This window comes from Nonlabens arenilitoris, from assembly GCF_002954765.1.
GTDB lineage: Bacteria > Bacteroidota > Bacteroidia > Flavobacteriales > Flavobacteriaceae > Nonlabens > Nonlabens arenilitoris.
Window position 1 is genome coordinate 2,487,644 of record NZ_MTPW01000001.1, and the last position, 115,343, is coordinate 2,602,986.

Annotated in this window: 115 protein-coding genes and 1 pseudogene (2 of these 116 running past the window's edge); 53 read left to right on the forward strand and 63 right to left on the reverse strand. The window is 34.8% G+C overall.

Features of this window, described 5'->3' with window-relative positions:
• Window positions 1–894, forward strand: the 3' end of a protein-coding gene (locus BST92_RS11025; RefSeq protein WP_170061746.1) for a DEAD/DEAH box helicase. Its footprint begins 978 nt before the window's first position; 894 of the gene's 1,872 nt are visible here — the last part of the coding sequence; its start codon lies beyond the left edge, outside the window; it ends in the stop codon at window positions 892–894.
• Between the two features lie 89 nt (window positions 895–983).
• On the opposite strand, the gene BST92_RS14940 is transcribed toward BST92_RS11025, so the two are convergent.
• The 3 genes from BST92_RS14940 to BST92_RS11035 form a co-directional block, all read right to left on the reverse strand.
• The gene (locus BST92_RS14940) at window positions 984–1,232 is read right to left on the reverse strand and encodes a hypothetical protein (RefSeq protein WP_146105150.1); all 249 of its coding nucleotides are present in this window, start codon (window positions 1,230–1,232) and stop codon (window positions 984–986) included.
• Window positions 1,233–1,272: 40 nt separating this feature from the next.
• On the reverse strand, window positions 1,273–3,240 hold the full coding sequence (locus BST92_RS11030; RefSeq protein WP_211292482.1) for an endonuclease: 1,968 nt from the start codon (window positions 3,238–3,240) through the stop codon (window positions 1,273–1,275).
• An 84-nt stretch (window positions 3,241–3,324) separates the two neighbouring features.
• Complete coding sequence (locus BST92_RS11035) at window positions 3,325–3,789, reverse strand: hypothetical protein (RefSeq protein ID WP_105071501.1); 465 nt, start codon at window positions 3,787–3,789, stop codon at window positions 3,325–3,327.
• Window positions 3,790–3,907: 118 nt separating this feature from the next.
• On the opposite strand from BST92_RS11035, the gene BST92_RS11040 reads away from it, so the two are divergent.
• Complete coding sequence (locus BST92_RS11040; RefSeq protein ID WP_105071502.1) at window positions 3,908–5,041, forward strand: DUF3095 family protein; 1,134 nt, start codon at window positions 3,908–3,910, stop codon at window positions 5,039–5,041.
• A 118-nt stretch (window positions 5,042–5,159) separates the two neighbouring features.
• Here the strand turns inward: BST92_RS11040 and BST92_RS11045 are convergent, their stop codons facing one another.
• On the reverse strand, window positions 5,160–6,608 hold the full coding sequence (locus BST92_RS11045) for a glyceraldehyde-3-phosphate dehydrogenase (RefSeq protein WP_105071503.1): 1,449 nt from the start codon (window positions 6,606–6,608) through the stop codon (window positions 5,160–5,162).
• A 164-nt stretch (window positions 6,609–6,772) separates the two neighbouring features.
• Window positions 6,773–7,234, reverse strand: coding sequence for an SsrA-binding protein SmpB (gene smpB / locus BST92_RS11050; RefSeq protein ID WP_105072256.1), 462 nt, complete (start codon window positions 7,232–7,234; stop codon window positions 6,773–6,775).
• 55 nt (window positions 7,235–7,289) lie between these two features.
• Here smpB and BST92_RS11055 point away from each other — a divergent pair, with 55 nt between their 5' ends.
• The 3 genes from BST92_RS11055 to BST92_RS11065 all read left to right on the forward strand — a co-directional run bounded on the left by BST92_RS11055 (window position 7,290) and on the right by BST92_RS11065 (window position 9,897).
• Window positions 7,290–8,039 (forward strand): DUF6503 family protein, encoded by a 750-nt coding sequence (locus tag BST92_RS11055; protein ID WP_105071504.1) that lies wholly within the window; start codon window positions 7,290–7,292, stop codon window positions 8,037–8,039.
• Between the two features lie 196 nt (window positions 8,040–8,235).
• A complete protein-coding gene (locus tag BST92_RS11060) occupies window positions 8,236–9,378 on the forward strand; it encodes a fibrinogen-like YCDxxxxGGGW domain-containing protein (RefSeq protein ID WP_105071505.1) in 1,143 nt (380 codons plus the stop codon).
• A gap of 102 nt (window positions 9,379–9,480) precedes the next feature.
• Window positions 9,481–9,897: a hypothetical protein gene (locus BST92_RS11065; RefSeq protein ID WP_105071506.1), complete on the forward strand. Its 417-nt coding sequence runs from the start codon at window positions 9,481–9,483 to the stop codon at window positions 9,895–9,897.
• A 75-nt stretch (window positions 9,898–9,972) separates the two neighbouring features.
• Here the strand turns inward: BST92_RS11065 and BST92_RS11070 are convergent, their stop codons facing one another.
• The 7 genes from BST92_RS11070 to BST92_RS11100 all read right to left on the reverse strand — a co-directional run bounded on the left by BST92_RS11070 (window position 9,973) and on the right by BST92_RS11100 (window position 14,447).
• Complete coding sequence (locus BST92_RS11070; RefSeq protein ID WP_105071507.1) at window positions 9,973–10,299, reverse strand: DMT family transporter; 327 nt, start codon at window positions 10,297–10,299, stop codon at window positions 9,973–9,975.
• Between the two features lie 69 nt (window positions 10,300–10,368).
• The gene (locus BST92_RS11075; protein ID WP_105071508.1) at window positions 10,369–10,812 is read right to left on the reverse strand and encodes a BLUF domain-containing protein; all 444 of its coding nucleotides are present in this window, start codon (window positions 10,810–10,812) and stop codon (window positions 10,369–10,371) included.
• 171 nt (window positions 10,813–10,983) lie between these two features.
• Complete coding sequence (locus BST92_RS11080; protein ID WP_105071509.1) at window positions 10,984–11,367, reverse strand: DUF3037 domain-containing protein; 384 nt, start codon at window positions 11,365–11,367, stop codon at window positions 10,984–10,986.
• Window positions 11,357–12,136 carry a HipA family kinase gene (locus BST92_RS11085; RefSeq protein ID WP_105071510.1) on the reverse strand — a complete coding sequence of 260 codons (780 nt, stop codon included), beginning with the start codon at window positions 12,134–12,136 and terminating at the stop codon, window positions 11,357–11,359. The genes BST92_RS11080 and BST92_RS11085 overlap by 11 nt, the downstream gene beginning before the upstream one ends.
• Before the next feature lie 49 nt (window positions 12,137–12,185).
• Window positions 12,186–12,830: a TMEM175 family protein gene (locus BST92_RS11090; RefSeq protein WP_105071511.1), complete on the reverse strand. Its 645-nt coding sequence runs from the start codon at window positions 12,828–12,830 to the stop codon at window positions 12,186–12,188.
• Window positions 12,831–12,887: 57 nt separating this feature from the next.
• Window positions 12,888–13,658, reverse strand: a complete 771-nt coding sequence (locus tag BST92_RS11095; protein WP_105071512.1) for a S1/P1 nuclease — start codon at window positions 13,656–13,658, stop codon at window positions 12,888–12,890.
• 60 nt (window positions 13,659–13,718) lie between these two features.
• On the reverse strand, window positions 13,719–14,447 hold the full coding sequence (locus BST92_RS11100; RefSeq protein ID WP_105071513.1) for a M90 family metallopeptidase: 729 nt from the start codon (window positions 14,445–14,447) through the stop codon (window positions 13,719–13,721).
• A gap of 169 nt (window positions 14,448–14,616) precedes the next feature.
• Between BST92_RS11100 and BST92_RS11105 the strand changes: the two genes are divergently transcribed.
• From BST92_RS11105 to BST92_RS11140, 8 genes are all read left to right on the forward strand, one after another.
• Complete coding sequence (locus tag BST92_RS11105; protein WP_211292483.1) at window positions 14,617–15,951, forward strand: histidine kinase; 1,335 nt, start codon at window positions 14,617–14,619, stop codon at window positions 15,949–15,951.
• 1 nt (window position 15,952) lies between these two features.
• Window positions 15,953–16,249, forward strand: a complete 297-nt coding sequence (locus BST92_RS11110; protein WP_105071514.1) for a 2TM domain-containing protein — start codon at window positions 15,953–15,955, stop codon at window positions 16,247–16,249.
• Between the two features lie 2 nt (window positions 16,250–16,251).
• Window positions 16,252–16,545, forward strand: coding sequence for a 2TM domain-containing protein (locus BST92_RS11115; RefSeq protein ID WP_105071515.1), 294 nt, complete (start codon window positions 16,252–16,254; stop codon window positions 16,543–16,545).
• Window positions 16,546–16,547: 2 nt separating this feature from the next.
• Window positions 16,548–16,817: a 2TM domain-containing protein gene (locus BST92_RS11120; RefSeq protein ID WP_105071516.1), complete on the forward strand. Its 270-nt coding sequence runs from the start codon at window positions 16,548–16,550 to the stop codon at window positions 16,815–16,817.
• Between the two features lies 1 nt (window position 16,818).
• Entirely contained in the window at window positions 16,819–17,580 is a 762-nt protein-coding gene (locus BST92_RS11125) for a LytR/AlgR family response regulator transcription factor (RefSeq protein ID WP_105071517.1), read from the forward strand.
• Between the two features lie 171 nt (window positions 17,581–17,751).
• Window positions 17,752–18,435: a DUF4331 family protein gene (locus BST92_RS11130; RefSeq protein ID WP_105071518.1), complete on the forward strand. Its 684-nt coding sequence runs from the start codon at window positions 17,752–17,754 to the stop codon at window positions 18,433–18,435.
• 26 nt (window positions 18,436–18,461) lie between these two features.
• Complete coding sequence (locus BST92_RS11135) at window positions 18,462–19,046, forward strand: DUF4331 family protein (protein ID WP_105071519.1); 585 nt, start codon at window positions 18,462–18,464, stop codon at window positions 19,044–19,046.
• Between the two features lie 72 nt (window positions 19,047–19,118).
• Window positions 19,119–20,408, forward strand: a complete 1,290-nt coding sequence (locus tag BST92_RS11140) for a tetratricopeptide repeat protein (protein ID WP_105071520.1) — start codon at window positions 19,119–19,121, stop codon at window positions 20,406–20,408.
• 381 nt (window positions 20,409–20,789) lie between these two features.
• Here BST92_RS11140 and BST92_RS11145 read toward each other — a convergent pair whose 3' ends face one another.
• The 11 genes from BST92_RS11145 to BST92_RS11195 form a co-directional block, all read right to left on the reverse strand.
• The gene (locus BST92_RS11145; protein WP_105071521.1) at window positions 20,790–21,260 is read right to left on the reverse strand and encodes a hypothetical protein; all 471 of its coding nucleotides are present in this window, start codon (window positions 21,258–21,260) and stop codon (window positions 20,790–20,792) included.
• A gap of 117 nt (window positions 21,261–21,377) precedes the next feature.
• On the reverse strand, window positions 21,378–22,166 hold the full coding sequence (locus BST92_RS11150; RefSeq protein WP_105071522.1) for an anti-sigma factor: 789 nt from the start codon (window positions 22,164–22,166) through the stop codon (window positions 21,378–21,380).
• Window positions 22,163–22,702, reverse strand: a complete 540-nt coding sequence (locus BST92_RS11155; protein ID WP_105071523.1) for an RNA polymerase sigma factor — start codon at window positions 22,700–22,702, stop codon at window positions 22,163–22,165. The genes BST92_RS11150 and BST92_RS11155 overlap by 4 nt, the downstream gene beginning before the upstream one ends.
• Window positions 22,703–22,781: 79 nt before the next feature.
• Window positions 22,782–23,411: a superoxide dismutase family protein gene (locus BST92_RS11160; RefSeq protein WP_211292484.1), complete on the reverse strand. Its 630-nt coding sequence runs from the start codon at window positions 23,409–23,411 to the stop codon at window positions 22,782–22,784.
• Window positions 23,412–23,458: 47 nt separating this feature from the next.
• Window positions 23,459–23,947, reverse strand: coding sequence for a YdeI/OmpD-associated family protein (locus BST92_RS11165; protein ID WP_105071524.1), 489 nt, complete (start codon window positions 23,945–23,947; stop codon window positions 23,459–23,461).
• Window positions 23,947–25,161 (reverse strand): bifunctional alpha/beta hydrolase/OsmC family protein, encoded by a 1,215-nt coding sequence (locus BST92_RS11170; RefSeq protein WP_105071525.1) that lies wholly within the window; start codon window positions 25,159–25,161, stop codon window positions 23,947–23,949. Before BST92_RS11170 ends, BST92_RS11165 begins: the two co-directional genes overlap by 1 nt.
• Before the next feature lie 10 nt (window positions 25,162–25,171).
• Window positions 25,172–28,297: a WD40/YVTN/BNR-like repeat-containing protein gene (locus BST92_RS11175; protein WP_105071526.1), complete on the reverse strand. Its 3,126-nt coding sequence runs from the start codon at window positions 28,295–28,297 to the stop codon at window positions 25,172–25,174.
• A 102-nt stretch (window positions 28,298–28,399) separates the two neighbouring features.
• Window positions 28,400–28,969 (reverse strand): hypothetical protein, encoded by a 570-nt coding sequence (locus BST92_RS11180; RefSeq protein WP_105071527.1) that lies wholly within the window; start codon window positions 28,967–28,969, stop codon window positions 28,400–28,402.
• Window positions 28,970–29,029: 60 nt separating this feature from the next.
• Window positions 29,030–29,686, reverse strand: a complete 657-nt coding sequence (locus BST92_RS11185; RefSeq protein ID WP_146105151.1) for a hypothetical protein — start codon at window positions 29,684–29,686, stop codon at window positions 29,030–29,032.
• 3 nt (window positions 29,687–29,689) lie between these two features.
• A complete protein-coding gene (locus BST92_RS11190) occupies window positions 29,690–31,141 on the reverse strand; it encodes a S41 family peptidase (RefSeq protein ID WP_245910911.1) in 1,452 nt (483 codons plus the stop codon).
• A gap of 46 nt (window positions 31,142–31,187) precedes the next feature.
• Window positions 31,188–31,751, reverse strand: a complete 564-nt coding sequence (locus BST92_RS11195; RefSeq protein ID WP_105071529.1) for a hypothetical protein — start codon at window positions 31,749–31,751, stop codon at window positions 31,188–31,190.
• Window positions 31,752–31,968: 217 nt separating this feature from the next.
• On the opposite strand from BST92_RS11195, the gene BST92_RS11200 reads away from it, so the two are divergent.
• The 5 genes from BST92_RS11200 to ychF all read left to right on the forward strand — a co-directional run bounded on the left by BST92_RS11200 (window position 31,969) and on the right by ychF (window position 35,501).
• Window positions 31,969–32,478, forward strand: coding sequence for an RNA polymerase sigma factor (locus BST92_RS11200; protein WP_105071530.1), 510 nt, complete (start codon window positions 31,969–31,971; stop codon window positions 32,476–32,478).
• Entirely contained in the window at window positions 32,475–32,939 is a 465-nt protein-coding gene (locus tag BST92_RS11205; RefSeq protein ID WP_105071531.1) for a hypothetical protein, read from the forward strand. Before BST92_RS11200 ends, BST92_RS11205 begins: the two co-directional genes overlap by 4 nt.
• Before the next feature lie 31 nt (window positions 32,940–32,970).
• Window positions 32,971–33,495: a DUF4252 domain-containing protein gene (locus tag BST92_RS11210; protein ID WP_105071532.1), complete on the forward strand. Its 525-nt coding sequence runs from the start codon at window positions 32,971–32,973 to the stop codon at window positions 33,493–33,495.
• 76 nt (window positions 33,496–33,571) lie between these two features.
• Window positions 33,572–34,225: a DUF4252 domain-containing protein gene (locus tag BST92_RS11215; RefSeq protein ID WP_105071533.1), complete on the forward strand. Its 654-nt coding sequence runs from the start codon at window positions 33,572–33,574 to the stop codon at window positions 34,223–34,225.
• Between the two features lie 181 nt (window positions 34,226–34,406).
• Window positions 34,407–35,501, forward strand: coding sequence for a redox-regulated ATPase YchF (gene ychF / locus BST92_RS11220; RefSeq protein WP_105071534.1), 1,095 nt, complete (start codon window positions 34,407–34,409; stop codon window positions 35,499–35,501).
• 150 nt (window positions 35,502–35,651) lie between these two features.
• Here the strand turns inward: ychF and BST92_RS11225 are convergent, their stop codons facing one another.
• Complete coding sequence (locus tag BST92_RS11225) at window positions 35,652–35,882, reverse strand: VF530 family protein (protein ID WP_105071535.1); 231 nt, start codon at window positions 35,880–35,882, stop codon at window positions 35,652–35,654.
• A gap of 2 nt (window positions 35,883–35,884) precedes the next feature.
• The gene (locus BST92_RS11230) at window positions 35,885–36,415 is read right to left on the reverse strand and encodes a SixA phosphatase family protein (RefSeq protein WP_105071536.1); all 531 of its coding nucleotides are present in this window, start codon (window positions 36,413–36,415) and stop codon (window positions 35,885–35,887) included.
• A 171-nt stretch (window positions 36,416–36,586) separates the two neighbouring features.
• Between BST92_RS11230 and BST92_RS11235 the strand changes: the two genes are divergently transcribed.
• The 6 genes from BST92_RS11235 (at window position 36,587) to BST92_RS11260 (ending at window position 45,369) form a co-directional block, all read left to right on the forward strand.
• Window positions 36,587–38,449 (forward strand): DNA topoisomerase IV subunit B, encoded by a 1,863-nt coding sequence (locus tag BST92_RS11235; protein ID WP_105071537.1) that lies wholly within the window; start codon window positions 36,587–36,589, stop codon window positions 38,447–38,449.
• A gap of 26 nt (window positions 38,450–38,475) precedes the next feature.
• Window positions 38,476–38,700 (forward strand): hypothetical protein, encoded by a 225-nt coding sequence (locus BST92_RS11240; protein ID WP_105071538.1) that lies wholly within the window; start codon window positions 38,476–38,478, stop codon window positions 38,698–38,700.
• A gap of 28 nt (window positions 38,701–38,728) precedes the next feature.
• Window positions 38,729–41,413 (forward strand): DNA gyrase/topoisomerase IV subunit A, encoded by a 2,685-nt coding sequence (locus BST92_RS11245; protein ID WP_105071539.1) that lies wholly within the window; start codon window positions 38,729–38,731, stop codon window positions 41,411–41,413.
• A gap of 72 nt (window positions 41,414–41,485) precedes the next feature.
• On the forward strand, window positions 41,486–41,926 hold the full coding sequence (gene mscL, locus BST92_RS11250) for a large-conductance mechanosensitive channel protein MscL (protein WP_105071540.1): 441 nt from the start codon (window positions 41,486–41,488) through the stop codon (window positions 41,924–41,926).
• Window positions 41,927–42,071: 145 nt separating this feature from the next.
• Window positions 42,072–44,921 carry a hypothetical protein gene (locus BST92_RS11255; protein ID WP_105071541.1) on the forward strand — a complete coding sequence of 950 codons (2,850 nt, stop codon included), beginning with the start codon at window positions 42,072–42,074 and terminating at the stop codon, window positions 44,919–44,921.
• Window positions 44,922–45,105: 184 nt separating this feature from the next.
• Entirely contained in the window at window positions 45,106–45,369 is a 264-nt protein-coding gene (locus BST92_RS11260; RefSeq protein WP_245910914.1) for an EF-hand domain-containing protein, read from the forward strand.
• 103 nt (window positions 45,370–45,472) lie between these two features.
• Here BST92_RS11260 and BST92_RS11265 read toward each other — a convergent pair whose 3' ends face one another.
• Genes BST92_RS11265 through BST92_RS11275 form a run of 3 tightly spaced genes read right to left on the reverse strand, consistent with a single transcriptional unit; the run spans window position 45,473 to window position 47,158 of the window.
• Window positions 45,473–46,288, reverse strand: coding sequence for a TerC family protein (locus tag BST92_RS11265; RefSeq protein ID WP_105071542.1), 816 nt, complete (start codon window positions 46,286–46,288; stop codon window positions 45,473–45,475).
• A gap of 7 nt (window positions 46,289–46,295) precedes the next feature.
• The gene (locus BST92_RS11270) at window positions 46,296–46,664 is read right to left on the reverse strand and encodes a DNA topoisomerase IV (protein WP_105071543.1); all 369 of its coding nucleotides are present in this window, start codon (window positions 46,662–46,664) and stop codon (window positions 46,296–46,298) included.
• A 35-nt stretch (window positions 46,665–46,699) separates the two neighbouring features.
• Window positions 46,700–47,158 (reverse strand): helix-turn-helix domain-containing protein, encoded by a 459-nt coding sequence (locus BST92_RS11275; RefSeq protein WP_105071544.1) that lies wholly within the window; start codon window positions 47,156–47,158, stop codon window positions 46,700–46,702.
• Window positions 47,159–47,527: 369 nt separating this feature from the next.
• Here BST92_RS11275 and BST92_RS11280 point away from each other — a divergent pair, with 369 nt between their 5' ends.
• From BST92_RS11280 to BST92_RS11295, 4 genes are all read left to right on the forward strand, one after another.
• A complete protein-coding gene (locus BST92_RS11280) occupies window positions 47,528–48,622 on the forward strand; it encodes a M14 family zinc carboxypeptidase (RefSeq protein ID WP_105071545.1) in 1,095 nt (364 codons plus the stop codon).
• An 80-nt stretch (window positions 48,623–48,702) separates the two neighbouring features.
• On the forward strand, window positions 48,703–49,176 hold the full coding sequence (locus BST92_RS11285; RefSeq protein ID WP_425437385.1) for an Lrp/AsnC family transcriptional regulator: 474 nt from the start codon (window positions 48,703–48,705) through the stop codon (window positions 49,174–49,176).
• Window positions 49,177–49,179: 3 nt separating this feature from the next.
• Window positions 49,180–49,698 carry a DinB family protein gene (locus tag BST92_RS11290; protein WP_105071547.1) on the forward strand — a complete coding sequence of 173 codons (519 nt, stop codon included), beginning with the start codon at window positions 49,180–49,182 and terminating at the stop codon, window positions 49,696–49,698.
• A 115-nt stretch (window positions 49,699–49,813) separates the two neighbouring features.
• On the forward strand, window positions 49,814–50,362 hold the full coding sequence (locus BST92_RS11295) for a type 1 glutamine amidotransferase domain-containing protein (protein ID WP_105071548.1): 549 nt from the start codon (window positions 49,814–49,816) through the stop codon (window positions 50,360–50,362).
• Window positions 50,363–50,425: 63 nt separating this feature from the next.
• Here the strand turns inward: BST92_RS11295 and dnaN are convergent, their stop codons facing one another.
• Window positions 50,426–51,541 (reverse strand): DNA polymerase III subunit beta, encoded by a 1,116-nt coding sequence (gene dnaN, locus BST92_RS11300; RefSeq protein ID WP_105071549.1) that lies wholly within the window; start codon window positions 51,539–51,541, stop codon window positions 50,426–50,428.
• Between the two features lie 186 nt (window positions 51,542–51,727).
• On the opposite strand from dnaN, the gene BST92_RS11305 reads away from it, so the two are divergent.
• Together BST92_RS11305 and BST92_RS11310 are read left to right on the forward strand one after the other, a co-directional pair.
• Window positions 51,728–53,647 (forward strand): S8 family serine peptidase, encoded by a 1,920-nt coding sequence (locus BST92_RS11305; RefSeq protein WP_105071550.1) that lies wholly within the window; start codon window positions 51,728–51,730, stop codon window positions 53,645–53,647.
• 70 nt (window positions 53,648–53,717) lie between these two features.
• Entirely contained in the window at window positions 53,718–54,383 is a 666-nt protein-coding gene (locus BST92_RS11310) for a DUF2461 domain-containing protein (RefSeq protein WP_105071551.1), read from the forward strand.
• Here BST92_RS11310 and BST92_RS11315 read toward each other — a convergent pair.
• Window positions 54,380–54,826 carry a hypothetical protein gene (locus tag BST92_RS11315; RefSeq protein WP_105071552.1) on the reverse strand — a complete coding sequence of 149 codons (447 nt, stop codon included), beginning with the start codon at window positions 54,824–54,826 and terminating at the stop codon, window positions 54,380–54,382. The genes BST92_RS11310 and BST92_RS11315 overlap by 4 nt on opposite strands.
• A 65-nt stretch (window positions 54,827–54,891) precedes the next feature.
• Window positions 54,892–55,302, reverse strand: a complete 411-nt coding sequence (locus tag BST92_RS11320) for a glyoxalase (protein ID WP_105071553.1) — start codon at window positions 55,300–55,302, stop codon at window positions 54,892–54,894.
• Window positions 55,303–55,460: 158 nt separating this feature from the next.
• On the opposite strand from BST92_RS11320, the gene BST92_RS11325 reads away from it, so the two are divergent.
• The 3 genes from BST92_RS11325 to BST92_RS11335 all read left to right on the forward strand — a co-directional run bounded on the left by BST92_RS11325 (window position 55,461) and on the right by BST92_RS11335 (window position 57,463).
• Window positions 55,461–56,816 carry an NAD-dependent succinate-semialdehyde dehydrogenase gene (locus BST92_RS11325; RefSeq protein ID WP_105071554.1) on the forward strand — a complete coding sequence of 452 codons (1,356 nt, stop codon included), beginning with the start codon at window positions 55,461–55,463 and terminating at the stop codon, window positions 56,814–56,816.
• A 27-nt stretch (window positions 56,817–56,843) separates the two neighbouring features.
• Window positions 56,844–57,101, forward strand: coding sequence for a hypothetical protein (locus tag BST92_RS11330; protein ID WP_105071555.1), 258 nt, complete (start codon window positions 56,844–56,846; stop codon window positions 57,099–57,101).
• 74 nt (window positions 57,102–57,175) lie between these two features.
• Window positions 57,176–57,463: a hypothetical protein gene (locus tag BST92_RS11335; RefSeq protein ID WP_146105152.1), complete on the forward strand. Its 288-nt coding sequence runs from the start codon at window positions 57,176–57,178 to the stop codon at window positions 57,461–57,463.
• Between the two features lie 3 nt (window positions 57,464–57,466).
• On the opposite strand, the gene BST92_RS11340 is transcribed toward BST92_RS11335, so the two are convergent.
• The 4 genes from BST92_RS11340 to BST92_RS11355 all read right to left on the reverse strand — a co-directional run bounded on the left by BST92_RS11340 (window position 57,467) and on the right by BST92_RS11355 (window position 63,489).
• Window positions 57,467–58,045: an NUDIX domain-containing protein gene (locus BST92_RS11340; RefSeq protein ID WP_105071557.1), complete on the reverse strand. Its 579-nt coding sequence runs from the start codon at window positions 58,043–58,045 to the stop codon at window positions 57,467–57,469.
• A 58-nt stretch (window positions 58,046–58,103) separates the two neighbouring features.
• Window positions 58,104–59,390, reverse strand: coding sequence for an amidohydrolase family protein (locus BST92_RS11345; protein WP_211292485.1), 1,287 nt, complete (start codon window positions 59,388–59,390; stop codon window positions 58,104–58,106).
• Between the two features lie 2 nt (window positions 59,391–59,392).
• Entirely contained in the window at window positions 59,393–62,341 is a 2,949-nt protein-coding gene (locus BST92_RS11350) for an amidohydrolase family protein (RefSeq protein ID WP_105071559.1), read from the reverse strand.
• Window positions 62,342–62,427: 86 nt separating this feature from the next.
• Window positions 62,428–63,489, reverse strand: a complete 1,062-nt coding sequence (locus BST92_RS11355; protein ID WP_211292486.1) for a DUF3810 domain-containing protein — start codon at window positions 63,487–63,489, stop codon at window positions 62,428–62,430.
• Window positions 63,490–63,624: 135 nt separating this feature from the next.
• On the opposite strand from BST92_RS11355, the gene BST92_RS11360 reads away from it, so the two are divergent.
• A complete protein-coding gene (locus tag BST92_RS11360; protein WP_105071560.1) occupies window positions 63,625–64,794 on the forward strand; it encodes a GlmU family protein in 1,170 nt (389 codons plus the stop codon).
• Here BST92_RS11360 and BST92_RS11365 read toward each other — a convergent pair.
• Complete coding sequence (locus tag BST92_RS11365; RefSeq protein WP_105071561.1) at window positions 64,791–65,195, reverse strand: lipocalin family protein; 405 nt, start codon at window positions 65,193–65,195, stop codon at window positions 64,791–64,793. The two genes, BST92_RS11360 and BST92_RS11365, sit on opposite strands and share 4 nt — an antisense overlap.
• Before the next feature lie 98 nt (window positions 65,196–65,293).
• On the opposite strand from BST92_RS11365, the gene BST92_RS11370 reads away from it, so the two are divergent.
• Window positions 65,294–67,675: a zinc-dependent metalloprotease gene (locus BST92_RS11370; RefSeq protein ID WP_105071562.1), complete on the forward strand. Its 2,382-nt coding sequence runs from the start codon at window positions 65,294–65,296 to the stop codon at window positions 67,673–67,675.
• A gap of 2 nt (window positions 67,676–67,677) precedes the next feature.
• On the opposite strand, the gene BST92_RS11375 is transcribed toward BST92_RS11370, so the two are convergent.
• Together BST92_RS11375 and BST92_RS11380 are read right to left on the reverse strand one after the other, a co-directional pair.
• The gene (locus tag BST92_RS11375) at window positions 67,678–69,270 is read right to left on the reverse strand and encodes an ABC transporter substrate-binding protein (protein WP_105071563.1); all 1,593 of its coding nucleotides are present in this window, start codon (window positions 69,268–69,270) and stop codon (window positions 67,678–67,680) included.
• A 32-nt stretch (window positions 69,271–69,302) separates the two neighbouring features.
• Window positions 69,303–70,123 (reverse strand): annotated as a pseudogene (locus BST92_RS11380) (UDP-2,3-diacylglucosamine diphosphatase).
• Window positions 70,124–70,296: 173 nt separating this feature from the next.
• Between BST92_RS11380 and mtaB the strand changes: the two are divergent.
• The 3 genes from mtaB (at window position 70,297) to BST92_RS11395 (ending at window position 72,746) form a co-directional block, all read left to right on the forward strand.
• The gene (mtaB, locus tag BST92_RS11385; protein WP_105071564.1) at window positions 70,297–71,616 is read left to right on the forward strand and encodes a tRNA (N(6)-L-threonylcarbamoyladenosine(37)-C(2))-methylthiotransferase MtaB; all 1,320 of its coding nucleotides are present in this window, start codon (window positions 70,297–70,299) and stop codon (window positions 71,614–71,616) included.
• A 90-nt stretch (window positions 71,617–71,706) separates the two neighbouring features.
• On the forward strand, window positions 71,707–72,045 hold the full coding sequence (locus BST92_RS11390; protein WP_105072262.1) for a PadR family transcriptional regulator: 339 nt from the start codon (window positions 71,707–71,709) through the stop codon (window positions 72,043–72,045).
• Window positions 72,042–72,746 (forward strand): hypothetical protein, encoded by a 705-nt coding sequence (locus BST92_RS11395; protein ID WP_105071565.1) that lies wholly within the window; start codon window positions 72,042–72,044, stop codon window positions 72,744–72,746. The genes BST92_RS11390 and BST92_RS11395 overlap by 4 nt, the downstream gene beginning before the upstream one ends.
• 76 nt (window positions 72,747–72,822) lie before the next feature.
• Here the strand turns inward: BST92_RS11395 and BST92_RS11400 are convergent, their stop codons facing one another.
• From BST92_RS11400 to BST92_RS11410, 3 genes are all read right to left on the reverse strand, one after another.
• The gene (locus tag BST92_RS11400; protein WP_105071566.1) at window positions 72,823–73,608 is read right to left on the reverse strand and encodes a chorismate synthase; all 786 of its coding nucleotides are present in this window, start codon (window positions 73,606–73,608) and stop codon (window positions 72,823–72,825) included.
• Between the two features lie 3 nt (window positions 73,609–73,611).
• Entirely contained in the window at window positions 73,612–74,070 is a 459-nt protein-coding gene (locus tag BST92_RS11405; RefSeq protein ID WP_105071567.1) for an energy transducer TonB, read from the reverse strand.
• A gap of 118 nt (window positions 74,071–74,188) precedes the next feature.
• Window positions 74,189–74,959: an energy transducer TonB gene (locus tag BST92_RS11410; RefSeq protein ID WP_105071568.1), complete on the reverse strand. Its 771-nt coding sequence runs from the start codon at window positions 74,957–74,959 to the stop codon at window positions 74,189–74,191.
• A gap of 51 nt (window positions 74,960–75,010) precedes the next feature.
• Here BST92_RS11410 and aroC point away from each other — a divergent pair, with 51 nt between their 5' ends.
• The 8 genes from aroC (at window position 75,011) to BST92_RS11450 (ending at window position 84,746) form a co-directional block, all read left to right on the forward strand.
• Window positions 75,011–76,075: a chorismate synthase gene (gene aroC, locus BST92_RS11415; protein WP_105071569.1), complete on the forward strand. Its 1,065-nt coding sequence runs from the start codon at window positions 75,011–75,013 to the stop codon at window positions 76,073–76,075.
• 32 nt (window positions 76,076–76,107) lie between these two features.
• Entirely contained in the window at window positions 76,108–77,436 is a 1,329-nt protein-coding gene (locus BST92_RS11420; protein WP_105071570.1) for a dicarboxylate/amino acid:cation symporter, read from the forward strand.
• Window positions 77,437–77,539: 103 nt separating this feature from the next.
• Complete coding sequence (locus BST92_RS11425; protein WP_105071571.1) at window positions 77,540–79,384, forward strand: Calx-beta domain-containing protein; 1,845 nt, start codon at window positions 77,540–77,542, stop codon at window positions 79,382–79,384.
• Window positions 79,384–80,259: a hypothetical protein gene (locus BST92_RS11430; RefSeq protein WP_105071572.1), complete on the forward strand. Its 876-nt coding sequence runs from the start codon at window positions 79,384–79,386 to the stop codon at window positions 80,257–80,259. Before BST92_RS11425 ends, BST92_RS11430 begins: the two co-directional genes overlap by 1 nt.
• Before the next feature lie 118 nt (window positions 80,260–80,377).
• On the forward strand, window positions 80,378–81,409 hold the full coding sequence (gshB, locus tag BST92_RS11435; protein ID WP_105071573.1) for a glutathione synthase: 1,032 nt from the start codon (window positions 80,378–80,380) through the stop codon (window positions 81,407–81,409).
• Window positions 81,410–81,425: 16 nt separating this feature from the next.
• Complete coding sequence (locus tag BST92_RS11440) at window positions 81,426–82,238, forward strand: N-formylglutamate amidohydrolase (protein WP_245910916.1); 813 nt, start codon at window positions 81,426–81,428, stop codon at window positions 82,236–82,238.
• Window positions 82,213–83,394: a peptidase MATCAP family protein gene (locus tag BST92_RS11445; protein WP_105072263.1), complete on the forward strand. Its 1,182-nt coding sequence runs from the start codon at window positions 82,213–82,215 to the stop codon at window positions 83,392–83,394. The genes BST92_RS11440 and BST92_RS11445 overlap by 26 nt, the downstream gene beginning before the upstream one ends.
• Complete coding sequence (locus BST92_RS11450; protein ID WP_105071575.1) at window positions 83,394–84,746, forward strand: hypothetical protein; 1,353 nt, start codon at window positions 83,394–83,396, stop codon at window positions 84,744–84,746. Before BST92_RS11445 ends, BST92_RS11450 begins: the two co-directional genes overlap by 1 nt.
• Here BST92_RS11450 and BST92_RS11455 read toward each other — a convergent pair.
• From BST92_RS11455 to BST92_RS11465, 3 genes are all read right to left on the reverse strand, one after another.
• Complete coding sequence (locus tag BST92_RS11455) at window positions 84,743–85,534, reverse strand: DUF3050 domain-containing protein (RefSeq protein ID WP_105071576.1); 792 nt, start codon at window positions 85,532–85,534, stop codon at window positions 84,743–84,745. The two genes, BST92_RS11450 and BST92_RS11455, sit on opposite strands and share 4 nt — an antisense overlap.
• Window positions 85,535–85,633: 99 nt before the next feature.
• Entirely contained in the window at window positions 85,634–86,290 is a 657-nt protein-coding gene (locus tag BST92_RS11460; RefSeq protein WP_105071577.1) for a hypothetical protein, read from the reverse strand.
• A gap of 101 nt (window positions 86,291–86,391) precedes the next feature.
• The gene (locus tag BST92_RS11465) at window positions 86,392–90,153 is read right to left on the reverse strand and encodes a tetratricopeptide repeat protein (protein ID WP_105071578.1); all 3,762 of its coding nucleotides are present in this window, start codon (window positions 90,151–90,153) and stop codon (window positions 86,392–86,394) included.
• Between the two features lie 142 nt (window positions 90,154–90,295).
• On the opposite strand from BST92_RS11465, the gene BST92_RS11470 reads away from it, so the two are divergent.
• Entirely contained in the window at window positions 90,296–90,895 is a 600-nt protein-coding gene (locus tag BST92_RS11470; RefSeq protein WP_105071579.1) for a PhnA domain-containing protein, read from the forward strand.
• Between the two features lie 47 nt (window positions 90,896–90,942).
• On the opposite strand, the gene gldG is transcribed toward BST92_RS11470, so the two are convergent.
• From gldG to BST92_RS11490, 4 genes are read right to left on the reverse strand one after another with little or no spacing between them, the layout of a single operon-like run.
• Window positions 90,943–92,625 (reverse strand): gliding motility-associated ABC transporter substrate-binding protein GldG, encoded by a 1,683-nt coding sequence (gene gldG, locus BST92_RS11475; RefSeq protein ID WP_105071580.1) that lies wholly within the window; start codon window positions 92,623–92,625, stop codon window positions 90,943–90,945.
• A 2-nt stretch (window positions 92,626–92,627) separates the two neighbouring features.
• Window positions 92,628–93,353, reverse strand: coding sequence for a gliding motility-associated ABC transporter permease subunit GldF (gene gldF, locus BST92_RS11480; protein ID WP_105071581.1), 726 nt, complete (start codon window positions 93,351–93,353; stop codon window positions 92,628–92,630).
• The gene (locus BST92_RS11485) at window positions 93,350–93,646 is read right to left on the reverse strand and encodes a putative quinol monooxygenase (protein WP_105071582.1); all 297 of its coding nucleotides are present in this window, start codon (window positions 93,644–93,646) and stop codon (window positions 93,350–93,352) included. Before BST92_RS11485 ends, gldF begins: the two co-directional genes overlap by 4 nt.
• The gene (locus BST92_RS11490; RefSeq protein ID WP_105071583.1) at window positions 93,643–94,473 is read right to left on the reverse strand and encodes an SAM hydrolase/SAM-dependent halogenase family protein; all 831 of its coding nucleotides are present in this window, start codon (window positions 94,471–94,473) and stop codon (window positions 93,643–93,645) included. The genes BST92_RS11485 and BST92_RS11490 overlap by 4 nt, the downstream gene beginning before the upstream one ends.
• Window positions 94,474–94,633: 160 nt before the next feature.
• Between BST92_RS11490 and BST92_RS11495 the strand changes: the two genes are divergently transcribed.
• Both BST92_RS11495 and BST92_RS11500 read left to right on the forward strand, forming a co-directional pair.
• Entirely contained in the window at window positions 94,634–95,587 is a 954-nt protein-coding gene (locus tag BST92_RS11495; RefSeq protein ID WP_105072264.1) for a PhoH family protein, read from the forward strand.
• 146 nt (window positions 95,588–95,733) lie between these two features.
• Window positions 95,734–96,699, forward strand: a complete 966-nt coding sequence (locus BST92_RS11500; RefSeq protein ID WP_105071584.1) for a phosphoribosylaminoimidazolesuccinocarboxamide synthase — start codon at window positions 95,734–95,736, stop codon at window positions 96,697–96,699.
• A 50-nt stretch (window positions 96,700–96,749) separates the two neighbouring features.
• Here the strand turns inward: BST92_RS11500 and BST92_RS11505 are convergent, their stop codons facing one another.
• Both BST92_RS11505 and BST92_RS11510 read right to left on the reverse strand, forming a co-directional pair.
• Entirely contained in the window at window positions 96,750–97,484 is a 735-nt protein-coding gene (locus BST92_RS11505) for a flavodoxin family protein (protein WP_105071585.1), read from the reverse strand.
• A 193-nt stretch (window positions 97,485–97,677) separates the two neighbouring features.
• The gene (locus BST92_RS11510) at window positions 97,678–98,655 is read right to left on the reverse strand and encodes a YitT family protein (protein WP_105071586.1); all 978 of its coding nucleotides are present in this window, start codon (window positions 98,653–98,655) and stop codon (window positions 97,678–97,680) included.
• A gap of 372 nt (window positions 98,656–99,027) precedes the next feature.
• Between BST92_RS11510 and BST92_RS11515 the strand changes: the two genes are divergently transcribed.
• On the forward strand, window positions 99,028–100,071 hold the full coding sequence (locus BST92_RS11515) for a flavin-containing monooxygenase (RefSeq protein WP_105071587.1): 1,044 nt from the start codon (window positions 99,028–99,030) through the stop codon (window positions 100,069–100,071).
• A gap of 75 nt (window positions 100,072–100,146) precedes the next feature.
• On the opposite strand, the gene BST92_RS11520 is transcribed toward BST92_RS11515, so the two are convergent.
• The 6 genes from BST92_RS11520 to BST92_RS11540 all read right to left on the reverse strand — a co-directional run bounded on the left by BST92_RS11520 (window position 100,147) and on the right by BST92_RS11540 (window position 106,105).
• Window positions 100,147–101,991, reverse strand: coding sequence for a PLP-dependent aminotransferase family protein (locus BST92_RS11520; protein WP_105071588.1), 1,845 nt, complete (start codon window positions 101,989–101,991; stop codon window positions 100,147–100,149).
• Window positions 101,992–102,117: 126 nt separating this feature from the next.
• Complete coding sequence (locus BST92_RS15240; RefSeq protein WP_245910918.1) at window positions 102,118–102,492, reverse strand: ZIP family metal transporter; 375 nt, start codon at window positions 102,490–102,492, stop codon at window positions 102,118–102,120.
• Window positions 102,493–102,530: 38 nt separating this feature from the next.
• The gene (locus tag BST92_RS15245) at window positions 102,531–102,812 is read right to left on the reverse strand and encodes a ZIP family metal transporter (RefSeq protein WP_245910920.1); all 282 of its coding nucleotides are present in this window, start codon (window positions 102,810–102,812) and stop codon (window positions 102,531–102,533) included.
• 217 nt (window positions 102,813–103,029) lie between these two features.
• Window positions 103,030–103,779 carry a hypothetical protein gene (locus tag BST92_RS11530; protein ID WP_105071589.1) on the reverse strand — a complete coding sequence of 250 codons (750 nt, stop codon included), beginning with the start codon at window positions 103,777–103,779 and terminating at the stop codon, window positions 103,030–103,032.
• A gap of 75 nt (window positions 103,780–103,854) precedes the next feature.
• On the reverse strand, window positions 103,855–104,289 hold the full coding sequence (locus BST92_RS11535; protein WP_105071590.1) for a cupin domain-containing protein: 435 nt from the start codon (window positions 104,287–104,289) through the stop codon (window positions 103,855–103,857).
• Between the two features lie 85 nt (window positions 104,290–104,374).
• Entirely contained in the window at window positions 104,375–106,105 is a 1,731-nt protein-coding gene (locus tag BST92_RS11540; protein ID WP_105071591.1) for a sodium:solute symporter family protein, read from the reverse strand.
• A 116-nt stretch (window positions 106,106–106,221) separates the two neighbouring features.
• On the opposite strand from BST92_RS11540, the gene pfkA reads away from it, so the two are divergent.
• The 3 genes from pfkA to BST92_RS11555 all read left to right on the forward strand — a co-directional run bounded on the left by pfkA (window position 106,222) and on the right by BST92_RS11555 (window position 109,222).
• Window positions 106,222–107,208: a 6-phosphofructokinase gene (gene pfkA, locus BST92_RS11545; RefSeq protein ID WP_036581996.1), complete on the forward strand. Its 987-nt coding sequence runs from the start codon at window positions 106,222–106,224 to the stop codon at window positions 107,206–107,208.
• Between the two features lie 69 nt (window positions 107,209–107,277).
• Window positions 107,278–108,282 carry a type I glyceraldehyde-3-phosphate dehydrogenase gene (gap, locus tag BST92_RS11550; protein ID WP_105071592.1) on the forward strand — a complete coding sequence of 335 codons (1,005 nt, stop codon included), beginning with the start codon at window positions 107,278–107,280 and terminating at the stop codon, window positions 108,280–108,282.
• Window positions 108,283–108,364: 82 nt separating this feature from the next.
• Window positions 108,365–109,222 carry a BadF/BadG/BcrA/BcrD ATPase family protein gene (locus BST92_RS11555; protein WP_105071593.1) on the forward strand — a complete coding sequence of 286 codons (858 nt, stop codon included), beginning with the start codon at window positions 108,365–108,367 and terminating at the stop codon, window positions 109,220–109,222.
• On the opposite strand, the gene BST92_RS11560 is transcribed toward BST92_RS11555, so the two are convergent.
• The 7 genes from BST92_RS11560 to BST92_RS11585 all read right to left on the reverse strand — a co-directional run.
• The gene (locus BST92_RS11560; protein WP_170061747.1) at window positions 109,219–109,722 is read right to left on the reverse strand and encodes a CIA30 family protein; all 504 of its coding nucleotides are present in this window, start codon (window positions 109,720–109,722) and stop codon (window positions 109,219–109,221) included. The two genes, BST92_RS11555 and BST92_RS11560, sit on opposite strands and share 4 nt — an antisense overlap.
• Window positions 109,723–109,834: 112 nt before the next feature.
• The gene (locus tag BST92_RS11565; RefSeq protein ID WP_105071595.1) at window positions 109,835–110,557 is read right to left on the reverse strand and encodes a hypothetical protein; all 723 of its coding nucleotides are present in this window, start codon (window positions 110,555–110,557) and stop codon (window positions 109,835–109,837) included.
• Between the two features lie 83 nt (window positions 110,558–110,640).
• A complete protein-coding gene (locus BST92_RS15160) occupies window positions 110,641–111,546 on the reverse strand; it encodes a DUF349 domain-containing protein (RefSeq protein ID WP_211292487.1) in 906 nt (301 codons plus the stop codon).
• A gap of 14 nt (window positions 111,547–111,560) precedes the next feature.
• Window positions 111,561–112,712 carry a DUF349 domain-containing protein gene (locus BST92_RS15165; RefSeq protein WP_211292488.1) on the reverse strand — a complete coding sequence of 384 codons (1,152 nt, stop codon included), beginning with the start codon at window positions 112,710–112,712 and terminating at the stop codon, window positions 111,561–111,563.
• A gap of 63 nt (window positions 112,713–112,775) precedes the next feature.
• Window positions 112,776–113,567 carry a shikimate dehydrogenase family protein gene (locus BST92_RS11575; RefSeq protein ID WP_105071596.1) on the reverse strand — a complete coding sequence of 264 codons (792 nt, stop codon included), beginning with the start codon at window positions 113,565–113,567 and terminating at the stop codon, window positions 112,776–112,778.
• Window positions 113,542–114,561: a DUF368 domain-containing protein gene (locus tag BST92_RS11580; RefSeq protein ID WP_105071597.1), complete on the reverse strand. Its 1,020-nt coding sequence runs from the start codon at window positions 114,559–114,561 to the stop codon at window positions 113,542–113,544. The genes BST92_RS11575 and BST92_RS11580 overlap by 26 nt, the downstream gene beginning before the upstream one ends.
• A protein-coding gene (locus BST92_RS11585; protein ID WP_105071598.1) for an undecaprenyl phosphate translocase family protein crosses the window boundary here: on the reverse strand, window positions 114,561–115,343 show its 3' portion. Its footprint extends 171 nt past the window's final position; only the last 783 of its 954 coding nucleotides appear in the window; its start codon lies beyond the right edge, outside the window — the gene reads right to left on this strand; it ends in the stop codon at window positions 114,561–114,563. Before BST92_RS11585 ends, BST92_RS11580 begins: the two co-directional genes overlap by 1 nt.

A 115,343-nucleotide genomic window follows, 5' to 3' on the forward strand; every position in this document is an offset into this window, starting at 1 on the left:
ACGCACCGATCTGGTCGTACAGCTCGTGCTGGTAAAAAAGGTGTTTCTATTGCTTTAATTACTCGTGGAGATAATCGTAAACTAAAATTTATTGCTAGTAAATTAGGAATTGAGTTTACACAAGGTGAAGTGCCTGCTCTAGAAGCAATTACTCAAAAACGTATTTCTCGCTGGTCTGATAATATGATCAAACAAGAGATTAATGAGAAAATTGATGAAGAATTAGTAAACGCTGTACAAGAAAGTTTTGCCGACGTGACTAAGGAAGAGTTGATTGCAAAATTGTTGACTAAAGAATATAACTCAATTTATAAACGTAACTCTATTTCTGATCTTAATGATCGTTCTAAGGGACGTGATAGAGATGATAGTCCAAGACGTGAGCGTGGTAAACGTACAAGTCGTGGTACGGAAGAAGGAATGAAGACTTACTTTATCAATTTAGGTCTCAAAGATGACATTAATAAAGGAGCTTTACTAGGATATGTATGTGATACTACAGGTATTTCTGGTGCACAAATAGGTCGTATCGTTATGGATAAAACACATTCTTACATGGATGTAGCAGAGGACGTAGCGGCACAAATACTAACATTAGACGGAAAGCAACGTAATGGTCATGACCTAAGAGTTAATGAACATAAAGGTGTCGTTAAAGAACCAGCACGTGAACGTGGTGGTCGTAGCGGTGGCGGTTTCAAGGGACGTCGTGATTCAAACGGTGGTGGCGGTTTTAAAGGCCGTAGTAACTCTGGAGGCAGTAGCCACAGAGGAAGACGTTCTGATGCTGATAGCGGTTCAGGTAATAGAAGTAGTCGTCGCAGAAGTGATTCTTCTTCTGGCGGTAATGATAGTGGTGGTAACCGTGGCGGCTTTAAAGGTCGTAAGTGGTAATCACTATATTTTAAGTTTTAAAAAAGCCTGTTTAGTATTGACTAAACAGGCTTTTTTATTTTATTTTAATGAGATAAGAAAGAGTACGATTAATATCTATTTCTCAGACCTTTTTTGCGTTGTTCTTTCCTCAAATCTTGTCTGCGGTACTCTTCTTTATAGTCTCTTAATTTAGACCTAACCAGCCACAGTCCAAATAAGATACATAGAATGCTACCTATGATGATTGTATAATCGATTATAGGTGCTGTGAAAAAAAGTACATAAGGAATGATAAATAGAATGAAGGCAAATAAAAAGATGGATTGTAATCTACCAGTTAAAATACTACATAGCATTAAACGGGCTTCTTTTAAAATGTCAGATTTTTTATCATTCTTATTTTACAATCAACTTCAAACTTTGTGACGCATTTTCAGTTTGAACTTTCACTATATATAAACCTATAGGTAAATTGTGTTCAAAGGTTGTGTTTTGATCGATATCTTTTTTAAGGGTCATTCGTCCTAATTGATCATAGATTGTTACCTGAGTCTTTTGTTCTATCCCATAAATATGGAAGTTATTTTCACTAGGATTAGGAAATAGTTTTACAGTAGTTAACAGGTCACTTTCATTTGATAAAGTATAGTTTTGACCTACTTGATTTCCCCAAATATACTCTACTAACTCTGGATGATCGATAAAAGGATTACGATTGATTTGCCATGTATAGATTACATTATTACGATTCATTTCAAAATCATCTGGTGGATCATTTCTATGCCATTGTAATAGTGTTGCTAGATCACCTAACTGTCCTAAAGTGGAGTTGCTAGGATTACCATTTACCACATCAATATTATTATAACGCAAGGTCATATAAAATATAGCTCGAGCTACGTCTCCATGCCAAGAACCTTGCGTACCATTAGGCCCATCATATTCTGGGTAATCTTTATTACCTCGTGAGCTATTCTCACCACCATCAGTAGCTCTTAAATGATGAGCATCACTTTGTCCATGTCTTAAACTATCTACATTTGTGTTAGTCCATACAGCCATTCCATCAATAGTCTCATCATATTCTATTTCATAAAAGCCACCTCTTGAACGTGGATAGATGTGTTCTCGATTCCATTTTCCAGTACTATTACTACCTGTTTGATAGTCTGCTTTAGAGCGTTGTTGTTCCGTATACATCAGCCATACCTGATTAGAGTTTAATGGAGACTGATCAGATTCTTTCATGATTTGAACGATATCGTCATAAGTATGAATGCGTACTACAAACTCTTCAGCAATAATGTTAGTTATGGCAGTTTCTAATTGTGGACTAGCTAGCCCGTCTAAAGAATCATAATAGTTTGCCGGTGCTGTACTATTTACAATACCGTATGTAGGTGCTAGAGGTGTACCGTAAGCTGCTACTTGAAAATCGTTATCAACAACTAGATGGCGTTCATTGTCTTTTAATCTTTTAAAGCCTACTGGGACATTATTGTCTAGATTAACTCTTAATTCTTCATCACCTTCATCAATATTATCGTCTATGACGGTATAATTGGCAATAACACTAGTTTGTCCTGCAGTAAAAGTAACTTGAGAAGGACCTGTATAGTCCGTACTATCAAAATTTCCTAAACCAATTGTATAATTCAATAAATAGTCAGTAGTTAACGGCTGTGAAAGGGTAAAGGTTATATCAAAATTACCTCCTTCATTAATAGGTAATGGCGCTACTGTAAAATCTATACCCGTGTAAGTAGGAACAGTAGCATCATTTAAAGAGTGAGGAGAAGGTGCTTTCACTTCATAAGTTCCATCGGCTTTGCGCTGTATAGACTCAGTAGTTTTATTACCGTTTTCGTTTTCGTTGATTTGCACTGTGGTACCTAATAAAGTCATCAGTGTTGTATTATCTGCATCATCAGTATCATAGATCAGTGCATCTATGAGATTAGTTTGAGAGGCAAAGGATTGATCTGGCCAGTCAGTATCATTTCCTGCATAAATAGCTACTGCATCAGCTCCTAATTGAATGTTACTTTCAGCTAGATAACGGTCTGGCACAGGAGAAACGAGTGAGCTTCCTAACACTACTAGTCCATTATCGTCTGTAGTAAGACCATCTAAATCTACTGTATAATAACTTCTTCCCATTCCTGTGGAAGAACTTGTAGAGCCGTTAAAAAATACGAGAACGTATCCGTTGAGAGAAAAGAATGGTACATCAGACTTCAATTCTACAAATTGACGGTCATTTGTACTAGGTGTGTCAGCGTCTAGCTCATTGATGACTACTTGCGCTTTCGCGAAAGCGAGACCAAAAAGAGCCATGCTTATAAAAATGATAAATTTTTTCATTAAAGGGGATTTTGCGCAAAAATACATTTGTTTTTACGCATCTGAGAATAAGAAATAGTTAATTATAAAGGAGTTATCCAATAATTAAAAACGTATTGAAAGTCCTATAGAGTTACCTGTTGAAAAGAAAGACAGTTGAGTTGGAATATAGGCAGAGTCTGTCAGGCCTGAATTATAGATGTCTACTGCGGTATCTATTTTTCTAGTCTGTTTTATATTGATAGGAATGGCGATTACTATCAATCCTGCACCTAGAAACCCTTGTACGTTATCAAAATTTTTTCCAGCAATTAAATTTCCTAGTTGATATCCTATTAATGCGCCACCGGCAAACCCTAATATTTGAGATATACCTCTATATTGTCTAGCATCGTACAACAATCTATGGGCCTCTTTATTAGATTCTAAAACTCTATCTAAGTCAGAAATATTTAGAAAATCATCACCTAATTGATAGTGATAGCCACCAGTGGATATTTTTTTTATTTCTTGTCCTTGTGATATGATAAGATTAAAAACTAATAATAGTAAGGTAACGGTGGTCTTCATAATTCAATTTTATAGCGTATTAAATGTATGCTTTTTCTGTTTAAGTTAAGAGTTTTTAAAGGACAATTAGGTTTTGCAGGACTATTGTCTCGCATGATTAATAAATGTAAGTTTGAATATGACAAATAATGACTTTTATCGTAATTTATTCATCCAGCATATGCCTATTCAAGAGGTGTTGTTAGATCCTTCATTATTTGAAAATGTACCAGACAACTGGAATATCATTGTTACTGATGTGCAAAATTCAACTGCCGCAGTAGGTGCAGGAAATCATCAATTAGTTAATCTAGCTGCCACAGGTAGTATTGTGGCATGTCTTAATATAGCAAGAGATCATCAAGTGATGATACCGTTTTTTTTTGGTGGTGATGGAGCAACGATAATAGTCCCAGATCTGATACTTAAAGAATGTTTACATGCGCTTATCTTGCATCAAGAGAATTGTCAATCTAATTTTGATTTCTTTTTGAGAGTTGATTCTTGTAAAGTAGGCGACATGTATAAAAACGGCGCTACATTAAAAATTACTAAAGTAAAATTGAATGATTTACATATCATTCCTGTGGTACTAGGTGATGCGCTACAAATGGCCGAAGATGAAGTGAAGTCTAGAAGTCGGAAGATGACATTATTTGATATTCCTTATAACCTCAATTTAAAAGGAATGGAGTGTAAATGGGATAAGATTGCTCCACCAGTAGATGATAATGAAATTTTGACTCTTATAATCAAAGCTGAAACCACGAATTTACAAAGCTCTATATATAGTGAAGTTTTATCTAAAATGGAGACTATTTATGGTGATGTAAAAAAAAGACATCCCATTACTAGTGAAAAATTGATAATGATTAATAGTCTAGATCAGCTCAAAAGCGAAGTCTTAATGAAGTTCTCTGAACTTAAATGGAAAGAAGTGCTAACCAGCGCCTTGCGCTCTATTATGGCCCGATGGTATTTAAAAAATAATAAAAAAGGACGTGATTATTTAAGAGAATTACCAGAGTTAACAGAATCTCTAATGGTAGATGGTACCATTAATACAGTTATATCTGGAACAAAAAAACAACGTGAATTATTGCTGTTTGAATTACAGTCAATGCAGGATAAAGGTTTGTTGCGTTACGGTTTTTATGTAAGTAAAACTAGTATTCTATCGTGTTATGTGACAGCTATTGATGACTATCATGTACACTTTTTAGATGGTGATCAAGGTGGTTATACACAAGCTTCCAAATTACTAAAAGTCTAATGCTCAAAATATATTAGATCTAATTAAATTATGTTCTTTTATAATGTAAAACTGTTTTGAAACGAATAAAAAAAGCCATCTCTATAGAGATGGCTTTTTAAATTTATTATCAGCAATTTTAATAGTATGTGAATCGTCTTACTTTAGCAATATATTTTGCAAGTCTTATTACTTGATGACTGTATCCATACTCATTATCATACCATACATACAACACGACGTTTTTACCGTCTGCACTTACAATTGTTGCATTAGAATCAAATATAGATGGAGCGTTAGAGCCTATTATGTCACTAGAAACTAATTCATTATCAATTGAATATTTGATTTGCTCTACAAGATCACCTTCTAGTGCATACTTTTTCATGATTTGATTAATACCTTCTTTACTAGTAACTGTTTCTAATTCTAGATTTAAGATAGCAAGAGACCCATTAGGCACGGGAACACGTATTGCATTAGAGGTTAATTTACCTTCAAATGATGGTAAGGCTTTACTGACCGCTTTACCAGCACCTGTCTCAGTAATAACCATATTTAAAGCAGCTGCACGACCACGGCGGTATTTACTGTGCATATTATCTACTAGATTTTGATCATTGGTATAAGCGTGTATGGTCTCTAAGTGTCCTTTTACCACACCGAAGGTGTCTTCTACAGCCTTTAATACTGGTGTAATAGCATTAGTCGTACAGCTAGCAGCAGAGAAAATATCTACTTGATCTGGATCATTCTCTAACTGGTTAACACCATGTACAATATTAGGGATTCCTTTACCTGGAGCCGTTAATAATACTTTATGAGCACCTTTAGCTTTTAAATGACGAGCTAGTGCTTCATCATCTCTAAAAGCTCCAGTATTATCTATAATTAATGCATCATTAATACCATAAGAGGTATAGTCAATATCTTCAGGAGCATTTGCACTAATCATTTTAACGGTAGTACCATTTATAATGAGAGATTCATTTGCAACATCAAAACTTACAGTTCCAGAAAAATCACCATGTACAGAATCTTGTGCAAGTAGAGAAGCACGTTTTTCTAAAACGGTCTCATCGATTTTACCACGAGTTACTATAGCTCTTAATCTTAACTGGCTACCTTTTCCGGCCTTAGTCATTAACTCGCGAGCTAATAAGCGACCAATTCTACCAAAACCGTATAATACCACATCCTTAGGCTTGATATCATTTGCTTGTTGTGCATCACCTAATTTACTAGCAACAAATGCGGTCGCATTTTGATAGTCATTATCTTCTAGATGGTACTCATAAGTTAATTTACCTATGTCTAGTTTTGCAGGAGGCATGTCTAATTGTAGAATAGCCTGAGCTATTTCTACACTATCAAAAACCGATATAGGCTTTTGTACAAACTCACCAGCATACTCATGCAGGTTGATGATCTCACTCACGTTACGATCAATCAATTGATTTCTAAAAAGCACCAGCTCTATAGACTTATCATACCATAAATCACTTACGGCTTTAATAAATGCAACTGCTGCGCGACGCCTATCAGTTTGAAAGGCGAGCTCTTTTTCATAAGTATCTAAGCTACTCATTGAATGGGTTTTTGTGGGTTTTATTTGGCTGCAAAAGTAATACTTCTACAACGTTTTCGTAAATCGTTTTAACTAAAAATTTAGAGGCTTGTAATCATAGCTTTTATAAAATTTCATAAACTTCTAGCCTCAATCGTACTTAAGCGGTAACTATTATTAAAAAACTATTTATAAGCTTTCTTAATTTGATCCAGTCGTTTTTTATTATCACGATCTTTAATAGTTTCCCTTTTATCGTGTAGTTTCTTTCCTTTAGCTAGAGCGATATCCATTTTAGCAAGTCCTTTATCATTGATAAATAACTTAAGAGGTATAATTGTATTACCACTAGAGTTGACGTCTTTTTCTAGCTTTTTAAGCTCCTTACGGTTTAATAGTAGCTTGCGAGCTTGTTTAGGCTTATGATTAAAATAAGTTGCATGAGAGTATTCTTGTACAGTCATGTTAATTATAAAAAGTTCGCCATTTGTAAATTCACAAAACGCCTCGGCTATACTAGCTTTACCTAAACGTATAGCTTTAATTTCTGTACCGCCCAAAACGATACCAGCCATATACTTATCCAGTATCTCGTATTCAAATCGTGCTTTACGATTTTTAATCTCTATGTTGTTCTTAAATTTCATATAACATTGGCAAATATAATTTAATGGTCCTAAGTCATCGTTATATATTTGTGAAATGAAAAAAATCATCTTTACATTTATTTGTATTTCTGCAGTTTTATTGCAATCCTGTGATAATAAGCCATCCCTCAATGCAGACCAGATTATCGATAAAGCACTTCATGCACACGGTAGTGATTTATTAGAAAATTCTGTTATGGAGTTTAATTTTAGAGATATCGCATATAAAGCGACACGCAATAGTGGTATCTATGAATTTACTAAAACACGTGCAACTGATTCTACTATCGTTATAGATATATTGAATAATGAAACGAGTAAACGTACTATCAATAAAATCCCGCAAAAAATAGCAGATTCAACTATGGCTAATTATGCTAGTAGTGTGAATAGCGTCATTTATTTTGCTCAACTACCTTATAGTCTCAACGGTACCGCTGTTTATCGCAAATTAATAGGAGAGAAGATTATTAAAAATCAGCCTTACTATAAAATTAAGGTAACATTCGATCCTAATGGTGGTGGAGAAGATCATGAAGATGAATTTATATATTGGATACATAAAGAAACCTTCCATATAGATTATCTCGCATATTCTTATTGTGAAGAGGATTGTGGATATCGCTTTCGCGAAAGCGTAAACCGCAGGAGTCTTAAGGGTGTGACCATCCAAGATTATAATAATTATAAAGAATCTGTTCAAGATCCTGATCTCTCACAAATGGATCAACTTTTTATCGATGAAAATCTAGAGTTGCTTAGTGAGATAAAATTAGAAGAGGTGCAAATTACATTACTTAAATAAGTAATTATTTAAATGAATGCTTACCATAATAGTTAGCTTTAAAGCTTGTTAAAAGCTGATTTGCTTTAAATGTAGTTTCTATGAGCATAGGTTTTTTAAGTGAGCACCATTTTAGAATTGGTAAATAAATTAATGTGTTGATGCTCTAATGGTTATATTTGACTCTTAAATATTGCTCATATTTTAATTTTTTTAAATGCTCAAGTATTTTAGTAGTGCGTTATTATTGTTATTCTCTTTTTTTATTAGTTATTCTCAGGTAGGTATAGGAACCATATTACCAGAGCCGTCTTCCATTCTTGATATAGAATCGACTACACAAGGTGTTTTGTTTCCTAGGATGACAACTGTTGAGAGAAATGCAATTTTAACACCAGCGATAGGTCTTTTTATATATAATTTAGACAGTGATTGTTTTCAATATTACAAAGGTACAGCCTGGTCTGGTTGTTTGAGTGAAGCGCCTATCAATTCTCTAGTTTGTTCATCAACGACAGTAAATGGAGCATACTTAACAGGTAATCCTTTAAATGCGACTAATACAATAACCATAGATGTTATAGTTAATGTTATAGAAGCATACACTATAAGTACTAATACATTGAATGGGTATAGCTTTACAGGCTCTGGTGTTTTTAGTAATATAGGTTTAAATACAATCACTCTTACTGGTTCAGGTACACCAGTGGCTCAACAATCTGATGATTTTACTATAACCTTTACAGGTAGAGGAGATACTTGTCTAGCTAGCGTTAATGTAACATCAGTTTTATCAAATTGTCTAGCTTATTATAATGCAGGTTACACTACTGATGGAGTTTATAATATTGATCCAGATGGTGCTGGAGGAAATCCAGCTTATAACTGTTATTGTGATATGACTAATGATGGTGGTGGATGGACTCTAGTATTTAATCATAATACAGCTGGAGGTTACTGGGCAAATAACACTGAAGCAATTGAGTTTAATGTAGCTTCACCTAGTTTAACGACCAATAAGTATTCAATTTTAAGTAAACTAGATGAGCTTATAAGTGGAACGGCTTATGAGTTTAGACTTCATTACCCGACTTTAAGTTTGACTAATCACTGGTCACAAACTTTTGACCCTAGAAGTGCAGCATCAGGAATAAGGCCTGTAGCTGGGTATAACCCGATTAATATTAGTATGTCTAATAATAATTGGGGTGGATTAGAACTGTCTGGTAGTAATACTTTCTTAGATGGCTCAGTTAATTCAGGAAACTGGTATTATTCGTTAGGAAGTGTTAATCAATGGAATGGTGGCGTGCCATCTAACGCTAGTGCTGTAAGTGCGGTTCAATTGTTTGTTAGATAATACTAAAAAAGATTCTTAACTACTTTATTTTAAGCCTGATATATATCATATAAGTTGAGGTTACTGTTATTTAATTTTGAATAAATAACAAAAACTCACAACATGAATAACGTAGAAATCAATCAAGGAGAAATTAAAGTTAAACTTAAAGGGTTAGAGTCTGGCAAGATATCATTTACAGCAATGGGTTTTGAAAATGATTCAGTTAATTTAGATAGTGGTTTACTACGTCTTGTGTTTGATTTAAAAGATATAGGTGAGCATAGCTATTATCAGGTACCTACTATTGAAATAGTTTATCAAGAAAATATGTCTGAGACTCACTGGATATGTGAGTTTAATGGCAAAACTATTTTAGATAAAATGGATCACCACGGTAATTCTACGATCTTGTTATTAAATAGAAAAGTGTTAAGTGAACTTGAACAACATCATGAAAATAATTTGATTGTACATGCTGAGTTTACTCAACCAGCAAACATTAATCTAGAGAGATCATTTATACACTTTTTCAAATAAGATTTAGAAAATAATAAGTTACAAAACCTCTATAACCGCAAAGGTTGCATAGAGGTTTTGTATTATGATATAAATCTAATTAGATACCGCTTTTAAGCCTACAATAGACATTACTAAAGTGGAAATAAAAAACAATCTCCAGAAGGTGGCAGGTTCTTTAAAAACAAGAATGCCTAATAGAACAGTTCCTATGGCACCTATACCTGTCCATACAGCATAAGCAGTACCTATAGGTAGTTCCTTAGTCACTTTAACTAGCAAGATCATACTTATGGATAAGCATACTATAAAACCTATGTACCAATAGGTGGTGTGTATACCTGTGCTTTCTTTAGCCTTGCCTAAACAGGTCGCAAAAGCCACTTCAAATAAACCTGCAATGATTAATAATATCCAGTTCATAAAATGGGTGTATTAGCTTTTGTCTAATATAAATTTATATTATCGTTTAAAATAGGTAATTAGAACCAGTTAAACCTGTGTGCCATTTACTTGTTGATGGGTAAGATGTGTATGTAAATAATCTGCAATTTCAGGTAATTGATTGATAAGTTCATTTGAAAGGTTGGGATTTTCAAATCCATGTAATATTCCAGGTATCATACTTATTGAAGGGTCATTAAAATCTGCACAACCCATTGACCAATTAGAAAATAGTCGATTCTTTACGATGCTGTCATTTAATATTTTAAAATCTGTATGACGACTATCTTTTACTAAACGTTCTAATAATTCAGTCATCTTATTTAATTCGCCTTCTATGATTTGTAGAAAATAACCATCTTTATGAACTAAAACACCACTGATATTATCTAAAGTATTATATGCTCTTGAGTCATGTAATAAATCAAGTAAATCTCTTTTATTAAAATCTTTACAGGCCTTACTTGTATAAACAATGCGACGTAGTTTCATGATTCAGATTTATAGATAACTTAAAATGTTACAGTGTTAAATTTAATTTTAAAGCTGTTTAAGTATTTATCTTTTTAAGCCTTACAAAGTTAATAATTTGCGATGGTCTAGGCTTTTAATTTTATAAAAATGAATCACTTTTTATAGTGTTACTACTGCTAAACAACATCTTTAAAGAACATAGTGTGTGTATAATTCTTCTAGTGTTTTTTCTGGATCATCAGTTAAACCTGGATGAGTCTTAGAACTTTGAATAATCGTACTTCTACAAGCAGATAACCACCGGAAACGATCAGACAATTCCATAGCACCTATTTTACCGCTAGTAGGTGAGCCATCGCAAATGATTTTCCACGCATTAAGATAATCTTCAAAAACTGTAATATCAGCATCTGGATTAAATGCCATTAACTTTTCTGGGTTAATGAAATATTTAATACCTATAAATTTTTTGCGCTTGCAAAATAGAATCACACCTACATTAAAGAATTCTTCTCTTTCAACTTTAGGGACTATTCTTATTACCGCATACTCAAATGTAAATCTATCTTGCATCTATAACTTCTTTAATGAGTAAATCAATTTTAGACAACCGCGATTTTAAAAATAATATATAAGCATTTTTAATCTTGATACTAGACATGTGATCTGTCTCATTAGTTAACCAGTCCTCTGGTATGTTAGAGACTATTTCTGTAATTTTTTCCAGACTTAAAGATTCTCTAATAACTATTGCAGCTTCTTCTAGTTTAGTAGCTTTTTGAAGCAGTACATGATCTTTAATTAAAGGAAAAGTTCTGGTAAGGTGATTCTCCCAGGAGCTCCAGTCGTGATGGAAGTAAAAGCTAGCACCATTATCTATTACCCATAGTTCTTTATTCCAGTGTAGTAAATTTGTGTTTTTTGCAGTGCGGTCTATATTACTAATGATACTATCCAGTAGTACAACTTTTGATGCGGTAAGAGCATCTGTTTCACTTACTAGTGGATCGTAAGTGATGGAGCCTGTTAAAAAATGTAATCCTAGATTTAAACCGACGCTAAATTTAAGTAGGTCCTGTATCTCTTCATCAGGTTCTGTTTTACTGAAAGAGTCGTCCAGATTCATAAAGACTATTTCCGGGACATTTAAACCTATAGAACGAGCTATTTCACCTCCTAAAAGCTCAGAGATAAGAGCTTTTTTACCTTGTCCAGCACCTCTGAATTTTATGACATAGAGAAAATCATCGTCTGCTTTAACGATGGCAGGTAGTGAACCACCTTCTCGTAAGGGTTGTACATAACGTACAACATCTACAGTACGAATATCAATTTTATTCATAATTCTAAATTGCTAAATATGAGTCTGAAAAGGTTTTAAACCGTACAATTTATTTCTTCTGTTTGCGAGAGATGCGTCTACCACGTCGGGTACTTTTACGTTTATAAACGATATCAATAAACTTAAGTAAAGGCAACAATAGGATAGGTGTAAATCTAGAGAGGATTACAAACTTTAAAGAAACGATTATCGCTAGTAACCATATGAAACTCGCTGCTAGATCTCTAGACTTAATCCATTGTAGGGTGATCTTTTCTTTAGGATTATTTAATAAGCCATCTTTCTGAATCCTATATACCATTAAATATTTGAACAAGCTGAGTGCTATTATATTTCCAGAATACACCATAAATGGTTCGTTTATATAAAATGTTTTGCAATAGAAAGCTGTTGTAAACGGCATTAATACTACCATAAACAATAGCATGATATTGATCCACAGTACCGATGTGGTATAATGTTTAATATGCTTAGAAATATTCATGTGACTCACCCAATAAACGGCTATCACAATAAAACTAACTGTATATCCTATAAAATTAGGAATCAGTTGGGAAATATTAAAAGCAAAGGTGTTGGTCTGTATTGCTCGATAATTAGGTACTGTTAGATCCAGTACCAACAAGGTCATTGCAATGGCAAATACCGCGTCCGTAAAGTTGTTAACTCTGGTTTTGTCGTAGGTAAGATTCATTTAGTAAATATATAAGATTTTAATAATTACGCTTTCGCGAAAGCGTAATCAATAAACCTAACCTAGCACCTCATTGAGTAGTGCCGCTAGTCGCACTCCACCTTTTTGTAACTGTCCTTTAAGTACAGCAAAATAGTCGTACATATAGCGATAACCTAATTTTTCTCCTACGGTCGTGTTTGCATAGATATCTCTTACTACAATCCGACTATCTTCTAACCAGTCTCTATGTGTACCACTAGCCATGGCTTTAAGTTCTTTTCTAGTAAGTTGTGGCATGTTAATAGCTAGTTCACTATATGACATTCCATAACTTTCTATCATTTGAGAATCCCAAACGCGATGTAAATTAGAACCATCACGATACCAGCGCACTTGAAAATCATTTCCACCTTTATCTTCACTAATACCAGTATGCAATGGTTGATGTAGGTCACCTATGAAATGAACTAATAGACGCAGTTGAAAAGCTTTTTCTTCTTTTGAAGCCATATCAGACTTTAAGGTGGCTATACAGTGATCAATGGCCTGTATGATGTCGCCTTTCTCACTTTGTGGATGCGTGTCATAAGTCTTATCAAAAGGAATGTTCACATAATGTTGTGGACCATAAGCTCTATATAAGGTGTCACTTTTTATGTCGTCTGCATAGGTTGATACTAGAGCGAGTGATTCTCCATCTAGCAACTGGGCAATTGCTTTACGAGCTTTTTTATTTAGATATTGGTCTGCTATAGCACCAGTAGTGCGGTGACCGGTTTTTCCCCAATCGTCTGCTTGTACAGTATAGGTAACTAAAAATAGAAATAAAGCAATGATGTAACGCATGATTTAATTTTTGTGGCAAGTTACTACTGCCGTAATTTAATAATGTTAGGTATTTATTAATTATTCTTGGTCTGGTGTAAAACACTTTGAGAGCATTTGATAAATGTCTGGATGTTTGCGTTTCATTAATTTGGGTCTCGAGAAAAAATACTCTGCTGCAACAGCAAAAAATTCTATCTGGCTGCTACCACCATAATGACGTAAGTCTGATTTGTCTCTATTAATGCGCTCCATTTCTTCATGCATTAGATTGATCCATGGAATCACGTATGATTGTTCTAATAAAGCATCAGGTATACCATCAATAGTACCATCCATTTTATCAATAAGGTGTACAAACTCGTGTATGGCGGTATTTAATTTATCGGTATCGTTTTTAAAACCATGGTAGAGTGCTTCTTTAGACAATATCATTTTATGATTCCACTTACCGGTTCCTACCATTCCAAATATGCGTCTACCATTTCCATGGCCTTCAAATTCTAGATTCTCATTAAAATGTTCGGGCAGTATAATAACGGTTTTTAAGTTGCTATAATGCCAGTCAGGAAATTGAAATACAGGTATTATTGCGCTAGCGGCTATTAATAAAGCATCAGTTTCTGTAGGTTCTGTTTCTATAGTTTCAATCTCAATCTCATCAAGAAACGCTTGCATGCGCAGTTTAAAAAACAATCGTTCTCTAGGTTCTAACTTTTTAAAAAAGCTGACATGTTCTAGTAAGATTTCATCCCAGTGATCTGTAGATGGTGCTGGTGTTTTTTTACGGAAAAGATTAAAAATGGGCATGCAAGAAATGTATTATAAAAGCTAAATATAATAGCCGAAGGGTGATTTTTTACAATTGAGTTGTGTTTTTCTACAATTGGGTTATTATGACTTTATATAAAGAGAAGACTGTTTCATATTTGTGCTGTTCTAAACGAATAAAGTATTTTTAGAATTACAAACAGAAAGTATGTCATTTAAGAAATTTATAAAATTTATAATCGCAGGTATAGTTATCTCTATTGTCATTAATTTAATTAATGCATACATGAGAGGTGGCTTTTTAACCATTGTAAAAGAAATAGAAGGTTTTGGTATCAACTTTATGTTTTCTATCGTGTTAACAGTGGGAAATCAATGGTGGTTTGATTTAATGACCAAAAAGTATTCTTGGAAAGAACATACTTTAAAACGTATTATACTAGGTGCAGTAGGATCAGTAATCATTACTATGGTTTTATTAACCATACTTAATTTTTTTACTTATGTGGTCATCTACGGTGGTAGCTGGGATAGCTTTGTGAGTAAACAGTCTATAGATTGGTATTTGTTTGGGTTATTTATCACCCTAGTGATGACACTTATCTATCATGCTATTTACTTCTATAGATTGTCTCAAACTCAAAAAGTAAATGAACAAAAAGTTATTGCAAGGTCTGCAACCGCACAATTTGATGCTTTAAAGAACCAGCTGGATCCACACTTTTTATTCAATAGTTTAAATGTATTGGTTTCTTTAATTGAAGAAAATCCTAAAGCCGCTACTAAGTTTACCACATCACTTTCTAAAGTGTATCGCTATGTACTAGAACAGCGCAATAAAGAACTGGTAACGGTAGATGATGAATTGAGTTTTGCAAGAGCTTATGTAGGACTTCTTAAAACGCGATTTGAAGATAGCATAGAAATAGATATCCCAGAAAAAAGCTCTGATCCAGACATGAAAGTAGTGCCGTTATCCTTGCAATTATTACTTGAGAACGCCGTAAAACACAATGTTGTAAGCGATAGCAAGCCTTTAAAACTGCGTATCTATGAAGAGAACAATCAGTTAATCATCGAAAACAATTTGCAAAAAAAACAAGTGCCTAATACCAGCAGTGGTGTAGGACTTCAAAATATTGCATCAAGATATCAATTACTTACTAAGCGTAAAATGAGTATCGCACAAGATGATCAGTTTTTCAGAGTACAAATTCCTATTCTAATTAAATCACAAGATGTATTAACCTCAAAAATAGAAGACATGACACCAGTAGAGGACATAAAATTAATCAAAGCAAAAGAACGAGTAGCCAGCATTAAAGAGTTTTATGATGATGTTGTTAAGACAGTTGGTATTTTACTTTTCCTAGCCGCTATTAATTACTTTACATCAGACTTTCCATGGGTGATATTCCCTGCGATAGGTATGAGTATAGGGTTAGTATTTCAATACCTGCGCACTTATGAAAATGATGTGTTTTTAGGTAAAGGCTGGGAAGACCGTAAGATTGAAGAATTAATGAACGATAAAAACTTTTAAGATGAAAAAAGAAGAAACATATCAAGAACGTTACACAAGAGCAAAGGCTCGAGTTGAAGAGATTAGATCATTTTATAACCACCTATTTATTTATATCATTGTTAATATAGGTATTGCATCACTTAACTATTATCAAAATGAGTGGCAATTTGCATGGTTTTTATTCCCTTTAGGTGGATGGGGAATAGGTCTACTAGGTCACGCACTAGGTACATTCAGTGCAAATCCATTTACGGGTAAGAATTGGGAACAACGCAAGATTCAAGAATTAATGGAAAAAGAACGTTTAAACAACTAACTATGGAATCTAAATTTAACGAGCAAGAAGCACGTGAAAAAGCCCAGAAACGTGTTAAAGATATAAAAGGCTTTTATGATCACTTAATAGTATTTATCATCATCCATTTATTAATTCTAGCGGCAGTGCTTTATTTTAATGGTGATTTAAGGTTTTTTATAACCTTTACATTACTAGGTTGGGGAATTGGACTATTTATTCATGCATTAGTCGTTTTTAAATGGAATCCATTTACTACTGAAGATTGGGAAAAACGTAAACTTAAACAGTTTATAGAAGAACAAGAAAATCAATAACAATGAGTAAAGAGCTAGAAAAAGCCAAGACAAAAGTTAGAAATATAAAAGGTCTCTATAACCACTTAATCATATTTGTGGTGATGAATCTAATTTTTCTAGCGGTGGTTCTCTACATTGATTTTAGTGTAAACTATTTTATTAACTTCTTTGTTTTACCATGGGGAATGGGCATTTTTATCCAGTGGATGATCGTCATTAAATGGAATCCTTTCACAAGTAAAAAGTGGGAAGAACGCCAAATTAAAAAATACCTAGATAAAGAAAATTAATATGAAAGCTATAATCATAGAAGATGAAAAACCATCTGCAAGAAGATTAAGTCGCATGCTAGATGATATAGGTGTAAAGCCAGAGATCATGCTACATTCTGTGCACGAGTCTGTAGAGTACTTACTTAATCATTCAGCGCCAGACCTGATTTTCCTAGACATACAATTAAGTGATGGATTATCATTTGAGATTTTTGACCAGGTAGACATCAACAGTGCTATTATATTTACCACAGCATATGATGAATATGCACTGCAGGCCTTTAAACTTAATAGTATAGATTACCTGTTAAAACCCATTGACGAGGATGAGTTAAAAGCAGCAGTAGAGCGTTTTGAATTACGCTTCCGCGAAAGCGAGAAAAAACAGCTCATTGATTTTAATGAAATTGCAAAGATGTTAGGTAATCCAGTAGATCGTGTTTATAAAAAAAGATATACGGCCAAGGTAGGTGAGCATCTCAAGTTATTTAATACAGATGAGGTACAGCTTTTTTATTCTGAAAATAAAGGAAGTTATCTTAACCTAGAGAACGGTCGCAATTATCTTATTGATGATAAACTAGAATCAATTGAGAAAGAACTCGATCCTTCACAATTTTTTCGCATATCGAGACAGGCCATAATAAATGTAAACGCCATAGATGATATGATTTCTTATACAAACTCACGTCTTAAAATAAAAATCAACTCTTTTAAAGAAATGGAATTAATAGTCAGTAGGGAACGAGTAAAGGATTTTAAAAACTGGTTGGAAAAATAAAAGAATAATTAAACGCTCTGATAAAAAGCGACTTACTGAAAAGTGAGTCGCTTTTTTCATTATATCAAAGTTAACTCAAAGGCATTAAGAGAGTTTTAACAATAGAAGTAAAACTGCATCTAGCATTCTTGCGTAGGTAAGGTATATAACAATTAATAAAACCCAATTAACATGAAAAAAATTGCCCTTTGGTCTAGCCTTGCACTCGCAGTATGTGTAGGAGCGTTTATCGCAGCAGATCACTTAGATGCGCCAGCTGTGGCTAATACGACAGCAGACATCGCAGATTTTTACGCCTTTGAAGGTGCAGACTCTAATTCAACAACATTTGTTGTGACCTTACCTGCCGCAAGCGCATCAACTCAATTTGATGAAAACGTTCTTATTGAAATCAATATTGATAATACTGGTGTTGATGCAGGAACAACTGGTGTGACAGAAGACCTAGTCATACAAGCATTACGTCAAGGTGATAAGATGTACTTCTTTGGTCCATATGCACCATCAACAACTGGTCTTAACAGTACAATAGATACTAATGAGCTTGCTGCTAGTGTAGATATAGGTTCTATGACGACTGTAGGTGGCGTTAATTATTTTGCTGGATTAAGGCAAGATGCATTCTTCTTTGATTTTGAAGCCTTTAATAATGTGATCAGTATGGCACCGGCTACAGGTTTTGGTACTACTGGTAACAACACGTTTGCACCATTAAATGTTAACGCGATAGTTATTGAAGTGCCTAATAGTATGTTAGGAACAGCTCCTACTCACATAGTAGATCAATTACTGGCACCTAATGGACCAGGCCTACCAGTTGCTTACAACGTATGGGTAGAAACTAAAAGAAGATAAAAACTAACAATTTAAAATTTACAAAAATGAAAATATTCAAATATTTAATAGCTCTTACTGCTGTTGCTGCAATTACAGTTTCATGTGGTGATGATGATGATATCGTAGGAGGCAATCCAGCAACTACAGATTTTTCAGGAACATTTATACAACAAGATCAAATGGGTCGTCCAGGTATAAATACCGTTTTTACACCTACAGAGGCTGATGAGAATATGTTTAACGTTACCATTCCTGCTAATGGAATTGCTATGTTTCAACCTACTTTTCAATCCCGTATAGAAGCATATTATAATGCATATGGAGCAACCTATGAGAACAACATACTAGGATTAGACTTGCCTACTTTAACTACGGCACTAGCTTTAGATGTACTTCAAGTTTCTCCAGATGCACCTACATCATATTTCAGTGCAGCTGGTGTACCGTTAACAGGTCGTGCCATAGAAGATGACGTGATAGACGTGTCGTTAATTTTACTTTTTGGTGGTAACACAGGAGCAAGATTTGATGGTAATAACGGTACTCCTAATCTTGTTTCAGATAACGTAGCGCAAGAAGCTGGAACCTCTTCAACAACTTTCCCATACTTAACTGCCGCGCAGTTCTAGATCAGTTATAATTTATAACTAGGCTTCTCTAAAGCCTAGTTATATTTTTTTAAGCCACCATAACCCCAAATAATGAAAAATCTCATCACCTTTTTAATTTTATTGTTTCTAGTTTCTTGTGCCACGGCACCTGAACAAAACCAAACAGTAATTACAGACATTAACGACATAGAGTCCTATCTTAATATAGATAGAAACACACTAGTAAAAGACTTAAAGTCGCAAACAGAACCATTACAGCTAGACATAGAAAAAGACTCAACACGTATTATTCAAATGTCACGATTAGCTGGATTAAATAATCAATTATATGATATTACAGGAGATATAGATTATTTAGAACAAGCAGTACGCTTGCGCGAAAAAGTGCTACAAAGAACAGCTATAAAGCCAGAAAGTGCCCGTAGATCACTAGCTCAAATGTATATTAAACAACACCGTTTTAAAGAAGCTGATAGTTTAATGAATACCATAGAGGCTAATGAAAAGCAAGATCAACTTGTGAAATTTGATATAGCCATGGAACTAGGAGATTATACAAAGGCAGAAAGCCTATTGAGCTCTATTAAAAATTTAAATGATTACAATTATTTGATAAGAGCTGCAAAATGGAATGATTATAAAGGCAATCTAGATGATACCATAAGACTGATGGAAAAGGCCATGGAACTAGCAGAAGAAAGTGGTTCAGAAAATTTAATGTTATGGAGTTATTCTAACATCGCAGACTATTATGGACACCATGGAGATCTCACACTATCTTATAAATATTATTTAAAAACGCTACAGTTAGATCCACAAAATGATTATGCTTTAAAAGGAATATCCTGGATAGCATATTCCAATGATAATGACATTAAACTGGCATCACAAATAATTAATACGTTACAATCTAGACATGATATACCAGACTATAAACTCATTTTAGCAGAATTTGCAGAATATCAAAATAATGAGAGTCAGGCACAGAGATTACGAGATGAATTTTTAAAAGAAACAAATCAGCCTGCTTACAGAGCAATGTATAATACTTATCGCATTGAAAACTTACTTGCAGGTAATGAAAATCAACAAAAAGCTGGTCTAGAACTAGCTATTGAAGAGGTTGGAAACCGGGCTACACCAGAGACTTATGATCTATTAGGTTATGCATATCTAGTCAATAAAATGCCGGTAATTGCTTTGGAAAATCATAAGCGTTTTGTTCAAAATAAAACATTTGAACCGGTAGCTCAACTACATCTGGCTCAAATTTTGAAAGAAAATAAATTGGGTGAAGTTGCCCAACCTATTAAGAATGAATTACTAGAGACTAGGTATGAATTAGGTCCAGTCACTTATAAAGAAGTGCAACAGATTTAATAAAGAATTGATGTTACCAAGTAGATAATATTTGTTAAGTAAGTAAGTAAGTAAGTAAGTAAGTAAGTAAGATGAATCACTTTCCTTTCAAATTGTAAACTCTAGAAAGATGCATGAGTATTTCTAGACGGCTTTGGGGAAAGTCTTTTTGGTTGGTTAGTTGGGATTCCCGATTTGCATTTGCAGGTCGGGTTTCTGTTTTATAAAGATTTATATGAAAATATGTCTTCCATATTTAGGTGTTATTATCATAACCTCTTTTGTATTTCTATTTTGCAGATTAATGTTAATGTTGGATTTATAGAATATTTCGTTTTCTTTTTTATAATTGATTTGTTCTTGATTTTCACATTTTTCAAATTCTTTAGTAGTAATTAGTTTTCAAGTAGATAGGTTATAATCTACGGTTAACCAATATTCACAAAGTTTAAAATAGTTGCTAGTATACCCTATAAGTTCAAATTGATTGTTTTGAAATCTATACCTGTCAGTGTACGACCATTTCCAGCTACTACCACCAGAAAAGTATATCAATAATGTGTCATGATCTATTTTAATTCCGTCAAATGGGTCACTCATCATAATATCTTTCTGATATTTTAAAATTGCTTTATCTGATGAATGCCACACGGTCCACTTTCCATCCATATATCTATAAATTTGGATTAGTCTTATATTTCCTGATTCTGATTTTTCAATAGTTTCTAGTACCGAAACCTTTTCTTCGATTCCATCAGCATTCAAATCTCCGTATGCTTCAGCAATAATTTTATATTTATTTGAGATAGTGTCCTGTTGACTAGTAAGATGAACGCTTAAATAGATAATTATAAGAACGATAAAGCTTTTCATTATCAAAGGGTTGATATAAGTTACTACATTGGTTTATTGAATTATATTATAAAAATAGGACAAAAAAAATCCAGCTCTTTAATAAGAACTGGATTCTAAATATATCTAATAATAGGATTATCCTTTATCAATAACACCTAGTGTGTAGAGCCTTTCTAGAGTAGGTGCAATGGCACCACCAGCTTCTTCAAGTGTAATTCCAAATGCTTGCGTGTCATAATCGTTATCTATTCTTAGTAGCTCATTGTAAGCGTCTTTTTCTGTAGGTAGAGTACCTAGACTAGTAGGTGTTAATGGATCTAGAGTTAAAGACCATAATTGATACACCATATTTTCTGGTACCTCTGGTAAACCTTTAGTGTCTATATAAGTAACGTTCTTTTCATTATTATAAAATGCTACTGCATTACTGGATTCAAAACCAGCTTGACCTGCTAGATTTACTTTAACCGTTTTTGGATCTGATAAAACTTGTAAGGTGGAAACATATTGAGAATTGATACTTTCCATTTCTATATTCTCAGTTTCTAGAAATTCCTTTTGTTGCTCAATTTGCACTATTTCTTCATTTGCCTCATTATTTGCATTATAGAAATAACCAGAAGCAATTAGTAATAAACCAGCTGCAGCCCATCCTATATAAGGACTCCATGAGCTAGGTGATTTTAGTACCTTGTTTTTAGCACCTATAATAGCCTCTAGCTTAGCATAGGTCTCATCGTTATGATCTGGTGCAAGTCCTGCAGCCAGTCGTTGATATGCATTTTCTATACTTATAATTTCTTCTAGCACCTCAGGATGCTGTTTTGAAATTTGTGCAATTTCTTGAGCTCTATTTGCCGGTAAAGCACCGCACACATATAGTTCAAGATCACCACTTTCTATTAATTCTTTTGTGTCTATCATTCTCCCATTACATTACGTAATTCATTTACACATTTTCTGTGCCTAGTTTTGAGAGTGCCTTCTGGAATATTTAATTCTGTAGCGCCATCTTTAAAAGTAAAGCCTTTAAAGAAAATCAAGTCTATAATTTTAATACAAGTAGGTTTTAATTTATTTACCCATTTCATTATACCTAGACTGTCCGTTTGCACTTCCATTTCGTCAGTAGCATCCTCTGGAATATGTACGAAATAATCGCGACTTAGGTTTTTAAGATTATTCTTATGTGCTTTAGACCTTAGATGATCTATAGCAGCATTACGCGATATATTCAAAGCCCAAGTAAAAAAACGTCCTTGCTTAACATCATATGAAGATGAATTGTTCCATATTTTCATAAAAACGTCTTGCAAGACTTCTTCAGCGACGGCATCATCTTTAACTACCGCAAATATAATTCCACGCAATGCCTCATTATATCGTTCATAAACGCGAGAAAAAGCCATTTCGCTTCCTTCTTGCATTTTTAGTATTAGTAAATCGGGTTGATTACTCATAGGGAAGATTTGTAAAGTTCAAGATGCAAAAAATCCGCGAGTTTCCACGCGGATTTTTTGTTAATTATTTTGAACCGGTTTATTCTATCACACCACACGCCACTCTTGCACCAGCAGCTCCACTAGGTTGTGATTCAAAATCGTCTGCAGCAGCATGAACAATGAATGCTTTACCTAATACGTTACGAGTATCATCATCACAGCCTATACACCACTTATCAGTATTAAATGTTAATGTAGCACCACCTTCTTCATTTGCTACTAGATTTCCTATATCACCCATGTGGTGATCGTGATCGCCCCATTTACCATGGTCTTCTGTTGTAGGATTCCAGTGTCCACCAGCGCTTTTTCCATCATCACTAGTACAATCTCCATTTTCATGTATGTGAATAGCGTGTTCACCAGCAGTCAGACCTGTTAATGAAACGACCATATTTACCTCTTTTTCGCCTTGAGTTAAAATAATTTTACCGGATACATCGCTACCGCTTTTTGATCCCATAGAGATGATCAATTCTTTACCTACCATTAAAGTATCTCCATGGTCATCACCGTCATGTGCATGACCACCGTCATCATCACCGCCATCATCATCATAGGACATGTCATCAGTGATATCGTTAATTTGTTCTTTAGTAGATTCTTTACAAGAGTTCAATCCTGTTATTAATCCTAGTGCCATTATGGCTAGTGTTATTTTTTTCATGGTTGTATAATTTTGATTTAAAAATAAGCATCTCTACCTGATTTACATCATAAGAGTTTCTCAAATTTTATAGGCTCATGGTTACCTATCTTTAAGTTTTCCATTATGTTTAAGGCTATGTCAACACGTTTTTGAGAATCATTTACACGATATACCATAAAAATAATATTACGTTGTTTACCTGGTAATAGTGATTCAAAAATTTCAAAAGCTTCATAATCACTTAAAAGAACTGCTTCCAGTTCTTCTGTCATGGGAGCTTGATATTTACTAGTGTCTTCATGCATTTCAATACTTAACGAGTCTCCAGCCGTTACACCTAAAGTTTTTTGATTAGCTTTTGAAAACATCATGTAGATGACACCATGCTTTTTAGCAATACCTGCATATAGTGTAATCTCTTTATCATGAGCTTTTACAGTGGCAACCACTCGTTTGATTTTGTTTACAGCTAATTGTGTCGCAATATCTTCTGGTATTAAAATAGCGCCTGTGTAACCATTATTACCTATGGAGGTCTTAAAAGTATAGCTCATTAACGTACTAATTTAGTCACTACCTGTGTCTCGCTATGTAAAGTTTTGTGAACCGGACATTTATCTGCTATTTGAAGAACTCGTTGTAGTTGTTTCTCATCCAGGTCTCCTGTAATTTTGATCTCTCTGGTAAAGGTGTCTATTTTTGCGCTTGATTCTTCACAATTCTCACAATCTATGGCATGTTGTTTATCATAATCCACATGACATTCTACATTATCTATTATCCATTTTTTGCGTCTAGCGTACATTTGAATAGTCATAACCGTGCAGGCTGCTAATCCACTGGAAAGTAGTTCATATGGTGTAGGCCCAAAGTCATTACCACCTATACTGGTAGGTTCATCTGCTGTAAAATAATGTCTGCCAGCACGCATTTGAGTAGTGAACAAGCTATCATTATCTAGACTAGCGACCACATTATGCTTTGATGCTAAAGCAATATCTTCTTCCACATCAATATATCTTGAAGACCATCCTGCAATGACCTCACCTACATATTTAGAATCTTTTTTATCCATCAATAAATGGTCTGCACCATTTAAACTAACAAAGCTTTTGGGATGAAGAGCAGCGTGGTATAATTTTTCTGCATGTTGAATGCCAACAGTATCGTCCTGCGGTGAATGCATAATCAAAATAGGCTTGCGCAGGTCTTTCAGTGTTTGTGTTACCTTTTGTTCATTGAGATCTTTAAGCAATTGTTCTTTGATCTTAAAAGGTCTACCGCTTAATTGTACTGTTGCTTCTCCATTTTCTATAATGGCCTCTAATTGATCACCAAATAAATGTCGTACATGTTTTGTGTCACTAGGTGCTCCAATTGTAGCAACGGCTTCAATAGAGTCTGCTTGTGCAGATGCGTAGATGACCGCAGCACCACCTAAACTGTGTCCTACCAATAGAGTAGGTGCCTGATAGTGTTCTTTTAAATAATTTATAGCAGCTAGCAAGTCGCCTACATTACCAGAGAAATTAGTGTCTGCAAAATCACCATCACTATCACCTAATCCAGTAAAATCAAATCGTAATACTCCAAAACCTGCCGTAGTTAAAGCTCGAGAAATATTCTTAGTTGCACTAAAGTTTTTGCTGCATGTAAAACAATGCGCAAAAACAGCATAGTTATGTGGATGTTGGTCTGCTGGTAGCTCTAGGCGACCACTAAGTTCATAACCAGCCGTGTTTTTAAAGTTGATTTTCTCAAAGTTCATAACGTTTTATTTAATCCCATAAATCAATTGTAATATCCTTCATTTCTATCACAAAAGGATCCCAGTTTTCAGTCAGCCATTTTTGTGACTCAATAATTCTTTCATTTGCTAATTCTCTAGCTTGATTAAATAATTGTGTTTCTGTAGCAGTTTGTGGACCTTGACGGCTGCTTATGTATTGATTTGCTAATCCTATACGATTCATTACAGTGACTTCAGGATTACGAGTAATTCCCTGACGTTTATCAGGTGTACCAAAATACTTATTCTGCTCAAGTTCAATACCTTTTATAATAGAATCGGTTCTTTTGATTTGATCTTTGTATGCTTTTTTATCCTTATCCTTCATCAACTTAAGGAAGGTTTGGGCTTTCTTTTTATTTACGGCCAGTTGCTCAGTGATTCCAGATACGGTAATCGATAGAGCTTCTAATCTTTTTTGTGCATCATATTTAGACTTCATGTCTGCCATGCTCAGTTCATCAATCCTAGGATCTTCTTTAATAGTAATACTGGTTTCACTTTTAGTATTTCCATATTCTAATACGGCTCTATACGTGCCTGGTAATACACGGACACCACTAGGTTCCCTTTTTGAAGTATTAACTTTTCTTGATGGTCGATCAGCACCTTTTTCTCTCATTCTCCAGCTCCAGGTATGTATACCTTTTTCTTTAGGAACTTTACTAGATAGGGTGCGTATTAATCTTTCATCATCATAGATTTTTAAATAGATAGAGTCGGATTTTATGGTGTCGTTTTTTGTTTTTAAGTCTTTATTAAAATAGTATTTAAATTTTGCTCCACTACCGCGGTTTTCTCCATGGAACATCGCGTCTGCGCCAAATCTACTTCCAGTAGGTTGTTGATATCTAGCAAAGTATGCAGTAGGTGGCTGGTATAGAGCAATAGGTTGTTGAGGTTGCGCTTTCGCGAAAGCAACAAAAGGAGCAAGGTCGTCTAAAACCCAAGCCGCACGACCAAATGTTCCTATCACCAGATCATTCTCGCGCTCTTGAATAGCAAGGTCCTTAACAGAAACGGTAGGGAAACCATTAGTGTATTTTACCCAATCATCGCCAGCGTTAATACTTACGTATAGACCATCATCAGTACCTAAAAACATCAAATTGTTCTCTTCTGGATGTTCAATGATACATAAGGCGTAGCTTTCTACATCATCACTATCTACAATTCTAGTCCAACTTTTACCATAGTTAGTGGTACGATATGCATAGGCCTCAAAGTTGAATCTACGATAATCGTTTGCAACTAGTAGTGCATGACCTTTTTTAGTTTTTGAGGCTTTTATTTGGGTAATCCAGCTGCCTTGTGGTAGACCTTTTAACCCTTTTGAAATATCTTCCCAACTATCACCACCATTTTTTGTGATGTGTACTCGGCCATCGTCTGATCCTGTGTACAGAACATCACGTTCTACAGCACTAGGTTCTATGACTAGTATAGTTGTATGATTCTCTGCTCCAGTAGCATCCATGGTTAATCCACCAGATTCTGATTGTTTTTGCTTCTCAGGATCATTAGTTGTTAAGTCTGGAGAAATCACTTTCCACGTCAGTCCTTTATCTGTAGATTTATGAACAAACTGACTACCGAAGTATAAGGTAGCGCTATCAAACGGATCCATGTTGATGGCAGCATTCCAGTTAAAACGTAATTGTACATCTGGATCTGGATGTGTAGGTCTAACACTATAGTTATTACCGGTTTGCCAGTCATAACGGCTTACATATCCTTGCTGACTCATAGAATAACCGAATCTACTATTATCTGGATCTGGTACAACGTCAAAACCGTCACCAAAGCTGATTTCTTGCCAGTAACTATTTCTGATACCTTGCGCACGCCATGAGTATGCTGGTCCACGCCAGCTACCATTATCTTGCATACCACCATAAACATTATATGGTACTTCATCATCTACATTAATATGATAGAATTGTGCCACAGGTAGATTCCCTATAAATCGCCATGTCTTTCCACGATCACGTGTGATGTTTAAACCTCCATCATTTCCATCGATCATAAATTTACCGTTAGTAGGATGGATGTACCAGGCATGGTGATCGGGATGTACACCATTATCTGCATTATAAGCAGGCATCAGTTGTTTAAAGCTTTTACCACCATCGTTTGAGACATTTATGTATGTGAAAACAGAGTACACACGATTCTCGTTTTGTGAATCCACATATATTTCAGAATAATAGAAAGGTCTATTACCTATATCACTTTTATCATTGATCTTTTTCCACTTAAAACCACCATCTGTAGATTTGTACAATGCATTTTTCTTTGCCTCTACTAGTGCATAAACAACATTAGGCTCGCTAGGAGCAATGGCAACACCTATACGGCCTAGCTCGCCTTTGGGTAATCCATCTTCAGCGGTAATTTTTTTCCAGTTTTCTCCACCATCATGTGTCATATACAATCCCGATCCTTCACCACCAGATTTAAAAAACCATGGATCGCGTTTATGTTCCCACATGGCAGCGATGAGTTTATTAGGATTAGTAGGGTCCATAACAAGATCTGCTGCACCGGACTTGTCGTTTGTGTAAAGAATTTTTTTCCATGTTTTTCCACCATCTGTGGTTTTAAAAACACCACGTTCTGGATGAATTCCCCATGGAGAACCTATGGCTGCGGCATAAACGACATCTGGATTAGTAGGATCAATAATAACTCTATGAATGTTACGGGTTTTTTCAAGTCCCATAGATTTCCATGATTTCCCACCATCGAGTGACTTGTATATACCGTATCCACCGTTCAAAGAGTTACGTGGATTTCCCTCACCAGTTCCTACCCATATTACACTAGGATTAGATTGTTGAATTGCCACGGCACCTATAGACGCAGTAACTTCATCTTCAAAAATAGGTTCCCAGGTCACGCCACCGTTTTGTGAGCTCCACAATCCACCACTAGCCGTACCAGCATAAATAATATCTGGATTATCGTGTACCACATCTATAGACGTCACACGACCAGACATACCGCCGGGACCAATGTTGCGAGGTTCTAGATTTTTAACTAATTCTAAATCAAGTTTTTGAGAAAATGCGAGGCTAGAAATCAAGCAAACGCATAGTATTAGAGTTCTTTTCATGGTAAAAATTATAGAACTCTAAAGATAAGTCATGAAACCGCTTTCGCGAAAGCGTGTTAACAAAGCATTTTGAATATTGAGAAAAGAAGTCAGATAAAACTTTTACTCAGCACTAAAAATATTAAATACACCAATCATAATTCCCCAAGTTAAACCGTTGATTCCTAAAACAAGTGCCAATACGGAAAATAATCGTTGCCAAGATGGAACGGCTTGTTTAATACGTACTTTTAAGTAACTATTATCTGTCTGATGATCTAATAATGCATTTAAAGGAAGTACAAATTGACTTGTCTTTAGCCCTTCATGATTCTTAAGGTCTAAAGTATAACAGCCCGTTTTTTTGATATTAAATTTAAAATATTCTACTCCGTAGACACCTTTTTCTTTAAAAGTCCAATTTGGAAAAGTTGGCTTTAGGGTGATGCTTGCAAAATCACTACTATAAATCATAGCCTTAAAACTCCCATCACTAGAAATATTTTTAGTACCTATAAAGCAAAGAGAAAATAAGCCTGAAGTTTTAAATTCTAGGTTATGCGTATTTGAATCAACGGGAAATTCTACAATTGTTTTACAATTACGAGCTTTAATAAAAAAATGAATTGAACAGTACAGTAAAATAATACTTATAATTCCAATAGCTACGAAAAGAAATTCTAATGGCGCCAAATCAAATTTTAAGAGGTTATTTATGATTTAAAGAATTGGTAGTGGAATAATTGTTGTTAATTAGTAATCATATGTTTCTTTAAGATACTCTCTAGAAATGAGGTCAGCATGATTAATACCTAACTCGTTAGATTCTATTCTCTTCCATATAACAGGAGCATCCTCAAGCAGTCTCATCATATTTCTTCTACCATTCACTAGATTAGTAGAGGCAAGTAATTCTGTTTTATCAGAATCTCTTTTTTTGATGTAATGATCTACAGACGGGAAATCTCCAGGTGCAGCGACGTAAGATAAAATAATGTGTTCACCTTTTTTCTTTACTTTATAAGTTTGAGAAGCTTTATAAATTGTTGCATAGTTGTTAGCACCATAAACCATGTAAAGACCAGCATATTTAGCTTTTTTCTGTCTTTTACTTAAATATACTTTAGTATAATGAAAAGAGTATTCGTTATTTTCTTTAGGGCTATAAACGGTAAGTATTTTGATATCGTTAGCTGTTAATTTTTCTGTTTTACAGCTTTTACATTTCTTAATTTTGACTTTATTGATACCTACCTTATGTGGTACTTGAATTTCGCCACTTAATTTTGTGCCATCTGTCATTATTATTTCTCCTTCCCAATAGGGATTACTATTTATAAATCGTCCTAATTGGGCATGAGATATTGAAAAGGAAAATAATACTATAGATAATAGAAGAAGGTTTTTCATAATTTACTTAGTTAACAAGTATTCATTTAATTCTGCTTCCTTCCACATCTCTTGACTAAAAGGTTTCAGCTCCATACTACCGCTTAACTCGTCATATTGGATGCTAGATTTATTAAAACTAGGCCTACCATTTGCCATAATATCTTGAAGGCATGCTGCTAGTAAAGGTTCATTCACATCTCCTAAAACTCCTAGATTTTCAAAGTCTTCGCGTAATGCTATATCCGGAACCAGTCCATTAAAATAATCTGTAAATCCAGCACTGTTGATACTTTTTAAAACTAATGGTTGTAATGCATATCTATGAGCAGGATTTGCACCAGATCTACCAAAATCGCTACTGTCATATAAGGTAATGCTTGCTTGAAATTTACCTGCGGTATCATCACCTACTTGTACCACATCTACATAAGGTTCTAAAGCAGCAATGACTAACTCACTAGCACTAGCGCTGCTACCTGTAGTAATGACATGAACTTTAGAAAGTCCTAGAGTATTTAAAGGTGTGCCAGCATTAGTGGTTGTTTTAAAGAAATTAGTTAATCGATCTGGTTGATTGTTTTCAAAAAATTCTTGCACATCAGGATTCCATTCCTCTGTGGAAAAAATGTCTGTCGTAGGTTGTCCTGCTATAAGGCTTCCTAAAATGATGGAAGTATTTACAGATCCACCACCATTATATCTTAAATCTAATACTAGATGAGTTACTCCTGCAGATTGTAAAGTTCCAAAAGCATCATTTAATTGTTCATCAAAATTTGACGTAAAACTATTATACATTAAGTATCCTATTTTTTGCGAACCTTGATCAATAATAGCGGTTCTGAAAACTGGATTTTCAGTTATGGATGTCTTATCTAAAGTGATTGTCATTCCATTACTAATAGCAACACCAGCATTTAGATCTGCTAGTCCTATGGTATAAGAATTTTGTCCCAGCAATACACTAAAGTTATCACGTGTTAATTGAATTCCATCTATTTGATTAAATATCATTCCACGTGCAACACCTTGTGCACTGGCACTAGAGTTGGGTAACACATAACGCACATAACCCCATACATTAGACGCGCTACCTGTTTCACCTACCAGGCCGAACTCCATACCATTGTTTAATGTCGTCCCAGCAAACAACTGTTCTAGTGCTATATAATCACTTACAATAACGCTAAATCTGTCTGTGAGCGATCTATCAAAAACTAATGATTCAAAAAAGTCCTCTGGTGTTTCATAAATACTGTGAAACTCTTCTAATTCTGGAACTGTCGCAAAACGATCGTCTGCTAGTTCTGGAACATCTGGTTTATATAAATAAAAGGCATTCATACCTCTATAAACAAAGTTTTTTATAGAAGTAGAAGAAGCAAAATTATCATCATTATCTTTAAAGCAACTTACCGTTAATAAAACAGTAAGGCCTAAAAGGATTAAATTTTTATAAGATTTCATCATCATAATCGCTTATTTAAGGTTTAAAGGTAATTGTATTCTAGATAATTCTCTAGTCGCCACAATTATCATTGTAGAATTCTATTGCCTCGGGAATTCTTTTCTTTTTCATTTTTCCATCTTCGAGTTTAGAAACGAGCTCTGGACAGTCTTTCAACATTTTAAGATGTCTCTTTTTAAATTTAGTTCCTATTCTCACAAAACGATCGTCTATGACCATAAAATATATAGTGTACGGCTCTTGATCCACATAAACAGGTGGTAAGTTAGTACCAGGTCCAAAACCTATACTAGAAGTACCGCCTTGCATGTATAATCCATATAACATGATTTTTCCACTTTCAATCTCTAAATAAAGTGATGGTGGATCAGTACGGTTCGTCCTTACATACCTGTATTTTAACCCATCGATATCAAAACCTATGATATGCTTATGGTCATAGACTACGGTTTGATCTTCTTCGTTTTCTTTAAATTTCACACTATCATTTGCTCGTGTCTTTATGAAACCTTCTTTACTAGTGTTGTTTTTAAAGATAATAGTGCCTTCTTGATACTGCGCTTTTAAAGAAATACTACACAGTAAAAAAAATGTAAAAAGAATAATATTTTTCATCAAGATATTTTCGGTTATAGAACTCAAAGATAACGAGCAGTTATCACACTTACATAACGTATTATTCATTTATTTAGTTTGATTTTTATGTATTCGCTTTCGCGAAAGCGTACTCATAATCCCCATTGTTTCTATATGAAAGGATAATATTTGAAAAAAAATAAAGCATCTTGTAACAATAAAATAACATGCTCGTCATGGTAGTATAACCAACACAATGAACCAACAAAAATTCATAGCTGTTTTTAAAGAAGTGCAACACAAAATGTACTTTTTATCAAAACGCTTGCTTACCTCGCATGAAGAGGCAGCAGACGCTGTGCAAGAAGTAATGGCTAAGTTATGGGAGAAAAGAGACACTCTAGAAAAAGTGAAAAATAAAGAAGCATATGCCATGCAAATGGTAAAAAACTTCTCTCTAGACCGCTTAAAAAGCAAACAGGCTGGGCATTTAAGAATTGTGCATAGTAATTATGAAGATGACCATCGCAATGCACAAGAAGAGATGGAACGCAAGGCAAAAGTCACAATGGTACAGAATGTGATTAATACCTTACCAGAGCAGTATAAAGTGGTACTGCAACTGCGAGATATACAGCAATATGACTTTGAGGCCATAGAACGTATACTAGATATGAAAGCCACCGCAGTTAGAGTAACTTTAAGTCGAGCCCGTAAAATGCTCAAAGAAAAAATTGAAGAACAGTATCAAATAGACATCGCATGAACGAACTATTACATAAATATTGGGAAGGACAATCCAGTCTGGAAGAAGAGCAAAAGCTCATAGCTTACTTTAAAAGTGAAGCCGTTGCTCCAGAACATGAAGTCTACCGCAGCATCTTTAATGCTTTTGAAGAAGAGAGCGAGATGAAAGAGGACTTAGATTTTGATGCGTTTGCAAAACTGATACCAGAAGAAAAACCTAAGGATCAATCAAAAATAAAAGTCCTTAAAGGTTTGGGTATTGCCGCAGGATTTGCTGTGTTGATAGCTGTAGGTTCTAATTATATAGGAGCAACAAAGACTAACACAGATTTAGGAACCTATGAAGACCCTAAAGAAGCCTATGATGCTACTGTAGAAGCACTGCAATTAGTCTCTTCTAAATTTAATAATGGTCGCAAAAACTTAAAACCTTTAACTGAAATTAATAATAAGACAGAGAAAGTCTTTAAAACTAAATAATAAAAATCAAGAATCTCTTAAAATAAAAAACATGAAAAATTTAATTTACATAACAGCTTTCTTGCTTACCAGTGGTATAGCAATGGCACAAAACTTTAATGCACTAGATAATCTTAAAAACACATCAGAGACAGTTGTGACCGATGAGATGTTTGCACTAATAGCAGGAGTAGATATCGATAGTGATGATAAAGAATTCAACGAGATTAAAAAAATTATTGATAATCTTAAGGAATTACGCATTTATGCTACAGATAACCCTACTAGTGCCGCGACTTTAAATTCATTTGCTCAAAAGTATATCGCAAATAATAACCTTGTGAAATTGATGCACGTTAAAGAAGATGGACAGATGTTCTCTTTCCACATGCGCAAAGGTAGTAATGATAAAAAAGTACGCGATCTAGTGATGTTGATTAATGGATCTGGTGATAATGATGATAAGGACACCGTTTTTCTGATCATATCAGGAGACATAGACTTAAACCAGATATCAAAACTTACTAAAATGATGAATGTACCAGGTCAGAAGCAAATAGAAGACGCTACAAATTAATCATTTATCTAAATCTGATAAGCCAGATAGTTGACCAGTATCTGGCCTTATTTACAAACCATTAAAACTTACCATTATGAATAATCTTATAATAAGAATCTTAGCATTAGGAATCACATTTATCTTGTTTCTAACCTCATGTAGTTCAGATCCTAGTTTGCAACAATACTTTGTGGATAGTCAAGAAAAGCAAGGCTTTATCACAACAACCATCCCTAAAAGTATACTAGGATTAGACGTTTCTCAGATGAGTGATAAATCACAAGAGGCTTATAATTCCATCAATAAAGTGAATTTACTTTATTATCCAATTGATAAGCAAAACACTGCCGCATTTGAAAAAGAAAATGCGCAACTTAATGCAATTTTAAAAAGCGATGATTTTAAAACCTTAATGACTCACAAGTCTGATGGTGTGAATATGCGATTTTTATATGATGGTTCTAGCGAGAGTATTGATGAGATGATTATATATGGTTCTTCTCCAGAAATGGGATTAGGTGTCGCTAGAGTGTTAGGTGATGATATGAAACTAGGTTCTATTATGAAAATGATGGAAGAAATGAAAAACGTAAATCTAGATCAAACAGGTATTAACAACATCCTTAAAGATATAGGAGTAGATCTAAACGAGGAAGGTGAAATCGATGAAGAAGCTGTTAAAAAAATAATGGCTTCAAAAGGGATGGATACCACAAATTTAGATATTGATATGAATAGTAAAGAGTAAGAGAAAGTAAATTTGTTTAAAAACCGCTGTAGTTTCTATGGCGGTTTTTTTGTATTTAAAAGGGACCATTTTTAAATATAACAAATTGCAAGAATCGGTTTATATTTGCACGCCTTTTAAGATAGTGATGATGTTTTATCTCGCTTTCGCAAAAGCGCAATAACAACAAACATTACAACACATGAAAGCAGGAATAGTAGGATTACCTAACGTGGGAAAATCTACCCTTTTTAACTGTCTGTCTAACGCCAAAGCGCAAAGTGCAAACTTTCCGTTTTGTACCATAGAGCCTAATGTAGGTGTGGTAAATGTACCAGATCCTAGATTAAAAAAGCTTGAAGAATTAGTGAATCCAGAGCGTGTCATTCCAGCAACCGTTGAAATAGTAGACATCGCAGGACTAGTTAAAGGAGCTAGTAAAGGAGAAGGATTAGGGAATCAGTTTTTAGGAAACATACGTGAAACAGATGCCATTATTCACGTATTACGTTGCTTTGATAATGATAATATAGTTCACGTAGACGGGAAAATAGATCCTATAAGTGATAAAGAAACTATAGATATTGAGTTGCAATTAAAAGACCTTGAAACAGTTGATAAAAAACTAGAAAAGGTAAAACGCGCCGCTCGTACAGGTAATAAAGAAGCCCAGAAAGAGGAAGAGGCTTTAATGAAAGTTAAAGAAGCACTTGAGGCAGGTAAATCTGTAAGAACTATCGACTTTGATGAAGCTATACACAATGAATTCATCAAACCATTACAATTTATAACAGATAAGCCTGTATTGTATTTATGTAATGTTGATGACGCATCTGCAGTGACAGGTAATGCATATGTTGATCAGGTACGTGAAATGGTAAAAGATGAAAATGCTGAGGTTCTTGTACTAGCAGTAGGAACAGAAGCTGATATCGCAGAACTAGAAGATTATGAAGAGCGCGAGATGTTCCTAGCAGACATAGGTCTCGAGGAAGCTGGTAGTGCAAAATTGATACGTAGTGCTTATAAATTATTAAACCAGCAAACTTATTTTACAGCTGGTGTAAAAGAAGTAAGAGCATGGACTGTAAAAATAGGAGCAACAGGACCACAGGCTGCTGGTGTCATCCACACAGACTTTGAAAAAGGATTTATACGTGCAGAGGTTATCAAGTATGACACCTTTGTGGAATATGGATCTGAAGCAAAAGTAAAAGAAGCAGGTAAGCTTAAAATTGAAGGTAAAGAATATATTGTACAAGATGGTGATGTGATGCACTTCTTGTTTAATGTATAAAAGCTATATATCGATCTTTTGTCGAATTAGAATTCATTAAAAACCGAATCTTCTTTTAAAAAGATTCGGTTTTTTTATAAAGATCATTCTATCAATTCTCTAACTTGTGTTAGACTTCATTATAGAAATTGATACTTTTAAAAAACTGTTTTAATCATCCACTTTGGTATAACACGTTTCTACCCAAAGTGCTTCTACTTTATCACGAGCCCATTGGGTACGTCTTAAGAATTTTAAACTTGACTTTATAGTAGGATTAGTATTGAACGAGTTGATTCTTATACGATCGCCCAGTTCATCCCAGCCAAATTTCTCTACGAGATCTTCAACGATTTGAGCCAGTTTAATACCGTGCAATGGGTTGTTAGGTTGTGTGCTCATAGTTAATTTTCCATAAAATCCATAGATTCCTTAACGCCACTGGACTTACCAGATCCACTAACGCGCACATAAAAATAAGAGTCGTAATCATTATCATCTAGTGCGTTATAAATGCTATCATTTTGTAGTTGGTTAGTGTACTCATTAATGGTATTACTATGGCCAAAAAGTGCGACCGTTTTACCTCGATATTTTTCAAGTAAATCTAACGCTTTAGTCGTTCTAACATCATACAATTCTATCTCCATGTCATGCGCCGCGGCAAGTGGTGCAGCGGTTGCTTTGGTACGCTTATAGTCAGAACTTATAATGTGATCTACATTCTTCAAGAAAAAATAATTCACCCAAGCATCGGCTCGTTTTTTTCCTTCTTCTGTCAGCTCTGGATCGCTTCCTTGGTCGGTGCGTTTTTCTGCATGTCTAATAAAATAAAACGTAGTGATACCTTCATTGTCCACAGGATCACCTTGTTTAGGTCCTGTGTTGCAGGATAATAGACTGAATATTGTAAATAGTAATAATAACTTTTTCATGATTTTTTAATAAAGCTTAAAGCTACTGCTTTTTAGACTTTTATAACGTCTAGATAGTTGTTGATATTTATCCACAATTGAGTTAGAAATGATGTTAATTAATTTCGCTTTCGCGAAAGCGAAATTCAAACAGATATACTTATATTTCGGGAAAGACTGCAGAATTAATTTATGGCTGAAAACACGCAATATACAGAGGATAACATCCGCTCACTGGACTGGAAAGAACACATTAGAATGCGTCCTGGAATGTATATCGGTAAGCTGGGCGATGGATCCAGTGCAGATGATGGTATTTATATTTTAGTTAAAGAGGTTATCGATAACTCAATTGATGAGTTTGTAATGGGATCTGGTAAAACCATTGAAGTCTCTGTACAAGGTGAACGTGTAACTGTACGTGATTATGGTCGTGGTATACCGCTAGGTAAAGTAGTAGATGTAGTGTCTAAAATGAATACTGGTGGAAAGTATGATAGTCGTGCCTTTAAAAAATCAGTAGGTTTGAATGGAGTAGGTACTAAGGCTGTAAATGCGTTGTCCAGTTATTTCCGTGTAGAATCTACTAGGGATGGGAAAAGTGCCAGTGCCGAGTTTTCTCGTGGTGAACTGAATGATCAGGAGATGCTTGAGGAGACATCGCGTCGCAAAGGAACTAAAATGACCTTTGTGCCAGATGGTGAGATTTTTAAAAATTTTAAATTCCGTCCAGAATATATAGCACGTATGTTGAAAAACTATGTGTACCTCAATCCTGGATTAACCATTATGTTTAATGGCGAGAAATTCTTCTCTGAAAATGGCTTAAAAGATTTATTGAGTGAAAATATTGTAGATACAGATCGATTATACCCTATAATTCACTTGAGAAGTGAAGACATCGAGGTAGCGATCACTCATAGTAGAACGCAGTATAGTGAAGAGTATCACTCATTTGTAAATGGCCAGAACACTACCCAAGGAGGAACACATCTAGCAGCTTTTAGAGAAGCACTTGTAAGAACGGTAAGAGAATTTTATGGTAAAAACTATGAAGCTAGCGATATACGCAAGTCTATAGTAAGTGCTATAGCCATTAAGGTAATGGAGCCAGTCTTTGAATCACAAACTAAGACAAAACTAGGATCTACAGATATGGGTGGTGACTTACCAACTGTACGTACCTTTATAAACGATTTTTTAAAGACTAAACTAGATAATTATTTACATAAACATCCTGACGTCGCTGAGGCGATGCAACGCAAGATTATACAAGCAGAGCGAGAGCGTAAAGATCTTTCAGGAATTAGAAAATTGGCACGTGATCGTGCTAAAAAAGCTAGTCTACACAATAAAAAGTTACGAGATTGCCGTGTTCATTTAACTGACAGTAAAAAAGAAAATAATCTAGAAAGCACCTTATTTATTACCGAAGGTGATTCGGCTAGTGGATCTATTACAAAATCTCGTAACGTTAATACACAAGCGGTTTTTTCGCTACGTGGTAAACCGTTGAATTCTTATAACATGTCTAAAAAGATCGTGTATGAGAATGAGGAATTTAATTTGTTGCAAGCAGCTCTCAATATTGAAGACAGTATGGAAGATTTGCGATATAATAAGATAGTTATCGCAACTGATGCAGATGTGGACGGTATGCACATTAGATTATTGCTTATCACCTTCTTTTTACAGTTTTTTCCAGAATTGATAAAAAAAGGACATATTTATATCTTACAAACTCCACTCTTTAGAGTACGTAATAAAAAGGAAACAAGGTATTGCTACACGCCAGAAGAACGTGCAGCAGCATTAGCAGAATTAGGTAAAAATCCTGAGATTACTCGATTTAAAGGTTTAGGTGAAATAAGCCCAGATGAGTTCAAGCATTTTATAGGTGAGGACATGCGTCTAGATCCTTTAATGTTAGATGATAACATGAGTATTGAAGATTTACTGAGATTCTACATGGGTAAAAATACACCTGATCGTCAAGAATTTATCATCGATAATTTGAAAGTAGAACTAGATATAATTGAAGAAGATACTGTGTAGTACGCTTTTGCGAAAGCGTGATAAATATGAAAATAAAATTTAAACACATAGCAATTACAGCAGCGTTTGGAATCATTGCTAACACTGTAGGCGCTTTACTTAAGATTTTACATTGGGAATTTCCTGTTTTAGGAATAAAAATAAATGGTAGCACCTTATTAATTTTAGGAACTATCTTATGGATTTTAGCGGCTATTCTATTAATGATAAAGGCTATAACTGCTAAGAATCAAGATGTTTTAAATAAATAACCGTTAACCGATAACAGTTAACTAAATAATGAGTGAAGAAAACGAAGAATTAGAGTCTATAAATGATGGTGGAATACTAGAACCTACAGAAAGTATAACTCGTATTACGGGAATGTACAAAGAGTGGTTCCTGGATTATGCTAGCTATGTTATTCTAGAGCGTGCGGTACCAGCTATTGAAGACGGTTTTAAACCAGTTCAAAGACGTATCATGCAGTCTATGAAAGATCTAGATGATGGACGTTATAATAAGGTAGCAAATATTGTAGGTCATGCCATGCAGTATCATCCACATGGAGATGCGAGTATAAGCGATGCTATGGTGCAAATAGGGCAAAAAGACATGCTCATCGACATGCAAGGAAACTGGGGAAATATCTTTACCGGTGATCCAGCGGCTGCATCTCGTTATATAGAGGCTAGACTGTCTAAGTTTGCATTAGAAATTCTTTTTAATCCTAAAATTACCGAGTGGCAAGCTAGTTATGATGGCCGCCGTAAAGAACCAGTTAACCTACCGGTAAAGTTTCCACTATTGCTCGCACAAGGAGCAGAAGGTATTGCTGTGGGACTAAGTACTAAAGTCTTACCACACAATTTTATCGAGTTAATAGATGCATCTATAAAGCATTTACAAGGTAAACGATTTACCATATATCCAGATTTTCCAACTGGTGGAGAAATCGATATATCAAACTACAACGACGGTTTACGAGGTGGTAAAGTGCGTGTGCGTGCAAAAATGCATGCACCAGATAAAAATACTATTGTCATCACTGAAATACCGTATTCAACAAATACCAGCTCCTTGATTGACTCGATTTTGAAAGCTAATGATAAAGGTAAAATCAAAATCAAAAAAATTGAGGATAACACCGCCGCAGATGTTGAAATTATGATTCATCTTCATGCCGGTATTTCTCCAGATAAAACCATGGACGCTTTATTTGCGTTTACAAATTGTGAATCTAGTATATCTCCACTAGGCTGTGTTATTGAAGATAATAAACCACTATTTGTAGGTGTAACAGAGATGTTACGTCGCAGTGCAGATCATACTGTAGATTTATTAAAGCAAGAGTTAGAAATACAACTTGGTGAGGTAGAAGAGCAATGGCACTTTGCATCATTAGAACGTATTTTTATTGAGAACAGAATTTATCGCGATATAGAGGAAGAGGAAACCTGGGAAGGAGTTATCGCTGCTATAGATAAAGGTTTAAAACCTCATATAGGTCATTTAAAAAGAGCAATTACAGAAGATGATATTACGAGATTAACAGAAATACGTATTAAACGAATTTCAAAATTTGATATCGATAAGGCACAACAAAAAATTGATGCATTAGAAGAACGAATTGCTCAACTTAAACATCACCTAGCTCATCTAGTAGAATATGCTATTGATTATTTTACATCTCTTAAAAAGAATTACGGTGCAGGTAGAGAGCGCAAGACAGAAATTAAAACCTTTGATGATATTGTTGCTACTAAGGTAGTAATGAGAAATACAAAGTTATATGTAAATCGTGAAGAAGGTTTTGTAGGTACAGCTCTTAAAAAAGATGAGTACGTTACAGATTGTGCAGATATTGATGATATCATCGTATTTACAAGAGATGGTCAGATGATGGTTACTAAAGTAGATGCTAAAACTTTTATCGGAAAAGATATTATCCATGTCGCTGTTTTTAAAAAGAAAGACAAACGCACTATTTATAATGTCATTTATCGTGATGGTAAATCAGGACCTAGCTATGTAAAAAGATTTGCAGTCACTAGTGTAACCAGAGATAAAGCTTACCCGATGGGTAAAGCAGATAAAGGTTCACAAGTCCATTACTTTAGTGCAAATCCTAATGGAGAGGCAGAGGTTGTAAGTATTAATTTAAGACAGCAGGGAAGTATTAAGAAGATTAAATGGGATCTTGATTTTTCTGATATTCTTATTAAAGGTAGAGCCTCAAAGGGTAATCAAGTTACTAAGTATAACATTAAAAAAGTAGAGCTTAAAGAAGAAGGTGTTAGTACTTTAAAACCTCGTAAAATATGGTTTGATGATACTGTTCAACGACTTAATGTTGATGGAAGAGGAGAATTACTGGGAGAATTTAGAGGAGAAGATCGATTGTTGATTATCAATCAAAAAGGAATAGTAAAAACTATAATTCCAGAAGTGACGGCTCGTTTTGATGATGACATGATTGTTTTAGAAAAATGGTCACCTAAAAAACCTATTAGTGCTATTTATTTTCATGGCGAAAAGCAGCTGTTTTATGTGAAGAGATTTCTGGTTGAAAATGAAGAAAAAGAAGAATCATTCCTGCCAGAAGTAGAAGGATCTTATCTTGAAGTTGTTTCTACAGATTATAAGCCAGTGGCAGAATTAGTTTTTAATAAACCTAGAGGTAAAGAACAACCACCTAATGAACCTGTAGATGTTGATGAATTTATTGCGGTTAAAGGAATAGGTGCACAAGGCAATCAACTTACAAAAAGTAAAGTAAAGCAAATCAATTGGCTCGATCCTTTACCTTTTGAAGAGCCACAAACTAAGCCAGCAAATGAGGTAGAGGTTAATGATGAAACTGTTGTGTCTACTACAGATACTTCAAAAAATAATACAACAGCTACATCATCTAATCCTGAAATTAAAGATGATAATGCACCTGATCCAGATATAGATGACAGTGGCCAGGCAAGTCTATTTTAAAAAGTTAAATATTTATATAATCCTGCTTTTGCGAAAGCAGGATTTTTATTTTTATATCACAATTCAATAACTATGGGAATACTAACTGAATTTAAGGAATTTGCTGTAAAAGGTAATATGATTGATATGGCAATAGGTATCATCATAGGTACCGCATTTAATAATGTAGTACAGACCTTAGTGAAAAAAGTATTATTGCCACCACTGTCATATCTAACTGACGGTATCAATTATGAAGATAAAAAATGGGTTTTAAGAGATGCAAATCCAGATTTAACGGGTGACGCTGCCAAAGCAATCGAAATAGGGTATGGAGAGTTTTTTCAAGTAAGTCTAGACTTTTTAGTCATAGGATTTACCGTCTTTTTAGTTGTTAAAGGAATGAATAAACTACGTAATAGGTCCCATGATTCAAAAGATAAAACAGTGGTAACACCAAAGGATATAGAATTGCTTTCTGACCTTAAAGAATTGATGAAAGAGCAAAATGAATTACTATCTAAAAAGTCTTAACATCGGTTAACGGTTAATTGGAACGTCTTAAATCGTGTATTTTATCCTGTATTTAAGTTTTTTGTCCTTTTGTTACATTTTTAATTTGGCGCTATTAAAAAAAGAATAGGTAGATAATACATTTGCAATCCCTATTAATAGTGTTATGAGAATTTATATTACCCTACTTTTTTTTAGTCTATCTACCGTTCTTACGGCTCAAGTCGGAATTAATACTGATAATCCATTTGCAACATTAGATATAAGTACAGATACACCAGTATTACCTAGTACAGGAATACTTATTCCACGAGTGGATGATTTTGCGGCTACTAATCCAGACATAAACCAGCAATCTTTACTTGTATATCTTACTACGGCAGTAAGTCGTAACATTACTGGTACAGGATTAGAAAATTATGAACCTGGTTTTTATTACTGGGATAATGCATCAACAAATTGGATATCTTTTACAGCAGGTGGATCAGGTTGGAATATAGAAGGTAATGATAACATTGACGATACCCAGCATTTTATGGGAACCACCACAGCACAAGATGTAGTATTTAAAGTTAATGATATTCAAAGATTTAGAATGACTGAATCTGGTCAATTAGAAGTATTTGCTGATGCAAGATCCATTTTCATAGGTGAGGATGCTGGTGATAGTTATGTGCCTACTGATGGTAGTGGAAGGAAAGGCGAACAAAATGTTTTTATAGGATATCAATCTGGAACGCTCAATACTATAGGTCGTGATAATATGGCGGTAGGTACCTTGAGTTTATCTAAAAATGTAGACGGTAATTTTAATACAGCGATAGGTGATGAGGCACTCCAAAACTCAGTATCGTCCTCAAATAATACAGCTATAGGTAATGACGCTATGCGTTATGCAACTAATAGTGCTGATAATACTGCTATAGGAGTTGGATCTCTTGCAAATGCACGCAGTTCAAATCATGTAGCCGTTGGATATCAGGCTGGTCTATCAGTAAGCAATGGCGGCGGTAATACGATAATTGGTGCAAATGCAGATGTAACTGCTGGGAATTTATCTAATTCTGTTGCTTTAGGTAATCAATCCCAGATAGGTAATAATACAGCCACTGCTATAGGATATAGATCTACGGCTGCTGGACAAAATTCCATTGCATTAGGACAGTCTAGTTCTGTTACGGCTCAAAATGCTATAGTTATAGGTAGCCTGAGTACTTCAAATGGTTCTAACTCTATCGCCATAGGAGAATCTGCTAGTGCTAGTAATAATGATGCCATTGCTATGGGAAGTGATGCTACCGTTAATGGTATTAACACCATCGCTATAGGTCATAACGCTAGTGCTGCAAACTCTAGTTCAATAGCAATTGGTTCATCAACAGCTGCACAACAACAATATGCTATATCTATAGGAACAAATGCTACTACAGCATCTACTCGTGCTATTGCGGTCGGATTCAACTCTGATGCTACAGGTGATAATGCAGCATCATTAGGTTATCTTGCTACATCTACAGGTACGAATGCACTAGCATTAGGTACCATTTCAAAAGCAACAGGATCTGATGTTATAGCAATAGGTAATAATGCCACTAATACTTCAAGTAATTCTGTAGCCATAGGAAGTAGCGTTAATAATACTGGTGGTAATAGTGTTACGATAGGTGATACAGCCATCAACACAGCCGCAAACTCTGTTGTAATCGGATCTAATACAAATGCGACAGGACAAAACTCTGTAAATGTAGGTAGAAATGCAGATACAGCTGGATCTAACGCCATTGCTGTAGGAGCAAATACAGATGCGATACTTACTGCTATAGCTATAGGTAGTGACGCACAAGCTTTAGGAGAAAGTTCAACCGTTATAGGTGATGATGCAAAATCCAATAATCTTAATGCTGTTTCAATAGGAAATGAGTCAGATGCAAATGGTAATCAATCCATATCATTAGGTCATAGATCAAGTACTACTGCTACTAACAGTATTGCAATAGGTAACTCGTCATCTGGAGAAAATATATCTGCAGTAGCTATAGGTACTATGGCACGGGCTTCAAAACAAAATTCTATAGCGATAGGAGAAGATACAGATGCCTTAGGTGAAAACGCACTTGCTATAGGTACAGATGCAAATGCAAATGGTGCTCGATCTATCGCAATAGGTCAGGATGCCCTAGGCTCACAAGATAGTGCAACATCTTTAGGATTTAATTCTGGCGCAAGCGGTGCGTTAAGTACAGCAATAGGAGCAGAGGCAAAAGCAAGCGCTAATAATTCATCTAGTTTAGGTAATAAAGCAAATGCATCTGGAACAGAGTCATTAGCACTTGGTTTTGAAGCAAAAGCATCACAAAGTACGGCAATAGCTATAGGTAAAAAGTCAACCTCAAGTGGTGAAGACGCAATTACCATAGGGAACTCTGCATCAGTCGTAGGTACTCGCAATATTGCCATAGGATCTCAATCTAGAGCTAGCAATAGTACGGCTTCTAACTCAGTTGCAATAGGTACTGGAGCTGTAGTAAAACATAACAGATCTATTGCATTAGGTGATGGAGCAACTACTACTAAAGATAATCAACTGATATTAGGTAATATTTCTGAAATAGATGCAGGACCAGCAAACTTTAGAACTACCGGTGCAGTTACTGCAAATAACTTTGTCTCATCCACTGGTCCTACTGGTTATGCAGATTATGTATTTGATGTGTATTATGAGGGAAGATCAGATTTAAGTAAAACTTATCAATTCCCTACTTTAGAAGAGGCAGAGGCATTCGTTAAAACCAATGGTCATTTAATAGGTGTGAAATCTATTGAAGATATACAGGCCCAAGGCATGACGGTAAATGTTACTGAAACGGCGCTTAAAAACTTAGAAAAACTAGAAGAACAATTTCTTTATATCACTGAACTTCATTCAAAATTAAAGGCACAAGAATTAAGGATTCAAAAACTAGAACAATCTTTAAAACGTCTTGATGCGATTGAAGCAAAATTGAATAGACTATAGAATCAAGTAATAATTGATAATACGCTTTCGCGAAAGCGTTATTTAAAAAAGCTCATCAACAACGATGGGCTTTTTTTTATGTGTTTACTTAACTATTGAACGATACTTAAGTTTAATAAAAAACAAATTATATGAATGCACTTAAATCAATAGCTATATCAATAGGGATCATGACATTAGTTAGTTGTGCTCTACAAGTACGGTAGATAAAGCAACCTCTAGGAATGGTGAAAGACCTGACCCAGCGACTATTATCCAACAAATGGATACTAATGAAGACGGAAAATTGTCTAAAGATGAGGTTCAAGGACCACTTAAAAATGACTTTGATAAGTTAGATACTGATAGTGATGGATTTCTATCATTAGAAGAGCTTAAAAACGCTCCTGTGCCAGAGAGACCGGCAAGAGGATCTGGTCAAGGAGGAAGACTTAATGGTGGACGCTAATCATAAGCCGTTAAAATAGAATAACGCCTTAAATTAAATTTTAAGGCGTTATTCTATTTTAAAATAAGAGTAGTCTATGTCTAATTAATCTTTTCATCTTCTTCTAATAGATCTGTTGTCTTCTTAGTTTTAATTTTTTACTACGCAGTTTAAAGTTTAAGAATTCTATAAACATAGAAAAGAAAATGGCAAAGTATAAATATCCTTTAGGGATTGTACCGGTACTTTGATTAAAGATGACTAGGTCTGCCATGTGCGCACCTTCTGCAATGAGCATAAATCCTATTAATAATAAAAATGCAAGACCTAATACTTGTACAGATGGATGCTTATTGACAAATTTTCCTACTGGATGCACAAATAATAGCATAATGATTACAGAGATTACTATCGCGATAATCATTAATAATAAAGCACCATCTGGATCATCACTTAATCCATTAGTCATTCCTATAGCCGTTAATATACTATCAAAAGAGAACACTATATTAATCATGGTGATTTCCATTATCACTTTAGATAATGCCGATGTACGCTTACGTTTCACCTCACGTTGATCATGACCTATATCTTCTACCTTTTCATAAATCTCTTGAGTCGATTTATACAATAGAAAAATTCCACCGGCGATAAGAATTAAAGATTGTCCAGATATAGATCCATGTGCCCAACCCCAATTAAAAATAAACCATGGAGCCTGTAAAGATATCAAGACACTAATACCGAAGAGTAGTGCGATACGTAATATCATGGCTAGTGCAAGACCTATGTTAGTAGCTTTCTTTCTTTGATCAGCAGGTAATTTATCTGCTGCTAGTGATATAAATAAGATATTATCTATTCCTAAAACAATTTCTAAAAATATAAGAGTGACTAATGCAATCCAAGCATCTGCACTTGAGAAAATTTCAAACGTAATTTATAATTTATTGTTTTATGGCTGTACCTTGATAAGTTTGCTCTCGACCTGATTGTTTAAATTCAAAGCTATAAGAATCTTCAGTTGTATTTAATATTCTAAAAAGATAAGCTCTACTATCTGCATTTGTTTTTGGATTGATAGGAATAATTCTCCACTCGCAATCATTGATCCATTCAACTCGAGAACTATCTACAACACCTTCATAGGTTTCTATTTGATATTCTTCAGTTCTAGTAAAAGTTGTTTTTAACAATTTCCCTCCACTTTCTTGCTCCCATATAAAGGTACCTGTTTTAAAATTTGAACAGTTTCTTTCTACTTGATAGCATGAACTAGTAATTAAAACTAGCACCAGAATTCCTATTATACGCATGACTTATTTTTAAACAAATTTAAACAATAGCCGTTCTATTCTGGGAAGTAATCCTTAAAACTTCCATCTGAATATAGGATGATTATTTTTGATATATTTTTCCCTTTTTCAGTTTTTACTATTTGTTCTTGGACTTCAGGTTTTGGAGTTGAAAATAAATCGGGTAATGGTGTAATAGGTGAATTAACTTCGGCTGTTGTATCTATTTTTTCTTCTTTTTTATAAGTAGGAGCCACTGGCGTAGGTGCTATGATTTCAGTAGTTTCCTTTTTAGGGTAAGAGCCTTTTCCATTTAATAACCAGTATAAATCGACCTCAGGAAACTGGTCTACAATATTCATGACTAGATCTAAACTAGGTTTGTTACGACCAGATAAAATATGAGAAATAGAACTGCGGCCTACGTTGATAGCTTCAGCAAACGATGACGCATTTAAATCATTTTTTTCCATGATTTTATGGATTCTCTTAGTAAAATCAGCTGAATTAATCATGTGTTACATTTGTAAACAAAAACTTTTGTGTTTTAGTGTTTACAAAACTAAACAAAATGATAATGATATACAATATTAGTATATAAATATAATAAAATACATCAACTATTAGATTACATAACATATAATAAAATACTGAATTTCAACATTTTATATATTACGAAAGGTGTCGTCCTACTCACGGTCCCTATTTATATAGTAATGATATATAGAATCAATACTAGTTTGATTACACTTGTAAACATCGTGTAAAGATTTTTTGTTTACAATTGTAAATAACTAAGTGTTTACATATGTAAACTATGGATAAGTTACATTTGTGTCTCTGTTCAAAACTGTTTTTTAAACTACTTATTTAACTTATCTATTATGGCTCCTATCCTTGAGAATCGTTACTTTATATATGAAGATTATATTAGTGCTTTAAAGTCTGTTTTAAACAGTCATAAAGGCACAAGCTCTAGTATGGATGAGCTGGGTTATTCTGTTTTAGGAAATCCAATTTATAAGTTACAATTAGGAAATGGATCTACTAAAATTTTAATGTGGTCACAAATGCATGGTAATGAGTCTACCACTACACGATCTCTATTTATGTTTATTGAATGGTTTCTTGACTCTAAATATGTAAATGAATTTAAATTATATATTATTCCTATATTAAATCCTGATGGATTAAAGAAGTGGACGCGTGAAAACGCAAATTCTGTGGATCTAAATAGGGATGCGCAAGATCTTTCACAACCAGAAAGTGTCCTGCTAAAAACAGCATTCAATTCATTTCAACCCGACTTATGTTTTAACCTTCATGATCAAAGAACTATTTATGGAACTCCAGACGGACAACAAGGAATTCATTGTTCCTTTTTATCACCAGCTGCAAATGAAGATCGCGATATAACTCCAGCACGTTTAAGAGCCATGCATATAATTAATCACATGACTCATGCGATTGGTAATGATTCTTTAGGTGTAATAGGTCGTTATGGTGATGCATTTAATGCAAACTGTGTGGGCGATACTTTTCAGTCGCTAGGTATACCTACTATATTATTTGAAGCAGGTCAGGCAGATGGTGATTATTATCGTTCAGAAACCGTAAGGTCTATTTTAAAATCATTACAATGTGCAATTGAGGTAATAGCATTAAATACTGATTTTGATTCCAAGGATGTTGTAGAAGAATATCATCAGATTACTTCTATTGAAACTAATTTTTGTGATATTCTTATTAAAAATGTTCCTTCGGCCGGTCGCACGGTAGATTTATCAATTATGTATCGTGAGATTTTAGAAAATGATACGCTCTATTTTGTCCCTTTTTTAACTGGTATTAATGATCATAGCGTTATGAATGCCCATCGTGTTATAGATATGAGTCTAGTAGACTCAAATGTTGATTTTGAGATATCTCAAGGGCAAAAAATTGTTAGTAATAGTTTAGATATTCAAATTTTCTATTAATAATATTATAAAACTCAACTTTTCTTCGGGTTTATCTTAGTTTTTTGTGTTTTTTTGTAAATAATTGATAAAATATAGAAATGGCAAGGATTGACGATATAGATAAGCAAATACTTGATGTGTTAATTGAGAACACTAGAACACCTTTTACTGACATTGCAAAACGACTTAACATATCTGCAGGTACAGTTCACGTGCGCGTGAAAAAAATGGAAGAAAGCGGCATCATCAAAGGATCTTCATTAACTGTTGATTATGAACAGTTAGGTTATACTTTTATAGCTTATATAGGCGTTTTTTTAGAAAAAACGTCACAAACACAATTCGTGATAAGTCGTATTAAAGAGATTCCATTTGTTACTGTAGCACATATCACTACAGGTAAATTCAATATTTTTTGCAAAATTAGAGCTCAAGATACTACTCATGCAAAGAAAATCATTTTTATGCTAGATGATATAGATGGTGTAAGTCGCACAGAAACTATGATTTCTCTAGAAGAAAGTATAAATGATAAGAAACGTTTATTACATAAGGTATTTCAAGATTTATAAATAATGACTCGTAAAGAACTTCAATCAGGCGAGTATAACAGTTATTATGATCACTATTTAAATTTAGTACCTGAGTCTGCATCGATCGATACCATATTGCAATCTAGTTTAGAGGATACGATACGTTTTATCAACAAAATTGATAAACCATTTGATACTACTTATGCGACTGGTAAATGGAGTATAGGTGAGGTCTTAATGCATAATATCGATACTGAGCGTGTTTTTGCTTATCGAGCACTGCGATTTATGAGAGGTGATCAAACGCCTTTACCTGGATTTGATCAAGATGTGTTTGCTCAAGACTATAGTAATTACGCTTTCGCGAAAGCGGACTTAATAAATTCCTTTAAGGCCACTAGAAATGCGACTATCGATCTATTTAAATCGATTACTGCAAAACAGTTAATATCAAGAGGTGTAGCGAGCGAAAGCCCTATGAGTGTAAGAGTTATACCATTTTTAATCGCTGGTCATAACAAACACCACGAAAATGTTATTAGAGAGCGTTATTTAAGTTAAATTTAGATAATACTGCTAATTTTAAGAGCCTGCTAAGTAAATCTTAGCAGGCTCTTATCATATATACTATCTATACTATTGCACATTTGTATCAAATCAATAAATAATTTATACCATGAAAAAGAAAGTAGCAATATTAGCCACAAACGGATTTGAAGAAATTGAATTAACTAGCCCTAAGAAAGCTTTAGAGGATGCAGGAGCGACTGTGCATATTATAAGCCCATCAGGTGAATCTATAAGAGCATGGAACGACGGTAACTGGTCTGACACCTATAAGGTGGATTATGCGGTGTCTGAAGTGTCTGCTACTGATTATAATTCATTAATGTTACCTGGTGGTGTTTTAAATCCAGATCAGTTGAGACAAGATGAAAAATCCATCGAATTCATTAGAGAGTTTTTTAAGCAACAAAAACCAGTAAGTGCAATTTGCCACGGTATTCAACCGCTTATTGATGCAGGTGTATTGAATGGACGTAAGCTGACATCATATCCATCATTACAAAAAGATGTAGAAAATGCAGGAGGAAACTGGGTAGATCAAGAAGTAGTAGTAGATGAAGGTTTTACAACTAGTAGGACTCCAGATGATTTAGAAGCTTTTAATGATAAACTAGTTGAAGAAGTAAAAGAAGGTAAGCATGAAGAACAGCATGCTTAATATGAGTATTATGTAAAAAAAAAGGCTCGCATTATGCGAGCCTTTTTTAATATAATTAGGAGCTTATTGATTAAGCATTACTGGCATTACTAGCATTGTGACATGTTCGCCTTCATCTAATCCGTCAACTGGAGTAAGAATACCAGCTCTATTAGGCATAGACATTTCAAGAGATACGTCATCACAATTAAGATTATTCAACATTTCAATTAAGAAACGGCTGTTAAAACCTATTTGCATATCATCTCCTTGATAATCACAGGTTAGCCTTTCATCTGCTTTGTTACTGTAATCTAGATCTTCTGCAGATATATTTAATTCAGCACCAGCCATTTTAAGCCTTATTTGATGTGTCGTTTTGTTAGAGAATATACTCACACGTCTAACTGAGTTAAGGAATTGATTTCTAGCAATAACTAATTTGTTAGGATTTTCCTTTGGGATTACAGCTTCGTAATTTGGATATTTACCGTCAATTAATCTACATATAATACTGGTAGAGTCAAAAGTAAATTGTGCATTACTCTCATTATATTCAATTAAAACCTCAGTCTCACTACCTTGTAACATTGATTTTAAGAGATTCAATGGTTTTTTAGGCATAATGAACTCAGCAGTTTCACTTGCGGCTAGATCTTCTCTACGGTATCTTACTAGTTTGTGAGCATCTGTAGCTACAAAGGTTAAAGAGTCTGTTGAAAATTGAAAGAATACACCTGACATAACTGGTCTAAGGTCATCATTTCCGGCAGCAAAAATAGTTTTATTAATTGCGGTTGCTAGAGTGTCTCCTAATATTGAAGTGCTACTAGGGTCTGTTAAACTTACTGCTTTAGGGAATTCTTCTCCATTTGCACAAGCTATTTCAGAACTACCTTTATCATGGCTTACCGTCATGATATTTTTATCTGCACTAAACGTAAGCGGCTGTTCAGGAAACGTTTTTAAAGTGTCTAGTAATAGTTTTGCTGGTATAGCGATGCTACCATCATCTTCACTCTCTACTTCAAGTGCGGTAAGCATGGTGGTTTCCATGTCAGATGCAGATACTTTAAGCTCTTTACCATTTAACTCTAATAAAAAGTTGTCTAGAATAGGTAAGGTATTATTACTATTTATAACGCCACCTAACATTTGAAGGTGTTTCTGTAAATAAGAACTTGAGACAATAAATTTCATATTGTGTTATGCTTTTGTGATACTATTATAGCTTATTTGTGTCATTAGAATTAGTTAAATGCAAACCAATTGTAATTTTTTTACGTATTTTTCGACTCTAATACAGTAATTCCTGCAAAGATATTTTAATATCGATAAAGCTGAAAGATACTTATTAACAAAAGAACCCTACTTATAAATAAAAACATGAAAAAGACTACACTTATCCTTGGATTAGCTTTGCTTAGTTCAGGTCTTTCTTTTGGGCAAACGGCTGAAGAGCGTGCACAAATTACTAAAGATTATGATCAAGTAAAATTAGAAGAGCTAAGACAAGAGTTCCAACAGGAATATCAAATAAGAATGGAACGCGCCACTCGTCTTGCAAAAGAGAACGGATGGGAGCTTCGCAAGCAACTTGAAGATGGTTCTTCAGGTCATTTATATGACGTTGTAAATGGTGAGCCTGTATATATGACAACCTTTAATAGAATTGCTGGTATCATGCAAGGTGCAAATGAGCTTTGGAATGGTGGATCTTTGGGAATTAATATAGAAGGTCAGAACATGGAAGTTGGTGTTTGGGATGGTGCAAGAGTGTTACAAACACATGAGGCTTTGATAGGCAGAGTTACGGCTGGAGAACCACCTGTATCTTCAGGTGATCCTGACGATGATGATCATGCAACTCATGTTACCGGAACTATTATTGCTAATGGTCCAGATAATAATGCCATTGGTATTGCTCCACAAGCAACTGCCAAGTATTATAATTTTGCTAATGATAATTCAGAGATGACCTCTGAAGCTAGTAATGGTATGCTAATTTCTAATCATAGTTATGGAATACCATCTAATAATGTTGCTGTAGCTCAATTAGGTCGTTATGAAACTGCTGCAGGTGCGGTAGATAATATCACTTTTAATGCTCCTTATTATTTACCTGTGATGTCTGCCGGAAACTCTAGAAATACTGGTGTTAATATTGCAGATGGTGGTTATGATCTTCTAACTGGAGATAAATTATCTAAAAATGCGATGATTGTTGGAGCAGCTGTCGGTAATCCTAATTATTCAGGTCCTTCTTCAGTTCCTATGTCTACTTTTAGCTCTTGGGGACCTGCAGATGATGGTCGTGTAAAACCAGACATCACAACTAAAGGTGTTAACATGTATTCATCTTACTATAATTTAGGAAATTCTGGATATGCTACTATAAGTGGTACTAGTATGTCAGCTCCTGCTGTTTCTGGAGGATTAATTTTATTGCAACAATATTATAATTCATTGAATTCACAATATATGAAGTCAGCTACCGTAAAAGGTTTAGCACTTCATACTGTTAAGGAAGCAGGTGCTTTTGATGGTCCTGATTATCAATTTGGTTGGGGACTTTTAGATACAGAAGCAGCTGCGTTAGCTATTCAAAATAATGGAAGTAGTACTTCTATAGAAGAACTATCTTTAGCAAATTCGGCAACATATACAAAATCAACATTCTCAGTTTCAGGAGGAAATAAATTAGTCATATCAATCTCATGGACTGATTTTAGAGGTCTTCAACCATTTAGTTCTAGTGATCAAGATGTTGATCCAACGCGTAAAGCGATTACTAATGATTTAGATTTAGTGGTAACTGATGCTTCTGGTAATACATATTATCCGTGGAGTTTAAATCCTGCTTCCCCATCTGCTGCTGCTACCAATATAGCGCCTAATGATGTTGATAACTATGAAAAGGTAGAAATAGATAATGCATCCGGATCATATACTATAACGGTTACCCATAAAGGTAATTTAATTTTTGCTCCTCAAGCTTTTTCTTTAATTATCACAGGTGCAGACCCAGCAACATTCTCTAACAAAGAAGACCAGCTAGATAGTTTTAGTTTGTTCCCGAATCCTGCTACTGATCACTTTACAATAGCATTTAATAATCAGTTATCTGGTGATAAGATTAATGTGAATGTATATGATGTTTTAGGACAAGAAGTAATGTCTCGATCATTTGATAATAATGGACTGTTTGAACAACGTATTTCAACAGCAAATCTGAATTCTGGAATATACTTAGTACGTGTAGGGAATGGTATCACTGCAAGCACTAGAAAATTAATTGTTAGATAATAACTTATTTCTAACTAATATTAAAAACCGCTTCAGATTATTTGAAGCGGTTTTTTTATATCTTCAATTTATGATACATAATGAACTACTTACTTTTCTTACTGAATTAGAAAGAAACAATAATAGGCCATGGTTTGAGAATCATAAATCACAATTCCTTGAATTAGATAGTGCTTTTAAAACCAGTGTGAATAAAATAACAGACTTGCTTAATGAGCACGATATAATTGAAAAATCTAAAACATATAGAATTTATCGTGACATTAGATTTTCAAAAGATAAAACTCCTTTTAAAGTACACAGAAGTGCTAATTGGATGCGAGCTGGTGTAGAGCGTCGTGGTAGCTATTATATGCGTATAAAACCAAATCATCATTTGATAGGTGTAGGTTTTTTTGGACCTGAAAAAGAAGATTTATTACGAATACGTAAAGAGTTAGAAATTGATGCTCAAGAATTGAGGGATATCATTGATAAGCCTCAGTTCATCAATACATGGGCAACTTTTCAAGGAGAACAGTTAAAAACCGCACCACGAAATTTTGATAAAACTCATCCAGACATGGATTTAATAAGATTTAAAAGCTTCTATTTTTTAAAAAGCTTTACCGATCAAGAAGTGCAAAAACCAGATTTCTTTAATGAAGTGAATAAGGCATTTCAAATCGCTAGACCTTTTCTAGATTATATGACTGATGTTTTGACTACAAATTTAAATGGTGAATCTTTAATTTAATTTATTTTCAAAATCTTACGTGTCAATCCATTAAAAGTAAAGGAATCACCTGCAATTAAATCTCTCATAGCTTCATAGATTGGTGCTTTAGAAGAAATAGCATAAAACTTTTCTCCTTCATCAGTAATCAGTTCACCTAAAGATACACTTATTAAAAACATATTTGAGTCAGTAGTGACTAGAGCACCTTCTGTCACGACTGTTTTACCACTACCGTAAGAGATATTTTCAAAAACTCTCTTTAACTTCTCGTGTTCATCTTTAAGATTGTTGTATCGCTCAAAATCGGCCATTAGCTCGCCTGATCCGTCATCATCCTCGGCATCATTACTGGCGTCATTATCTGCTAGTGAATCGCTTAATTCTTGAACACGTTCTTTATAGCGATTAATACTAACTTGAATAACTTCTTTACACTTATTTACAGCGTTGATTTTAAGCATTATATATAAAGTTTTAAGTACGGGATCACCTATTTAAAATCCTAGGTAAATGTATACTTAAACTTTTATAATTCCACTGATGGACGTTCAAAAAGTTGAATACTATTTATCAATCGCTCTCTAACTAGATTCATCATACGTTTGTTGAGTGCACTAGAATTTTTAATGTACATAAGGTATTCATTAACAGTAAATTGACCTATGATGATTCCTTTTAAAGAATTACGGAACTTCTGATCTCTGTTCACCGCATTTTCTATATAATCAATACGCTTATTTGAAGTAAGACCAAAAAATACATTTTTATGTTTTTTAATGTAATTATGAAAGACAGCGATTAATAAATCGTGTTGCAATTTTGCGATCGGTCTTAAGGTCCTATTTTGAAATTGTTCTTCCATAGACATTTCATCACTTACACGTGCATTAGGGATTTCGGGTCTTAACGCTACTAGATACTCATCTCGATTATTCATGGCAGAAGGTTTTTTAAAGTTACTAAGGCTAGTGGTTCATACGCTTTCGCGGAAGCGTAGTTTCTCAACAACCTTATCAACACTAATTTTATAGTCGTTAAACTAGTGTAAATCTTGCCTGTTGAAGGATTAATAATCAGTACCTTTAAAATAAAAAAGTGATACAAACTATCAATCCATATAACGGTCAAGAGCTTGAACAATATCAAGAAGATAACTCAAAAGTAATAAAGGAAAAGCTTAATGCTGCACAAGAACAATTTGAGCAATGGCGTTTAACAAGCTATGACCACAGATCTAATCTTATTTTAAAAGTAGCAGGTTTATTGCGTAAGAATACGGATGAATATGCTATTAAAATGACTCGAGAAATGGGGAAACCTATAGCACAATCACGCAGTGAACTAGAGAAATGTGCCTGGTTATGTGAGTATTATGCGCAAAATGCAGAGAGTCATCTTAAAAATGAACAAGTTGATACAGATCATTATAAATCTTATGTCTCTTATGAACCTTTAGGTGTTATTCTAGCTGTTATGCCTTGGAACTATCCATTCTGGCAGGTGATGCGTTTTATAGTTCCCGCTTTAATGGCTGGTAATGTAGGTGTACTTAAACATGCTAGTAGTGTTATGGGTAGCGCTGTAATGATGGAAAAGATATTTATAGAAGCCGGATTTCCTTTAGGTTGTTTTACGAACCTAGTAATAGGTAGTAAAGAGGTAGAAGATATTATCAAAAACCCAATAATTAAAGCAGTAACCTTAACAGGCTCAAAACCTGCTGGTAGTGCTGTAGCTGGAACAGCAGGAAGTGAGATTAAAAAAACTGTGCTAGAATTAGGTGGCAATAACGCATTAGTGGTGTTTAAAGATGCTGATATTGATAAATCTGTCGAGACCTGTGTGGCTGCACGCTATCAAAATACGGGACAAAGTTGTATTGCAGGAAAGAGACTCTTATTACATGAAGATATTGCAGATGTGTTTATGGAAAAATTCAAAACTGCTGTTAGAGATTTAAAAGTAGGCAATCCAGAAGATGATGATACCTATATAGGTGTGATGTCTAGAGAAGACCTGGCAGAAGAGTTAGAAGATCTTATGAATAAGTCTATAGAAATGGGTGCGATGCTTGAACTAGGAGGAAAGCGTGATAAAGCATTTTTTGAACCAACTATTTTAACTGGTGTGACTAAAGATATGCCTGTTTTTAAGGAAGAAACATTTGGTCCTTTAATGGCGGTAACTACATTTAAAAATGACGATGAGGCTGTTGAATTGGTAAATGACTCTGAATTTGGTCTAGGAGTATCTCTATTTACACAAGATCTTGAAAATGCCCAGAAACTTGTTTCTAGATTTGATGATGGTGCCGTTTTTGTAAATGCTAAAGTAGCTAGTCATCCAGCTTTACCATTTGGTGGAACAGGAATCTCAGGTTATGGTAGAGAATTATCGCATTTTGGTATTAGAGAGTTTTGTAATATTAAAACTGTAGTGATGGATAAGTAAATCTTTGATATCTTAATATGATGCTACATGAAAGATAGACAATTAATACAAAATAATTCTGAAAATATTGATGCAAATCCTATCACAAATAAGATAGAATTATCTGATATCAATAGTGATATCAATGCTAAAAAATCTGAAGATAAACGATCATTTATTGAAAAATGGGAGCAAAGCCCTTATTGGTTAGTTAGCGGTTCTTATAAAGTGCTGCATTCTATCTGGATGGTATTTATGGCAGTAGGTATGTTTCTAGCATGGCTTATTGCATTACTTGCGACATGATACAGCGATTACCTTTAAAAACACTCCATTTTATTTTTGTCATTTGCTTGTTGATTTACTGTATCGTTCAGGTGATGAAATCAGAAAATTACGTGACATATCCATTTGTTTATAATCATTTGAATGATTTAGTAGTTATTCCTATTGTAGCTACAATTGGTCTTCATGCGATATGGATGGTTAAAAAGAATCGGCAATTACGTGTCGGGATTATAGGTTTACTAAGTTTAGTGATGCTGTATTCTCTTTATTTTGAATATTACTTACCTTTAAGTAATGCTAGATATACCAGTGATTTTTGGGATATAGTTTGCTATGCGGCTGGAGCAATCATATTTTACATCGCTCAAAAATTGCCGTAAATGTTATTTGATATCTACTCTATTTAATAAATACCACTGTATACCAATTAATGATATTGAATTATTAAAGGTACCTTCTTTAAGGTGCTTTTTAAGATCTGCTTTTTTGATTTTTACAAGCTCGATATCTTCTTTTTCAGATATTGCGCCACCACCTTGCAATCTTTTTTGAGAGCTGTTGACTTCTGTGTAATACAAATGGATTTGTTCAGAACAGCCACCAGGTGATGGGAAATATGTGGTAATTAATTCCAGTTCATTAGTTTCATAACCTATTTCTTCTTCAATTTCTCGTTGTGCACAATCCATAGGATTCTCTCCTTCTTCTACGGATCCTGCGACTAGTTCTAGCATCCATGGATGATTGCGTTTTGCACTAGGATATCTGAATTGTATTGTGAATAGAAAACTATCCGTATCCTTTTCATAAATCAATACAGCAACACTATCGCCACGTTCAAGACAAATGCGAGTTGCTTCTATAGTGCCACTTTCATTGATTTTATCATAAGTCACTTGAGCTTCTAGGACTTTGAAAAAGCCGTTGTAAACTGTTTTTTCGTTGTTGATGGAGTATTTCATTTTATGGTATTAAAAAGCCAGTCACAAAGGACTGGCTTTAATTTATTAAAAATCTTTATTACTGCTTACTATACTTCTCCATATAGCGATCGTTCAAATCCTTCTGTCTGGTATTTAAAGAGATATCACGTCCATCAATAAATGCACGAGTCAATTGATTACCTCTCATATCTAGGGCATCACCTTTTGAGATAAATAGGGTAGCGCTTTTACCTTGTTCTAGCGATCCGTAATCTTTATCTATTCCTAAAACAGTTGCGGCATTTAAAGTCACTAATTGTAAGGCTTTTTCTGGATCCATTCCAAAACCTACGGTATGACCAGCATAGAAAGGGAAGTTACGGGCTTGGTGACGTTCCATATCGCCTGAGTTCTCTAGTGCGACTAATACACCAGCGTCACTTAATAACTTTGGGAACTTATAAGGCATGTCATAGTCAGCATCATCTCGTGCTGGTAAATCGTGTACACGACCTGCAAGAACTTGAATGTTCATCGCTACCAATTCTTTAGTCACATTTTCAGCACCTTGAGCACCTACAAGAACTACCTTTTTTAAATCTTGATCTTTTATAAAACCTAGTACATCACGTATGGCTTTTTCTCCATTTACGTGAATATAAGCCGTTGCATTTCCTGCAAGTACTGGTTTTAAAGACGCATACTTTAAATCTTTTTTTCCAGTTCCTGTATAAGCTCGAGCAGCCGCGATAAACTGAGTCAATTCATCTACTTGTTTATCGTAATTTTTACTAGGTATGGTTGGTCCTGGTTCATACCAGCTTCCGGATCTACTAAATGTTCTAGGCCAGTTAATATGGACACCATCATCTACTCGCACAGCAGCATCTTCCCAGTTCCATGCATCCATTTGCATCACACTACTTTGACCAGAAATACGACCACCACGTGGTACTACTTGAGCAATAAGAACACCATTAGGTCTCATGGTTTCAACCACACGACTCTCTGCATTATAAGCAATTAAACTACGTATATGCGGATTATAAGTTCCTATTTCTCTATCATCATCACTGGCCTTTACCGCATCTATCTCTACCAGACCTAGTGTGGTATTACAGGCGATAATTCCTGGATAAACATGCATACCGGTGGCGTTAATGACTTCTCCTTTTGGTTGCATTTTTACAGTTGTAGCATCAGCAACTGTGGTAATTTTACCGTTTTCTATAACAATGACACTATTTTCTATAAGTTCTCCATTACCTATGTGTGCTGTAGCATTCATAATAGTATATGATTTATTTGCTGCAGGTGCTGGAGTTTGTTGTGCTGCTGCGGTAAATCCTACGACAGCGCATAATATATATATGATTCTTTTCATGATTACCATTCTAGCGTGTTACACTCATAAAGAGTTTTAGTAGATTGTTTAGGCTCTTGTGTTTTAAGTCCTTTATTCTTTGCAGCGATCATTTCATTGATGAGCTGCTGGCGTTCTTCTTTTATGCTTTCGCGAAAGCGTAAATCACGTTCCTTATCAAAAAACACAATCCCATCGATCATAGTGACCTCGGCAGTTGCGGTTACTGATAAAGGATTATCTGACCAAAGAACTAGATCTGCATCTTTTCCAGTTTTAATACTTCCTGTACGATCATCGATATGTAAAAGTTTTGCAGGATTTAAGGTTACAAATTTCCAAGCATCTTCTTCGCTCACGTTACCATACTTAACAGCTTTTGCAGCTTCTTGATTTAAACGTCTAGACATTTCAGCATCATCAGAGTTGATTGCGGTTACAACACCTTGAGAATGCATAATGGCTGCGTTATAAGGTATCGCGTCGTTAACTTCATATTTATAAGCCCACCAATCAGAGAATGTAGATCCACCTACACCATGTTCTCTCATCTTATCGGCCATTTTATAACCTTCGAGAATATGCGTAAAGGTGTTGATACGGAAACCGTGCTTCTCAGCCACTTTCATTAACATATTGATTTCGGTCTGTACATAAGAGTGACAAGAAACAAATCGCTCGCTTTCTAGAATTTCTAGAATAACTTCCATTTCTTCATCATAGCGGAAATTCTTTTTGCCTTTAGAGTCTGCATATTCTCTTGCACGCGTAAAGTAATCTTCAAATACTTGTTCTACACCCATACGAGTCTGTGGGAAACGCACGCCGTTTTGGTAACGAGATTGTTTTACATTTTCACCTAATGCAAATTTTATAAACTTAGGACTGTCAGAATAAATCATTTCTTCTGGAGAATAGCCCCATTTCAATTTGATAATTGCACTACGTCCACCTATAGGGTTTGCTGATCCATGTAAGAGTTGTGAGGTTGTCACTCCACCAGCAAGGTCTCTGTAAATATTTACATCTTCGTGATCTACGACGTCTTCAATAGTAACCTCGGCAGTAGAATTGTGTCCTGCTTCATTGACACCATTATCTATAGCGATGTGACTATGTTCATCTATAATACCGCTAGTTAAGTGTTTTCCTGTAGCATCGATTACTCTAGCGTTACCAGCACTAAGGTTTTTACCTATCTTATATATTTTACCATTTTTAACCAGTACATCTGTGTTTTCTAAAATTCCATCTTTCTCATTAGTCCATACGGTCGCGTTGCGATACAGTATAGTCTCTTCTTGAGGTTTTGTAGCGCTTCCATAGCTTACATTTGGAAAGGTGAGTGGACCTAAAGTTTTAGTTTCCTTTTTCTTTTCATCCTTCTCTTTTTCATCCTTTTCTTTCTCAACATTTTTAGTTGCGGTAAAAGAAACTTCATTACCATTTGCTAGGTATGCAGTACCTGTCAAACGATCTTCTTTAGAAACTTTACTAATCATTCTAGTAAAGGTCTTATCATCTGCATTTTTTTGAGAAGCCGTAATAGTAATCCAATTACCATCATAAGCGATTTTTCCACCTAATTTAGTACTGTCTATTTTGATACTTACTTTTTTAGCATCTCCAGAAATATCCATTTTATAGGTATCTCCTGCGATAAGAGCCGTGTAAGATCCATCGATATCCTTAAGGTGACGATCTTTAATGACATGCTTAGAGCCTTGAACCCAATTTTCATAGATTTTACTATCTTCCTCAAATAATGGCCCAGAAGTCATAATAAAGTTAGCGACTTTACCTTTTTCAAGAGTTCCTACCATATCGCTTACGCCCAAAATCTGTGCAGGCTTAGTCGTTAATGCTGCAAGAGCTTGGTCTTCAGTAAGTCCATATTCCATCGCCATCTTTAATTTCTCCATCAATTTATCTGGTGATTTTAAGCCTTGACTAGTGATGGCATAATTAATTCCGGCTTTAGAAAGTAAAAATGGATTTGCAGGTGCTTGTTTCCATTCACGCATATCTGCTAGATTCACATACCATTCTTGATATGGGTTAGTCACATCATAGGCATCTGGGAAATTTATAGGTAGAATTAATGACGCATTAGTTGCTTTTATATCGTCTATCATTTCATAAGCGTCTTCACCACCTACAATAACAAATTGTTTACCGACACGATCACCCATTTTATCTACTCTCAATACATTTTTTTTATCGCCAGCTTCAATAATTTGAACTAAGTTTTTATTAGCGACTAGGGCTTCAAGAGATAGATCGCGTGTAGTACTATTTCCTTTTGAATACCAGTCTGCATCAAAATGAGTCTGGCGCAATAATGCCAGTGTACCCATTAATGAAGTAGGATAAGATTGTCTAGTTTGAACACTACGTTTCAAAGAAAAGAAGTTACCGCTTTCTTTTTTAAGAATGCGCATCCCATCATCTCCATTATTGTTTAGTGCCACCAGCATACCAGTTCCTCGAGCAATACCGTCATTCATGTGTGTTTGAACCGCACCATAACCAGCATCAATCATATTTTTAGCTTCTTTCTCATCATATTTATAGAAGTCTAGTGCATCCTGCTCTGCGCGGATGTGGTCGTTCCAGTAAAAACCTTGACGGCTTTCATCATATTGCTGACCGCTGCCCGAAGCACGTTTAGCCTTTTCCATTCCAAAATCTGCATAAGGCTCGATAAAAGATGGGTAGATGTAACTTCCATTTGCATCCTGAATAACTGCTCCGGTAGGAACGGTTATACCGCTTCCTATATTAGAGATTTTACCATCCTTAAGGATAATTGTTCCATTAGTAATAACGGTGCCTGGTTGAGTAACAATAGTCGCATTGGTAATGGCAACTATAACCTCACCACGTGCAGATATGTCGTCGTTATTAGGGAAGTAGTCCTGCGCACTGGCTATACCACATGCTAGGAAAATGAGTAGTAGAACTCGTTTCATTAATAAAGTTTTTGAATTTAGCTTTTAAAGATAGGTATTCCATAAATCCACAATTCTTAAAAAGTGTTAAGGAAATAAACAACTTATCAGCTATTAACTAATAATGCGACTACATAACTATAAGTCTTCATCCCATCTGGTTGATTGTTTGCTTTTAAATACTGATTGTAAGTAGCTTGTGATACTTGCTCAATAACATTATCATCATATGGAGCCCAGAAGTCTCTCAGTTCTTGATAGTTTTTTAAAATACCTGGCCTTAGATCAGCTTTTATTTCCTCAAAAGCCTCAGGATCTTTAGTGTATAAATCGTTCAATAAATACTTCAACCCAAAAATGCTTGCGCTGTATTGGAAATGTACATCTTCGTGATTCAGTCCAGCTTGAATGGCAACATAGTTAGCCTCATTTTCTTTTGCAAATCCCAGCTGGTGCGACATCTCATGCAATATCAACACAGGTGTTTTATAGCAATTGATCCATGCATTAGTATGAGCTTCGCCGGTTATCGGATTCAAATAACCACTGTATCCCATTTGAGTTAAAGGCATCGTGAGTAATGACTCCTTGATACTATTCGGTCTCAGACTTTGTTTTAATTGAGGTTGCGGTAAATTCTCAAATCCGCTGGGTGCGATTTTAAATAGTTCTTTTTGTGATCGATTAAAGGCTACCGGCAAACTATCGACAGGTTGCAAAGATTCATGTAATCGATTTGAAATAATCGTATAGTCTTCTACTGTCTTCTTTAGTTGATCAACGGTATATTCTCGTTCAATATTTAGCGTCACATTCAGCGGCTGTCTATAATAATTAAATCCCCATAAAACTTGAAAAGTGAGTAAGATGATGTTTAATGAAAATAGGAGTTGCGTATAACGCTTTCGCGAAAGCGTAATTAAATCCATCTTACTGATCCATAACCATCTTAATATCATTACAATTCCTGCCATGTACATCAGGTCACCAAAGGATATTGGAATCCAACCTAATCCGATGCGCATGGCTTTAGAGATATATGGATATATCCCATTACTGTAATATTTTTCGATAAATGATGGGAAATTTCTAAGATTATAATACGTCAGTATTTGTAGAGCCAGAAGGCCTATCGCTATTACTACATGACGTTTTCTAGTTCCGAGCATGGTGCTAAGATACTTTTTAAACTTAAAACTAAATTTAAATCAAAACTTAAAATACTTAGTAACCCTACAACCTAAAAACCCAGTACCTAAACAAACCAAAATCTCTACCTTTGCACTCGCAAAACTTTTCGTCCCATGAACTACATTCTAGCCGACTTTAATAAACATAAAGCTCTTTTACCTTTTACGTATACTAGACCTACAAGTGAAATACGCTGCGGAATTTTAACCTTAAAAGAGAAATGGGAACAAAGGCTAAATGCTAATGTTAGTAATCTGACAGAAGATTATCTACAGACTAAATATCCACTGACTGATACTAATGATAACGTCGTTATTGCGGGAAATATCTTTGCGACAGATGAATTATGTGAAGCAATAAACGCACTGAAATTAGGACAAAAACTAATGTATAACGATACCATTGTAGCTTATCGTGCTACAGCGGTACATACACCAACTATCGAGTTAACGCAAGTACTTTTTGAAGGTGATTGTGATGGGATTGATCATACCTGGGATATTTTCTCAAAAAATGGAAAAGCACTAGAAGCAGACTTTGAGCTGATTACAACAGGAAGAGTTAGTCAACCTATTCCAGATAATGTGCAGACCATCAATCCAGAACGTATTTTTATAGAAGAAGGAGCTGTACTCAATTTTGCGATTCTTAATGCGAGTAGCGGTCCTATTTATATAGGTAAAAATGCTGAGGTGATGGAAGGCAGTATTATACGCGGTGGATTTGCCTTACTAGAACACAGTGCAACTAAACTGGGAACAAAAATTTATGGACCTACAACCGTTGGACCTCATTCTAAAGTAGGTGGTGAGTTGAGTAACTCAGTGATTTTTGGATATTCAAATAAAGGGCACGAAGGTTTCTTAGGCAACAGCGTCCTAGGCGAATGGTGCAATATAGGTGCAGACTCTAATACGAGTAACCTTAAAAACAACTATGCCGAGGTAAAACTATGGGACTATGAAACCGGACGTTTTGCCAAAACTGGTTTGCAATTTTGTGGACTAATGCTAGGCGATCATTCAAAATGTGGAATCAATACCATGTTCAATACTGGTACAGTAGTAGGCGTGAGCGCTAACATCTATGGTGCAGGATATCCTCGCAATTTTATTCCATCTTTCAATTGGGGTGGACCTCAAGGTAACATGACCTATAAGACTAATAAAGCCTATGAAGTTGCAGATGTGGTGATGAAAAGGCGAGGTCTTTCATTACAACAAATAGATATCGATATATTAGATGCAGTATTTGAGAAAACTGCCGCTTATAGAAAAGACTAGTTAATTTTTCTATATCTAGATTCACACGCCTCAATACATATATAGCTTATATCCATGGTAAGATTATCTATACTGTATGAGATAGGTAAGTTTATGGAGCCACAGTTTGCGTTGATGGTGTTATCCATGGTGTTATAAGTTCCATTAGTAGCAGTACTAGTGGTTATGGATATATCGCACACATTTCCATTAGATGTAAAAGTGCCGTCTGAATTAAATGTAATGGTTTTATTACTACTAACAGATCGAAAAGTACCACTACCATCACCTGGATCAGACAGACTTGCCGTTAATTGCCAGGTGCCTACTATGTCGTTAGTGAGAATATTACCTGCGTCATCGCTAGAGTCGCAACTGATCAAGAGAATTATTCCTATTACGGTGAAAAGTATTTGTTTCATGGTCTTTTATATTAAGATGCTACTATTCAAAAATAGTTGCTTTTAACTAGCAAAATACTCAAATCTCTTTTCTTAACTTACGGCTTTAATTCAAGAACATGAAAAGAATTCTATTTATAAGTACTTTAGTTTTGTTTTATTCCGCTTTCGCGAAAGCGCAATCACAATCATCCAAACAAGAATTTAAAGGCTACTATAACTTTACTTACTCTGAAGATAAAGGTAACATACTTCTAGAAGTCAAAGATTTAGATAAGGAATTTCTATATGTTTATTCATTAAGTACTGGTTTAGGATCTAATGACATAGGTCTCGATAGAGGTAAGTTGGGTGATGGAGTTGTGGTCAAATGGGTGAAAAGTGGTCATAAATTACTACTCATGCAGCCCAACCTTAAATACCGTGCGAGTAGTGATAATGAAAAGGAACGCGCTTCTATCAATCAAGCATTTGCACAGTCGGTTTTATACGGTTTTGAAATAAAATCACAGAAAGATGGTGTTTACACGATTGATATAACGTCGTTTTTAATGCAGGATACTTTTGGTGTAGCGGCAACACTCAAACGAAACAAAGAAGGTACTTACAAAGTAGATAAATCTCGCAGCGCTTTGTGGATGGAAAACACAAAATCTTTCCCTGAAAATAGTGAGTTTGAAGCCATGCTCACTTTTACAGGAACACCGACTGGTCGCAACCTAAGAAGCGTCGCACCAGATGCCAAAGCCATTACGGTTATACAACATCACAGTTTTGTAAAATTACCAGATGCTGGATATCAGCCTCGCGTTTTCCATCCACGTAGTGGTTCTTTTTATGTGAGTTATATGGATTATAGCACACCAGTTTATGAACCTATTCAAAAACGTTTTATAACCAGACATCGATTAGAGAAAAAAAATCCTGACGCTGCTTTAAGTGAACCAGTAGAGCCTATTATTTATTATCTAGATCCTGGTACACCAGAGCCTGTGCGTAGTGCCTTATTAGATGGAGCTGGCTGGTGGAATACCGCTTTTGAAACTGCAGGATATAAAAATGCATTTCAAGTAAAAATGTTACCCGATGGCGCAGATCCTATGGATTTAAGATATAATGTCATTCAATGGGTACACCGCAGCACACGAGGCTGGAGTTATGGCGCGAGCATTACGGATCCACGAACAGGCGAAATCATCAAAGGTCATGTAAGTCTAGGAAGTTTGCGTATAAGACAAGATTTTATGATCGCTCAAGGTTTACTTAAAGAACCTTTTAAAGATAGCGATGAGAACCACAATGAGATGATGGAACTAGCACTAGCACGTATCAGGCAATTAGGAGCTCATGAGGTAGGACACACGCTAGGCTTTGCCCATAATTTTGCTGCCAGTACTAATGATAGAGCTAGTGTGATGGATTATCCACATCCTAGATTAGATTTAGTTGATGGAGAAATAAGTCTTGAAGATGCTTATGATGAAGGAATGGGCGCATGGGATGATTTAACGGTTCAATATTCTTATGGAAACCCAGATAAGACTCAATCTGAAGTGCAATATTTAAAAGGTATTATTGATAAAGCTACTGCTCAAAATTTAAGATTTATATCAGACAGTGATTCTAGAGCTGCTGGTGGCGCACATGCTCAAGCTCATTTATGGGATAATGGAAGTCAACCTGGAGCAGAACTAGAGCGTATGCTAGAAATACGTCAAGTAGCGATGAATCAATTTAGTATTGATAACATCAGGACAGATGAGCCGCTAAGTGTGCTGGAAGATGTTTTTGTACCTGTTTATTATGGCCATCGTTATCAGGTAGAAGCAACCGCAAAATGGATAGGCGGAATGGAATACAACTATGCTACAAAAGGTGATCCTGTAGAAATGAGATATCTTTCAAAACAAGAACAAATGAGTGCTTTAAAAGCTCTTTTAAAAACTCTTGAGGTAGAACAATTAATGATACCGACTGATTTACTAGAGTTGTTCCCACCACGAGCTTATGGTTACTCTCGCGGTAGAGAAAGTTTTAAGAGTGAAGTAGGCGTGGCATTTGATCCATTGCATGCTGCTGCCAGTAGTGCAGACATGACATTGAGTTTCTTAATGCATCCACAGCGTGTGAATCGATTGGTTCAAATTAAAGCTATAGAGCCAGATAATCTAGGACTAAAAGAATTATTAGAAAACATAACCGAAGTAGTTTTTGAAAATGAAACCAATTCTAACTATCAAAATGCCATTGAGCAGCGCGTTCAAGAACGACTCGTCATGCAATTGATAAATGCTCATGCTAACTCACGAACAAATGTAGCGGCTAAAGGTTTGATCAGAAGTCAATTGTTAACCATCGACAAGAAACTTAAAAGACTTAAAAATGCCATGGCTCTAGAATTACGTTCTCAAATCGAGCAGTATTTTAAAGATCCAACTAAGTTTAAAGTCATCACATTACCTAGTTTACCGGATGGTAGTCCTATAGGTTGTGGTGAGTAGGTTTAATTTGTTTTCCCAACTCTTGTCAAATCCAACATATTCACTGCATTAGTTTCTAAACCGCTGACTTTTTTACTGATAAAACGTACACTTTCATCATAATAAAGAGGAACGATAGGAGCTTCACTTATAATGATAGAATCCATTTTTATATAGAGTTCTTTACGATCTGTAGCGTTAGGCAAGGTGAGTGCTTGCTCGTAAAACAGGTCGTATGTATCATTTTTAAAGTGCGTGTAGTTAGGTCCGTTAGGAGAGAAGTTTTTAGAATACCCTAGCGATAAATAATTCTCGGCATCGGGATAATCGGCAATCCAGCTCGAGCGGAAGATATCTAGTTTTCCAGCACTACGGGCTTGGCGTAATGTAGATGGTGGCATGACTTCTACAATTGTTTTCACACCTATTTTTTCAAGTTCTTTCTGAATGAATTCGCACAGGTCTAGATAATTAGCACCAGTGGTAATCGTAATTTCGGGATTAGTGTCACCAGTTTCAGTAATATATTGTTGTACTAATCGTTGTGCTTCATGGATATCATATTCATAACCTTTTACCACGCCACCAGCTGGTAGTCCGGCAGGAATGAGTCCGCTAGTTGCAGGAATACCTATATTGTTGCGCAGGTATTTGATCATCTTCTTTCTGTCAAATCCTTTATTAATCGCCTGTCTAATCAGTTTGTTTTGTAGTTCTGGAGTGTCGCTGTCTAGGTATAAACCTAGATATTCTGTATTTAAAAATGGAGCTTTTACTAATTTAGTGGTAGATAAGTATTTTGATTTTAATTCTCCAGTAGTAGTCAGCAATTCATCTTTATAACTAGGATCAATAGCATTTATAAAATCTAAATTTCCTTGAGCATATTCTAGGAATTCACTTTGTTTATCATTTTTAAAAGTGATGGCGACCGCTTCTAGGTAAGGTAATGCTTTGCCAGTACTGTCTTTTTCGTGATAGTTGTTATTCTTGCGCAGTACCATTTTTACATTTTCTTCCCATCGTTTTAAATAGAAAGGTCCAGTGCCCACAGGATTTGAACGGTATTCATTTCCATATTTTTCTACAGCTTCTGGTAATACCACACTACAAAATTTCATGGTAAGTAATCCTAAGAATGCTGGAAATGGCTTTTTTAAAGTGATTCTTAATTGGTGCTCATCAATCGCGTTTATCGCAGCAACGTTAGACATTACCCATGCACCAGGAGATGCTACCGCTGGATCTGTCAATCGTTCTAGGGAATATTTAAAGTCTAGTGCGGTTACTGGTCTCGCTTTCGCGAAAGCGTTTACTTCTTGAAAATAAATATCTTTCTTAAGTTGAAAAGTATAAACCAGTCCATCTTTACTGATGACCCAATCACTAGCAAGATCTGGAACTACCTCGAGATTGTTATCCAGTTTTACCAGTCCATTATAAATTAAATTGCATGCCCATATATTGCGCTGATCTTTTGCAAATGCAGGATCTAGAGTGGTGATGTTTGCATGTTCATTATATCTGAAAACTGTTGTTTCATCAATGGTAATACTAGTATCACCGCAATTGATGAATAGGAGCGACAGTAATAAAAAACAGCATTTTTTAATCATGCTGTAAATATACTTTAACTCTTATTTTTTAATCAATTTTGAGTTACTAAATGAATGAGCGATGCGGCGTCTGGGATATGTAGACTTTCTTCTTCAGAATTTTTGGAATGTTCTTCTGGCTGGCAAGTGATGATATTCCACTGGTTATTGTGATATTCTAACGCGGTTAAATTTTCTACCCAATCACCACTATTAAGGTATAACGTGCTTCCTTTTGTATTAGTGATGACTCGTTTTTGTGGTTGATGTATGTGTCCACATATCACAGTGTCATAGCCATTTTCGATAGCTAGATCTGTAGCTGTTTCTTCAAAATCAGTGATGAATTTAACAGCTCCTTTTACAGATTTTTTAATCTTTTTAGACAGTGAATACCTGTCTTTGCCCATTTTAAGTAAAAACCAATTGATTATTTGATTGATTAAAATCAGTAGGTCATAGCCCAACCACCTAATTTTGCGAGCCATTTACTGTGTTGAATGGATGCGTCAAAAACATCACCATGAAAAATCCATACTTTTTGATGATTCAATTCTAGTACTAATTTATCTACTAAGGTAATATTCCCTAAAATGGTAGGCGAGAATTTGCGCAACATCTCGTCATGATTACCTGTTATATAGGTAACTTCAGTTCCTTTACTGGCCATGTTTATAATGGTTTTTAAAACCTTTAAATGCGACTGCGGGAAATATCTTTTTCTAAACTGCCAGATGTCAATGATATCACCATTAAGTATGAGTTGGTCTGGTCTAATGGATTTTAAATAGGTGTTAAGTTCTCTCGCATGGCAACCATAAGTGCCTAGGTGGACATCTGATATAACAACTATATTAACGGGTCTTTTTTTCAAAGCTACTCTGTTTATTCAAAGTAATTATATCCTTAGCGATTCTGTATTAACCTAAGATTAAATGAAAGTTAGCTTTTAAAAATTAATTTATCGCAACAACTCAATAAGGCTAAGAGTATTAACAGATACCTAACGAATACTTCTTATCTTTGCCGGCCTATTTAATTACCTCTATGTCTACAGAAATCGCTACAAAATCTGTTGCTTTTTATACACTAGGTTGTAAACTCAACTTTAGTGAAACTAGTACAATTGCTCGCAATTTTGAGCAAGAAGGATTTGAGCGCGTTGATTTTGAAAAACGTGCAGATATTTATGTTATTAATACTTGTAGTGTAACTGAAAATGCTGATAAACGTTTTAAGTCTATCGTAAAAAAGGCACAACAACTTAATCAAGATGCCTTTACAATCGCTGTAGGCTGCTATGCTCAATTAAAGCCTGAGGAATTAGCCGCTGTTGATGGTGTAGATTTGGTACTAGGTGCTACAGAAAAATTTAAAATTACAGATTATCTTAATCAATTAAGTAAAGAAGAGCCTACGCAGATTCATTCTTGTGAGATTGATGAGGCAGACTTTTATGTAGGATCTTATTCCATAGGCGATCGTACTCGTGCTTTTTTAAAAGTACAAGATGGTTGTGATTATAAATGTACTTATTGTACTATTCCATTAGCGAGAGGTATTTCAAGAAGTGACACACTAGAAAACGTGATGGAAAATGCTCGATTGATATCTGAGCAAGGAATTAAAGAAATCGTGCTTACTGGAGTGAATATAGGAGATTATGGAAAAGGTGAGTTTGGTAATAAACGACATGAGCACACTTTTCTTGATCTGGTTCACGCACTTGACACAGTCAACGGAATCGAGCGCTTGCGTATTTCTTCTATAGAACCTAATCTTTTAAAGAACGAAACCATAGAATTTGTGTCTGGAGCAAATGCTTTTGTACCACACTTTCACATACCGCTTCAAGCTGGTAATAACGAGTTGTTGGGTAAAATGAAACGTCGTTATAATCGCGAACTTTATGTAGATCGAGTGACTAAAATTAAAGAAGTCATGCCAGATTGCTGTATAGGTGTGGACGTGATTGTAGGTTTTCCTGGCGAGACTGATGATCATTTTCTAGATACCTATAACTTCTTAAGTAATTTGAATATTTCTTATTTACATGTTTTCACCTATTCTGAACGTGATAACACTGAAGCTGCTACTATGGAAGGTGTAGTACCTAAAAAAGTACGTGCAAAGCGTTCAAAGATGTTGCGTGGACTATCTGTAAAGAAACGTCGTGCGTTTTATGAAAGCCAGTTGGGTAAGACCAAAACAGTACTTTGGGAAGCAGAGAATAAAGAAGGATTTATTCAAGGGTTTACAGAAAACTACGTAAAGGTAAAAACTTACTGGAATCCAGAATTAGTGAATGAACTTCAAACAGTAACGCTAGACGTTATTGATGAAGATGGACTGGTGAGAATCGTTTAGAATCCTTATGACGCTTTCGCGGAAGCGTAAAATCACAGATTTATTTGTTTACTTAAGAATCTTATGTATATTTACATAAGAACTTTAGGTATGTCTACATCACAATTGTATCGAGGAAGTCTCACCACCATAATTCTCAAGTTACTCGAGGAAAATGGAGAAATGTACGGTTATGAAATCACTCAACGAGTTAAAGAATTAACGCAAGGTGATTTAGAAATTAAAGAAGGAGCGCTGTATCCATCATTACATAAAATGGAAGCGGCAGGACATCTTACCGTTACTGCAAAGAAAGTAGATAATCGAGTACGCAAGTATTATGATATCACACCAGTAGGAAAAGAAGAGACCGTTAACAGGCTTGCAGAACTAGATGAGTTTCTAGCAAACATGCAACGTATTATTAATCCTAAACTAAGTTTTGAATGAAATTAAACGACTCTCAAATAGAAGACTTATATGCTTTTACTAGAAAACACTATGTTGAGTATTATGATTTACAAACAGAGCTTGTGGATCATCTTGCAAATGCAATCGAAGATCAATGGGAATTAAAACCTCATTTATCCTTTGAAGACGCGCTGCAAATAGAGTTTAAGAAATTTGGTGTGTTCGGGTTTATGGAAGTCGTCGAAGAACGACAAAAAGTGCTATCCAAAAAATATTCTAAGTTGATTTGGAAACATTTAAAGGAGTATTTTAAGTTGCCCAAAATCATTCTACTTATAAGTTTGACCGTTGGGTTATACTACCTTATAGAACTGGCTATTGTAAACAGATCTGTATTAACCATTCTACTTGCATTATCCTTGATCGCTTATGTTGTAGATGCCATAATTCATGTTAAAATAAATAAGGCCAAAAAGAATAGTGGTGAAAAGAAATGGATGTTTGAAGAGATTATACGTCAGTATGGTAGTGGATTGTGGTTGTTTTTTGTTCCTATACAAGGAATCAATATTTTGAACTCTAGTGGTATCGATTTTGTAGAAAAGAGTCCTGTATTTATTGCGGTCTTCAGTTTTGTTTTTGTTTTATTGTTCATGACTAGCTATATCATACAATTTGAAATTCCTAAAAAGGCAGAGCAGTACCTAGAAGAAACTTATCCAGAGTACAAACTTGTATAATAAAGACTATTGTTAAAGCATAAAAAAAGTCCTTTTCAGAATATGAAAAGGACTTTTCTAGTTTTAAATACTCTTTTTAATTTACAGTGTAAATAGTTAAGTCTTGAGTGGTTAGTACACTTGCACTTTGTGGTACAGGTAGATTAACGCCTAATGAAGAAAAGTCTTCAAGCATATAGTCTAATTGATTATCAGACTTTACTAGTCCTACATCTTGTGCCCAGTAATTATCTACTACTATTACATCTTGTGCGTCTAATAAGGTAATCGTCTGTGAAATAGGACCTATAGCAATGTCTGTACTAATACTTACATTAATGATAAGTTGTGAGTGCAATAAGTCCGTAAACGTTCCAGCCGGAACTGTTATACTCGATTGATCTGCTAATTGTTTAGTAGAAACAACATAGTTAATGTCTAGGTCATAACCATCTACGGTTTCTGTAAACGTACCAGAAGTTGTGTAAAGCTCTTCATTATTATTAGCGTTTTGATCATATAATATACCGTCTACGATATCAATAGAGAAATCACCAACACCTTGAAAATCAAAACCGATAGTTCCGTTACCGATTAATTGCCCATTTGCAGCGGTTAACTCACCACTAGAAAGTACGCCTGTCATTAATCCAGCAGGAACTGCAGGATTTGCAGTTAGTGTGTAATTAGAACCTGAAACAGAACTTACCGTCAGTTCATCACTAGAACTATCAGTTCCAGTAGCAACATCATAAGTCCATGTATTATTGGTTGCTAGTGGTAAATAACTAAAGTTATCATTGCTACGTCCAGTATCATCACTTTCTGTACAAGAAATGACGGCAACACTAGCAATACAAATTAAAGCAATCTTCTTAAACATCTTTTAATTATTTTGTGGTTGAGAAGGAGCTACAAGTGAATTAGATATTTTCTTTTTTGCAGGCTCTACAATAAGAGGTAATGTATATGTAACTGCCTTAGATTCACCTTTCATAGTTCCTGGAGTCACTTTAGGTAATAAAGAAAAAATCCTTATGACTTCTTCTTTAATATCATTATTAAGAGCTTTAACTTTTACATCTGTAAAATCACCATCTGTAGTGATTGTAAATTGAACAATGACTTGTTGTTTACTGGATAAACTAGAAGTAATTTTACTGTTAAAATTCTTAGTGATTTCTTCTTGTAATTTAGCTTGGAAACATTCTTTGTCACCATTATCGCAACCAGGATAAGTAGGTGCTTTTTCAATTACTGCATAAGATACATCTTTAGCCGCTTGAACTTGAGCTGTAAGAGTTACACTTGACAATACAGCTATAAAGAATATAATTTTTTTCATGTTATTTATTTATGGGATAAAGATATCAATTTTTAAAGGCTTTACTAGAGATTCAACTTTAAGCAAATATGATTAAGACGAACAGACTTAATTAATCGTTGAAAAACTATTTAATTTATTAATCTACAGTAAAACGTATAGGTATAGTATAAGATACGACTACTTTTTCTCCATTTGTATATCCAGGTGTGACCTGTGGTAATTGCGCCATAACACGATGAGCTTCTAGATTTAAGAACTTATTTTTACCAGTAGCTTTAATATTACTAATATGTCCTGTTGTGTCAATTTCATAATTAATATACGATCTTATAAATCCTGTATTAGAAGTCACCTGGGCGATATCTACATCTATAGTACGTACGATATGTTTTGCAACACCGCGAGACATGCAGTTGTTCCATGTTTCTTGTGGTAAAGTTTCACAACCAGGATACATCGGTGGAACTTCAATAACTTTAATTGCATTTTTAAACTCAGTAGTGTCTTTTAAGCGTTCTATTTCTGTCGTTAATGGTGCTTTTGCTTCATTATTAATCAACATTAATTGTTGCGCTTTTTTCTTTTCACTATTACTTACATCGGTAGCATTAATGATGCTTTGATAAATAATGTTAGCCTCATCTTTTTTGCCTGTAACCTGTAGTATCATTGCTTTGTAACGTTGTGGAGTATAATCTCCATTATTAAGCTGTAAAGCCGTCATGTGATCTATATTTAATATGGCGCTAGAATACTGTTCTCTACCTATTAATTCTTTGGCATTTTGAAATCGATCGCGATATTCTTGATAATCTGATTTATTTCTATCATTATTCATTGTAGTTTTTTGAGAACCACACGCCATTGTTAATAATACAGTAATGGTTAATAGTATAGATTTTTTCATTGTATGAATTTGTGTCCAAAGTTATGAATATGTCTGACTATATTTGTGCATATGGCAGGAAATACATTTGGTACAATTTTTAAGCTCACCACATTTGGTGAGTCACACGGTATAGCAATAGGTGGAATAATAGATGGTTGTCCAGCTGGTTTAAAGCTAGATATGGAAGCTATTCAACGAGATCTGGATAGACGTAGACCAGGACAAAGTAAAATCGTAACTCAACGCAAAGAGTCTGATACCGTACAATTTATGTCTGGTATCTTTGAAGGTGTGACTACCGGTACGCCTATAGGATTCCAAATTGTCAATGAGAATCAAAAATCTAAAGATTACTCACATATTAAAGATACTTACAGACCTAGTCATGCAGACAAAGTGTATGATGATAAATACGGTGTGCGCGATTATCGTGGTGGTGGACGCAGCAGTGCTCGAGAAACAGCAAGTAGAGTAGTGGCTGGCGCCATAGCAAAACAGTTATTGAACTCTTTTAAAATTAATGCTTTTACTAGTAGTGTCGGCGATTTGTTTATCGATAAACCTTATCAAGATCTTGACTTTAATGAGATTGAAAATAATGCAGTAAGATGTCCAGATTCCGCTTTCGCGAAAGCGTTTGAAGAAAAAATAATGCAAGTAAGAAAGGCAGGAGATACCATAGGCGGGACGATTACTTGTGTGATACAAAATGTACCTAGCGGTCTAGGAGAACCTGTATTTGACAAACTCCATGCAGACTTAGCCAAAGCGATGTTGTCCATTAATGCCGTAAAAGGATTTGAATATGGTAGTGGATTTTGTGGCGCTAAAATGAAAGGAAGTGAACACAATGATCTTTATAATGAAGATGGAACCACTAAAACTAATTTAAGTGGTGGAATACAAGGTGGAATCTCTAACGGGATGGATATTTATTTTAGGGTAGCCTTTAAACCAGTAGCCACTTTAATTCAAAATCAAGAAACAATTAATAGTGCTGGTGAAAAAGTGATGATGCAAGGTAAAGGTAGACACGATCCTTGTGTAGTACCTAGAGCGGTGCCTATTGTTGAGGCTATGGCGGCACTAGTTCTAGCAGACCATTTTTTAAGAGCACGAACTACAAGATTATAAAATATTATATTCGAACAGAATTAAAAGTATACATGAAGAAACTAGCACTACACTGGCAAATTTTAATAGGAATGGTTCTCGGAATCGTTTTTGGGTTTATCATGACTCAAGTAGATTGGGGAAAAGAATTTGTAGGTGATTGGGTCAATCCTTTTGGGACCATATTTGTCAATTTGTTGAAACTAATTGCGGTACCATTAATTCTAGCATCATTAATCAAAGGTATCTCTGATTTAAAAGATATTGCAAAATTCCGCAATATGGGATTGCGTACGATTGTTATTTATATATGTACGACTATAATTGCAATTACTGTAGGTCTAGGTTTAGTAAATCTATTTGCACCTGGAGATGGTATTTCTAAAGAAACTATTGCAAAACTGAGCTCTACCTATGAAGGTAATTCTAATATAGCTGGTAAACTGGCTACCGCTGCACAAACCAAAGACGCTGGACCATTACAAGCGCTAGTGGACATGGTGCCTAGTAATGCGGTCGCTGCAATGTCTAATAATAGTTTAATGCTACAGGTGATCTTCTTTGCGATTTTCTTAGGTATATCTATGTTATTAATAGGTGAGAAAAAAGCAGAACCTATGAAGAACTTCTTTGATAGTTTAAATGATGTTGTCTTAAAAATGGTAGACTTGATCATGCTTTTTGCTCCGTTTGCTGTGTTTGCTCTATTAGCAAATGTGGTTGTAAGTGCAGATGATCCAGAGGTATTACTAGCACTTTTATTTTATGCACTAACAGTGGTAGCTGGATTGCTTATTATGATTGTTATTTACTGTTTGATATTTGCATTGTACGTAAAGAAATCTCCGTTCTGGTTTTTACAAAAAATTGCTCCTGCTCAATTATTAGCTTTTTCTACTAGTTCTAGTGCTGCTACATTACCAGTTACTATGGAAAGAGTTGAAGAGCATATGGGTGTAGAGAAAGAAGTGTCTAGTTTTGTATTACCGGTAGGTGCAACAATAAATATGGATGGAACCAGTTTATATCAAGCTGTAGCCGCAGTGTTTGTTTGTCAAGCGTTAGATATTGATTTAACCTTCAGCGCACAGTTGACCATTATTTTAACCGCATTACTTGCTTCTATAGGAAGTGCTGCCGTACCAGGAGCAGGAATGGTAATGCTCGTGATTGTACTGGAGTCTATTGATTTTCCTAGTGAATTATTGCCAGTAGCTCTTGCCTTAATTTTTGCGGTAGATAGACCTTTAGATATGTTGCGAACTACAGTTAACGTGACAGGAGATGCAACAGTAGCATCTATTGTTGCAAAATCTCTTGGTAAATTTGGTAAGCCTCATGTAGAGAATTGGGATGATAACCTAGAAGATGTAACTTCTTAACGTTATGTTAATAAAAAATTAGGTATTTCACCGATTTGTTAAAGACTAAATAACAATGAACTGAAACGAATTAGGTACTTTTAAAATACTAAAGCACCTATTTATGAAAGTTTTACGTATAATTCTATTGTGCTTATTTGCATTTAATTACGCCTATGCTCAGGTAGGTATTGGTACTGAAACACCTGATCCAGCGGCAATATTGGATGTGCGTTCTGAAATCAGCCCAGGAGTTTACGGTGGATTAAAATTACCGACACTTACATTAGCACAAAGAGCAACAATAACAGCACCCATCCCCGATGGTTTAATGATTTACCTAAGCGATGGAAACAATCGTTGTTTGCAGATTTATGATGGCACACGTAGTCAATGGATGGATTGGTATTGTATGAATGAATTGCCAGAGGCATCTCTCGTAGATTATACTGGAATTTTAGAAGTAGATGAAAATTTATCAGCTAGTTACACTTATACAGATGGTGAAAATGATACAGAATCTGGAACTTCTTATCAATGGTATCGTGCAGATGATGCAAGTGGAACTAATGTTATTGCTATTTCAGGAGCAACCGCAGCTACTTATTTAACCACTACCGCAGACGGTAATTTTTATGTTGCTGTAGGTGTAACACCTAGAGCCAGTACTGGAGCTAGTCCAGGTATTGAGGTTTTAAGTCCTTATAGAGAAATAAAATTCAAACAGACAGAAATCGAGTTTGCCGTCGCTTCTAGTACTATCCCAGAAAATGATTTTAGCACAATCAATATTAATGTTCTCAATCCTAGTCCAACTGTTGCGACAACGGTTGAGGTCAATTTAAATGCTGCAAGCACCGCCGGTGTTTTAGGTACAGATTATGATATCGATGATAATAATAGTGTAGCGGTAACGGCTTTTCCATTCACGATGACAATTCCTGCAGGTGCGACAACTGCTAGTTTTGTTGTATACGCTTATGCAGATGATAATAATGCTGTAGATGAAATATTACAGTTAGATTTACAAAACCCTAGTGGTGGAATTAACCCAATTATAGGTGCGGTAGGTTCGCATTCAGTTACTTTTATAGATGATGATAGCGCTACTGAAATTGCCTTTGATTCTATCACCTATTCAGAAGTTGAAAACGGATTAGTCGGTTCTATTGATATCAATATCATTAATCCTTCTACTATAACAGCTACCACGGTTGAGGTAGCTCTTAACGCATCATCTACAGCAACAAATGGAGTTGATTATGACACGGATGCCATAGGAACAGCACTAACTTTTCCTATCACAGTAACATTTCCTGCTAATACCAGTGCTTCACAACAAATAGATTTCTTTATTACTAATGATCTCATTTCTGAAGGAGATGAAACGATTGTACTTGATTTACAAAATGTATCTGGTGGAATAAGCACCATTATAGGAGCAAATGCATCTACTACATTCAACATAGTGGATGATGAAGTGCCATTGTTTACAGAGATGAATCAAGATTTTGATTCTAGCGTTAATTGGAATTACACTCTTTCTCCAAGCGCCTATAATGTGAGCGATGATGTGTGGAATATAGTTAACTCTATGACCTCTATTTCTACGTTGAATGGAAACTTTTGGGGTATGAGGGATTTAAATAATTCAAATGGAGGAGGGAACTTTCTTCATACATTGACTTTTGATGATGTAGATATTTCAGGAGGTACTAATGTTATATTTACATTTGATTATGAATCACAAGATTTAAATGCTGCTAGTGATCGATATGGTTATGAACTTTATTATGATGGTGTAGGGCAAGGACAGCAAAATATTTGTGCAGGTTGTGATACAGACCTTAATGGAACTATCACTATAAATATTCCTAATACAGTTACAACATTTGGTGTTGTAATGTACGGTCGTTTCGATGGAGGAAGTGATCTCGCTGCATTTGATAATTTTAGACTTTATCAATAATGAAATTTCTTCTACTCCTTCTTATACTAACAAATATATCTGCTGCACAAGTTGGTATTAATACTGATTTACCTAACGCTGCATCTGCTTTAGATATTTATGGTCAAAATACAGTAGGATTTGGTGGTCTATCAATACCTCTTGTGACAGAATCTCAAAGAGGTCAAATTATCACCACACCTCAATCTGAAGGAATCATTGTTTTTGTGTCTTATGCCAGTGGCGTTAGATGTCTCGAGATTTATGATGGACAACAAGATGTATGGCAAAAAATAAACTGTCTAACTTTAGATCCTATTATTTTATATACTGAGGATTTTGAAAGTTACACATCAGGTACTGGGATTAATGGATCTGGTAATTCAGGAGATTATCCGGCTTCGGTTTCAAAATGGACTTTAAACGATATTTATGGAAGTCTAGCATCATCAGATTATGTAGAAACACAATCAGGTATGTTAGAAATTAACGATACTAATGGACCTATTGAGCTAGATACCCAATCTATTAACATTACTGGTTATAGTAATATATCGTTTAGTATAGATTTAAGTAGTACAGGACCGGTAGAATATAACCCATCACTACACAACACAGATGATACCAATTCTGTAAATGACTACATGGATGTGTCATATTCTATAGATGGTGGTGCATTTGTAACCATTACAGATTTTAATGGTAATGGTACAACACACCATACCTTGATACCTTATTATGTAAGTGGTGGAGCAGGAAGCGCTCCTTATTTTCCAGATGATACAGTAACTCAAACAGGATTAACCGGCTCTACTTTAGTCATAAAAGTTAGGTTTCAAAACTGGTCTGGAGATGAATTTTTCTATATTGACAATATTATAGTTACTGGTAATTAAGAAAAACTTTTTTAGCCTCTTAAAGTTGCTGTTAAAAAAGCCTTATTATTATAATACTACACTGGTTACTATCAGATTTTCTTCTTAGTTTTAAGCACTACCAACTAAATTTGAAAACATGAATATTTGTTTCATCATGTATCCGTGGGACGAGATACAACCAGAACACGATTCTACACTAGCAATAATTCATGAATGTGTAAAGCGTGGCCATAAAGTAGCCGTTGCCACACCTGCAAACCTTACAATAAGAGATAGTATAGCATATGCCTTTTCTAGTGTAATTAAAAAGATGGAAAAGGTGCCAGCACAGTTCAAATCTTTTTACAAGCAAGTAGAGCTTAAAGAAAAGATGTTGCCACTAGCAGGATTTGACATTATTATGATGAGAGCAAATCCACCATTAGACCCTATAGCTTTAAATTTTTTAGATTCTGTAAAAGATGATGTATTTATAGTTAATGATATTGAAGGATTGCGAGAAGCAAATAATAAACTATATACCGCTTGTTTTGAAGATCCTAATAACGAGATAATTCCCGCAACGCATGTTTCAAAAAACAAAGAATATCTAAAAAGTGTCATTAAAGATAATCCAAAGGATCGCATGATCATGAAACCATTAAATGGTTTTGGAGGTAGTGGTGTTATTATGATTGAGAAAAACGCGATGCATAATGTTAACTCATTGCTAGATTTTTATATCGATAATAAAGACGGTACTACTAATTATGTCATACTACAAGATTATATAGAAGGAGCAGATCAAGGCGATACTCGTATCTTATTGCTTAATGGTAAGCCCATAGGAGCTGTGAAACGAGTTCCTGGAGATGAAGATCATCGTTCTAACATTAGTGCTGGTGGTACCTTTCAACGTCACCAATTAACTAAAGCAGAAAAAAACCTATGTCATAAGATAGGTCCTAAACTTGTTAAAGATGGACTATATTTTGTAGGCATCGATGTTATTAATGGAATGTTAGTAGAGGTAAACGTAATGTCGCCAGGCGGTATTACTTACATAAACAAGGTATCTAAAGTAAAATTACAATGTAAAGTTGTCGACTTTTTTGAAGAAGTTGTAGGTGAAAAAATACTAGCTTCAGAGAGAAGAGATAAATTAAAAAGCTCCATACGCAATGCTTAAATTAAGTATCACTGAAATGCTGATGAAAATCGAGCGTGAAGAGCGATTTCATGCTGTGGCTACCGATTATTCTTTTTCAATTAAAATAGATAAATATGTACCCTTTGTTTGTGCAGCGGTACACGATGGCCATCACTTTCAGAAACAATTGTGGGACAACTGTATGCATACACAGTATGACCGCTGGTATGAGGAAGATCCTTGTACTGGTGAGATGATTTCGGGATTACCTATTACTCTTATAGCACATGATTCTAGGTTTGAATACGATTTAAATAGAGATCCACTTGAAGCTATCTATGAAACTGCTTGGGGAAAAGAGCTATGGAAAAAACCGCTTTCGCGAAAGCAGAAAGATCAAGCCATTTTAAAGCATAATAATTTTTATAGAGTGGTACTGTCTTTGATAGTAAAGCTAGAAGAAATGTTTGGGTCGACGGTATTCTATGATATACATTCTTATAATTGGAAAAGATGGGATCGTAAAGTACCCGTATTTAATCTAGGAACTAAAAATATAGATCAAGACCGATTTGTACATGACATACAACAGTGGAAGGAAATACTAGATAAAATTGAATTGCCTATAGAACAAGAAATCAACTGCGGGATTAACGATGTATTTCAAGGTAATGGCTACTTTTTAAAATATGTCACATCTAACTCCTTAAATACTTTAGTACTGGCAACAGAGATTTCTAAAGTATATTGTGATGAAGAAACTGGAGTCATTTATCCAGATATTGTTCACGCGATAAAAGATCAATTTAAGTATTATATACAAGCGCATGCACACAGATTTTATGAAAGACACGAACGTATTGTTTAAGGGAGAAAAACTTAATCACGCAGCTATTTATGATATAGATGCAAACGTTCATAGACTAGTAAGTAAAATTGAGTTGCTGGCCTACATCAATCCATTAAATATCGCACAAGAACGCAAAAACTTCTTTAAAGAAAAATTCAATTACCAACCTGATTTTAAGTATCGTAAGGTAAAATTTAAACCTTATAAACTTCATAGACTATTTTTCTCTCAACGATTAGAACGTGTAGAAGATGAGTTAATTCAAAGTCTTTATAAAGATATTATATACACATATAGTGGTCTTGTACAATGTATTGAGACGATTAAAGAGCCAGGAAACAAATTTTACTTTAATAGTCTAAGATTCTTTGGAACGCCTACAGAAAGGATGGTAGATAATGCAAAGTTTATCTTGCATCATCAGGTACCTGTTTCTGAAAAGGCTTTATTTGAAAAAACGTTATCTACAGAAGACGCCATAGAATATTTTAAAAACTTCAGAAATCAATATGGTTTTGATTTTTCTATAAAAACCAGTTCTGCCATGAGTGCTGCAGCGATGGTTTCTAATAATGAACAATGTTTATATCTCAAAAAGAATCAAAAGTTCTCGAGACATGAGCTAGAATTACTAGGCCATCATGAAATAGGTGTCCATCTAGTCACTACTTTCAATGCGTTAGAACAACCTTTAAAGGTTTTTAGTAACGGCTTTCCTAATAATGTAGAGACTCAAGAAGGGCTTGCGGTTATGTCTGAATATTTAAGCGGTAATCTGACCATGACTCGCTTACATGAACTAGCTTATAGAGTTATAGCGGTAGACTCTCTTACAAAAGGCTACTCCTTTGCAGATACTTTTGATCTTATACATAATCAGTATAAGTTAAAAAAAGAAAAAGCTTTTAATATCACCTTGCGTGTGCACCGTGGTGGAGGTTTTACTAAAGACGCCTTGTACTTATCTGGTCTTAAGAAAATATATGATCTGTACAAAGCTGGAAACTCACTAGATCATTTGATGATGGGGAAATGCTCACTAGAGTATGCTCCAGTAGTTAATGAATTGTTGAATCAAGGACTAGCCATACCGTCAAAATATAAATCACTATCCCTGCAATTAGAGCCTGTCATTGATCCAACCATTGATTTTATTTTAAAAAATCTTAAATAATGAGATATCTCATACTGCTTTTTACATGTTTTTGCTTTTTAGTAGCTCAATCTCAAAAGAAAGTTCCTGTAAACTTAACCTTTGAGTATACAGATACACTTACTGTTAACGAATTTGTCTGGGTAGGGCAACCAGGATTAGATTATGGTACCTCTCTAGAAGCTATGGAAAATGGCTATTTACCTTATAACGGCTTTCAGTATTTAAACTGGTTGAATCATAAAGTACAGTTACATTTAGAAGAGGAAGATACTTTTACTATTGTATTAGGTCAGGATTTTGATGAGTATAGTTTCTATTATGCTGGTGAGGTAGGAGCTATTAAAAACAATTATATATTAGATAGAGTTCGATTATTACAAGAATTAGAAACAGATGCTTCTTATCAAAAGTCAGATAGAGAACAGGCAAAGTTGTTATTAGAACAAAAGAAGGACAGTATGCTATCCATAGCTGGATCCTTAGGGCTTACAGATTCTTTTATAAAGGATGAAAAAAAATATTGGCAGTATTATATCAATTACCACTACGTTTTTCATGATGTACTACGTAATGAAGACTTAGATTTTACATCACTAGACATAACTGATTTTCCTGAAATGGATTATGACAATCAAGAAGATCATTTTAATTATAGAGATTATTTAAAATTAAGTCTGGCTTACCATTATCTGAAAATTAATACGCTGCAGGATTATGATAGTATGAAAGATGCAGTAAAAGATATTGATTCAAGAATTCTTAAATTTAGTTTAATACCTATTTGGGCTGATCAGATTTATAAAAGAAATTCTCGTAGCGAGGATTACATGCGATTAGTCAATAGATTTTCTAATTCACCTTCTCATTACCGATCTGTAAAGGATATCTATAATAAACGGAATAGGTTAACGCAGGGAGATTTCTTTCCTTTTCCTGAAACGACTGATTTTTATGATAAACCTATTGAGCTAGAAAAGGCTAAAGGTAAGCCAGCATATATACTAATATATGCGCCAGAAGATGAGTATATTGATAACAACTTTCTAAAGTGGAATCAATTTTATTTACAACATCGAGATGAAGATGCGCGTTTTATTACTATCGGTCTAGGGACTGATCGAGTTAAGGCAGTTTTTAAAGATGTTTTTTTAAATTCTCAAATTGTAGGATCCCATTTAAGTACCAGTCCCAGAGAAGCTAGAAATCTTTTAGAAAATCTAAGTATAGGTTATGTGCCTACCATTATCAAGATAGATGAAAGCGGTAACATCATTGATTTTAATGTAAATGCTAACTTAAAAAAAGTAAATCCTTTTCAAAGTCGTCCCATTATTTTAAGATGGAGATCTGAACTAGGGAAAAGCTTTTAGTGGTTATATGATACTTGCATTTTATCTTCAGTAATCTGATTATTGATAGTATCCCATAAGGCAATCCTTTTTTCGAGCGCTAATTTTGCAACGGTTAAGACTTCATCCCACTTTACTTGATCTGTACCACATAATTCCTCTATCATCTGTAATGATAAAGGACCATGCTCATCTCCATCTAATTCTATATGTCGTTCTAGGTAATAGCGTAGTTTATTAAATTTATTATTCTTAGCATCGGCAGTTTTAAGAATCTCTATAAATATATCAGGTATTACATCTTCTCTGCCAAAGGTGAAAGCAGACGCTATTAAATGTGCTTTATCGGTCTCAATGATGTCAAAGGTGAATTTCACAAAATCAATAACACCATCATTAATTTCAAGTTTTCTTAATGCCGATCCTACAGTCTCTCCAGATTGAATTGAATTTATAAAATCTTGAATTTGATGAGTATCTGCACCGACTTGATACATCGCATCTAGATACATTTCAAAATGACTTTTAGGCTCGCCTATTTCATTAATATCACTTTCTTCACCATGTACTATCTCATTGATAAAACGGGCTAGAGTAGGGTTTTTTACAGGTATCCATGGAGTGGAAACATTAGTTAATTGAATTTGTAAAGATTTTAAAAGTGACATAAAATCCCATACTGCATACACATGGTTCTCCATAAACATTTTTACATCATCCATACTAGATAAATTATTGTATAGTTGATGTTGTTGCAATTGATTTCTTAAATCAGCAATTTGGTCTTCTATGTGATGTACTTGTTTCATCCTATCGTCATTTGATTTTTACAACCATGTAGTTGTAAAAGGAAACGGCAACTTACATCCTGATTTGTTGAGAAATTTTAAAATTTCCTTAAAAGTGATTTAGAAATAACTCAACATTTTCATGATAAGAACTATGGGAGCTATAATGACACCTATATAGAAGATTCTCTTACCGTGTTTTTTATCTTTTAATGAGTAGGAATCAACTTTTTGACCATTGGGCAAAGTCTTCTTTGATGTCCATAAAAAATAACCGATGATTAAACCTAAAAAGCCACCTAGGATAGAAAAAATATAACCGGCAATAATCCATGCCTGTTGATTATCATCGGGTTTTGCTAGTTCTTCTAATCGTTGTTTTTTTAAAGAAATGAGCAACTCTTTGTCTATAGATTTCCCACGTTCTTTCAATAACTTTTGAGCTAGTGTGTAATCTAGACTGCTCCATTCATCAGATTTTAATAGTACATCATACAGTTCTTCATCCGTAAAGTCAAAGAGATAATAGTCTTTCTCAATTTCATCGAGCACAGCGTTTGAATGTTGTTCTAGAATATCTTCAGCCTTGTTAAAATCGGCTTCATTGATACGCAATTCTATTTTATGTTGTAGGGTACTGCCTGAAAATGTGACGTCTACTGGCGGTACATTATCATCGAGAACGACATCTATATTATTGTTTTCTAATAATTCTTTTATTTCTAGTGCTAGTTCTAAAGTTGGAAATCTTCTAAATATTGAATATTCTTCTTGCATATGGTTAGGTTGTTAAGAGTCCGCTTTCGCGAAAGCGTATTTTAAATAAAAAAGAGGTTATGATATCATAACCTCTTTCATAAAGTAAAACAGAGATATCCTTATTTGTAAGCTAAGTATTGTTCTCTAGTCTCGATTACAGATTTTACAAAGTTCTTAAAATCTGCATATTCTGAAGCTTTGATAACTTCTAAGCTAGGTTTAGATACAATTTTAACCTCTATCTTATTAGGTGCTAGTTCTTTATAGGTGATTGTATAACTATGTTTTTTATAGCTTAGCGATTTACTCTCTGGAACTTCAATAAACTTTTTACCGTCTTCTAACTCAATGGTGATAGATTCAGTATAAGAAGATGTGTCTTCATAATCACGATATAGAATGTCGTGCTTGCGTTCATCCTCGGCAATTATACTTTGTGTATATGGAACAGAGAATAGTGGTAATTGAAAGGTTTTCATTTTACCGATGGATCCTGGTTTAGATAATAAATTAAGTTCTGTTTCAACCTCAATACCATCTGATTTATGATCATATGTTGCTTTAACGATCTTATCTACATCAAATGTGGTCGTAGATCTATTTTCTAAGAATGATTTTAAATTGTCCTTTTTTAGCTCTTCATTTTCCTCATCTGCTAGACTACGTAAGTATGATGAAGTACTTGCTTTAAGATTGGTAGTCAGTTTTGCTTTAAAGGCATCTTCTTTAACCGTTATATAAGCTGTAGTGTTATATTGACTAGGTGCTGTTGCCGCATCTTGTAGGATGAATAAATCATTAGTCATCTTATCATTTTTATCATATGGTATTTCTAGACCTATCGCATGATTTAATGATCCAGGAACTGATTTATAAGGTAAATATTTATCTGTTAATTCTAGAAACTGTTCTTGCCCATCTATTTTAGTTTTGACGATACAGTGATTAAAATCTCTAGATGGAAGTTTTAAAGCATTCTCTCCATAGTCTGATGTAAGTATTAAAACTAGATTTGCGTCTAGATCACTCATAGAAGCTAATGTTACAAATAGGGTAGAGAAGTCTTTACAGTCTCCTAGTTTAGATTTTATCGTTTTAGATGGCTTTTGTGGAACATAGCCACTTTGCTTAAAGCTTACATAACTGTATGTAAATTCATCTGTGATATAGTCATAAATAGCTTTTGCTTTTTCGTCATCTGATTTACCTTCATGCCCGTTAGGGAATATGGTATTATAAGCAGTAGTAACTTCGTCTTCTATTTCTATCTGACTGCGCACTAAATCAGAATACCATTCTGATATATCTTTCCAGTCTTTTAACGTACTGATATGGATATGCTCTGTCTGATCTACTAGGTTTTTCATGTAGTCTTCTGCTAGTGTGATTGCAGCTACATCTTTAATACTCCATTCATAAGTCTGCATTCCATCAGTCTTATATTTTTTTACTGGGATCTCTCCATTGACAACCTCGTGGTATAGTGGTCTATTACTTTCTGAAATAACTCTTAAGTGATATTGCTTTATAGGGTGATATCCTTTTACATTATATACATTATCATAGTCTTTATAAAATCTTCCGTACGTGTAGTACTCTGTTTCATAATCTAGGTAAACGATATCACCTATTTCTAGATTATTAAAGACCATGCTAGAACCACTGCGTTCTGCTGGTTCAATACTTTTATCCTTTTTAACGATTTCTGATTTAGTTATTGTGTAATTACCTCCTAAACCTAGATTGTATTCTTTAATTGATTCTATACCGTTAAGTGTGGTTACTTCATAAATCATAGTACCGTGATAACGTACACCACCACGACTATATAGCATTAAATTATTTTCTTCTAATAAAATATTGAGGCCATAGTTATTCTCCATGCCACTATCACGATTTTTCTCAATGTATTTGTAATGATCTTTAGTCTTTATTTTTTCCATAGGATCTGTAATCCCTTTAAGATCATATACTTTGCGACGTAAGGATAGGTCTGATAAACTACGTTCTAATTTTTCTTCATACCATTTAATGGCTTCTTTCTTATTCTCTAACTTTAAGTAAGTATCACCCATTAATGTACGTAGTCTTAAGGCGTCTGGGTAATTTTTCAATCCTTTATTGATCAGCTTTAAAGACTCATCATACTTCTTATTTTCATTATATACATAAACCATTCTTTGTAAATAATTGTTATAAAAGTCATATCTCAACAGATTGGTTTTCATTATGTCTTCCCATTCTTGCTTGCGGTTTTCTCTACTATAAATGCCTGCTAAATTATTAATGATGTACCATGAGTGATATTTTTTATGCGCATCAGTTAAGATTTGCTCATATCGCTTTTCATCATTTAAAATAGAGTTATAGAATCCAGCATAGGTAGCCAGACCTTTTATTGTGGTTCTTTCATCTTTAACAAGTCTATCTAGAATCTTTTCAGCTTGTTTTTCTTCTTCATTACGCAGTGCAATGAATAAATCACACATTTCATCTATAGTATTAAGGTTAGTCGCACCTTGAATAGCTGTCATTTTTTTTCTGAATTCTTGTTGATCCAGATTCATAAGCTTATCTGTGTCAGCAAATTCTAATATTAATGATTGATAATAATCTGGATCATTCTTCATTAAATTCTCCATGACTTTAAGAGCTTCATCACCTTGATCACTTTCAGTATAAGCATTCATCAACATGGTGTTTAGTAAAGAGCTTTGTGGGTTTTTCTTTAATTGTTCTTTTACTAAGTTGATTGTTTCTTTATATCGTGCATTGTGTTGTAAACTATGGTATAAACCATAGAAACTTAAGAAGTCGTCTGGATTATCATTCAGTTTATTTCTAAAAAATGCCTCCATAGGATGTTCTAAGGCTATGGCATTAACACTTGCTGTCGTTCCTTTAGTGTAAGATTTTTTACTGAGGTCATTGCCTAGGTTAAGTAGTTTACCATCCGTGTCCATAAATCTTGCAATGTAGTAAGGTGTACCACTAGAGGCAGATTTAATTAAAATTCTATTAGTTCCTGCGTTAAGTGTTACTTCTATTTGATGAGCATCAAGTTCAGTGCGCACGTCTTCTTTATCTTCTAATATTTCAACATCATTTAAGAATACCTTAATGATACCGCCACGACCTAGATGTAAAACAGCTCTTTGTTCTTTATCTGACTGAATAAATGTTTGCGCATAGTTTATTTTATTTCCATATTCATCATGATTGATAAAGTCTTTATAAGGGCTCAATGGATTATCTGGTGCGACATACCAGTTTACAATTCCGTTACCATTGGTATCAAAGCCTTTTACAGCAGTAGCCTTGTTTTCTGGAGCATAAGTAATGTTTAGTCCACTATCATTTAAGTTTTCAAAAGGTCCTACTAGTTCCCAGTTCTCAATGTTTTTAATAGATGCAACCAGTTGTTTTTGCTTATCAAAATCTCTTGAAACCTCTGCATGAATGCTTTGCATATATGAATATGCATCTTTAAGGCTTGCATTTTTGAGCTGCGGCGTTTCAATTTCTGCTAGTCTTCTCAATTCTAGAGGTGCAAATCCTTGTGATTCATAATCTGAAAAAAGAAAGGTCTCATGCCACGAGGCAAATAAATAAGGCTCAAAATCTGCTTTATTGAGTAGGCCTTCTAAATAATTATAGTCATTTGCTATTTCTCCATTTTCCTTAAGAACAATTTGTTTTAAGTAGTAATTCTCTACATTACTTTGATCTAGTTTTTCTACTAGTTTAAGGGCATCAGCTCGTTCATTGTTGAGTAATAGATTGATAACCTTTTCTGATTTTTGAGCACTTAATTGAGTTGAAAATCCTAATAGAAATACAACCATTAAGGATTTAAGCACAGTCATTTTATTTTTCTGCATTAGTTATTGGTTAGTCGTTAATATTGTCGCCTACAATATAGCTCATTATCTTAATTAACAAAAGGTCCTTGAAAGAAGATTTTTACAAAACATTATTAAAAGTGTTAAGGTTTTTTACCTTTACCGTTCATAATAAATAAACATGTCAGACTTACTTAAACAATTAGAAGATCGATCAGGTAATAGCTGTGAACTTTGCAGCGCAACAGATACACTAGAGCAAAAAGTGGAACTTGCAGTTTATGAGGTGCCAGAATCTCCTAAAAACGTAAAAGAAATTGCCATTTTAGCATGTAAAACCTGTCGCGAGCAGTTAGAGGACAGTAGTAAGGTAGATGTCAATCACTGGCGTGCACTTAATGATTCAATGTGGAGTACAGTACCAGCAGTACAAGTTGTAGTTTATAGAATGTTAGATCAATTAAAGGCAGAAGGCTGGCCTCAAGATTTACTAGACATGATGTATATGGAAGAAGAAACAAAAGCCTGGGCTGAAGATGGGATTCAACGTGGTCCACAAATCATTCATAGAGATGTCAATGGCAACATTTTAAAAAGAGGTGACAGCGTTGTAATAATTAAAGATCTAGATGTAAAAGGATCGAGTCTAGTGGCAAAACGTGGTACTGCCGTACGTAATATATCATTAGTACATGATAATGCAGACCAAATTGAAGGTCGTGTAGGACCTACACAAGTTGTGCTATTAACTCAATACGTAAAGAAAACATCTGGCGAATAATTAAAACATATGCTCTGAAGAAATTACATTTCAAATCGGTAGAGATACTAAAATGAATACTTTTTTCTTCTCATATAATTAAATACTAAACCGAATATGGCAACCGCAACTAGTGGTAATAAAACATTAATCAATTGCCATTTTGTACGTTCATCATAACTCTTTTTGAGATTTAAAAATGGAACCGTGATATTTTTACTACGCAATTGAATTAATCCAGTATCATCTAATAGGTAGTTTACGGTATTCATTAAAAATTCTTTATTTCCATAAAGAACACCAGTACGTATGTCATAACCTAGTTCTTGCGCTTTTCCCGCATCTATTTGATTTTTCATTACATCTCCATCAGCTATAAGAACGATAGCGCTTTCTTTACCATTGTCAACGGTCTTAGTAATTTCAAATGGTTTTATTCTATTTTTATAAGCACTGGTAAAGCTACCTTCGGCGAGAACAGCTAGCGGTTTTTCACCTACCTTAGTCGCTAGAGGATCTATAGGTTGATCTAATTCTGAAAGAGAAATAGCTGCCGGTAATATTTTAATTTGTGTGTCAGGCGATGTGCTTAATAATACGGTCTTTTTAATATTGTTTTTAAGGGTATCAATAGTTCCCGTGTATTCAAATTTTACTACTTCCAGATTTTTAGTAATAGGATTATCGCTATCAGATTTTGAAATAGGGTAATATGGCCAGTCAAAAGCCTCATATTGCGTATTACGACCTTGACCAGTGGCTAGAGCAAGTCCACCAGCTCTTTCATCCTTTACGATTCCGTTATTAAGCCTTAACCCATATTTAAAAAGTAAATTATCTAGATTTAAATCTCTAGGCATTCCATAGCCTATCGATTGTGGATTTGCAAGGCTATCATTTTCAAATATAATAGGATCTGCAGCTAGTAACATTTTTCCACCATTCATGATATATTGATCGATAATATAGTTTTTAGTCTCGCTAAAAGCAACAGTAGGTTTGGGTTCAATGATTAAATCAAATTTTTTAAGTTGATTTAAAACATCTACAGGAGTTACACTATCATTGTCCTTTACAAATTCGATCCCAAAAGGTGCTACACGGTAGTATTGTTGTAAGGTCTTAATAAAATCCCTGATTTGTAAATCACTTAATTCACCACTATCTCTTAAAACAGCAATGGTTTTAGACTTTTCATTAATGACTTTACTCATTCCGTCTGCAAACTGATATTCTAGCTCTTGTATAGATGAGTTAACACGTTCCTCCATCGTGGCTCGAGCTACAGTCTTTAATAATGGAACTGCGGTAGTTTTACCATTATAAACCATAATAGCCCATGGAAACACCACTACTTTAGTGCTCTTTCCACCTTCCATGATAGTTGCCATAGCTGGTTTAATACCATACTGTGCCAGTCGCATAGTAATTTGCTCTACAGCTTCAATGCTCTCATCTTCAGTAGGGTTAACAAAATTAAATTTGATATTTTTATTTATCGCAGCATACTCTTCAAGTAGTTGCTGCGTTTCAGATTGTAGTTTACGGAACTCAGGTGGTAACTCACCATCTAAAAATACGTCTATAAGCATCGTGCTCTCAACACTTTCTGCAAGCTGCGTCGCAACAGGTGACAATGTGTAGCGTTGATCTTTAGTTAAATCAAAACGTTCATACCATTTACTAGCTCCATAATTGATAAGAACCAGTGCTGCAATAATTACGATTAGGGATATAATTATTTTCTTCATTCTTATTGCTTCTGGGTGATTATTTTAAGGCTCAATTCGCTTAAAGCGAAAAATAATACAGCAACACTTAAGAAATAGATCACATCTCTAGTATCTATAACGCCTCGTGCCATACTTTCATAATGATATTTTAAACCAAGAAAGGCTAGACTGTCATTATTAATTACGGTTGAGAATCCTTCAAAACCAAAATACATCACAAAGCATAAAACAGCGGCTAGTAAAAAGGCAATGATTTGATTTGAGGTAACAGATGAACAAAAAATCCCTATACCTACATAACACAATACGAGCAGTAAAATACCTGCATAACTACCTATAGCGCTACCTATATCTAGATTGTTAACTGTTTCTCCTAGTTGCCCTATGGTAAACACATATAGCAACGTGGGAAGTAGTGCTATGATGATAAGCGTTACACCAGCGAGATATTTACCAGCGATAATTTTCCTAAAGGAGATAGGTCGGGTAAAAATCATTTCTAATGTTCCCAGATTGCGTTCTATGGTAAAACTGCGCATCGTCACTGCTGGAATAAGAAATATGAACAACCATGGCGCTAATAAAAAAAACGGTGATAAATCTGCAAAACCATAATTAAGAATATTGAACTCACCATCAAAAACAAAAAGGAATAGACTTGTTACTAATAAAAATATGGCGATTACTAGATAACCTGTAATGCTAGAAAAATAGCTTCTTAATTCTTTTAAATAAATGGCTCTCATAAAAGACTATGTATTTTATTTAAAGAGTTGGCACTAGGTTTTTGGTCAAAAAGAGCCTTAGTCGCTGGCCATACTTCACTAAATAACGCAGAATGTCTATAATTATTAAGCGCTTCTTCATTTTCCCAATAACTGTAGGTATAAAAACTACAGTAATCTTCTTTATCTTGATAGAGTTCTAATAAACTACAACCATCTTGAGCACGTATTTGCTCTTTATGAGATTCAAACAATTTCTCAAATGCAGTGACAGCGTCTGGTCTAAAATGCATTCTTACGATACGTACTATCATGTCTCGTTAAATTTTATATTGATAGGCGTGTTGTCCTTGAGTCCAAATAGACTGCTGGCACTACCTACAGTTATAGGGTTAGATTTATATGTAGCGATTTCAATATACCCAGAACTATTGAATATAACTATAGCCCTACCGTCTATATCACGTTTATAGTCTTCTTTATTAAAATCTATAAAACCAGAGTAATGGTCATAGATTTTAAAATGTTTCTCACTACGTGCGGTAAGTGTAAAATCTCGACCTTTTCCAGTATTTTTAAAAAGCTCTCTAGTAATATTAGTAACCGCATTGCCGTAATTATCTATATAAATGACCTGTCCATTGATAGAATTACTAGCAACGGCAGGCTGCATACCAGATATGTTTTTTAATTTCTCAATAGGCTTACCTATGACTTCTAGAGTTCCGCCACGAGCGATGTGACATGCCGTTTGTACAAAAGCATCCATAACGGTAAAGTTAGAAGTAATGCGATCGTGAATATTAATTTCGACTATTTTATCTGCATTAAACTTTGCAGTTAATAAACACATAATCCCATTATCTGCACAGACAAAATAATGTCCGTCCATATAAACCGCTACATGTTTATTGTCCGGTGTATGTTCAGCATCAACACCTATGATATGTATCGTTCCTTTAGGGAACGTATAATAGGCATTTTTGATAATATATGCTGCTTCAGCAATGTGAAAAGGTGTTACTAAGTGTGAAATATCAACAATATTCACATCTGGCAACTCACTAAAGATTGCCCCTTTAACCGCGCCTACATAGGGATCTTTTAATCCAAAATCTGTGGTCAATGTGATTATAGGCATAAAGGTGCTGGAAAGTTGTTAATTAAATAAGGATTAAAATTTTGTTACTATTGCGGTTTTCCTATTACAATTCTTTAAATTGTTACAAGTTTTGCAAAAGTTACAAGCTCAAGCAAAATTAAAAAATAATAAACGCAATCATTCATATAATCACACGCTTTTGAACGAACTTATCATTGATCTGTCAGAATCTAATCCTAGAGAGTTTTTTGGGGTAAGAAATAAAAATTTAGCTTTTTTAAAACAACATTTTCCCAAACTTAAAATTGTTGCCCGAGGTAGCACGATGAAGGTTTTTGGAGATGAGGAACAGCTCACAGAATTTGATAAACGCATCCAGATGATGCTAGAACACTATGGAAAATATAATACCATGGATGAAAATATTATGGAAAGAGTCTTAACCAGTAATAGTAGAGAAGACTATGATAATGGAAAAGGTAGTGGTGATACCTTAGTACATGGTGTTAGTGGTAAAATAATTAAGGCCAAAACACCTAATCAGCGTAAACTGGTAGAATTATGTAAAAAGAATGATATGGTTTTTGCCATAGGTCCAGCCGGTACCGGTAAAACATATATGGGAGTTGCTATGGCTGTAAAAGCGCTTAAGGAAAAGCAAGTGCGACGCATTATTATGACCAGACCAGCAGTTGAAGCAGGCGAGAACCTAGGGTTTTTACCAGGTGATCTTAAAGAAAAATTAGATCCTTACATGCAGCCTATCTATGATGCATTGCGCGATATGATACCTGGAGAGAAACTATCAAGTTATATAGAAAAAGGAATTATTCAAATCGCTCCATTAGCGTTTATGAGAGGTAGAACACTTGATGGTGCTTTTGTTATATTAGATGAAGCCCAAAACACAACTCATGCACAAATGAAGATGTTCTTAACACGTATGGGAAAAGACGCAAAGTTTTTCATTACCGGTGATCCTGGACAAATTGATTTACCACGACGTGTGATCTCTGGCCTTAAAGAAGCTTTATTAATCCTTAAAGATGTGGATGGAGTAGGTATGATGTACTTAGATGATAAAGATGTTGTACGTCATAGACTGGTTAAGAAGGTAATTGCAGCATATAAAGATATTGAGAATAGAAATTAAGGGTATTATTTCGCTTTCGCGAAAGCGAACACAACACACCAAATTTACTTTTCATATTTAGTCAATAACTTATTGAAAATATACTGTCGTTTTTCTCTAAAATTTAAGAAGATTATTTGAAATTTGTAATTCACATGAGATGTACTATGAATTTACCGAATACCATTACAGATATAGATTTTAACTTTCCTAACCAGACTAATGTTTATAAAGGTAAAGTGAGACAAGTTTACAGCATTAACGATGACTTGCTAGTAATGGTAGCCAGTGATAGATTGAGTGCGTTTGATGTAGTAATGCCACGTGGTATACCTTATAAAGGTCAGATACTTAATCAAATAGCGACGCAAATGATGCAGGCGACCGAAGATCTAGTTCCTAACTGGTTGCTAGCTAGCCCAGATCCTAATGTCGCTATAGGTTATCAGTGCGAACCTTTTAAAGTTGAAATGGTGATACGTGGTTATATGAGTGGTCATGCCGCTAGAGAATATAAGGCTGGTCGTAGAGTATTATGTGGTGTGCCTATGCCAGACGGAATGAAGGAAAATGATAAGTTCCCAGAACCTATCATCACACCTGCTACTAAGGCAGAGATGGGAGATCATGATGAAGATATTTCTAGAGAAGACATTATATCTCGAGGAATCGTTAGTGAACACGACTATGAGATTTTAGAAAAGTATACTCGAGATTTGTATAAGCGTGGTAGTCAACTTGCAAAAAAGAGAGGCTTAATACTGGTAGATACAAAGTATGAATTTGGTAAAACTAAAGATGGAAAAATAGTCTTAATAGATGAGATTCACACACCGGATTCTTCACGATACTTTTATGCTGAAGGTTATCAGGAGCGTCAAGATAAAAACGAACCTCAAAAACAATTGAGTAAAGAATTTGTGCGTCAGTGGTTAATTTCTCATGATTTTCAAGGACTAGAAGGACAGACTTTACCAGAGATGGATGATGATTATATACTATCGGTAAGTGAGCGATATATAGAATTATATGAAAAGATCACAGGTAAAGAATTTGAAAAATCAGATACCAGTGATATTAAAAACCGTATTGAGTCTAATGTTCAAGATTGGTTTGAAGCAAACTTTATGTAATTGTTTTAGAATTTATATGTAAATATTTTTGTGGCTTTCATATTATAAGGCTACCTATATTCTGGGTTTTCAAATTCCCATCGCTTTCCATCATCCCATTGAGCTCTAGAATTCCCATAGCTAGGATATCCGCCGTTTGACTTTAGCATAGAGGCTAGATGTAATAGGTTATAGGTCATAAATGTTGTGTTTCTATTAGTTAAATCACTTTTAAAGCCTACTGGTGGATTTATCTTTTCACCTTGCCATTCTGTGTCACCATAACTAGGTCCAGGACCTACTTCACCTATCCAACCGCAATCTGCTTGTGGTGGAATAGAGTAGCCTACATGTTGTAAAGAATATAGAATTCCCATCGCACAGTGTTTTACACCATCTTCATTACCCGTTATAATACAACCACCTACTTTACCATAGAATTTATATTGCCCTTTATCATTTGTTTGTCCACTCATAGCATAGAGTCGCTCAATAAGTTTCTGTGCTTGAGATGATTTCTCGCCCAGCCATATTGGAGTTCCGACGATAAGAATATCTGCATTGATAATTTTATTAAATAGGGTAGGCCATTCATCCTTATCCCAACCATGTTCTGTCATATCTGGATAGACGCCACTAGCAACGTCGTGGTCGATAAACCTGATGGATTCAACAGTAACATTTTCTTTTATCATAATCTCTTTAGAGACATCAATTAAGGAATCCGTATGGCTATGTTGAGGAGATTTCTTTAAGGTACAATTCACGTATACAACACTTAAGTTGCTGAAATCATGTTTTTGCATAATACTTTATCGAGATTTAATTATTCAAGGAATATCGTTTAAGGATATGACCTTTTACAATGCTTAAGTTATTATTAATCATTGAGATATAGTCTTAATGAAATCGCAAAATGTAAAGCTTATTTTTATTTGAAATTAGAATTTTAGGATTGTTAAGATTAAAAATTGCAATCTGGAATAGGTATTTATAAACTTAACTCTTCAAAGGTCTTTTTTTAATCATACCACCTTTGATATCTTTTATACTATTCATGATTATGAAAGCATTAGGTTCAATCTTTTCAATTTCAGTATTCAGTTTATTTAATTCTAGACGTGTAATAACAGTATAGATGATATCCATATCTTTAACGACTCCATTCTTTGCATATCCGCCTTGCCCTTTATAAATGGTAACTCCACGGCCTAGTTTACCTATTAGAACTTCTTTAATGCGATTACTTTGTGATGATATAATGGTTACACCTATATATTCTTCAATACCTTCAATAACAAAATCTAGTGTTTTAGATGCGGCGATGTATGTAATCATTGAATAGAGAGCGATTTCTATTGATAAAAAATAAGCAGCAAATGAAAATATAATAATATTAATGAGAATAATTATATCACCTATGGTAGTAGAGAATTTTTTACTTAAAAATATAGCTAGAATTTCTGTTCCATCGATAACCGCGCCACCTCTTATAGATAAACCTATTCCTGCACCTAAAAAGAAACCTCCAAAAATGGCAACCAGCAAATCATCATCAGTTACATTAGGGAAAGGCACGACAGCAACGCATAAAGCTAATCCCATAATAGCCAGTGCTGTTTTAATGGCAAATCGTTTACCCATTATTTTATATCCCAATACAACAAATGGTAAATTCACTCCTATAATAAGTAGGTATAAAGGCACTCCAGTCACGGCTGCAACTAGCAGTGATATACCTGTAGCGCCACCATCAATAAAATCGTTAGTTAGTAAAAAGCCTTTAAAGCCGAATGATGCCGAAAATATACCAATGACTATAAGAACAAAGTTTTTAAAATTACGTTTTAGAGAGATTACAAAATCATGATATTTTTTAGCTAATCTGTATTCTGAAGGATGTCCCTTTGGAAACTTCTTTTTATCCCTGAACTTTTTTGTCGATTGAACAATAAGATTTGCTAAAAATGGATTCATTATAGTCTTAATGATTAAGGGTTTGGTAAAAAAAAAAATGGGTGTTTATAGAATTATAAATTTTTATTTATAAAATACACAATATTATTTAAAGATATTAATTAGAACCTAATAAACTATAGCTATACTGCTAATTAAACAATAATATTATCACCTTATTTAATGAATTAAGCTGTATGTAATCAGGTGTTTATGGGTTCTGTCTGGCAGTGGGATTATAGTTTATGTTAAAGATGTAATATAGTCTTTAATTTAAAAAATCAAATTCACGAATTTTTAAGTTTACAATTGATCAATAGGTGTTTAATTTTGGTAAATTAAGGATCACTTTTTAAGTCCTTACTTTTGCATCGAATTATAAAGAGTAACTCGATGTTGGATTATGTAGTAATTGGTGGCGCACAAGCAGGTTTATCTATAGCATACCATTTACAAGAACAGAATAAAAATTTTTTAATTGTCGATGGCGAGGAGCAAATAGGCGCGTCTTGGTTAAATAGATGGGACTCGCTTAAATTATTTACACCTACAGAATACAATCATTTACCTGGATTAAAATTTAAAGCACCAAAAAATCATTACCCAACAAAATTTGAAGTAGCAAATTATTTTAAAGCTTATGTCAAAAAATTTGAAATACCAGTTCAGTTCAACACATTAATTACGTCTGTTCGCAAAAACAAGAAGACTTTTACAATAGAGTATAAAGATGGAATTATTGAAGCTAAAAATGTAGTTATAGCTACGGGACCTTTTCATATTCCTTACACACCGCCATGTCATACTAAAGCTTCTCAAGAAATACTTCAAATTCACAGTAATTATTATAAAAATGCGAACCAGTTACAAAATGGAGATGCGCTAGTTGTAGGTGGTGGTGATTCTGGATATCAGATTCTGAATGAAATTTCAAAAGATTCTTCTAGAACGGTTTACTTTTCTGGTGATACTACTGTTAAATCTTTACCACAACAGTTTTTAGGTAAAACATTATGGTGGTGGTTTACGGTGACTGGTTTTTTAAAATATAATAAGTATAGCTGGATAGGGAAGAAGATTAACTCATCTACACAACCAGTTATAGGTACAGATGTAAAAGAAATACTTTCAAGAGAAAATGTCATTCCAGTAGGAAGAACTAGAGATGCATCAGATCACAAGATATTCTTTGAAAAAAAGAAAGTTTCTACAATTAAAAATATAATTTGGGCAACTGGTTACCGTCCTAACTTTTCATGGATAGAAGGTCTAGAATTAGATGCAGATAATTATCCTAAAAATTACAGGGGAATCAGTAACATTAAAGGATTATATTTCATGGGATTGCCATGGATGTATACTCGTGGTTCTGCGACTTTAGGAGGTGTGTCTAAAGATGCTCAATTTCTAGCAAACTATATAAGTTCTAACAATTAGTTCTAAATTGATTTTATTAAAAATGCCGCTAGAATTTAATCTCAGCGGCATTTTAATTTGAATACATCTCTAACTTTAAATATGATCAACAAATTCTTTAAATACCCTTTTATGTAACTCTAGGTCTAGATCTGGTGATAGAGAAGCTCGAACTATATAGTCTTTATCTCCTTCTTTGGTAGTACCTTGAGTTGATGTCGCTGGTATGGTCCAGTAGCAACCTTTCAATTGCCCATAACTCACACAAAATTTACTTTCGTTTGGTATTTCAGTGATCATTAGATTGATGAGCTTAAGGTTTAAAGCTCTTTTATAGGTTTCTTTCTCTTCCTCGGTAGCACCTTTTGTAGGTAGGTCTAGAGAGAAAACAGATGGTGTAAATCCTTGTTTTGCAAGCTCTTCAGATACAAAATTGATTTTTGCATTAGGCAAAGTCTCTTGGACAAATGTTACAAATTCACGGGTGTTTTTATAAGCGTCTTTAATACGTTGATTCATTGACGGCAATTGAGCTGCAAGAATCTCATATTGTAAATCTGTTGCTTCATTATCACACAAGGTTAAGTGTAACTCAATCTTATCCATCAACTTACTAGTTTTATTGTTACCTACACAGTATCCGGCAGTACATTTTCCACCACTAGGGAATTTAGAACCGCTGGCATACGATATTGTTCTTACTGTTGATAACATTTTACCATCACCTAGAAAATGTACATTAGGACAAAAAGTTTGATCTAGAATAAATACTGGATCTATCGCCGTTGTTCCCTCTGGTGTTTTACGCTCTTTACTTAAAGCATTTTTCAAAGCCACTAGATCAGGAACTTCAACTCTTGGATTTGTTGGTATCTCAGCAATAATGTATGGAACAGCATCTTGAGCAGCGATTTGATTTAAAACATTATCTATACTTTGTACCATATCATTATCACCATCTACCGGTAAGTCTACAACAGCTACATTGCTTAAGCAGGCAGCTACACGTCTGGCTTGATCATTAGTTCCACCATAACAATTAGGTGGTACAATAAATTTGATAGCTTTGCCAGGATGGTTTTCTTGCGCGTCGTGTACTAATCCCATCATTATGGCATATTGAATAGATAATCCACTAGATGCAACTAAAGGTGATAACTGCGTACCTGTTATTTCTTTAATAGAGTTTAATACACTAGTTTTATCATTAGTGACGTCACTATCTGTCACAATAATAGGTTGTTGCTTTACTAGCGATTTTAAAGCCACTAATGAATTAGATGGTGTCATTGCTATAGTTTCTCTTCTACGTACATGTTGTATGTCAGAAACATAGGATTTATCTAAAGAGCTATTAATAACTAAAACACTACCCAATTTGCCATGCAAGCTGATCACAAAGTCAATATTTGAACTAATATTTACTGTATTTATGCTATCATTCTCAGTGATGAAAATAGTACTACCATTAAATGCTACTATCTCAGATGGGTCGTTTACTTTTTGTAATTGAAATTCATATCCATAAACTTCTTTTAAAATTGTTGTATTAAAAATGGATGGTAATTCACCTGTATAATTAATCTGAGTATCTCGATTTTCCAACAAATTTTTTCTCAATACGGCAAGTACAGGAATTATTTTTGAAGAAAAACTAATAACATTTTCTGCCTCTAGTCCATTTAACTGAGCAATTCCCCATTCTAACACACTAGATAATGGATGGCCCAATCTTATATAATCGTAAGCTGTAGGTAATACAGCTAGAGCACCAGTAGAAGCATTATTTTTACTATAAAGAGTTTCTAATTGCTCTAGGAATTGTGTTTTTGCAAGTTTTTCATTATAAATATCCAGTCTATGAGTGGTAAGGCCTAGCCAGTCAGAAGGATGGTTTTTGATTATTTCTTCTAAATAATTGAGAACTTTATTGTCTTTCATAAGTATTAAAATAGTGGTACAAAAATATAGATTAATTAAGGGTCTCAGGAATGTTTAACAAGATGTTTAATATCCTGTGGTTGGGTCTTAAGAATCTAAACCATATACTATTCCTTTTTCATAACATCATTCCCCTAGATTATTCAAGAATAAAGCGATAATAAGCCCAATAGTTGTGGCTATTCCAGACCAGTATTTATCTTTCTTAAATGATTTAGGAAATACCTCTAAAGCTAGTGAAGCTACTACAGCGCCACCTGCAAAACATTTTATATAATTTAAATACTCTTGTTTTACATCAGTTAATAAAAAATGACCTATTAATGCTGCACCAGCAAGAATAGCGGCGGTAGCGACCCACAAAAGGAGCACTTTCTTTTTAGAATGATTTTCAGCCATTTCTTTAGCACCACCAGCAGCTTCTGGTAAATTAGACAATAAAATAGAACCAGATAATGCTGCTACAGATAAAGGACCAGCACCTATTAAAGCTACGCCCAATGCCAGATTCTCAGGTATACCATCTAGTGTAATTGCAGCTAGTAAACCACCACCACTGTCATCACCCCATTTTTTTTAACAAGATAATCTAATCCCGTAAACGTACTAGCACCTATAAATACTACCGTTATAGCAACGTAAAAAGAATTATTCTCAATCGCTGGACTGATAAGCTCCAATAGAGCAGACACTAATAAAGCGCCACCAGCTAAAGCTACCAAAAAACCTTCTGTTTTTTTAGAGAGGCTACCATATATACCCCATAATGCACCAGCAATTAATGCTGCCGATACTACAAATATTACAATGCTAGTTGTCATACTTATTCATTTTATGCCCCATGTGCGGTTGATTATTACGCTTTCGCGAAAGCGTAATCCATGAACATTTATTTCACAAAACACCTTAGAAAATGAATCCATCAATAAATATGGATTAAGCACATAAGAATTTCCTTTTTAAAAATACTTAATTTAAAAAAGCCCAAATAAAAATTTTAAAAATCTTTGAGCTTTGGGGAAAGAATAAAGCTTTAAACTAATTCTGGTCCAGATAAGCATGGAACCAATAGTCGATACGAATAGGTTCTTTTTGCGTTGATGGTCTTTCACCACGGTTGCCTCTACCGCCACCAGATCCACCACGACCACCGCCACGTTGATTGCCTCCTCGCATACTTACGCCAGTATCTGATTGACCTTCACGGTCTTTATTTTTTTCTGGCATGTTTGTAAAAACACCTATGGTAAGTTGTGACAGATCAATTTCCTCTTCTTTAGAAATTTTATTCTTAGGGATCTTTATGAAATATTCTAGAACGTTTTGTTCTTCGCCAGTCATTTGAAAGCCCAGTGAGATGTCAAAAGCATTTAAATCTTTATGAAACTCTTGTTGATCGCCATAAAAAGCAAATTCTGCTTCACCTGGTACACTAGCAATAATTTCTTGATAATCGATAGTAGGCGCTTCTTCTGTATTATTTTGTGGTCTAGATGATCTATTAGGGCGTTGCGGTGTGCTGTGATATGGATATCTTACAAATACTTCTTTCTCTTTATGGCCAGTTTCATCAAAGTAAACGGTAAGTCCGTGTCTAAGGATAGAGAGCGACGTTTCTTTATGAGAGGTACTTATAGTTAAAAATAAATAGTTAGAATCTTGATCCACTGTATAATTGATGTGATGATCTGTGACCTGTGTAGCATTTGCAGGTTCTTGAATCATTGCTAGTGTACCATTACTGGTAAATACGGCAATAAAAAACCATAAGAGTTCTTTAAATCTCATAACTGTCCTTTTAAGTTGGTCCTATGACTGCTTGAACATGAAAAAGTTTAAAGAATAAAAATACGCAGCAACTAATCAGGCATTATAGATGTCAAATGATTCGGCTACAGATTCCATTAAATCTTCATTTTCAAAATCCTGATCAGACATTTTAGAAAGTCGCTCTAGGTATTTGTCAAACTGTCCATTTTTAAAAATAGTAAGCATCTTGCCACCATGTTTACAACGAGCCGCATGCCAGATGTTGACAGGTACGGTTATGGTATCTCCTTGTTTGAGAATAATGGTTTGATCATCAAATATCAAATCCACCTCGCCTTCTAGGATATAAAAGACCTCAGTCATCAATTTATGATGATGTCTAGGTAAATAAAATCCTGGCTTTAGAGTATCCTCAACGATACATAATTCACCGTTAGTTTGATCAGAAGATAGTTTTACAAAGCAGTGATCTTGTGAGTAGTTATAGTTTTTACCTTCGCCTTTTCTTATGGTTTCTACTTTATTCATGTTAATAATTGATTTTATTTCCACTTTTTCGCGCAAGCAAAAAAAATAGTTTTGAGTATTGATACTTAAGCAATTGATTTAGGTATTAAAATAACTTCTTTCTTAACGCTATTAATCCCAAAACACATATAATAAATAGTCCCATTAGACTACTTCCCATTGTATAATCTCCATAAAGAAATTTACCGATAGAAAACAGCAGGCTGTATACCCCAATGATTCCCATAAAAAAGCCCCAAATTTTTACTGGAAAATTATGGAACTTTGATTCTTTTCCAAAAATGACATGATTAAAGTGCTCTAGAGTCTCTGCTTGTGTAGGTCTGGTGGTAAATGTGGCGATAAGCCATGCAACGGTAGTAACAACAACGTTGAAACATATTTTTTCATAACCAGCCCAGTTTGCAAATAGTTGCGTGTCTAATCGACTGTCTGCAAAAAATATCATAGCAATAATTAAAGAGCTTGCCATTGCGGTAATCTCACTCCATGGATTAATACGATGCCAAAACCATCGCATAATAAACAGCAAGCCTGATCCAGCACCTATTTGTATGACTAGGTCAAAAGCATCCTTTGCTTGTTCTAAAACTAATGATAATAGGCCAGCACAAGCCATCATGGCAACGATAGAAAGCCTTCCTACTATTATTTTTTGTTTTTCACTGGCATCCTTTTTTATAAACCTAGCATAGAAATCGTTCACTACATAACTAGAACCCCAATTTAAATGAGTGGATATAGTGCTCATAAAAGCAGCTATTAAACTAGTAATAACTAGGCCTAACAGACCAGCAGGTAAGAACGTAAGCATCGCTGGGTAACTCAAATCGTCTTTAACAAACTTAGGATTTAGATTAGGAAAAGCAGTCGCTAGCGAGTCTAAATTAGGATAGATAATAAGAGATGCCAGTCCTATAATGATCCATGGCCATGGACGTAAGGCATAGTGTGCTAGATTAAAAAATAACACGGCCCAAGTGGCGTTTTTTTCATCCTTTGCTGCAAGCATGCGTTGTGCAACATAGCCACCACCACCAGGCTCTGCACCAGGATACCAGGTACTCCACCATTGAACAGCAAGTGGGATTAAGAAAATACCCATCATCAACTCTGTATTAGAAAAGTCAGGCAGTAAATCAATCTTACCGGCAACATTAGGATGCGTGATGAGGTTTTGCATACCATTGATCTCAGGTAAGTCTAGAATGTACATAGTAGCCCATATAGATCCTACCATGGCAATTATAAACTGTATAAAATCTGTGATTAACACGCCTTTTAATCCACCTAATAAAGAATAAAGTACGGTAACAATAGAAGCAATCCACAATGTTTCACCTGCAGTAAAGCCAAACATCACATTACCTATTTTTATTGCTGCCAGGCATACGGTAGCCATAATAATGACATTAAATATAACGCCTAGATATATCGCTCTAAAACCTCTCAAAAACGCTGCACTTTTACCATGATATCTTAACTCATAAAACTCTAGATCTGTAGTAACTCCACTGCGGCGCCATAATCTAGCATAGAAAAAGACCGTTAACATACCGGTAAGTAAAAAAGCCCACCATTCCCAGTTACCGGCTACACCGGTATTGCGCACGATACCTGCGACCAGATTAGGCGTGTCTGCTGCAAAAGTGGTAGCCACCATAGAAACTCCTAGAAGCCACCATGGCATGTTACGACCAGATAAATAAAAGGAAGATGCGTTCTTAGAACTTTTTTTTGAGACAGCTATTCCTACAAATAGTGATACTAAAAAGAACGATATGATGATCAGAAAGTCAATGAGTTCTAGTGCCATAGGTAAAAGTTATTAACGATAACGTTTGAATTTTTAGAATTGGTTAAATATAGAATAAAACATGAGTTTCATTAAGGATTCTTTGCTAGATTAGCATGGATTATATGAAAAACGCAATGAATCAAACGATTAAGAAAATAGGTGTTATGACCTCTGGAGGCGATTCTCCAGGGATGAATGCTGCATTAAGATCAGTAGTACGTACCTGTGCATTTCATGGTGTAGAATGTTTAGGTATTTATCGCGGTTATCAAGGATTGATAGAAGGTGATTTTAAAGAAATGACTGCACGTAGTGTCAATAATATCATTAATAAAGGTGGAACGATACTTAAAAGTGCACGTTCTCAAGAATTCCGCACGGTAGAAGGAAGAAAGAAAGCTTATGAGCACGTAAAAGCATCTGGTATGGATGCGTTAGTGGTAATAGGTGGAGATGGTAGTTTTACCGGTGGTATGGTCTTTAATGAAGAGTTTAACTTTCCTGTAATGGGAATTCCTGGTACTATAGATAATGATATTTATGGGACCAGTTCAACCTTAGGTTTTGACACTGCATTAAATACGGTAGTAGAGTGTATCGATAAGATTAGGGATACGGCCAGTTCTCACAACAGACTATTTTTTGTAGAGGTCATGGGACGTGATGTAGGGCACATCGCTCTTAATGCTGGAGTAGGTGCTGGTGCAGAGGAGATTCTTATACCTGAAGAAGACATGGGGAAAGATCGTCTCGTAGAGAGTTTAAAACGCAGTCGCGAGTCTGGTAAATCATCGAGTATAGTAGTAGTTGCCGAAGGTGATAAGACAGGTGATAACGTGTTTGAGTTAAAAGATTATGTAGAGAAGAACATGCCAGAGTATGAGGTACGTGTATCTGTACTAGGTCACATGCAACGCGGTGGCTCGCCATCATGTTGGGATCGTGTTCTCGCCAGTCGTATGGGCGTTAAAGCAGTAGAAAGTCTTCTAGAAGGTAAGACTAATTATATGGTCGGTATCAATAATAATAAGATTGAGTTATGTCCATTGGACATGGCTGTAAAAGGTAAAACCGAAATTGACACAGAGCTCTTACGAGTATCTGATATCATGACGGTATAATAGATTTTTTAAATACGCTTTCGCGAAAGCGTGCAAACAACAATTAATAAGAACTAACAATTAAATAAGATGAGTAAAAAACTGAAATTAGCAATCAACGGATTTGGTCGCATAGGACGTATCGTTTTTAGAGCAACTCTAGAACGTGCCAACGTAGAAGTAGTAGCAATTAATGATTTAGTAGATGTAGAACAACTAGCTTACTTGCTAGAATATGATTCTGTACACGGACGTTATGGTGGATCTATTGAAATTAAAGATGGTAACTTAATCATTGACGGCGTACAAGTTCGTGTCACTGCAGAGCGTGACCCGAAGAACTTAAAATGGGATGAAGTAGGAGTAGACGTTGTTGCAGATTGTACCGGTATTTTTACTGATCTAGATAGTGCACAGGCACATATCGATGCTGGAGCAAAGAAAGTGGTGATATCTGCACCATCAAAAACAGCACCTATGTTTGTAATGGGTGTTAACGATCATGAATTAACTGCAGATCATAAAATTGTATCTAACGCTTCATGTACGACAAACTGTCTAGCACCTATGGCAAAGATACTTGATGAGAATTTTGGTATTGCTGAGGCTTTAATGACTACAGTACATGCAACTACAGCAACGCAAGCAACTGTTGATGGTCCTAGCAAGAAAAACTATCGACTAGGTCGTAGTGCTATGAATAATATTATACCTGCAACAACTGGTGCGGCAGTGGCAGTTACTAAGGTGATTCCATCTTTAAAGGGGAAATTAACGGGTATGGCGTTCCGTGTGCCTACGGTTGATGTATCTGTAGTAGATTTAACGGTTAAGTTAAATAAAGAAACTTCTCTAGAAGAAATTAATAAAGCGTTTAAAGATGCGTCTACAGGTGCTATGGCTGGTGTAGTAGGTTATACTGATGAAGCAGTGGTGTCACAGGATTTTGTAAGTGATGCTAGAACTAGTATATATGATGCAGGCGCAGCTATAGAATTAAACCCTACATTCTTTAAGTTAGTTAGCTGGTATGATAACGAGTTTGGTTATTCTAATAAGTTAGTAGACCTAGCTGAAAAAGTACACTCTCTATAATTTTAAAAAGGCTATCGATTACATATCGATAGCCTTCTTTTTTCTATCCAGCCCAAGGATAGACTTTATTAAATACTTTTTTATGATTTTAATTACAGATAGTGGCTCTACTAAGTGCGACTGGATTGCTCTTGATAATAATGGAGAGCAGCTATTTAAAGTGAAAACAGGTGGTATGAATCCAGCCATTCTTACTCTTGAAGAATTGCCTTTGCGCATTCTAGAAAGTAAAGAATTAGTAGCACATAAGGATCAGGTTGAAAAACTATTTTTTTATGGTGCAGGTTGTGGTACAGAAAATCCTAGACTTGCTCTTGAGAATTTATTGAAAAATTATTTTTCAAATGCAGAAGTAGTCGTTAAAGAAGATACAGCAGCGGCGGTTTATGCGGCAGTAGGTGATGAGCCTGGCATCGTTTGTATATTAGGTACTGGTTCTAACTGCTGTTTCAGTGATGGAAATACTATAGAGCAACGTGTCGTTTCTCTTGGATATACGCTTATGGATGAGGCCAGTGGGAACTGGTATGGTAAAAATTTATTGAGAGATTATGGTTTTAAAAATATGCCATCAGATTTAATGAATAAATTTGAAAAAGCATATAATCTGGATCCGGATTATTTAAAATTTCATCTGTATAAGCAACCTAATCCTAATGCTTTTCTAGCGCATCATGCTGAATTTATTTTTCAAAACCTTGATGAACGTTACATTAAAAAATTACTTAGGAAAGGATTGCGTAAGTTTTCTCGTAATATGATTTTACAATTTAGAGAAGAAATTAAATCTTATGAAGTTCATTTTGTAGGTAGTATTGCCCACTTTGCACAAGATAGAATTAAACAGGTCGCTGCAGAGTTTGGTTATGAAGTTGGAAACATAGTACGTAGACCGATTGATGGTCTTGTAGCATATCACAGAAATAAATTAAAAGCTTAAATAAATTTGATGTAGTCTATTTGCAATTCAAAAGGACCTTCTTCTTTATCTAATAATATAATTCCCAATCGCAAGATGTTTTCTAATTGTGATTGGGATATTTTTTTACCGGTTTGTTCTCCTACTTTATATTCTTTAAAATTTCCGAGCGGTAATTGAACGGTAGTCCACTGATCACTATTATTAGAAAATTGATGTTTATAGTTAGGATACCACCAGGAACGATAAGCATCTAACTGAAAAGAAAACCGCCGGCCTGTACTTTTAAATTTTATTTCAACAGCTGTGAGGTCTTTAAGATTAAAATTTCCATAAGGACTGCGATAGCTGGCAAAACCACCATTATTTTTTAATGATGTTGTACCAGAAAATAAAACGTAATTTTCATATGCCACTGCTGTGCTTTGCGATAAACCACCCATTACGTCATCATTTACTATCACCCAATCATTAGTATTCCCAGATTTACCAAAATCAATAATATCTATAGTATTTATCATACTTATGGGAATCAATAATAAAATGAGAAAACGTACCATGTTAAATAAGTCGAATGATATGGTAAAGCTTTCTATCGATAAGTAAAATTAAATTCAGATGCTTTATATGGCTCTATTGCCGTTGCACAAATTGTTGAATTTCTTTACCATCTGTGAAATAGTAGTGGACTACTGTGTTGTTGAGGTCCTCTATTTGAAACAAGAATTGTAGCTCTTTTATTTTTCTAAAATCTATATCGTTAATCATCCATTGTGGATAGCCATATATTTGTTGTGTAATATCTATATCGCATAGTGCTTTTTTAGCTCTTTTATAAAGTGTCCATGGATGGTTAGGAGCAAGTTTAACGATCAGTTTGTGGATTTCAGGATACCTGTGTATTATTTCTTCCCAGATAGGAAGAGAAACGATAGCAGTCTGTTTGTACCTTTTATCTGAGATAAGATTTAAATCTGATGGTATAAGTTCCTTTAACTCATTCCATTCTTCTTTCTTAAAATAGAAATATTGCAAATTAGTATGATCTTTTCGTAAGCCGTCTTCATGCTGAAAAATAGCTACTTTAAAATCATTTGTAGTTAAAGAACCTTGGTACTGTAACGGCTTATCCTTCCTGTTACTAGGCCATATGCTATCTATAGGGAATAATGGGAATTTATCGTCAACTTCATTTGATTGTGAAAGATGTTGAGCAGGCAATTGAATAGGCCTTAAGGCCTCTACAACGGTTTGAATAGTGGTTTGAGAAATTTCCGCTTTTGGATCACGACTATCCATCAAAGAGCCATGTTCACCTTTAGGTGTTTCAAAAAGGCTTTTTAAAAATTTAAACATGACTTCTGATTTTGATTATAAAAATAAAAAAAAGCACCAGAATCTACTGGTGCTTTAAAGTTATGCTATTCAATAGAACTGAACTATTCTGTTGCCTCAGAAGATTCTTCATCTTTTGAATCTTCGTCATCTGTTTTGTTCATTTGACGTTCAAGAATATTGAGCTGTTTTTGCTTTTCTTTAATTAAGTCTAGTTCTTTATCTAATGCAGCTGTGTTCTTTTTTAGTTGAACTACAAAAGGGTTTTTATCATCTTTTGCGTTAATAAACTGCATGTTATTTTCAAGCTGTCTTTTTTCGTCTTGTATTTCATCACGACGCTTTTTTAAATAAAAGCGCTCATTTGTAAAATCACGAGCATCTCCAGATTCTAAACTAGAAAGTTTAGACTGATATTTAAGCATTTCTGCATCCACAGCGCTCATTCCAGCAGCTTTTAATTTAGCTTGTAATAATTTATCAAACTTGTCTTGAATATGACGTTTAGAATAAGGAACTCTACCTATTGCTGCCCAGTCTGCCATATGTTTTTCAACATCAGCCTTCATAGCATCTTGATCATCTTGTGGTAACATTTCTTTTAAGGCATCAAAGACTCTCATCTTTGCCTCAAAATTTGCTGTTTCCTCAGCATTCTCTTCTTTTCTTTGTGCATTTTTCTTATCAAAGAAACCATTACACGCAGCCTGAAAACGCTTCCAGATTTTATCACTTACTTTCCTAGGAACATGACCTATCTCTTTCCATTCACTTTGAATACGCTTCATAACAGGTAAAGAGCCATTGAAATCATCGCCAGCCAGGTGCTGCTCAGCAATCTCTATAAGTTTCATTTTCTTATCTAGATTCTCTTGCTGATCTTTCTTTAGGTCTTTATAGAAGGCGTTTTTTGCATGATTAAATTCACGTCCAACAATTCTAAATTGTTCCCATAAATGATTGTTCAATGCTTTAGTTGCAGGTCCAGTTTGAGTAAATAATTCTTTCAAAGCATTTACTTCCTCTAGACGGTCCTGCCATCCTTTATGATTTTTGGCACCAGCTGCTGTAATTTTTTAATTTCAGCGATTATGTTTTGCTTAATCGTTTGGTTTTTATCAGCTAGTTTATCGCGCTCTTCATAATAAGCTTGTCTTTTATCATGTATCACTTTAGTTGCTGCACTAAATTTATCCCAGATTGGATCTCTATGTTCTTTAGCTACTGGTCCAGCATCTTCTTTCCACATGCGGTGTAATTCTTGAAGCTCACGTAAAGCCTTATGGATGTCTGGCTCATTTCCTAGCTCTTCAGCACGTGCGATGATTTTATTATGAAAATCTAGATTACGTTCAAAGTCTTTATCACGTAATTCTTTACTTAAATCAATGTAATCATAGAAGTTTTGAGTGTGTAAACGATAATCATTCCATACGATGTTATAAGCATCATGTGGTATTTTACCAGTATTTTTCCACTCTTGTTGTAGGGCATTGAACTTTTTAAAAGTAGTCCCTATATTTTCCTCTTCATCAATTAAATTCTTAATAGATTCAATGATGTTTTTTCTCTTTTCAAGATTGTCTTCTTGTTCTTTACGTTGTTGACGTTGAAACTCTCCACGTTGTTTGCGATATAAACTGTGTAAATCGTTAAACTCTTTACTGATAGGATTATCATAAACAAACTCTGGAGCCGGAGCTTCTTCTGTAGCTGGATTTGCTTTTACAAATTCATCACGAGCTTCTTTCTCAGCTTCTTGATCTTTTGATTCAAACGCTTTTTTGATATCATCTACATGAGTTTTAATCGTGTTGATAGGAAAATCCTGTATCAATTGTCTTAAAGATGCTACTAATGCAGGCATTTCTAAGGTATTATAATCTGTATCAGGCAATGTTTGAGCTTCAACATCTTCTACATGATCATCACTGTCGTCATCATTGTCTGTAGTAGTCTCAGTTTCTTTAAGAGTTTCAGCTGGTGCTTCAACTTTCTCATCCTTAATATCTTCACTAGTTACGGTTTCTGCTGGTGTAACTGTGGTTGCTTCTACATTTGTTGTAGATTCTGTATTCATGTCATTTTCTGGCATGTCTTGTGGGTTCTGGTCAGTGTTGTTCACGTTTTCTAAATTTCCGTCTGCATCTTTATGCAGGTTGTCGTTCGTATCCATAATATAGATTTAAAGGAGTGCAAGATAAAGAGAATCACTAGATATGGCAATGATTAAACAGGATTACTGATTCCATAATTCCCAAGACTTCTCTGCTTGATGTACCAGCATTTGATATCCATTAGTTACTCGAGCACCATGGACCTTTCCCATTTTCATAAACATAGTATTGCTAGGATTGTAGACTAGATCATATAAAATATGCTCTTTTGTGATATGATCATAGGGTAAATCTGGTCTATCTTCAATATCTGGATAAGTCCCTACAGGTGTAGAGTTAATGATAAGTGAAATTATTTTAAGGACCTCGTTATCTACTTTTTCATAGGGAATACTGTACTCGGCCTGTGGATTACGAGAAACAAATAGATGTGGTACTTTAAGCGCATCTAATGTATAAGATATGGCTTTTGACGCGCCACCTGTCCCTAAGATTAGAGCATTTTGTTGAATAGGTAAAAACGGTTCTAGACTTTTTGCAAATCCGTAAACATCTGTATTATGTCCTATCCATTCATTATCTTCTATAACTACTGTATTTACAGCGCCTATAGTTTTGGCTTCAGGTGTTAATCGATCACAAATTTTAAGCATGGATTCTTTGTATGGAATCGTAACATTGAGTCCACGTATGATCTCATTTTTACCATTGGTGGTTTTAGTGATAGGGTTGTAGGTCACGCTTTCGCGAAAGCGTAATAAATCATCCTCTGTTTTTATTTCAAAGTTGCGGTATTCATGATCTTCTAATCCCAAGTTTTCAAATTTTTCTGTAAAATAAGCTCGAGAAAAACTATAGTCCAATCTCTGGCCTATGAGTCCAAAAACGCTATGCGGGATTTGCTTGTTGTCCATATTTATCTATAAGATATACGATTAAGAAACCAGCAATTATAAGTCCTATTGCTAGCCAGGTATGTGCTGTTGTAAGGTCTGGCCAGTAGCGGCTATAGTTTTCTAGTATAGGGTTACCACTAGCGTCTGTCATATAATTACCAGCTACATCTATGGTGTATATTTCTTTTTTCCATGGCCATACCACACCTAGTGAGCCTGTTATAAACCCTATAATCATGGCATTAGTCTCATTGCGGTAGTGTTTAAAGGTCCAGCCCAGTAGGTGTGATAAACTAATGAGACCTATAAATGACCCTAGTAGAAAGACTCCTAAAATAGCGAGTAAGTCCATATGAATAGGATCATTCCACCAAGAAAAATCCCATTGTACGACCGCGACCATCGTATCAAAAAAGGCATTGATACTGTCTACTAAAAGCAATACATAATTACCTAGTAAAATAAGTATAAAACTGCCGCTTAAACCAGGTAAAGTCATGCCAGATATGCTTACCATACCACAAAAAAATACAAAAAATAAGTTAGTATTATCTGTGGCTGGATCTAGTAGTGAGGTACCTACACCTATAGCGGTACCTATAGCTAGAATCATAATATTTTTGCGTGTCCAGGCATCATAATCTCTAGAGATATAATAGATAGATCCTAGTATCATCCCAAAAAATGCTGACCACACCAGTATAGGATAATTTTTAATTAGTATATCAAATCCTTTACTTACTGTAAAATAACTGAGGACTTCTCCCAGAATGATTAGGGATAGAAAACGACCATTTATATATTCATAGAAGGTTTTAAACCTACCATTAAATAATAATTTGAGTGCTTTAAGATTAAGTTTTTGAAATGAATATATGAACTCTTCATAAAATCCGGCTACATATGCCACGACGCCACCACTTACTCCAGGAACCTTATTTGCGGTTCCCATAGCAATGCCTTTTAATACTAAGTAGAATTTATCGCTAAAACTACGGGTAGGTTGTCGCACTAGTTCGTTTTTTTATGAGCTACTTTTTCTAATATAAGTATAAGTAAAAATCCTAGAACCATAAGTATCCCAGCATATAAAATAAGAGCGTCACCCGTAAAATTTTGCGGTAAAATACTTTTCTCTAGAAACGGCACTTCTTCTCCATGTGAATTAATTCTGGTTTTAAGAATCACTTTCCATGGCCATAATTTATTGAGTGAACCTATCATAAATCCTGTAAGTAATGCTAGAGTTAAGTTTTTATGGTTTTCAAATAACCATGTAAGTGCTCTAGAAAATAACTTAATACCCAAAATAGCACCTATGGCTACCATGAGAAGATTGGTAAAATAATCCCATGCTGCACTCCAATCTCCAGCAATAATAGCTTCCATAAATCCTGTAATCGATCCTAGTACTGTTTCATAACTACCTAGTAGTAGTAATAAAAATGCACCAGAAACACCTGGTAGGATCATAGCTATTATCGCTATAAAACCAGAAAATAGTAAATACCACCAGCTTTCTGGAGAGGCAACCGGCTCTGCAATAGTAATCCAGTAAGATAGAGCAGCACCTATAATCATAATGGTGATGGCTGCTACGTTCCATCGTGTGATTTGTTTTGCTATATAAAGGATACTGGCTAGAACTAATCCAAAGAAAAAGGACCAAACTAGAATAGGATGCGCACCTAATAAATAGGTGATTAGCTTAGAAAGACTTAAAATACTGATCGCTATACCAATGATTAATGACAGTAAGAAGCCTAAATTGTAACGTTTAAAAGTGGCAGCTAT

Excerpts from the sequence above, each read along its gene's own strand:
- BST92_RS11125 (WP_105071517.1), top strand. The coding sequence starts at position 16,819 with ATGAAAGCTATAATCATAGAAGATGAAAAACCATCTGCAAGAAGATTA.
- BST92_RS11035 (WP_105071501.1), bottom strand. The coding sequence starts at position 3,789 with ATGAAGACCACCGTTACCTTACTATTATTAGTTTTTAATCTTATCATA.
- BST92_RS11510 (WP_105071586.1), bottom strand. The coding sequence starts at position 98,655 with ATGAATCCATTTTTAGCAAATCTTATTGTTCAATCGACAAAAAAGTTC.
- BST92_RS11355 (WP_211292486.1), bottom strand. The coding sequence starts at position 63,489 with ATGCTCGGAACTAGAAAACGTCATGTAGTAATAGCGATAGGCCTTCTG.
- BST92_RS11400 (WP_105071566.1), bottom strand. The coding sequence starts at position 73,608 with ATGTTTAAGAAGATTGCTTTAATTTGTATTGCTAGTGTTGCCGTCATT.
- BST92_RS11030 (WP_211292482.1), bottom strand. The coding sequence starts at position 3,240 with ATGAAAAAATTTATCATTTTTATAAGCATGGCTCTTTTTGGTCTCGCT.
- BST92_RS11170 (WP_105071525.1), bottom strand. The coding sequence starts at position 25,161 with ATGAACTTTGAGAAAATCAACTTTAAAAACACGGCTGGTTATGAACTT.
- BST92_RS11395 (WP_105071565.1), top strand. The coding sequence starts at position 72,042 with ATGAAATTAAACGACTCTCAAATAGAAGACTTATATGCTTTTACTAGA.
- BST92_RS11275 (WP_105071544.1), bottom strand. The coding sequence starts at position 47,158 with ATGATTAATTCAGCTGATTTTACTAAGAGAATCCATAAAATCATGGAA.
- BST92_RS11535 (WP_105071590.1), bottom strand. The coding sequence starts at position 104,289 with ATGAATAAAGTAGAAACCATAAGAAAAGGCGAAGGTAAAAACTATAAC.
- mscL (WP_105071540.1), top strand. The coding sequence starts at position 41,486 with ATGGGAATACTAACTGAATTTAAGGAATTTGCTGTAAAAGGTAATATG.
- BST92_RS11410 (WP_105071568.1), bottom strand. The coding sequence starts at position 74,959 with ATGAAAAAATCTATACTATTAACCATTACTGTATTATTAACAATGGCG.
- ychF (WP_105071534.1), top strand. The coding sequence starts at position 34,407 with ATGAAAGCAGGAATAGTAGGATTACCTAACGTGGGAAAATCTACCCTT.
- BST92_RS11500 (WP_105071584.1), top strand. The coding sequence starts at position 95,734 with ATGAATTTACCGAATACCATTACAGATATAGATTTTAACTTTCCTAAC.
- BST92_RS11060 (WP_105071505.1), top strand. The coding sequence starts at position 8,236 with ATGCTCAAGTATTTTAGTAGTGCGTTATTATTGTTATTCTCTTTTTTT.
- gldF (WP_105071581.1), bottom strand. The coding sequence starts at position 93,353 with ATGAGAGCCATTTATTTAAAAGAATTAAGAAGCTATTTTTCTAGCATT.
- BST92_RS11540 (WP_105071591.1), bottom strand. The coding sequence starts at position 106,105 with ATGGCACTAGAACTCATTGACTTTCTGATCATCATATCGTTCTTTTTA.
- BST92_RS11340 (WP_105071557.1), bottom strand. The coding sequence starts at position 58,045 with ATGAAATACTCCATCAACAACGAAAAAACAGTTTACAACGGCTTTTTC.
- BST92_RS11455 (WP_105071576.1), bottom strand. The coding sequence starts at position 85,534 with ATGAAACAAGTACATCACATAGAAGACCAAATTGCTGATTTAAGAAAT.
- BST92_RS11245 (WP_105071539.1), top strand. The coding sequence starts at position 38,729 with ATGAGTGAAGAAAACGAAGAATTAGAGTCTATAAATGATGGTGGAATA.
- BST92_RS11150 (WP_105071522.1), bottom strand. The coding sequence starts at position 22,166 with ATGATAGACACAAAAGAATTAATAGAAAGTGGTGATCTTGAACTATAT.
- BST92_RS11075 (WP_105071508.1), bottom strand. The coding sequence starts at position 10,812 with ATGAAACTACGTCGCATTGTTTATACAAGTAAGGCCTGTAAAGATTTT.
- BST92_RS11070 (WP_105071507.1), bottom strand. The coding sequence starts at position 10,299 with ATGAACTGGATATTATTAATCATTGCAGGTTTATTTGAAGTGGCTTTT.
- BST92_RS11350 (WP_105071559.1), bottom strand. The coding sequence starts at position 62,341 with ATGAAACGAGTTCTACTACTCATTTTCCTAGCATGTGGTATAGCCAGT.
- BST92_RS11215 (WP_105071533.1), top strand. The coding sequence starts at position 33,572 with ATGAATAATCTTATAATAAGAATCTTAGCATTAGGAATCACATTTATC.
- dnaN (WP_105071549.1), bottom strand. The coding sequence starts at position 51,541 with ATGAAATTTATTGTCTCAAGTTCTTATTTACAGAAACACCTTCAAATG.
- BST92_RS11375 (WP_105071563.1), bottom strand. The coding sequence starts at position 69,270 with ATGATTAAAAAATGCTGTTTTTTATTACTGTCGCTCCTATTCATCAAT.
- BST92_RS11490 (WP_105071583.1), bottom strand. The coding sequence starts at position 94,473 with ATGCCTATAATCACATTGACCACAGATTTTGGATTAAAAGATCCCTAT.
- BST92_RS11365 (WP_105071561.1), bottom strand. The coding sequence starts at position 65,195 with ATGAAACAAATACTTTTCACCGTAATAGGAATAATTCTCTTGATCAGT.
- BST92_RS11420 (WP_105071570.1), top strand. The coding sequence starts at position 76,108 with ATGAAGAAACTAGCACTACACTGGCAAATTTTAATAGGAATGGTTCTC.
- BST92_RS11425 (WP_105071571.1), top strand. The coding sequence starts at position 77,540 with ATGAAAGTTTTACGTATAATTCTATTGTGCTTATTTGCATTTAATTAC.
- mtaB (WP_105071564.1), top strand. The coding sequence starts at position 70,297 with ATGTCTACAGAAATCGCTACAAAATCTGTTGCTTTTTATACACTAGGT.
- aroC (WP_105071569.1), top strand. The coding sequence starts at position 75,011 with ATGGCAGGAAATACATTTGGTACAATTTTTAAGCTCACCACATTTGGT.
- BST92_RS11345 (WP_211292485.1), bottom strand. The coding sequence starts at position 59,390 with ATGAAAAGAATCATATATATATTATGCGCTGTCGTAGGATTTACCGCA.
- BST92_RS11130 (WP_105071518.1), top strand. The coding sequence starts at position 17,752 with ATGAAAAAAATTGCCCTTTGGTCTAGCCTTGCACTCGCAGTATGTGTA.
- BST92_RS11430 (WP_105071572.1), top strand. The coding sequence starts at position 79,384 with ATGAAATTTCTTCTACTCCTTCTTATACTAACAAATATATCTGCTGCA.
- BST92_RS11405 (WP_105071567.1), bottom strand. The coding sequence starts at position 74,070 with ATGAAAAAAATTATATTCTTTATAGCTGTATTGTCAAGTGTAACTCTT.
- BST92_RS11285 (WP_425437385.1), top strand. The coding sequence starts at position 48,703 with ATGGCAAGGATTGACGATATAGATAAGCAAATACTTGATGTGTTAATT.
- BST92_RS11140 (WP_105071520.1), top strand. The coding sequence starts at position 19,119 with ATGAAAAATCTCATCACCTTTTTAATTTTATTGTTTCTAGTTTCTTGT.
- BST92_RS11390 (WP_105072262.1), top strand. The coding sequence starts at position 71,707 with ATGTCTACATCACAATTGTATCGAGGAAGTCTCACCACCATAATTCTC.
- BST92_RS11530 (WP_105071589.1), bottom strand. The coding sequence starts at position 103,779 with ATGAGATTTAAAGAACTCTTATGGTTTTTTATTGCCGTATTTACCAGT.
- BST92_RS11085 (WP_105071510.1), bottom strand. The coding sequence starts at position 12,136 with ATGAATAAAATTGATATTCGTACTGTAGATGTTGTACGTTATGTACAA.
- BST92_RS11515 (WP_105071587.1), top strand. The coding sequence starts at position 99,028 with ATGTTGGATTATGTAGTAATTGGTGGCGCACAAGCAGGTTTATCTATA.
- BST92_RS11315 (WP_105071552.1), bottom strand. The coding sequence starts at position 54,826 with ATGCTTAAAATCAACGCTGTAAATAAGTGTAAAGAAGTTATTCAAGTT.
- BST92_RS11065 (WP_105071506.1), top strand. The coding sequence starts at position 9,481 with ATGAATAACGTAGAAATCAATCAAGGAGAAATTAAAGTTAAACTTAAA.
- BST92_RS11120 (WP_105071516.1), top strand. The coding sequence starts at position 16,548 with ATGAGTAAAGAGCTAGAAAAAGCCAAGACAAAAGTTAGAAATATAAAA.
- BST92_RS11200 (WP_105071530.1), top strand. The coding sequence starts at position 31,969 with ATGAACCAACAAAAATTCATAGCTGTTTTTAAAGAAGTGCAACACAAA.
- BST92_RS11095 (WP_105071512.1), bottom strand. The coding sequence starts at position 13,658 with ATGCGTTACATCATTGCTTTATTTCTATTTTTAGTTACCTATACTGTA.
- BST92_RS11080 (WP_105071509.1), bottom strand. The coding sequence starts at position 11,367 with ATGCAAGATAGATTTACATTTGAGTATGCGGTAATAAGAATAGTCCCT.
- BST92_RS11105 (WP_211292483.1), top strand. The coding sequence starts at position 14,617 with ATGTCATTTAAGAAATTTATAAAATTTATAATCGCAGGTATAGTTATC.
- BST92_RS11135 (WP_105071519.1), top strand. The coding sequence starts at position 18,462 with ATGAAAATATTCAAATATTTAATAGCTCTTACTGCTGTTGCTGCAATT.
- BST92_RS11290 (WP_105071547.1), top strand. The coding sequence starts at position 49,180 with ATGACTCGTAAAGAACTTCAATCAGGCGAGTATAACAGTTATTATGAT.
- BST92_RS11115 (WP_105071515.1), top strand. The coding sequence starts at position 16,252 with ATGGAATCTAAATTTAACGAGCAAGAAGCACGTGAAAAAGCCCAGAAA.
- BST92_RS11450 (WP_105071575.1), top strand. The coding sequence starts at position 83,394 with ATGAGATATCTCATACTGCTTTTTACATGTTTTTGCTTTTTAGTAGCT.
- BST92_RS11175 (WP_105071526.1), bottom strand. The coding sequence starts at position 28,297 with ATGAAAAGAACTCTAATACTATGCGTTTGCTTGATTTCTAGCCTCGCA.
- BST92_RS11445 (WP_105072263.1), top strand. The coding sequence starts at position 82,213 with ATGAAAGACACGAACGTATTGTTTAAGGGAGAAAAACTTAATCACGCA.
- BST92_RS11165 (WP_105071524.1), bottom strand. The coding sequence starts at position 23,947 with ATGAGCTATACTTTTAAGACCTCCATAGGTAATAATGGTTACACAGGC.
- BST92_RS11280 (WP_105071545.1), top strand. The coding sequence starts at position 47,528 with ATGGCTCCTATCCTTGAGAATCGTTACTTTATATATGAAGATTATATT.
- BST92_RS11145 (WP_105071521.1), bottom strand. The coding sequence starts at position 21,260 with ATGAAAAGCTTTATCGTTCTTATAATTATCTATTTAAGCGTTCATCTT.
- BST92_RS15165 (WP_211292488.1), bottom strand. The coding sequence starts at position 112,712 with ATGGATACGAACGACAACCTGCATAAAGATGCAGACGGAAATTTAGAA.
- gshB (WP_105071573.1), top strand. The coding sequence starts at position 80,378 with ATGAATATTTGTTTCATCATGTATCCGTGGGACGAGATACAACCAGAA.
- BST92_RS11160 (WP_211292484.1), bottom strand. The coding sequence starts at position 23,411 with ATGAAAAAAATAACACTAGCCATAATGGCACTAGGATTAATAACAGGA.
- BST92_RS11485 (WP_105071582.1), bottom strand. The coding sequence starts at position 93,646 with ATGATAGTACGTATCGTAAGAATGCATTTTAGACCAGACGCTGTCACT.
- BST92_RS11460 (WP_105071577.1), bottom strand. The coding sequence starts at position 86,290 with ATGCAAGAAGAATATTCAATATTTAGAAGATTTCCAACTTTAGAACTA.
- BST92_RS11190 (WP_245910911.1), bottom strand. The coding sequence starts at position 31,141 with ATGATGATGAAATCTTATAAAAATTTAATCCTTTTAGGCCTTACTGTT.
- BST92_RS11305 (WP_105071550.1), top strand. The coding sequence starts at position 51,728 with ATGAAAAAGACTACACTTATCCTTGGATTAGCTTTGCTTAGTTCAGGT.
- BST92_RS11055 (WP_105071504.1), top strand. The coding sequence starts at position 7,290 with ATGAAAAAAATCATCTTTACATTTATTTGTATTTCTGCAGTTTTATTG.
- BST92_RS11045 (WP_105071503.1), bottom strand. The coding sequence starts at position 6,608 with ATGAGTAGCTTAGATACTTATGAAAAAGAGCTCGCCTTTCAAACTGAT.
- BST92_RS11185 (WP_146105151.1), bottom strand. The coding sequence starts at position 29,686 with ATGAAAAACCTTCTTCTATTATCTATAGTATTATTTTCCTTTTCAATA.
- BST92_RS11565 (WP_105071595.1), bottom strand. The coding sequence starts at position 110,557 with ATGTTTAAATTTTTAAAAAGCCTTTTTGAAACACCTAAAGGTGAACAT.
- BST92_RS11520 (WP_105071588.1), bottom strand. The coding sequence starts at position 101,991 with ATGAAAGACAATAAAGTTCTCAATTATTTAGAAGAAATAATCAAAAAC.
- BST92_RS11555 (WP_105071593.1), top strand. The coding sequence starts at position 108,365 with ATGATTTTAATTACAGATAGTGGCTCTACTAAGTGCGACTGGATTGCT.
- BST92_RS11465 (WP_105071578.1), bottom strand. The coding sequence starts at position 90,153 with ATGCAGAAAAATAAAATGACTGTGCTTAAATCCTTAATGGTTGTATTT.
- BST92_RS11100 (WP_105071513.1), bottom strand. The coding sequence starts at position 14,447 with ATGCCCATTTTTAATCTTTTCCGTAAAAAAACACCAGCACCATCTACA.
- BST92_RS11110 (WP_105071514.1), top strand. The coding sequence starts at position 15,953 with ATGAAAAAAGAAGAAACATATCAAGAACGTTACACAAGAGCAAAGGCT.
- BST92_RS11470 (WP_105071579.1), top strand. The coding sequence starts at position 90,296 with ATGTCAGACTTACTTAAACAATTAGAAGATCGATCAGGTAATAGCTGT.
- smpB (WP_105072256.1), bottom strand. The coding sequence starts at position 7,234 with ATGAAATTTAAGAACAACATAGAGATTAAAAATCGTAAAGCACGATTT.
- BST92_RS11155 (WP_105071523.1), bottom strand. The coding sequence starts at position 22,702 with ATGAGTAATCAACCCGATTTACTAATACTAAAAATGCAAGAAGGAAGC.
- BST92_RS11505 (WP_105071585.1), bottom strand. The coding sequence starts at position 97,484 with ATGCAAAAACATGATTTCAGCAACTTAAGTGTTGTATACGTGAATTGT.
- BST92_RS11210 (WP_105071532.1), top strand. The coding sequence starts at position 32,971 with ATGAAAAATTTAATTTACATAACAGCTTTCTTGCTTACCAGTGGTATA.
- BST92_RS11230 (WP_105071536.1), bottom strand. The coding sequence starts at position 36,415 with ATGAAAAAGTTATTATTACTATTTACAATATTCAGTCTATTATCCTGC.
- BST92_RS11295 (WP_105071548.1), top strand. The coding sequence starts at position 49,814 with ATGAAAAAGAAAGTAGCAATATTAGCCACAAACGGATTTGAAGAAATT.
- BST92_RS11370 (WP_105071562.1), top strand. The coding sequence starts at position 65,294 with ATGAAAAGAATTCTATTTATAAGTACTTTAGTTTTGTTTTATTCCGCT.
- gap (WP_105071592.1), top strand. The coding sequence starts at position 107,278 with ATGAGTAAAAAACTGAAATTAGCAATCAACGGATTTGGTCGCATAGGA.
- BST92_RS11310 (WP_105071551.1), top strand. The coding sequence starts at position 53,718 with ATGATACATAATGAACTACTTACTTTTCTTACTGAATTAGAAAGAAAC.
- BST92_RS11270 (WP_105071543.1), bottom strand. The coding sequence starts at position 46,664 with ATGCGTATAATAGGAATTCTGGTGCTAGTTTTAATTACTAGTTCATGC.
- BST92_RS11205 (WP_105071531.1), top strand. The coding sequence starts at position 32,475 with ATGAACGAACTATTACATAAATATTGGGAAGGACAATCCAGTCTGGAA.
- BST92_RS15245 (WP_245910920.1), bottom strand. The coding sequence starts at position 102,812 with ATGACAACTAGCATTGTAATATTTGTAGTATCGGCAGCATTAATTGCT.
- BST92_RS11195 (WP_105071529.1), bottom strand. The coding sequence starts at position 31,751 with ATGAAAAATATTATTCTTTTTACATTTTTTTTACTGTGTAGTATTTCT.
- BST92_RS11360 (WP_105071560.1), top strand. The coding sequence starts at position 63,625 with ATGAACTACATTCTAGCCGACTTTAATAAACATAAAGCTCTTTTACCT.
- BST92_RS11320 (WP_105071553.1), bottom strand. The coding sequence starts at position 55,302 with ATGAATAATCGAGATGAGTATCTAGTAGCGTTAAGACCCGAAATCCCT.
- BST92_RS11255 (WP_105071541.1), top strand. The coding sequence starts at position 42,072 with ATGAGAATTTATATTACCCTACTTTTTTTTAGTCTATCTACCGTTCTT.
- BST92_RS11040 (WP_105071502.1), top strand. The coding sequence starts at position 3,908 with ATGACAAATAATGACTTTTATCGTAATTTATTCATCCAGCATATGCCT.
- BST92_RS11335 (WP_146105152.1), top strand. The coding sequence starts at position 57,176 with ATGAAATCAGAAAATTACGTGACATATCCATTTGTTTATAATCATTTG.
- BST92_RS11240 (WP_105071538.1), top strand. The coding sequence starts at position 38,476 with ATGAAAATAAAATTTAAACACATAGCAATTACAGCAGCGTTTGGAATC.
- pfkA (WP_036581996.1), top strand. The coding sequence starts at position 106,222 with ATGAATCAAACGATTAAGAAAATAGGTGTTATGACCTCTGGAGGCGAT.
- BST92_RS11560 (WP_170061747.1), bottom strand. The coding sequence starts at position 109,722 with ATGATAAATACTATAGATATTATTGATTTTGGTAAATCTGGGAATACT.
- BST92_RS11575 (WP_105071596.1), bottom strand. The coding sequence starts at position 113,567 with ATGGACAACAAGCAAATCCCGCATAGCGTTTTTGGACTCATAGGCCAG.
- BST92_RS11330 (WP_105071555.1), top strand. The coding sequence starts at position 56,844 with ATGAAAGATAGACAATTAATACAAAATAATTCTGAAAATATTGATGCA.
- gldG (WP_105071580.1), bottom strand. The coding sequence starts at position 92,625 with ATGAAGAAAATAATTATATCCCTAATCGTAATTATTGCAGCACTGGTT.
- BST92_RS11225 (WP_105071535.1), bottom strand. The coding sequence starts at position 35,882 with ATGAGCACACAACCTAACAACCCATTGCACGGTATTAAACTGGCTCAA.
- BST92_RS11090 (WP_105071511.1), bottom strand. The coding sequence starts at position 12,830 with ATGAATCTTACCTACGACAAAACCAGAGTTAACAACTTTACGGACGCG.
- BST92_RS11235 (WP_105071537.1), top strand. The coding sequence starts at position 36,587 with ATGGCTGAAAACACGCAATATACAGAGGATAACATCCGCTCACTGGAC.
- BST92_RS11440 (WP_245910916.1), top strand. The coding sequence starts at position 81,426 with ATGCTGATGAAAATCGAGCGTGAAGAGCGATTTCATGCTGTGGCTACC.
- BST92_RS14940 (WP_146105150.1), bottom strand. The coding sequence starts at position 1,232 with ATGCTATGTAGTATTTTAACTGGTAGATTACAATCCATCTTTTTATTT.